The organism is Ardenticatena maritima, assembly GCF_001306175.1.
GTDB lineage: Bacteria > Chloroflexota > Anaerolineae > Ardenticatenales > Ardenticatenaceae > Ardenticatena > Ardenticatena maritima.
Map to the genome: position 1 here is coordinate 173,014 of NZ_LGKN01000006.1, position 115,343 is coordinate 288,356.

General features: G+C 59.7%; 88 protein-coding genes and 7 tRNA genes (2 of these 95 only partly in view). 34 read left to right on the top strand and 61 right to left on the bottom strand.

Features of this window, described 5'->3' with window-relative positions:
* The 4 genes from galK to modA all read right to left on the bottom strand — a co-directional run.
* Window positions 1-976 carry the 5' portion of a galactokinase gene (galK, locus tag SE16_RS11620; RefSeq protein WP_201782271.1) on the bottom strand. It extends 176 nt beyond the left edge of the window, so 976 of the gene's 1,152 nt are visible here — the first part of the coding sequence; its start codon is at window positions 974-976; its stop codon lies off the left edge, out of view.
* Window positions 973-2,010, bottom strand: coding sequence for a UDP-glucose--hexose-1-phosphate uridylyltransferase (locus tag SE16_RS11625; protein WP_054491723.1), 1,038 nt, complete (start codon window positions 2,008-2,010; stop codon window positions 973-975). The genes galK and SE16_RS11625 overlap by 4 nt, the downstream gene beginning before the upstream one ends.
* Window positions 2,011-2,091: 81 nt before the next feature.
* Window positions 2,092-3,036: a DUF7544 domain-containing protein gene (locus tag SE16_RS11630; RefSeq protein WP_054491722.1), complete on the bottom strand. Its 945-nt coding sequence runs from the start codon at window positions 3,034-3,036 to the stop codon at window positions 2,092-2,094.
* Between the two features lie 98 nt (window positions 3,037-3,134).
* Entirely contained in the window at window positions 3,135-3,926 is a 792-nt protein-coding gene (gene modA, locus SE16_RS11635) for a molybdate ABC transporter substrate-binding protein (RefSeq protein WP_200907155.1), read from the bottom strand.
* Between the two features lie 303 nt (window positions 3,927-4,229).
* Between modA and SE16_RS11640 the strand changes: the two genes are divergently transcribed.
* The 4 genes from SE16_RS11640 to SE16_RS11655 all read left to right on the top strand — a co-directional run bounded on the left by SE16_RS11640 (window position 4,230) and on the right by SE16_RS11655 (window position 10,254).
* Window positions 4,230-5,249: a 30S ribosomal protein S1 gene (locus SE16_RS11640; RefSeq protein WP_054491721.1), complete on the top strand. Its 1,020-nt coding sequence runs from the start codon at window positions 4,230-4,232 to the stop codon at window positions 5,247-5,249.
* Window positions 5,227-7,485, top strand: coding sequence for a DNA translocase FtsK (locus SE16_RS11645; protein WP_060687628.1), 2,259 nt, complete (start codon window positions 5,227-5,229; stop codon window positions 7,483-7,485). The genes SE16_RS11640 and SE16_RS11645 overlap by 23 nt, the downstream gene beginning before the upstream one ends.
* Window positions 7,486-7,527: 42 nt before the next feature.
* Window positions 7,528-7,911, top strand: a complete 384-nt coding sequence (locus SE16_RS11650) for a c-type cytochrome (RefSeq protein ID WP_054492368.1) — start codon at window positions 7,528-7,530, stop codon at window positions 7,909-7,911.
* 63 nt (window positions 7,912-7,974) lie between these two features.
* Window positions 7,975-10,254, top strand: coding sequence for a parallel beta-helix domain-containing protein (locus SE16_RS11655; RefSeq protein ID WP_054492369.1), 2,280 nt, complete (start codon window positions 7,975-7,977; stop codon window positions 10,252-10,254).
* A gap of 57 nt (window positions 10,255-10,311) precedes the next feature.
* Here the strand turns inward: SE16_RS11655 and SE16_RS11660 are convergent, their stop codons facing one another.
* Genes SE16_RS11660 through SE16_RS11680 form a run of 5 tightly spaced genes read right to left on the bottom strand, consistent with a single transcriptional unit; the run spans window position 10,312 to window position 13,855 of the window.
* Window positions 10,312-10,713 carry a SaoD/DsrE family protein gene (locus SE16_RS11660; protein WP_054492370.1) on the bottom strand — a complete coding sequence of 134 codons (402 nt, stop codon included), beginning with the start codon at window positions 10,711-10,713 and terminating at the stop codon, window positions 10,312-10,314.
* A 44-nt stretch (window positions 10,714-10,757) separates the two neighbouring features.
* A complete protein-coding gene (locus SE16_RS11665) occupies window positions 10,758-11,600 on the bottom strand; it encodes a metal ABC transporter permease (protein ID WP_054492371.1) in 843 nt (280 codons plus the stop codon).
* The gene (locus tag SE16_RS11670; protein WP_054492372.1) at window positions 11,597-12,424 is read right to left on the bottom strand and encodes a metal ABC transporter ATP-binding protein; all 828 of its coding nucleotides are present in this window, start codon (window positions 12,422-12,424) and stop codon (window positions 11,597-11,599) included. The genes SE16_RS11665 and SE16_RS11670 overlap by 4 nt, the downstream gene beginning before the upstream one ends.
* A 13-nt stretch (window positions 12,425-12,437) precedes the next feature.
* Entirely contained in the window at window positions 12,438-13,394 is a 957-nt protein-coding gene (locus tag SE16_RS11675) for a metal ABC transporter substrate-binding protein (RefSeq protein ID WP_054492373.1), read from the bottom strand.
* 14 nt (window positions 13,395-13,408) lie between these two features.
* Complete coding sequence (locus SE16_RS11680) at window positions 13,409-13,855, bottom strand: Fur family transcriptional regulator (protein ID WP_054492374.1); 447 nt, start codon at window positions 13,853-13,855, stop codon at window positions 13,409-13,411.
* A 197-nt stretch (window positions 13,856-14,052) separates the two neighbouring features.
* Here SE16_RS11680 and SE16_RS11685 point away from each other — a divergent pair, with 197 nt between their 5' ends.
* Window positions 14,053-14,745 (top strand): molybdenum cofactor biosynthesis protein, encoded by a 693-nt coding sequence (locus SE16_RS11685; RefSeq protein WP_054492375.1) that lies wholly within the window; start codon window positions 14,053-14,055, stop codon window positions 14,743-14,745.
* Window positions 14,746-14,750: 5 nt separating this feature from the next.
* Here SE16_RS11685 and SE16_RS11690 read toward each other — a convergent pair whose 3' ends face one another.
* The 3 genes from SE16_RS11690 to fni are packed head-to-tail and all read right to left on the bottom strand — an operon-like array spanning window position 14,751 to window position 22,870.
* The gene (locus SE16_RS11690) at window positions 14,751-18,857 is read right to left on the bottom strand and encodes a GAF domain-containing protein (protein ID WP_060687630.1); all 4,107 of its coding nucleotides are present in this window, start codon (window positions 18,855-18,857) and stop codon (window positions 14,751-14,753) included.
* Between the two features lie 21 nt (window positions 18,858-18,878).
* Complete coding sequence (locus tag SE16_RS11695; protein ID WP_054492376.1) at window positions 18,879-21,782, bottom strand: FAD-binding and (Fe-S)-binding domain-containing protein; 2,904 nt, start codon at window positions 21,780-21,782, stop codon at window positions 18,879-18,881.
* A gap of 38 nt (window positions 21,783-21,820) precedes the next feature.
* Complete coding sequence (gene fni, locus SE16_RS11700) at window positions 21,821-22,870, bottom strand: type 2 isopentenyl-diphosphate Delta-isomerase (RefSeq protein ID WP_060687632.1); 1,050 nt, start codon at window positions 22,868-22,870, stop codon at window positions 21,821-21,823.
* A gap of 209 nt (window positions 22,871-23,079) precedes the next feature.
* Here fni and gyrB point away from each other — a divergent pair, with 209 nt between their 5' ends.
* On the top strand, window positions 23,080-24,990 hold the full coding sequence (gene gyrB, locus SE16_RS11705) for a DNA topoisomerase (ATP-hydrolyzing) subunit B (protein WP_054491850.1): 1,911 nt from the start codon (window positions 23,080-23,082) through the stop codon (window positions 24,988-24,990).
* Between the two features lie 237 nt (window positions 24,991-25,227).
* Complete coding sequence (locus SE16_RS11710) at window positions 25,228-26,694, top strand: type III PLP-dependent enzyme domain-containing protein (RefSeq protein ID WP_054491849.1); 1,467 nt, start codon at window positions 25,228-25,230, stop codon at window positions 26,692-26,694.
* Window positions 26,695-26,738: 44 nt separating this feature from the next.
* Here SE16_RS11710 and SE16_RS11715 read toward each other — a convergent pair whose 3' ends face one another.
* The 3 genes from SE16_RS11715 to SE16_RS11725 are packed head-to-tail and all read right to left on the bottom strand — an operon-like array spanning window position 26,739 to window position 33,420.
* Window positions 26,739-28,547 carry an SH3 domain-containing protein gene (locus SE16_RS11715; protein WP_054491848.1) on the bottom strand — a complete coding sequence of 603 codons (1,809 nt, stop codon included), beginning with the start codon at window positions 28,545-28,547 and terminating at the stop codon, window positions 26,739-26,741.
* Window positions 28,548-28,568: 21 nt separating this feature from the next.
* Window positions 28,569-31,373, bottom strand: coding sequence for an nSTAND1 domain-containing NTPase (locus SE16_RS11720; RefSeq protein ID WP_060687633.1), 2,805 nt, complete (start codon window positions 31,371-31,373; stop codon window positions 28,569-28,571).
* A gap of 10 nt (window positions 31,374-31,383) precedes the next feature.
* Window positions 31,384-33,420: a CHAT domain-containing protein gene (locus tag SE16_RS11725; RefSeq protein WP_054494312.1), complete on the bottom strand. Its 2,037-nt coding sequence runs from the start codon at window positions 33,418-33,420 to the stop codon at window positions 31,384-31,386.
* A 193-nt stretch (window positions 33,421-33,613) separates the two neighbouring features.
* On the opposite strand from SE16_RS11725, the gene SE16_RS11730 reads away from it, so the two are divergent.
* The 8 genes from SE16_RS11730 to SE16_RS11765 all read left to right on the top strand — a co-directional run bounded on the left by SE16_RS11730 (window position 33,614) and on the right by SE16_RS11765 (window position 36,911).
* Complete coding sequence (locus SE16_RS11730; RefSeq protein WP_054494314.1) at window positions 33,614-34,411, top strand: gamma-glutamyl-gamma-aminobutyrate hydrolase family protein; 798 nt, start codon at window positions 33,614-33,616, stop codon at window positions 34,409-34,411.
* Between the two features lie 21 nt (window positions 34,412-34,432).
* Window positions 34,433-35,251: a glutamate racemase gene (murI, locus tag SE16_RS11735; RefSeq protein ID WP_054494316.1), complete on the top strand. Its 819-nt coding sequence runs from the start codon at window positions 34,433-34,435 to the stop codon at window positions 35,249-35,251.
* 127 nt (window positions 35,252-35,378) lie between these two features.
* Window positions 35,379-35,461: transfer RNA gene (locus SE16_RS11740), tRNA-Tyr, on the top strand.
* Window positions 35,462-35,475: 14 nt separating this feature from the next.
* Window positions 35,476-35,548 (top strand) — tRNA-Lys (locus SE16_RS11745).
* Window positions 35,549-35,567: 19 nt separating this feature from the next.
* A tRNA-Arg gene (locus SE16_RS11750) sits at window positions 35,568-35,640 on the top strand.
* Window positions 35,641-35,649: 9 nt separating this feature from the next.
* Window positions 35,650-35,732 (top strand) — tRNA-Leu (locus SE16_RS11755).
* Between the two features lie 12 nt (window positions 35,733-35,744).
* Window positions 35,745-35,821, top strand: a tRNA-Val gene (locus SE16_RS11760).
* Between the two features lie 196 nt (window positions 35,822-36,017).
* Window positions 36,018-36,911: a pentapeptide repeat-containing protein gene (locus SE16_RS11765; RefSeq protein WP_054494318.1), complete on the top strand. Its 894-nt coding sequence runs from the start codon at window positions 36,018-36,020 to the stop codon at window positions 36,909-36,911.
* 53 nt (window positions 36,912-36,964) lie between these two features.
* Here the strand turns inward: SE16_RS11765 and SE16_RS11770 are convergent, their stop codons facing one another.
* Both SE16_RS11770 and SE16_RS11775 read right to left on the bottom strand, forming a co-directional pair.
* A complete protein-coding gene (locus SE16_RS11770; protein ID WP_152918240.1) occupies window positions 36,965-40,180 on the bottom strand; it encodes a diguanylate cyclase in 3,216 nt (1,071 codons plus the stop codon).
* 129 nt (window positions 40,181-40,309) lie between these two features.
* Entirely contained in the window at window positions 40,310-42,367 is a 2,058-nt protein-coding gene (locus SE16_RS11775; RefSeq protein WP_060687635.1) for an alpha-ketoacid dehydrogenase subunit alpha/beta, read from the bottom strand.
* Between the two features lie 180 nt (window positions 42,368-42,547).
* Between SE16_RS11775 and SE16_RS11780 the strand changes: the two genes are divergently transcribed.
* Complete coding sequence (locus SE16_RS11780) at window positions 42,548-43,489, top strand: NAD-dependent epimerase/dehydratase family protein (protein ID WP_054494322.1); 942 nt, start codon at window positions 42,548-42,550, stop codon at window positions 43,487-43,489.
* A gap of 79 nt (window positions 43,490-43,568) precedes the next feature.
* Here the strand turns inward: SE16_RS11780 and ftsZ are convergent, their stop codons facing one another.
* The 17 genes from ftsZ to mraZ all read right to left on the bottom strand — a co-directional run bounded on the left by ftsZ (window position 43,569) and on the right by mraZ (window position 61,046).
* Complete coding sequence (gene ftsZ / locus SE16_RS11785) at window positions 43,569-44,708, bottom strand: cell division protein FtsZ (RefSeq protein ID WP_082374490.1); 1,140 nt, start codon at window positions 44,706-44,708, stop codon at window positions 43,569-43,571.
* A gap of 70 nt (window positions 44,709-44,778) precedes the next feature.
* Entirely contained in the window at window positions 44,779-46,014 is a 1,236-nt protein-coding gene (gene ftsA, locus SE16_RS11790) for a cell division protein FtsA (protein ID WP_054494323.1), read from the bottom strand.
* Between the two features lie 15 nt (window positions 46,015-46,029).
* Window positions 46,030-46,866 (bottom strand): cell division protein FtsQ/DivIB, encoded by an 837-nt coding sequence (locus SE16_RS11795; RefSeq protein WP_054494325.1) that lies wholly within the window; start codon window positions 46,864-46,866, stop codon window positions 46,030-46,032.
* A 2-nt stretch (window positions 46,867-46,868) separates the two neighbouring features.
* Window positions 46,869-47,969, bottom strand: coding sequence for a D-alanine--D-alanine ligase family protein (locus SE16_RS11800; RefSeq protein WP_054494327.1), 1,101 nt, complete (start codon window positions 47,967-47,969; stop codon window positions 46,869-46,871).
* Window position 47,970: 1 nt separating this feature from the next.
* Window positions 47,971-48,957, bottom strand: a complete 987-nt coding sequence (murB, locus tag SE16_RS11805) for a UDP-N-acetylmuramate dehydrogenase (RefSeq protein WP_054494329.1) — start codon at window positions 48,955-48,957, stop codon at window positions 47,971-47,973.
* Window positions 48,954-49,118, bottom strand: coding sequence for a hypothetical protein (locus SE16_RS16040; protein WP_160317067.1), 165 nt, complete (start codon window positions 49,116-49,118; stop codon window positions 48,954-48,956). Before SE16_RS16040 ends, murB begins: the two co-directional genes overlap by 4 nt.
* Window positions 49,115-50,521, bottom strand: a complete 1,407-nt coding sequence (gene murC, locus SE16_RS11810) for a UDP-N-acetylmuramate--L-alanine ligase (protein ID WP_200907516.1) — start codon at window positions 50,519-50,521, stop codon at window positions 49,115-49,117. Before murC ends, SE16_RS16040 begins: the two co-directional genes overlap by 4 nt.
* 12 nt (window positions 50,522-50,533) lie before the next feature.
* Window positions 50,534-51,172: a hypothetical protein gene (locus SE16_RS11815; protein WP_054494331.1), complete on the bottom strand. Its 639-nt coding sequence runs from the start codon at window positions 51,170-51,172 to the stop codon at window positions 50,534-50,536.
* A gap of 13 nt (window positions 51,173-51,185) precedes the next feature.
* Entirely contained in the window at window positions 51,186-52,352 is a 1,167-nt protein-coding gene (murG, locus tag SE16_RS11820; protein ID WP_054494332.1) for an undecaprenyldiphospho-muramoylpentapeptide beta-N-acetylglucosaminyltransferase, read from the bottom strand.
* On the bottom strand, window positions 52,349-53,509 hold the full coding sequence (gene ftsW / locus SE16_RS11825) for a putative lipid II flippase FtsW (protein ID WP_060687637.1): 1,161 nt from the start codon (window positions 53,507-53,509) through the stop codon (window positions 52,349-52,351). The genes murG and ftsW overlap by 4 nt, the downstream gene beginning before the upstream one ends.
* A gap of 18 nt (window positions 53,510-53,527) precedes the next feature.
* Window positions 53,528-54,976 (bottom strand): UDP-N-acetylmuramoyl-L-alanine--D-glutamate ligase, encoded by a 1,449-nt coding sequence (gene murD / locus SE16_RS11830; RefSeq protein ID WP_054494333.1) that lies wholly within the window; start codon window positions 54,974-54,976, stop codon window positions 53,528-53,530.
* A 60-nt stretch (window positions 54,977-55,036) separates the two neighbouring features.
* The gene (mraY, locus tag SE16_RS11835; protein WP_054494335.1) at window positions 55,037-56,008 is read right to left on the bottom strand and encodes a phospho-N-acetylmuramoyl-pentapeptide-transferase; all 972 of its coding nucleotides are present in this window, start codon (window positions 56,006-56,008) and stop codon (window positions 55,037-55,039) included.
* Window positions 56,008-57,456, bottom strand: a complete 1,449-nt coding sequence (locus tag SE16_RS11840; protein ID WP_054494337.1) for a UDP-N-acetylmuramoyl-tripeptide--D-alanyl-D-alanine ligase — start codon at window positions 57,454-57,456, stop codon at window positions 56,008-56,010. Before SE16_RS11840 ends, mraY begins: the two co-directional genes overlap by 1 nt.
* 27 nt (window positions 57,457-57,483) lie before the next feature.
* Window positions 57,484-59,265, bottom strand: a complete 1,782-nt coding sequence (locus tag SE16_RS11845; RefSeq protein ID WP_060687639.1) for a peptidoglycan D,D-transpeptidase FtsI family protein — start codon at window positions 59,263-59,265, stop codon at window positions 57,484-57,486.
* Window positions 59,266-59,297: 32 nt separating this feature from the next.
* Window positions 59,298-59,675, bottom strand: coding sequence for a septum formation initiator family protein (locus SE16_RS11850; RefSeq protein WP_054494338.1), 378 nt, complete (start codon window positions 59,673-59,675; stop codon window positions 59,298-59,300).
* A gap of 12 nt (window positions 59,676-59,687) precedes the next feature.
* A complete protein-coding gene (rsmH, locus tag SE16_RS11855) occupies window positions 59,688-60,602 on the bottom strand; it encodes a 16S rRNA (cytosine(1402)-N(4))-methyltransferase RsmH (protein ID WP_054494341.1) in 915 nt (304 codons plus the stop codon).
* A gap of 3 nt (window positions 60,603-60,605) precedes the next feature.
* The gene (gene mraZ, locus SE16_RS11860) at window positions 60,606-61,046 is read right to left on the bottom strand and encodes a division/cell wall cluster transcriptional repressor MraZ (RefSeq protein ID WP_054494342.1); all 441 of its coding nucleotides are present in this window, start codon (window positions 61,044-61,046) and stop codon (window positions 60,606-60,608) included.
* 305 nt (window positions 61,047-61,351) lie between these two features.
* On the opposite strand from mraZ, the gene SE16_RS11865 reads away from it, so the two are divergent.
* Window positions 61,352-63,130, top strand: a complete 1,779-nt coding sequence (locus tag SE16_RS11865; protein ID WP_054494344.1) for an SLC13 family permease — start codon at window positions 61,352-61,354, stop codon at window positions 63,128-63,130.
* Between the two features lie 50 nt (window positions 63,131-63,180).
* A complete protein-coding gene (locus tag SE16_RS11870; RefSeq protein ID WP_054494346.1) occupies window positions 63,181-63,762 on the top strand; it encodes a hypothetical protein in 582 nt (193 codons plus the stop codon).
* A 77-nt stretch (window positions 63,763-63,839) separates the two neighbouring features.
* On the opposite strand, the gene SE16_RS11875 is transcribed toward SE16_RS11870, so the two are convergent.
* Both SE16_RS11875 and SE16_RS11880 read right to left on the bottom strand, forming a co-directional pair.
* Window positions 63,840-64,979, bottom strand: a complete 1,140-nt coding sequence (locus SE16_RS11875; protein WP_060687685.1) for an acyl-CoA dehydrogenase family protein — start codon at window positions 64,977-64,979, stop codon at window positions 63,840-63,842.
* Window positions 64,980-65,028: 49 nt separating this feature from the next.
* Window positions 65,029-65,655, bottom strand: coding sequence for a TetR/AcrR family transcriptional regulator (locus tag SE16_RS11880; RefSeq protein ID WP_054494347.1), 627 nt, complete (start codon window positions 65,653-65,655; stop codon window positions 65,029-65,031).
* 301 nt (window positions 65,656-65,956) lie between these two features.
* Here SE16_RS11880 and trxA point away from each other — a divergent pair, with 301 nt between their 5' ends.
* Complete coding sequence (trxA, locus tag SE16_RS11885) at window positions 65,957-66,823, top strand: thioredoxin (RefSeq protein ID WP_054494349.1); 867 nt, start codon at window positions 65,957-65,959, stop codon at window positions 66,821-66,823.
* Window positions 66,824-66,880: 57 nt separating this feature from the next.
* Here trxA and SE16_RS15835 read toward each other — a convergent pair.
* The 10 genes from SE16_RS15835 to SE16_RS11930 form a co-directional block, all read right to left on the bottom strand.
* Window positions 66,881-66,976, bottom strand: a tRNA-Sec gene (locus tag SE16_RS15835).
* Between the two features lie 275 nt (window positions 66,977-67,251).
* Window positions 67,252-68,193 carry an NAD-dependent epimerase/dehydratase family protein gene (locus SE16_RS11890; protein ID WP_152918241.1) on the bottom strand — a complete coding sequence of 314 codons (942 nt, stop codon included), beginning with the start codon at window positions 68,191-68,193 and terminating at the stop codon, window positions 67,252-67,254.
* A gap of 161 nt (window positions 68,194-68,354) precedes the next feature.
* Window positions 68,355-68,825: a helix-turn-helix domain-containing protein gene (locus SE16_RS11895; protein ID WP_054494353.1), complete on the bottom strand. Its 471-nt coding sequence runs from the start codon at window positions 68,823-68,825 to the stop codon at window positions 68,355-68,357.
* A 183-nt stretch (window positions 68,826-69,008) separates the two neighbouring features.
* Window positions 69,009-69,719: a hypothetical protein gene (locus SE16_RS11900; RefSeq protein WP_054494354.1), complete on the bottom strand. Its 711-nt coding sequence runs from the start codon at window positions 69,717-69,719 to the stop codon at window positions 69,009-69,011.
* A 167-nt stretch (window positions 69,720-69,886) separates the two neighbouring features.
* Window positions 69,887-71,047 (bottom strand): cystathionine gamma-synthase, encoded by a 1,161-nt coding sequence (locus SE16_RS11905; protein ID WP_054494356.1) that lies wholly within the window; start codon window positions 71,045-71,047, stop codon window positions 69,887-69,889.
* A gap of 27 nt (window positions 71,048-71,074) precedes the next feature.
* Entirely contained in the window at window positions 71,075-72,511 is a 1,437-nt protein-coding gene (locus SE16_RS11910) for a cystathionine beta-synthase (RefSeq protein ID WP_054494358.1), read from the bottom strand.
* Between the two features lie 59 nt (window positions 72,512-72,570).
* A complete protein-coding gene (locus tag SE16_RS11915) occupies window positions 72,571-73,641 on the bottom strand; it encodes a bifunctional phosphoglucose/phosphomannose isomerase (protein ID WP_054494360.1) in 1,071 nt (356 codons plus the stop codon).
* Window positions 73,638-74,510 carry a 16S rRNA (cytidine(1402)-2'-O)-methyltransferase gene (gene rsmI / locus SE16_RS11920; RefSeq protein WP_054494362.1) on the bottom strand — a complete coding sequence of 291 codons (873 nt, stop codon included), beginning with the start codon at window positions 74,508-74,510 and terminating at the stop codon, window positions 73,638-73,640. Before rsmI ends, SE16_RS11915 begins: the two co-directional genes overlap by 4 nt.
* Window positions 74,511-74,513: 3 nt before the next feature.
* Window positions 74,514-75,962 carry an RtcB family protein gene (locus tag SE16_RS11925; protein WP_054494364.1) on the bottom strand — a complete coding sequence of 483 codons (1,449 nt, stop codon included), beginning with the start codon at window positions 75,960-75,962 and terminating at the stop codon, window positions 74,514-74,516.
* A gap of 27 nt (window positions 75,963-75,989) precedes the next feature.
* On the bottom strand, window positions 75,990-76,895 hold the full coding sequence (locus SE16_RS11930; protein ID WP_161804540.1) for a CRISPR-associated ring nuclease: 906 nt from the start codon (window positions 76,893-76,895) through the stop codon (window positions 75,990-75,992).
* A gap of 80 nt (window positions 76,896-76,975) precedes the next feature.
* Here SE16_RS11930 and SE16_RS11935 point away from each other — a divergent pair, with 80 nt between their 5' ends.
* The 3 genes from SE16_RS11935 (at window position 76,976) to SE16_RS11945 (ending at window position 80,193) form a co-directional block, all read left to right on the top strand.
* Window positions 76,976-78,133 (top strand): CRISPR-associated protein Csx3, encoded by a 1,158-nt coding sequence (locus SE16_RS11935; RefSeq protein ID WP_054494369.1) that lies wholly within the window; start codon window positions 76,976-76,978, stop codon window positions 78,131-78,133.
* Between the two features lie 110 nt (window positions 78,134-78,243).
* On the top strand, window positions 78,244-78,900 hold the full coding sequence (gene pdo, locus SE16_RS11940) for a protein disulfide oxidoreductase (protein WP_054494371.1): 657 nt from the start codon (window positions 78,244-78,246) through the stop codon (window positions 78,898-78,900).
* A 135-nt stretch (window positions 78,901-79,035) separates the two neighbouring features.
* The gene (locus SE16_RS11945; RefSeq protein WP_054494372.1) at window positions 79,036-80,193 is read left to right on the top strand and encodes a DUF3179 domain-containing (seleno)protein; all 1,158 of its coding nucleotides are present in this window, start codon (window positions 79,036-79,038) and stop codon (window positions 80,191-80,193) included.
* 41 nt (window positions 80,194-80,234) lie between these two features.
* Here the strand turns inward: SE16_RS11945 and SE16_RS11950 are convergent, their stop codons facing one another.
* The 8 genes from SE16_RS11950 to SE16_RS11985 all read right to left on the bottom strand — a co-directional run bounded on the left by SE16_RS11950 (window position 80,235) and on the right by SE16_RS11985 (window position 89,186).
* Window positions 80,235-80,657 (bottom strand): YccF domain-containing protein, encoded by a 423-nt coding sequence (locus SE16_RS11950; RefSeq protein WP_054494374.1) that lies wholly within the window; start codon window positions 80,655-80,657, stop codon window positions 80,235-80,237.
* A 149-nt stretch (window positions 80,658-80,806) separates the two neighbouring features.
* Window positions 80,807-82,108, bottom strand: coding sequence for a DUF3048 domain-containing protein (locus SE16_RS11955; RefSeq protein WP_060687642.1), 1,302 nt, complete (start codon window positions 82,106-82,108; stop codon window positions 80,807-80,809).
* Between the two features lie 63 nt (window positions 82,109-82,171).
* On the bottom strand, window positions 82,172-83,068 hold the full coding sequence (gene speB, locus SE16_RS11960) for an agmatinase (protein WP_054492516.1): 897 nt from the start codon (window positions 83,066-83,068) through the stop codon (window positions 82,172-82,174).
* A gap of 13 nt (window positions 83,069-83,081) precedes the next feature.
* Complete coding sequence (locus SE16_RS11965) at window positions 83,082-84,170, bottom strand: homospermidine biosynthesis protein (RefSeq protein ID WP_054492517.1); 1,089 nt, start codon at window positions 84,168-84,170, stop codon at window positions 83,082-83,084.
* 150 nt (window positions 84,171-84,320) lie between these two features.
* A complete protein-coding gene (locus tag SE16_RS11970) occupies window positions 84,321-85,121 on the bottom strand; it encodes a universal stress protein (RefSeq protein ID WP_054492518.1) in 801 nt (266 codons plus the stop codon).
* Window positions 85,122-85,132: 11 nt separating this feature from the next.
* Window positions 85,133-86,191, bottom strand: coding sequence for a Na/Pi cotransporter family protein (locus SE16_RS11975; RefSeq protein ID WP_054492519.1), 1,059 nt, complete (start codon window positions 86,189-86,191; stop codon window positions 85,133-85,135).
* Window positions 86,192-86,203: 12 nt separating this feature from the next.
* Window positions 86,204-86,980, bottom strand: a complete 777-nt coding sequence (gene hisN, locus SE16_RS11980) for a histidinol-phosphatase (RefSeq protein WP_054492520.1) — start codon at window positions 86,978-86,980, stop codon at window positions 86,204-86,206.
* Window positions 86,981-87,008: 28 nt separating this feature from the next.
* Window positions 87,009-89,186, bottom strand: a complete 2,178-nt coding sequence (locus tag SE16_RS11985) for a xanthine dehydrogenase family protein molybdopterin-binding subunit (protein WP_054492521.1) — start codon at window positions 89,184-89,186, stop codon at window positions 87,009-87,011.
* A gap of 268 nt (window positions 89,187-89,454) precedes the next feature.
* Here SE16_RS11985 and dtd point away from each other — a divergent pair, with 268 nt between their 5' ends.
* On the top strand, window positions 89,455-89,892 hold the full coding sequence (dtd, locus tag SE16_RS11990) for a D-aminoacyl-tRNA deacylase (RefSeq protein ID WP_054492522.1): 438 nt from the start codon (window positions 89,455-89,457) through the stop codon (window positions 89,890-89,892).
* 11 nt (window positions 89,893-89,903) lie between these two features.
* On the opposite strand, the gene SE16_RS11995 is transcribed toward dtd, so the two are convergent.
* Complete coding sequence (locus SE16_RS11995; protein ID WP_054492523.1) at window positions 89,904-90,719, bottom strand: DUF5656 family protein; 816 nt, start codon at window positions 90,717-90,719, stop codon at window positions 89,904-89,906.
* 155 nt (window positions 90,720-90,874) lie between these two features.
* Here SE16_RS11995 and SE16_RS12000 point away from each other — a divergent pair, with 155 nt between their 5' ends.
* From SE16_RS12000 to SE16_RS12010, 3 genes are read left to right on the top strand one after another with little or no spacing between them, the layout of a single operon-like run.
* Window positions 90,875-91,531, top strand: coding sequence for a prepilin peptidase (locus SE16_RS12000; protein WP_054492524.1), 657 nt, complete (start codon window positions 90,875-90,877; stop codon window positions 91,529-91,531).
* An 11-nt stretch (window positions 91,532-91,542) separates the two neighbouring features.
* Entirely contained in the window at window positions 91,543-92,397 is an 855-nt protein-coding gene (gene panB, locus SE16_RS12005) for a 3-methyl-2-oxobutanoate hydroxymethyltransferase (protein WP_054492525.1), read from the top strand.
* A 32-nt stretch (window positions 92,398-92,429) separates the two neighbouring features.
* Complete coding sequence (locus SE16_RS12010; RefSeq protein ID WP_054492526.1) at window positions 92,430-93,407, top strand: ketopantoate reductase family protein; 978 nt, start codon at window positions 92,430-92,432, stop codon at window positions 93,405-93,407.
* Here the strand turns inward: SE16_RS12010 and SE16_RS12015 are convergent.
* Both SE16_RS12015 and SE16_RS12020 read right to left on the bottom strand, forming a co-directional pair.
* Complete coding sequence (locus tag SE16_RS12015; RefSeq protein WP_060687644.1) at window positions 93,404-94,468, bottom strand: lipid II:glycine glycyltransferase FemX; 1,065 nt, start codon at window positions 94,466-94,468, stop codon at window positions 93,404-93,406. The two genes, SE16_RS12010 and SE16_RS12015, sit on opposite strands and share 4 nt — an antisense overlap.
* On the bottom strand, window positions 94,465-95,160 hold the full coding sequence (locus SE16_RS12020) for a YveK family protein (protein WP_054492528.1): 696 nt from the start codon (window positions 95,158-95,160) through the stop codon (window positions 94,465-94,467). Before SE16_RS12020 ends, SE16_RS12015 begins: the two co-directional genes overlap by 4 nt.
* Before the next feature lie 177 nt (window positions 95,161-95,337).
* Here SE16_RS12020 and SE16_RS12025 point away from each other — a divergent pair, with 177 nt between their 5' ends.
* On the top strand, window positions 95,338-96,165 hold the full coding sequence (locus tag SE16_RS12025; RefSeq protein ID WP_054492529.1) for an MBL fold metallo-hydrolase: 828 nt from the start codon (window positions 95,338-95,340) through the stop codon (window positions 96,163-96,165).
* A 47-nt stretch (window positions 96,166-96,212) separates the two neighbouring features.
* Here the strand turns inward: SE16_RS12025 and SE16_RS12030 are convergent, their stop codons facing one another.
* Window positions 96,213-98,513 (bottom strand): RelA/SpoT family protein, encoded by a 2,301-nt coding sequence (locus tag SE16_RS12030; RefSeq protein ID WP_082382005.1) that lies wholly within the window; start codon window positions 98,511-98,513, stop codon window positions 96,213-96,215.
* A gap of 153 nt (window positions 98,514-98,666) precedes the next feature.
* Between SE16_RS12030 and SE16_RS12035 the strand changes: the two genes are divergently transcribed.
* The 6 genes from SE16_RS12035 to SE16_RS12060 all read left to right on the top strand — a co-directional run bounded on the left by SE16_RS12035 (window position 98,667) and on the right by SE16_RS12060 (window position 104,293).
* Complete coding sequence (locus tag SE16_RS12035; protein ID WP_054492530.1) at window positions 98,667-99,371, top strand: DUF6391 domain-containing protein; 705 nt, start codon at window positions 98,667-98,669, stop codon at window positions 99,369-99,371.
* Window positions 99,372-99,389: 18 nt separating this feature from the next.
* Complete coding sequence (locus SE16_RS12040) at window positions 99,390-100,274, top strand: DUF4872 domain-containing protein (protein WP_054492531.1); 885 nt, start codon at window positions 99,390-99,392, stop codon at window positions 100,272-100,274.
* Window positions 100,275-100,279: 5 nt separating this feature from the next.
* Window positions 100,280-101,263: an LCP family protein gene (locus SE16_RS12045; RefSeq protein WP_054492532.1), complete on the top strand. Its 984-nt coding sequence runs from the start codon at window positions 100,280-100,282 to the stop codon at window positions 101,261-101,263.
* Window positions 101,264-101,293: 30 nt separating this feature from the next.
* Window positions 101,294-103,039, top strand: coding sequence for an asparagine synthase-related protein (locus tag SE16_RS12050; protein ID WP_054492533.1), 1,746 nt, complete (start codon window positions 101,294-101,296; stop codon window positions 103,037-103,039).
* 71 nt (window positions 103,040-103,110) lie between these two features.
* Window positions 103,111-104,184, top strand: coding sequence for a hypothetical protein (locus SE16_RS15840; RefSeq protein WP_152968831.1), 1,074 nt, complete (start codon window positions 103,111-103,113; stop codon window positions 104,182-104,184).
* Between the two features lie 37 nt (window positions 104,185-104,221).
* Window positions 104,222-104,293 (top strand) — tRNA-Gly (locus SE16_RS12060).
* A 92-nt stretch (window positions 104,294-104,385) separates the two neighbouring features.
* Here the strand turns inward: SE16_RS12060 and SE16_RS12065 are convergent.
* From SE16_RS12065 to SE16_RS12075, 3 genes are all read right to left on the bottom strand, one after another.
* Window positions 104,386-110,901, bottom strand: a complete 6,516-nt coding sequence (locus SE16_RS12065; RefSeq protein WP_054492534.1) for an Ig-like domain-containing protein — start codon at window positions 110,899-110,901, stop codon at window positions 104,386-104,388.
* A 68-nt stretch (window positions 110,902-110,969) separates the two neighbouring features.
* A complete protein-coding gene (locus SE16_RS12070; protein ID WP_060687649.1) occupies window positions 110,970-113,432 on the bottom strand; it encodes a transglycosylase domain-containing protein in 2,463 nt (820 codons plus the stop codon).
* Window positions 113,433-113,537: 105 nt separating this feature from the next.
* Window positions 113,538-113,774, bottom strand: coding sequence for a putative signal transducing protein (locus tag SE16_RS12075; RefSeq protein WP_054492496.1), 237 nt, complete (start codon window positions 113,772-113,774; stop codon window positions 113,538-113,540).
* Window positions 113,775-113,957: 183 nt separating this feature from the next.
* Here SE16_RS12075 and malQ point away from each other — a divergent pair, with 183 nt between their 5' ends.
* On the top strand, window positions 113,958-115,343 hold the 5' portion of the coding sequence (malQ, locus tag SE16_RS12080) for a 4-alpha-glucanotransferase (RefSeq protein WP_054492497.1). It continues 114 nt past the right edge of the window; the window shows 1,386 of its 1,500 coding nt (coding positions 1-1,386); it begins with the start codon at window positions 113,958-113,960; the stop codon falls past the right edge of the window.

The window sequence follows — 115,343 nt, forward strand, 5'->3', positions numbered from 1 at the left end:
ATCCCGGCGCATCCAGCGCGCACGCGACCATGGCATCCAGCGCGGGCGTCGAGACCTCGAAATCATCGCGCAGGCTGGCATGACTGGCGACCATGAGCGCCCCCATGCGTGTGTAATCGCCGGCACGCAACGCCTCAGCGGCGGCGAGCGTGCGCGCATTCTCGGTAATCACGTGGCGGGCGCGGCGGCGCGTCGTTTCGTCGAGTTCATGGGCGCGGGCGTTGAAGGTGGCTTCATCCACATCGCGCAGGGCGGGCACGCCAAAAAAGGCGGCGGCGGCTTCGCATTGGGCGCGGCGTTCATTGTAGGCGGAATCCACCAATCCGCGGCGGGTGCCTGTATCGAGCACTACCGCGGCAACGTCGCGCGGCAGCGGCACATAGGTGATATCGAGTGAGCGGCAGTCAAGCAGCAAGGCGTGGTCACGGCGGGCGCACGCCGACGCCATCTGGTCCATAATTCCGCACGCCATGCCCACCCATTCGTTTTCGGCGCGTTGCGCCACCCGCGCCATGCGCGGCGCATCCCACGGCGCCCCCGCCAGCGCCACAGCGGCGCGCGCCACCACCAGTTCAACCGCCGCGCTGGATGAGAGCCCCGCCCCGCGCGGCACATCCGACGCCAGCACACCATCCCACCCCACCAGCGGGATTCCCGCTTCGCGCAGCGCCCACAGCGTACCCTGAATGTACGCCACCCAACCGCGTTGCGTGCGGTCAAGCGCGTTGACGTCAAAGGCGGCTTCCTCATCCAGGTCGTGCGCGTAAATGCGCACACGCCCATCGGAGCGTGGTCGCACCGCAAGCCAGGCGGCGCGGTCAATGCCCATGGGCAATACAAAGCCATCGTTGTAGTCGGTATGCTCGCCAATCAGGTTGACACGCCCAGGCGCGCGCGCCAGGAGTGCTGGTTCCCCACCAAAACGGCGGGCAAAAGCAGCCATGACGTGTTCGCGGACAGGTGTCGGCTGGTTCACTGGTTCTCCCCCTCGCGTTCAAGGTAATGAATCTCAGAGAGCGCACGCAAGCGTGCAGCGGCTTGCTCCGCTGTGAGGTCGCGCTGTGGTTCCCCCAACATTTCAAAACCGACCAGGAACTTGCGCACCGTTGCCGAGCGCAGGAGCGGCGGGTAAAAGTGGGCGTGCAACACCCAGTGGGGGGCGTCCTCATCCAGTCCGGGCGCGTTATGCCAGCCCATGGAGTATGGAAAATCAATCTCAAACAGGTTATCGTAGCGCGTGAGCAAGCGTTTCAGAATATCGGCCAGCGCGTCGCGTTCGGCGTCGTTCAGGTCGGGCAGGCGGCGCACAGGGCGGCGCGGCAGCAACAGCGTCTCGAAAGGCCAGACCGCCCAAAAAGGCACCAGCGCGACCCAATGCTCATTTTCGACCACCAGACGCTCCGCCTGCTCGCATTCAGCCGCCAGGTATTCGGCAAGCAACGGCTTGCCGTGTGCGTCGAAGTAGGCCCGTTGGGCGCGGTCTTCACGCGCGGGCGTGGTGGGCAAGGTGTCCAGCGCCCAAATTTGCCCATGCGGGTGGGGGTTGGAAGCGCCCATCATCGCGCCGCGGTTCTCGAAGATTTGCACCCAGCGATAGCCCCGCGCCAGTTCGCTGTACTGCTCGCACCACGTATCCACCACGCGGCGGATATCGGGGCGCGCCATCCGCGCCAGCGTCAGGTCGTGGCGGGGCGAAAAGCAGATGACGCGACACGTGCCACGCACGGGAGCCGCCCGAAAAAGCGGCGAAGAAGCGGGGGAAAAAGGTTCGGCTTCGGGCAAGAGCGCGGCAAAATCGTTCGTAAAGACGAACGTGCTGGTGTACGGCGGGTTTTGCGCTCCGTTCGCACGCCGATTCCCCGGACAAAGATAGCAAGCGGGGTCGTATGGGGGGCGCTCGTCGGTGGGCGGCGTTTCCTGTTGGCCTTGCCACGGGCGCTTGAGACGGTGCGGCGAGACGAGCACCCATTCATCCATGAGCGGGTTATAGCGGCGGTGTGGTCCTTGCATCCAGGTTCCTCAATCTGTTTGGTTGACAAAAGCAGCACAGCGCAGCCTCAGCCGCGCTGTGTCTCTATTCCGAAACGTCGCTCAGGCCGCGGGGGTCGCCGTTGCCGGCTTTCGCAACTCCTGAAATGCAAGCGTCCAGTATGTTTCCAGAAAGCCCTCGAAGGGCGCTTGCAAAATGGCGCTCGCCAGCCAGAGCAGCAGCATACCCACCAGCGCCAACATGACCATCAACGCGATACTCTCAACAGCCATCCAGATGGCAATTCCCACAAAGAGCAATGGCAATCCTACAACAAACATGACCACGAGTTGCGCAACACCGCTGAGCAACCCAATGCCAAACGCTATCAAGAACAGCACCAACAAAGTCTTTACGTTGGTGAGCACCAGGTCCCATGCCACCTGCAAGCCCTCCAGTGCGCCCCACTTTTCAAGGACAATCGCCCGGCTGGCGAGATTGGAGAGCAGCGTAACGATCGCGCTCACGATAAAGAGAGCAAGAAGCCCGATGAGGATGAATATGACTATGAAGATGACGCCTACTACGTCAATCCCTGCACTAAGTGACGCATCGGCGAAAACGAGCAAGCCACACAGCGGTAAGATGAAAAACAGGAGCGCGACCCCTACAACGCCCAGTCCCAACAAGAAATCCGCCAGAAAGAGACGCCAGGCATCTTTTGACCATCCCAAGCGCAGGGCGGCCTTGAATGAGAGGTGTTCCCCCTGCTCGGCGTGCACAACAGTTTGAATAAACCCGACACGCGCCACATAGCGCACTACCGCCAACACAATCATGAGCAAAAAGGTTATACATACCGCCCCCACAATGAGCGCCAGAGACAGGTCGGGTATCTGAGAGGACTCCATCCATGGAGAGGCATTGTCAAATTGCCCCGACAAATCGGGAAGATTGAAATTCCCGAAACTTCGCCCTGACAACGCGAGCAAAAACGCCAGCCACCATAACGTGCGGTTGGTTTTGAAAATGTGCCACGAGCGGGAAAGCAACGCCTGGTATTGCATAAGACACTCCTTTCACAAGTGTCATTGTTTGTTTGAAACATCTGGGGGGAATATACGCAATGCACACAGGCGCCGTTGCATGTGCGCGCTCAACCCAATCAAGGCAATGTTTCATTGGGCAACAAGAAGCCATACCGCTTCATGATGGCGCGCCCCTCTTCGCTGTTGACGAAGGCGACAAAGTCAGCCGCTTCGCGCGGCATGCGGCTGGTGCGCACAATGCCCATCGCTTGATCAATGGGGGCGTGATAGGTTTCCGGAACGAGGACCCACTCTCCATCGGATGGAATCGCCAGCGAAAGCGCAATGATCGCCACATCAACGTTGCCCGTGGCGGCATACTGAAACGCCTGCCGCACGTTTTCGCCCAACACGAGTTTGGGTTGCACTGTTTCCCACACTCCGGCTCTCTGCAACGCCTCGCGCGCCGCCATACCATAGGGGGCGTGGTCGGGGTTGGCAATGGCGATGCGCCGAATGCGTGGGTCGGTCAAATCTTCCAGGCGCTCAATCGTCAATCCGTGCTCAGGCAGCGTCCAGAGCACCAACCTTCCCCGCGCGTAGAGCGTGATGCTGTCGGGGTCAATGATGCCCTTTTGGGCAAGGTCTTCCACATAGGCGATATTGGCGGCGGCGAACACATCCACAGGTGCGCCCTCTTCAATTTGCTGGGCAAGCAAACCGGTGGAGCCAAAATTGAAGACCACAGGCACACCCGTCTGGTCTGTAAAGGCGTTGCCAATTTCGTCAAATGCTAACACCAGGTCGGACGCAGCGGAAACCGTCAACGCAGACGGCGGTTCCGCTTGGGGAGCACGACACGCCAAGAGCCAAAGAAGACCGACCAACGGCACAAGCCATTGTCGAAGCATGCGTCCACTGTGTGCCATTGAAGATTCCCTCTCTCTATTTGCCGGGGGGACTATACAAAGAGGCGCAGATTTTGACAAGGAAATCCCAGACATCATGTTTCAACCTGTTGCTGTTGACACAATGCCGACTTTCTCCATAATGAACAGCACCTTTCGCGAAGTAGACGCAATGTGTGAATGAGTACGTCTATGCATGTCCAGGTCTCTGTTTTGTGAATAGCAAGCCAGTTCCCCCCAAGAATGCGTGTGGGAACTGGCTTGTTTTGTTCAAACAAACGTAGGGGCAGAGAAGTTGTATTGAGTGATAGAGGAGTTTGTCTCATGTATCCAAATGTTCCGTGGGCACAACCAGCAGATGAAGAATACTGGCAAGCCATCGTGACCCAAGGCAAATGGGCGCCCGCCATCCCCTCGCGCGCTGAGGATGAGGCGGAGCGCCGATACGAACCCGTCGAAATTCCCGAAGAACTTTGGGAGCGCCTGGAAGAGATTTTTACCAATGGCGAAACGCTCGACCTGCCCGTAGTGGGCTACAACAAAGGCGGGCTTCTGGTGGAATGGGAAGACGTTCAGGGCTTCGTTCCCGCCTCGCAATTGCGCGACACCAACATCATCAGCGCCCCCGAAGCGCGCCAGGCGTATCTCGAAAGCCGCGTTGGTGAAACATTGCGCCTCAAAATTATCGAACTCGACCGCGCGCAAAACCGCATCATTTTCAGCGAACGCGCAACCCAATGGGAAGGGCGTTGCCCTGATGACATCATCGAAACAGTGCAACCCGGCGACATCCGCCGTGGCATCGTCAGCAACGTGACGCATTTCGGTGTTTTCGTGGACCTGGGCGGCATTGACGGTCTCATTCACGTTTCGGAATTGTCGTGGCAACGTGTCAGCCACCCGCGCGACCTGCTGGCGCCCGGCGATGAAGTCGAAGTCTATGTGGTTGAAGTGGACCGCCCACGCCGCCGCATTGCCCTGAGCCTGAAACAGTTGCAACCCAACCCCTGGCTGAAAGTCGCGGAGCGCTACGAAGAAGGCGATATTGTCGAAGTCGAAATTACAAACGTGGTTGATTTTGGCGCGTTCGCGCGGCTGGATGAAGGCGTCGAAGGGTTGATTCATATCTCCGAACTGGGGAACGGCGACGTCAACCCGCGCATGGTCTTGCATGAAGGGCAACGCATCCGCGCCCGCATCATGAGCATTGACCCCGAACAACAACGCATTGGCTTGACCTTGCGCGAGACGGGCGAATACGAATACAATGAAGAAGCATCTGGAGACGGGGTCAATTACTCAGCGGATATGACTGAATACGATGAATCGCCGGGCACGTTCTAAATCGAAACAGCCAGAGGAGACGCGGCGCACCCTGGTTGCCGCCGACGTCGCCGGTGTTTTGCTGATTGCAGGCGGTTTATTCACGGCACTGGCACTCTGGCGCGATTCAGGGCTTGTCCTCGGTTGGTATGGTCAAGAGGTGCGCCTGCTCTTTGGAACAGGCGCGCCTCTTTTTGCATTGGCGCTCATCCTCGCCGGCTGGTTTCTCTTCGCCCAACCGAACGACCGTCCGATCGACATCCAGGTCTGGCAGCGTTTGCTGGGCGGCGAGATGCTGTTGGTGCTCCTGCTGGCACTTTGGCATGGCATCCGCGCCACCAACCCATTGCAAACCGACGACCTACCGGCGGGCGTCATCGGCTGGCTGGTTTTCTCGGCGCCTGCGACGCTCATCGGCGTACCCGCCACGCTGCTGCTCTACGCCCTGCTGGCGCTGCTGCTCCTGCTTCACCTCCTTCCACTCGAAACCGAAGACGTGCAAGCCCGCTTGCAAGCGTGGCGCACTGCTCTGCGCGAAACCGCACAACGCTGGCGCACCCCGCCACAGCCGATTACCGTTCCACCTGCGCCCATAGAGACTCCGGCCACACCACCCACACCCAACGACGCCGAAGCGCCGTCTCAACCTACCAAACCGACCCGCAAGAACAAAGCCCAACGCCCTGCACCACAGGAAGAAGCCGACGACGTGCCCCCGCTGCGAACCCGTCGCCCCCACCCGCGCGACCTGCCCCCCCTGGACCTGCTCCATGACGGCGAGGACATGGGCGTGGACATGGCGGCCGCACGGGCACGCGCCCGCCTGATCGAAGAAACCCTGGCGGCGTTCGGCGTGCCGGCGCAAGTGGTGCAAATCAACCCCGGTCCCACCGTGACCCAATTCGGCATCAAGCCCGGCTTCATCGAACGCCGTCTCGCCGATGGGACAGTCAAGCGCACCAAAGTGCGCGTCAGCAAAATCACATCGCTGGCGGACGACCTGGCGCTGGCGCTTTCTGCCAAAAGCATCCGTGTTGAAGCGCCTGTGCCGGGACGCCCCTATGTGGGCATCGAAGTGCCCAACAGCGAAGCCAACCTGGTCTCGCTGAAAGGCATTCTCACCAGCGAAGAATTCACCCAAAGCAACGCCGAAATCCCCTTTGCGTTGGGGCGCGACGTGAGCGGCAACCCCGTTGTCGCCGACCTCACCAAAATGCCCCACCTGCTCATCGCCGGCGCGACAGGGAGCGGGAAATCGGTCTGTATCAACGCCATCATCGCCTGCCTGCTCTTCAACTTCACCCCCGACGACCTGCGGCTCTTGCTCGTGGACCCCAAAATGGTGGAACTGATTCCCTACAACGGCATTCCACACCTCATCTCACCAGTGTTGACGGACGTGGAAAAAGTCGTGGGGGCGTTGCGTTGGGCGCTGGCGGAAATGGACCGGCGCTACAAACTCTTCTCCCAACGGGGCAAACGCAACCTGCAAGCCTACAACGCATGGGCGGAACGGGCGGGCGAAGAAACACTGCCGTATCTGGTCATCATCATTGACGAATTAGCCGACTTGATGATGGTCGCGCCGGATGAAGTCGAGCGCATGATTTGCCGCCTGGCGCAAATGGCGCGCGCCACCGGTATTCACCTCATCATCGCCACCCAGCGCCCCAGCGTGGACGTAGTGACGGGGCTTATCAAAGCCAACTTCCCGGCGCGTATCGCGTTCGCCGTCGCCAGCAGCATTGACAGCCGTGTCATCCTGGACGCTCCCGGCGCCGAAACCCTGCTCGGTCGGGGCGATATGCTCTTCATGGCGCCCGATTCCAGCAAACTGCAACGCTTGCAAGGCGCTTTTATCAGCGATGAAGAAATCAACGCGCTGGTCACCTGGTGGCGCACGCATGTGCCGCAAGAAACCATTGCACAACCCGAAGTCTCATGGGATGAGTTTCTTGCGGACAGCGAGATGGTTGAAGAAGATGAATTGCTCCCCACGGCGATTGACCTCGTGCAAGAGTACGAATGGGTTTCAACCTCTTTCCTGCAACGCAAACTGCGCATCGGCTACAACCGCGCCGCCCGCCTGATGGACCTGCTGGAAGAGCGCGGCATTGTTGGTCCACCGGACGACAAAAACCGGGGCAGTCGCCCCGTGCTGCGTGGGCGTTCGGTGGACGATGAGTTTGACGATGAGGACGATATCGTTTACGAAGACGACGAGGATTTTGCCCAACCCGATTGGGACGATTTTTAGTCTGCGCACGCTCAGCATCAAAAAAGACCTGGGAGATTGTACGTGAAGACCCTGCGCACCTTTGCCGCTTTTGTTGCGTTTGTGCTGATGCTGACCGCATGCGGCGGGGGAACAACCACCCCTCCAACCCCCACACTCGACCCGGTTGCCGCACGCGGCAAACGCATTTTCTCGCAACACTGCGCCGCTTGCCATTCCCTTTCCCCCGATACCATCATCGTGGGACCTTCGTTGGCGGGCATCGCCACCCGCGCGGCGGAGCGTGTACCAGGTATGGACGCCCGCACCTACATCGAGCAATCCATCCTCAAACCAGACGCCTACATCGTTGAAGGGTTCCCCAACGCCATGCCGAACGAATTTGGCAAGAAATTGAGCGGCGAAGAATTGGACGCGCTGGTGCATTTTCTGCTCACACTGCAATAGGGTATCGCGGCGGTCGGGAAGGTCGCCGACAGTCAAAAGGTTCAAGCGGCAAGGAGGCCTTTCATGCAACGCGTGCGCACCTGGTTGATACGGTTGGGCGTTGGCGTACTTGTTCTCATACTCGGCTACTGCGGCACCACGGCACTGATGCCTGTCCCGCACGACCCCGTGCCGGAGGTGACCGGTGCCGGCGCCAGCAGTGTCGAACCTTCGTTCAGCGGCTTGCAACGCGAATTCCCCCCACTCAACGAACCACCCGACAACCCCACCACGCCAGAAAAAGCCGCGTTAGGGCGACTGCTCTTTTTCGACCCCATCCTCTCCGCCAACAATGACATCTCTTGCGCCACGTGCCACCATCCCGATTACGGCTTTGCGGACGGTTTGCCGCGCGCCATCGGCGCCGGCGGAAGCGGCGTGGGACCGAACCGCACAGGCGGCGTTGAATTGGCACGCAACACCCCCACGCTCTGGAACGTCGGGTATGCGACCTCGTTATTCTGGGATGGGCGCAGCGCCTCGCTGGAAGAAGAACTCTTCGTGCCGCTCACCCACCCCGACGAAATGGGCGTTGACGATCCCCAAGCCCTGGTTGACGAACTGCGCGCCATCCCTGAGTATGTCGAATTGTTCGACCAAGCCTTTGGCGGCGGTGAAAGTGCGGTTTCGGTGGAAAACATCCAGCGCGCCATTGCCGCCTTCGAGCGCACACTCATCAGCAACATGAGCCCCTTCGACCGCTACGCCGCGGGCGACGTCAACGCCCTCACGCCACAGCAACGCCGCGGGCTCAACCTGTTCCGCTCGGCGGCGACACGTTGCTTTGAATGCCACATCGCCCCCACCTTCGCCAGCGACACCTTCCGCATCATCGGCGTGCCCGACGCCCCCGGTCTGCCCCACGACCCCGGACGCGCCGGCGTCACCCCCGATGGGCAAGATGGGGCGTTCAAAGTGCCCACCCTGCGCAACATCGCGCTCACAGCCCCCTACATGCACAACGGCGTCTTCCAAACGCTGGAAGAGGTGATTGATTTTTACGCGCAAGGCGGCGGGCGGGCGCATGGCGTTGAAAATGTGGACCCCTTCGTGCAAGGGTTCGACCTGACCGAGCAAGAAAAAGCCGACCTGGTCGCTTTTCTCTACGCGCTGACGGATGAATCGAACATGCCGCCGATTCCCCAGGAAGTGCCCAGCGGCTTGCCTGTGGTGCCGCGTCTGGACAATCCGGCGCGCGACCTTGTCGCCCAATTCAACGCCAAAGAGCCGCCGAATCGTGTGGAAAGTGGTGTGCCGCGCATTTTGCGCGTCGAGCCGGGTGAAACCATCCAGGCGGCGGTTGACCGCGCACGCCCCGGCGACACGATCGAAGTGCCGTATGGCGTATACCATGAGCGCGTTGTCATTGACATGAGCGACATCTCCCTCATCGGCGTTCCCAACGAGAGCGGCGAATGGCCTGTGCTGGATGGGCAAGGGAAACTGGCGGATGGCGTGATTGCCAGCGGCAACAACTTTGAGATGGCGTTCTTCCAGGTGAAGAACTACACGGACAATGGCGTGCTGGTGGAAGGTGTGCGTGGTGTTCACCTGCACGACCTCTACGTCGAAAAAACCGGCACCTACGGCGTCTATCCGGTACACAGCACCGACGTGCTGATTGAGCGGGTGGAAGCCACCGGCGTGGATGACGCGGGCATTTACGCGGGGCAATGCGAGAACGTGGTTGTGCGCGACAGTGTAGCGTACGGCAACGTGATTGGCATCGAAATCGAAAACACAGACGGCTTTGAAATGTACAACAATCACGTGTACGACAACTCTGTGGGGTTGTTTGTGGATTTGCTCCCACAACTCACGTCCAAAGTGGCGCGCAATGGCAAGGTGTACAACAACATCTCCGAGCGCAACAACACGCCCAATTTTGCCCCTGCGGGGTCAACGGCTTCGCTTGCGCCCGCCGGCACGGGGTTGCTCGTGCTCGCCGCCGACTATACCGAAATCTTCGACAACGTCATTCGCGACAATCAGAGTGTGGGGATTGCCATCGTCAACCTGGCGTTGGGCTTCGACGAAAACGAAATTGACGTTGGTCCCAACCCTGAGTTCAACTGGGTGCATGACAACGAGTTGGTGAACAACGGCTACGACCCCGTGCCGGAAGTGACCTCGGTGGGGCTTCCCGGAGCAGACATCATTTGGGACGGCTCGGGCGACGGCAACCGCTTCGACCAACCGGGGGCGAGCAGTTTCCCGCCGCTGCTTCCATCCAGCAGTTGGCCGGAGCCACTGTATCGTTCGTACTGGCACACACTCAACATCATCAAGAAGTTGCTCATGTGAACGTGAGCATGCCCACACAAGCACAACGGGGCGGTTGACACCGCCCCGTTTTTGCGTTCACAGCGTTATCACCTGGTCGGGTGGGTTTTGGGCAAGCGCCGCGTACAAATCGGGGAAACAGCCCACTTGTACGCCTTCAACCGTGTTGACGGGGCGCACTTCGCCGGGTTCGGTACGCCCTTGCCCAGACGCATCACACCAGCGCGGTTCACCTTCGGCGAGATGACGCTCCAAGGCGCACATATCGCACATCATCAGCAAAATGTTCTGCTCGCGCGCAACACGCGCCAGCCGCTCGCCAATGGGGTCTCCCTGACGCAAGACAAAAACGTTGTCATCAAAAAAGAACATGCCCACCACGTCAACGCCATGTGTGCCGGCTTCCAACTGCGGCAAAATCATTTGCCCCAACTTATAACTAGCGGAACGTGGCATTGCAAAAACATACGCAACTTTCATCGAACCAATCTCCTTGTGGTTGGTTGCCAAAAACAAAGGGCGTTTTACGCCCTGCTTGCCGATTGTATGGAAAAGAGAAACGCCAGCACGAAACAGGCCGTTGCGACCAGTACAATCGCCGCGCCGGACGCCATGTTGAAATAGAACGAGAGATACAAACCGGCGACAGCGGAGAACGCGCCAATGAGCGACGCCAGCAGCATCACGCGCGGCAAGCGGTGCGTCAACAATGTGGCCGTAGCGGGCGGTGTGATGAGCATGGCGAGCAGCAACGCCACCCCAACCGCTTCAATCGCCACGACAACAGTGACGGCGATCAGCAAAAGCAGCAGGTAGTGCAAGGGGCGGGTTGGCAATCGCAAGGTTTCCGCCAAGATGGGGTCAAACGAAATGAGCACGAACTCCTTGAACAAGGCGAACACCACCAGCAAGACACCACCGCCGAAGAGCGCCATCATGCCCACCTGGCGCAGTGAAACGCCCAGCACGTTGCCAAAGAGGATATGCGCCAGGTCAACCGCGTAATTCCCTGAGAGTGAGATGAGGGCAATCCCCAAGGCAAACATCCCGGCGAGGACAACGCCAATCGCCGTATCTTCACGAATGTCGCCACGCTCGGTAATGGCGCCAATACCCACCGCCGCCACCACAGCCGACGCCAACGCCCACCAAAAGAGATTCTCGGTCACACCGCCGTTGACGAGATACCCCACGGCGATACCGGGTAAAATGGTGTGTGCAAGAGCGTCTCCAAAAAACGCCATGCCGCGCAAAACCACAAACGTCCCAATGACAGCCGCCACAACACCCACAATGACGGCCGCCGCCATGCCGCGCACCATGAACGAATACGCCCACGGTGCGGTCAACCATTCGACGAGACTCATTGGTGGACGCCTCCTTCGCAACAGGTATCACTGAGCACCATGACGCTTTCATCCTCGGCGGGTACAAGGTGCAAATGAGGACCATACGCCGCCGACAGGGTAGCGGGCGTAAACACTGCACGCGGCGCGCCATACGCCAGCAATCGCCGATTGAGCACCATCACCCTGTCAAACATCGTGTTGGCCTGGTCCAGGTCGTGCGTCGCCACCAGCAGCGTGACGCCGCGGTCGCGCAGCATGTCCCAAATACGAAACACCATGCGCTGAGAGGGGATATCCAACCCGTTGAGCGGTTCATCCATCAGCACAATGCGGGCTTCCTGCACCAGCGCGCGCGCAATGAACATGCGCTGTTGTTGCCCGCCGGAGAGTTGCCCAATCTGGCGGTCGGCAAGGTCGAGCAGGTCTACCTCGGCCAGCGCCAGGCGCACCGCCTCATGGTCTTCTCGGCGTGGGCGGCGCAGCAAGCCAATGTGCGCCGCACGCCCCATCATCACCACATCGTACACGGTGAGCGGAAAACGCCAGTCCACGTCTTTGTGTTGCGGCACATAGGCTATCTCGCGTGTGGCGCGGGGAGAGCGCCCAAACACCCGCACTGTGCCTTCGGTAGGTTGAATCAATCCCGCCACCACTTTGAGCAAGGTGGATTTGCCGGCGCCATTGGGACCAACAATAGCCACGCGCGTCGCCGGCGCGACAGAGAACGTCACATCTTCGAGGGCGACACGCGCGCCATAGCGCACGCTCACATGCGCCGCTTCAACCGCCGGCATCGCCGGTTCAGACACCTCAACAGGGCTTCGCTGGTACGCCACACTCATAGCACACTCCTTTTCACTCAACGCCGCGCAGGGCGTCCACAATCACAGTGGTGTCATAGCGCATCAACTCTTCGTAGGTGGGCGCGGGACCATCAGGCGCTGAAAGCGAGCCGGTGTAGATGAGCACCATCTGCACACCGGTATCCTGCACCACACGTTCAACAACGCGGCGATTGATCATTTCGCTGACGAAAATTGCCGGCACGTTGTACGCGCGAATGGTTTCATACAGTTGACTGAGCGCTTGCGCCGACGGCTCCGCCAACGTGCTGACACCGGGAATGACCGTCGCTACCTGTTGAAAGCCATAAGCGTTGGCGTAGTAGCCCAACACGGCGTGATCGGTTATCAAAATGCGCCGTTCAGGCGGAACCAGCGCCACCTGTTCGCGAATCCAGGCGTCGAGGGCGTCAAGTTGGCGGCGGTATTCGGCGGCGTTGGCGCGGTAAGCGTCGGCGTGCGCCGGGTCAAGCGTCGCCAGCGTGTCGGCGATATGGTCCGCCCAGGCGGCAACGTTGCGCGGATCGAACCAGACATGCGGGTCATAGGGACCATGCGCATGTTCATCGGCATGGGCTTCGTCATGGTCTTCTTCCTCATGCCCGTCGGCTTCGACAGGCAAGAGCACCGGCACATCTTCACCAAGCGCCACCACCCGGTCGGCAAACTCCGGCGCGTCGAGCATTTTTTCCAGGGCGGCTTCCAACCCCAAGCCGTTGATGAAGATCACATCCGCCGTTTGGAGTTGCGCCATCAATTGCGGTGTTGGTTCAAACCCGTGTGGGTCTTGTCCGCGGGGGATGAGCACTTCGACGGCGACATGTTCACCGGCGACCTGCTGAACAACGTCGCCGATGATAGACGTGCTCGCCATGACCCGCACCGTCTCCGACGATTCAGGCGCGGTTGAAGTACACGCCGCCAAGGCGAGCCAGAGAACGGAAACAAGCCATACGATGCGAAAACGCATTGCGGAAACCTCCTCTACTCTGTTGTTGGTGTAGAGCGTGTCTGCGAGCAATCGGGGCATTTGCCGTACACTTCCACCAGGTGCCCTTCAACCACAAAACCAAACTTGCGCCCAATGGCTTCGGTGGCTTCATCCAAAATGCACTCATCAATCTCGATTGTGCGGTTGCACACCAGGCAAACAAGGTGGTGATGATGACCGGCTGCGGTGAGAATGTAAGTAGTGGTGGTGCTCCCCAGCGTGCAGGCTTGCACCACATTGAGCCGCACCAGCACATCCAGCGTCCGATACACCGACGCCTTGCCAATCTCCGGCACACGGCGTTGCACCGCTTCCAGCAGTTCAGCCGCTGTGACATGGCGGTCCATCTCCGCCAACGTCTCGATAATGACGCGCCGCGATGCCGTGATTTTCAAACCGGCGTCACGCAACGCCTGAAGCGTCTGTTCAACCATGCTCATACGACACCCCCACGCTGAAACACAGTTCAATTTGAAACAAAGTTTCATTTAGTCTATGCGAGAGTAGTCATGTGTCAAAAATCGGTTTCGCGTGAAAAGCGAGCGCGTAAACAAGTGTCATTTTTCACTTTGCCATGCCAGCGCCAGACTCGTATACTCGGAGCCAGAGCGTCAACAAGGATGAAAAGAGGTGTAGGATGAACGTGGTGGTACGCTTGTTCGCCGGTTATCGCGAACGTGTCGGCGCTCCGACAGTCACACTGGACTTACCCGAAGGGGCGACATTGCAAACAGCGTGGGAAACACTCGTCGCGCAGTATCCGGCGTTGGGCACGGTGCGCCACCGTGTGGTGGGGTCGGTCAATGCGGAGTATGTGCCCTTGGAGCATGTGTTGCATGAAGGGGATGAGGTGGTGTTTATCCCACCAGTTGCAGGCGGCGATCACCATATCCACCACTATTTTGCCATTGTTGAAACGCCCATTGACGAACGCGCATTGCGGCACGTGGTTGAGCACCCCTCCGCCGGGGCGATTCTGACGTTCCTGGGGACCACACGCAACCAAACCGGCGGGCGCAAAGTCGAATACCTTGAATACGAAGCCTACGAGCCGCTCGCCATCAAGCAGATGCAACGCATTGCGGCAGAAATTCGCACGCGCTGGCCTGACGTCATTGGGATAGCGATTGTTCATCGTGTGGGGCGTTTGGAGATTGGCGAGGCAAGCATTGGGATAGCGATTAGCAGCCCCCACCGCGCCACAGCGTTCGCGGCGTGCCGCTACGCGATTGACCGCGCCAAAGAGACGCTACCCGTATGGAAGAAAGAAGTCTGGGAAGGCGGCGAAGAGTGGATTGAAGAAGGTCCCGGCACACCGTTGGAAGGCTAAACCGCTCAAACCAGTGATTGAAGCACAACCTTGTGCAAGCGCACCTGCTCGCCCTCTATGGCTTCCGCCATAAACGTGCAATTGCGCCCCGCTTCTTTGGCGGCGTAGAGGGCTTTATCCGCCCAGGTAATCAATTGCATGAGCGAAACCGGTTCTCCATGCGCAGGCTTCATTGCCAAACCAATGCTGATAGTAATCGGCAAACTGCCGGCTGATGTTGTGAACGGTTCGCTCCCAATACGGTGTCGCAAGCGCTCTGCGACGCGCCTGGCGATTTCAGGTGAAACGCTCGTCAGCAAGATGACGAACTCCTCGCCGCCGTATCGCGCCACGACATCACGCTCGCGCAACAATGTTTGCGCCCGGTGTGCCAATTCGCGCAACACCTCGTCGCCGACATCGTGCCCAAACGTATCGTTGACTTGCTTGAAATGGTCAATATCGAACAAGAGCACTGCGGCGTCATCCGGCATACGATCAGTCCGCCCCAACAAATAATCCGCTGTGTAGAAAAACCCACGGCGATTGTAAAGGCCCGTCAGCGGGTCAATGCGGCTGGTATGCTCAATCTTCTGGTGCAGGCGCGCGTTATGTAAAACCAGGCCGGCGGTTGCCGCAAAGGTTTCCAGCAAACGCAAGTCCTCTTCAGTGAACGCATAGGGGCGCGTCGCGTCAAGGGAAAAGACGCCGAAGATTTCTTTACCACTCATCAGCGGAACCACAACCGCCGAGCGCACTTCGCCCACCTCGCGAATATTGCCCCGATAGCGAATGCGGTAATCCGCCCACACGTCTTCAATCACAAAACCGCGTTGTTCACGCAGGGCTTTCGCCGCGTATGAAGGCGTATTTAACGGCAACGCCAAGGTCTGCACGCGTTCATCACGATAACCACGCGACGCTAACATGCGCAAAACCGTTCGATCGTCATCCAGCACCATCAACGAGCCTTTTTCGGCTGTTGGAATCGCTTCCAGACAAATATCCAGAAATGTTTCAGCGACTTGTCGGACATCCAGTGAGTGGAGCAACAGGCGTGTGGCGCGATGCAGGGCTTCTAATTCGCGCGTTCGCTTCTGCTGTGTTTCATGCAAGTGAGCATTGCGCAAGGCAATGGCGGCATGTTGGGCAAAGAGGAACGCCAATCGCTCGTGTTCGGCGGTGAAAAAACCAATCTCTTTGTGATCAAGCGCAATCATGCCCATGAGGCGGTCTTCAAAAAGCAGCGGCACCCCTAACCAGGAGCGAATGGCATACGATTCAAACGAGGGCATGAAATACCCAGCTGAGAGCACATCATCAATACGCACGGGTTGCTTGCGCCGCCAAACGAGCGTATTGGGATTAGGACCCGGCACCAAAAAACGAATGCCTTTCACCAGTGTATCATCACCCCAACCGCGACCGCCAACAATCTCAAAATACTGTTGCTCCTGCTCTTGCTTGAGTAATTGCACTGTTGCCGAGTGATACGGAACGAAAGCGTGCATGCTCTCAAGCACACGTTGGACGGTTGTCTCAAAATCCAGGCTTGCCGTGAGCATCGCCGCCGCCTGGCGTAACAGGTCGGTTTCTTTGAAGCGCATCGCCAGTTCTTCTTGCAATCGGCGGTGTTTGACGGCGAGCGCAATTTGCGAAGCCACTTGCTGACCTAACAAGATGTACGATTCCGGCACGGTTCGCTTCCGATGATAACTAATCAGCAAAGCCCCAATTTTTTGTCCTTCGACAATCATCGGCAATGCCAGCATCGTTTGCGTGGGGAACTTTTGCGCAATACGCCGGCTGACCAATGGCGAATGAAAAGCGTCTTCAATAACCAAGGGCTTGCCGGCTTCCAAAACGGCTTCAGTGATTGTCGGTTCACCCGGCAGCGCACGTACTTGGCGATACGACTCCTTGTACGGACCATATGCCGCGCCTGGCAAAGGTACGTGTTCCACGTCATCCCACAGCGTCACAAATGCGCTATCGGCTTCAAATAACACCCCCACCGTTTCAGCCAAGCGATCGAGCATCTCTTCAAAAGTCGGCGCACGCAGTGTTTCAAGCGTAATCGTATTGAGGAGTTCGAGCGTGCGCATCTGCCGCTGACGCGCAATTTCATCTTCGCTGCGCTCAATAGCGGCGCCAATCAGCGCGGCGGTGGTATTCAGAGCATACTCTTCCTCAGGCAAAAGCCGCTCTGCCCGCTGCTCCAAAACGCCCAAGACGCCCCACACTTCCCCCCGCACAAAGAGCGGCACCATACACATCATGCGGGCGCCCGTACGGGACAACAGCATCATGGCTTCGAGGGGCGCAGTCGTCGTTTTCGTAAAGACGACACTTTCCCCTTTCTTCAATTGTTCCAATGCCGTCGCTGTGAGGCCGTATTGTGTCAGCGGTACTTGCCGTTCTTCAACAAAAGAAGAAACGTGTGAAACCTTGGCAACCAGACGCCCGCGCGGGAATGGGTCTTGTTCTTCTTCGATGGCAAGCAGGTACACACACGCAAACCCACCCTGATTTTGGGCATGCGTCAACAATGCCTGCACATTCTCTTGCCACTGCACAGTGTGTTGACGCAAAAACTCAACCCCAGCCTGCCCCGCAAGGGCGGCAATTTCGCGGCTACGCGCCAATGCTTGTTGCACCTTGCGATGCCGCCCCCAAACCTGCATGACATTGCCCATCTCTTGAGCAAAGCGAATATCGTCTGAAGCGAGGTCCTGTGTGCGGCTCAAGAGCGCCAGCACCACATTTTCCTCCTGCACCGGAACGAGCCATGCCACGCGAAAGCCCAATTCATGCACGGTATGTCCCCACGCTTCCTGGGAGAGTGAGACATCGGTGAGGGGGAACGGTGCGCCAAGGTGCAAGAGATGCTGCCAAAAAGAGATGTCATCAATTGCGTGAAAAATGCGCGGCCATACGTCCTGCATGCCCTCGTCGGTTGCCACCGCCCGAACAATCATCTGCGCCGATTGCTCGTCCACTTCCAACACCACACATGTTACAGGATGTAAAGCAATCGCCCGACGTACTTCCTGCGCCAGCGCTTCATAAAATGCATCGGTTGGACAGCGCTCCACCAACAACGTGAGCAGCCGTGCAACGGCTTCAACACGCCGCTGCGCCAGCACATGCGAAGTCACATCCTCCAACGTCAACACCCAGAGCGGCGACAACCAATGTTCCAGACGTATCACACGCACATCATAAACACGTCCGTCGTGGAAAAGTGTGTGCACCTCATGAGGCGAGGAGCGCCAAATCTGCGCCAGCTCCGGAGCAAGTGTGGCTAACGGTTTGCCAACCGCATCAGCAACGCCCAAAAAAGCACGCGCCGCCGCATTATGCTCCTGGATGATTCCAGCATCGTCGATCACAAAAATGGCATCGTTCAAATAGTGCGAAACATGTTCCAAAGAAATATACTGCGCCCGCAGCAAATGCGTGCGGCTGAGATAAAAGGCCAAACCAATCACACTGACAACGCCTGCAATGGCCGTTGGACGAATATACCCCGTTGGCAAAATGTTCGACTGCCAGAGCTCCAACACAAGCCACGGCAATGCAAGCAACACAAAGACAATCAACACATCACGTATCCGGCGTTGGCGATGCCAGATAAAGCGCACAAGCCAGACGACGCCCCCCAGAAAGAGCAAACTTTCCCACAACTCCAACAGTGCATTCCAGGGCGCAGCCAATTGGGGCATATACAGCCAATAAGCATCCTGGCGCACCAGCGAGAACGTCAGAATGGTCGGCGCGAAATTGATCAGCATGCCAAAGAAAACCACCACGCCAATACAAACAACAGCGATGATGCGCCACAAGAGCCTGCGCCAACGCCCATGCATAAAGCCGGTATAGTGCGCCACGAACGCCAGCCAAGCATAGACCTGCAACCGCTCTAAAATGTAGGTCAAATGGGCAAAGAAGAGTTTTGAAGGCGAAAGGGGAAGCAGAATACTCGTAGCGTCACTCAGTGTGCGAAGCCCGGCAAGCCCTAACAATACAACTATTCCATACCGCACAGGGGCTTTACTTCGCCAGACACGCCCGGCAATCCAGAGGAGAAAAAACCCCGCTGTAATCAAAATTACAACGTACAATGTTGCCATCAAACGACTTTCCTTGAAAACCTACTCATCTACCAAAAGGACACCTGCCAAAATCTCAGCAATATGCAAAGGACTTTTGCCACTTGTCTCTTCAATTTGTTGGCGGCACGAAACGCCTGTCACCGCCACCACATCTGCGGTGCGCGCCGCCTGCACCAAGCCAAGGTGGGCAATGTGCCGCGAAATCTCGGCATGGTGCGCTTCAAACCCAAAAGAACCAGCCAAACCGCAACATGTCACATCCGCCAGGAAGACTTCCGCCTTGGGGATATGCTGCAACGCCGAGACAGCCCACCGCGCATCACTTTCGGCTTTTTGGTGGCAATGCACATGCACGACAATCCGTTTGGGTAAAGGCCGCAACCTTTTATCAAGTATAGAGAAAACATCATTTTGATGCAAAAACTCGTCAAAAAGGCGTGATTTTTCAAACAAAACCCGTACACGCTGGTCGTTAGGGAAGAAATCGCAAACCTCATTGCGCAATGTCAACAAGCACGAAGGCTCTATCCCCACAATGGGCATCTCCTGTTGCAGCAGCGGCTCGAAGGCGTCCAGGAGTGCCGCGGCGCGGGCTTTCGCCGCAGGCAAAAACCCTTTGCTGATGAGCGGGCGTCCACAGCAGACATCCGGCGCAAGGTGCACACGCCACCCGGCAGCTTCCAACACTTTGACGACCGCCTGCCCCTGTTGTGGGTAGTTGAAATTCGTGAAGGTGTCCACGTACAGCGCGACATCCCCCTGTGTGCCGGCGGTTGGCAAGGGCGTATGTGCGGCAAACCAGGCACGGAAGGTCTGGCGATGCAGCGGCGGCAAGCGTCTGCTGGGGTCAATGCCCAGCCACCGCTGCCCTACCTGCGCCAGGGGCGAACGCATGAGCGCATTCACCAGGGGGGCAAAGGGGGCGCCCATCTCGTAGAAGGTGCGAATATACCCAAACAGATAATCGCGCAATGGGCGGCGGTGGTGTTGGTAGTAGTGATGCAAAAACTCGTACTTGAGTTTCGCCATATCCACACTTGACGGGCACTCGCTCTTGCAGGCTTTGCATTCCAGACACAAATCCAACACATCGAACACTTCGGGGCTGGCAAGCCCGCCGGGCAAGCGCCCACTTATAGCCGCCCGCAGGATATTCGCACGCGCACGGGTTGTTTCTTTTTCGTCGCGCGTGGCACGATACGAAGGGCACATGACGCCGCCATGCAAGTTGCGGCAGACGCCCATCCCGTTGCATTGTTCAATGGCACGGTCGAACCCCAAAAATTCATCGAACGAGAGCACCGTCGGCGGAACGTGGGCGTGGTACTCGGGACCATAGCGCAAATTCTGGTCCATGGGCGGCGCATCAACGACTTTGCCCGGATTGAAAAGCCGTTCGGGGTCCCATGCCGCTTTCAATTCCCGCATGGCTTGATAGAGCCGCGGTCCAAACACGCGCGGGTTGAACTCCGAACGCGCCAGCCCATCGCCATGCTCGCCGCTCATCGCGCCGCCAAATTCCAGCGCCAAATCCACGACTTGTTCGGCAATGCGGCGCATCATGCGCACGCCTTCCGCGCTTTTCAAGTTGATGAGTGGGCGGCAATGCAGACACCCCGCGCTGGCATGCGCGTAAAACGCGGCATCTGTGCCGTTGTCGCGCACAATTTGGCGAAAACGGCTGATGAACGCTGCCAGGTGTTCAGGCGGCACGGAGACATCTTCCACAAAGGGGATTGGCTTGTGGTCGCCCTTAATGCTCATGAGCAAGCCCAACCCCACCTTGCGCACATACCAGACCCGCGCTTGCGCCTCGGGGTCCAGCAGTTTGAGGATGGGCGCATGATAGCCCCATGCGCGCATGCGCGCTTCCATCTTGTCGAGTTTGGCGCGCAATTCGGCTTCGTCTTCGCCAAAAAATTCCACCAACAGCACCGATTCAGGGTCGCCATGTACCCAATCGAGCGCGCGCGAATAGCCCGCCTGCTCGCGCGTGAGCCGCACCACGTACTGGTCAATGAGTTCCACCGCCGAGGGCTGCGTTTCAAGCAAGGGGATGACGGCTTCCAGCGAGTGGATGAAATCGTCGAATTGGAGCACCGCAAGCGCACGCGCTTTGGGGCGCGGCACCAGTTTGAGCGTGGCTTCGGTCACAAACGCCAACGTGCCTTCGGAGCCCACCAGCACTTCGGCAAGGTTGAGCCGCCCGTTCTGCACGCCGCGCCAGAGCCGATCAAGGTTGTACCCGCTGGCGCGCCGCCAATGGCGGGGGAAATCACGTTCGATATCCGCGCCATACTCACGGGCAATCGCCAACATGGCGCGGTAGATGCGCCCTTCGAGGCTTTCATGCGCCGCCAGGGTGTCGGCTTCTTCCAGCGATACCGGGGCAAAAGTGGCGTCTGTCCCGTCGGCAAGCAAGGCACGCGCGGCGACAATGTTGTCGGCGGTCATGCCATAGAGGATTGAATGCGCCCCCGTGGAGTTGTTGCCAATCACGCCGCCCACTGTGGCGCGGTCGAGACTGGCGGGGTCGGGACCGAACATCAAGCCGTAGGGTTCGAGGGCGCGGTTGAGTTGGGCAATCACCAATCCGGGTTGTGCGCGGCAGATGGCTTCCTCGGCGTTGACTTCCAGCAAAGCGTGCATGTATTTCGACGTATCAACCACGATTGCCGCGCCAACCGTCTGCCCCCCCAGGCTGGTGCCCGCGCCCCGCGGCAACACCGGCACGCCATATTCACGCGCGACGGCGAGCGTTGCGGCGATATCATCCGCGTCGCGGGGGATGACGACCCCATGCGGCATGATTTGGTAGATGCTGGCGTCGGTGGCGTACAGAATGCGGCTTGTGCGGTCGAAACGCACTTCGCCGCCCACATGCCGCCGCAATTCGTGCACCAGGTCGGTCATGTGCTCGGTCTGTGCCGACGGTTCGCGCATGCCTTGCCTCCCTACTTGGTTGCCTGTGGCCGCCGTGTTCAGACGGCGACGTACTCCCACGTATCTGTGCGGCGCAACGGCGCGCGGCGCAAGTCGTCCAGAGACGTTGCGCCCACACAAAACGCTGCAATGCGCAATTCTTCAATGTAGGCCTGGAACGTGTCGAAAACGGCCTGGGTGTGGTCGGTGGCTGGCTGCAACAACGGTGCGGCGCTTCCCACCAGTGTCGCGCCGAGGCGAATGGCTTTGGCGGCATCCACGCCACTGCGAATACCGCCACTGGCAAAGACCAGCACCTCCGGTGGCACAGCGGCGCGCACTTCCATGAGCGCCAGAGCAGTGGGAATCCCCCAACCGGCAAACGTGTGGGCAATGTGGCGGCGCAAGGGGTCTTGCTGGCGGTAGGCTTCAACCTCGCTCCAACTGGTGCCGCCCGCCCCCGCCACATCAATCGCCGCCACACCACACTCCACCAGGCGCATGGCAACGCGCGCGCTAATGCCGTTCCCCACTTCTTTCACCACAATGGGCACATCCAACTGACGCGCCAGCGTTTCAATTTTGGCGTAAAGCCCACGCCAATCGCGGTCTCCCCCCGGCTGGACGGCTTCTTGCAAGGGGTTGAGGTGCAAAATCAGCGCATCGGCTTCAATCATCTCCACGGCGCGCCGCGCCTCATCCACGCCATACCCTTCGTTCAACTGCACGGCGCCAAAATTCGCCAGCAGCAAAATATCAGGGGCAACGTGCCGCACGCGGTAGGTCGCCGCCAGCGCATCATCTTCCAGCGCCGCCCGTTGCGACCCCACCCCCATGGCAATGCCCAGCGCCTGCGCGGCTTCCGCTAGGTGCAGGTTGATACGCGCCGCCTCGCTGGTGCCGCCCGTCATACTGCTGATGAGGAACGGGGCGCGCAACTCACGCCCCCACATGCGCACGCGCAAATCCACTTCATCCAGATGACATTCGGGCAAAGCGACATGCTCGAAAAAGAAGCGCTCAAAGCCGGTCGTGACACCTTTGGCGCGTACATCTTTTTGCAACACAATATCAATGTGGTCTTGCTTGCGTGATTCAATTGAGGTCATTGGCGTTCCTCTGTCCGCTCAAATTTGGGATGCTTCCACTATACCAACAGAAGGCTGAAAGGCAATAGCCGCTCATCGAAAATCGCGCTATCTCTTCGCCCCTTGTCGCGGCTTGTGCTATAATGTAGCAGATGCCACGACATGCGCTCATACCGTTGGGCGCTTTGTGTGTACACACCGATAAAGAGCAAACAAACGAGGTGTCAGACGTGACAAACAAAACACAAGGCTACGACGCATCAAAAATTGCCGTTCTCAAAGGGCTGGAAGCCGTCCGCCGACGCCCAGGCATGTATATCGGGAACACAGGCCAATTGGGGTTGCACCACTGCGTCTTTGAAGTGGTGGACAACTCGGTGGACGAAGCCCTGGCGGGTTTTTGCGATACCATCATCGTGCATATTGACAAAGAGAGCATCGTCACCGTGACCGACAACGGGCGCGGTATTCCTGTGGACATTCACCCCACCGAAGGACGCCCTGCGCTGGAAGTGGTGATGACGACGCTCCACGCGGGGGGGAAATTTGGCACAGGGGGCTACAAGGTCTCCGGTGGGTTGCACGGTATCGGTGTTTCGGCGGTCAACGCAGTCAGCGCCTGGCTGGAAGCCATCGTCAAACGCGACGGCAAAATCTACCGCCAACGCTACGAACGCGGCGTCCCGGTGACGCCGGTCGAAGTAATTGGGGAATGCGACCCCGACGACACCGGCACCACTGTGCGCTGGCTGCGCGACCCCGACATTTTCGACGCCAACGCCGATTACAAATTCTCGGTTCTGGCGCAACGCCTGCGCGAAATGGCGTTCCTGACGCCGGGCTTGAAAATCACCATCATTGACGAACGCGAAGACCAGGAAGCCACCTTCTACTTTGAAGGCGGCATTGTCTCATTCGTGCGCTACATGAACCGCGACCGTACCGTCCTGCATGAACCGATTTACGCCAACAAAGAAGTGGACGATATGGTCGTGGAAGTCGCCATGCAATACACCGACAGTTATACCGAATCGGTTTTCTCGTTCGCCAACAACATCAACACGGTGGAAGGCGGCACCCACCTGACGGGTTTCCGCTCGGCGCTGACGCGCACCATCAACGACTACGCCCGCAAGCAAGGCATTCTCAAAGAAAAAGATTCCAACTTCTCGGGCGAAGACGTGCGCGAAGGCTTGACGGCTATCATCAGCGTCAAACTGCGCGACCCACAGTTTGAAGCGCAAACCAAAATCAAGTTGAACAACCCCGAAGTCAAGGGCGCGGTCGAAAGCGTCACCAACGAAATGCTTTCGCAATGGTTGGAAGAACATCCGCGCGAAGCCAAAGCCATCTTGAACAAAATTCTCACCTCGGCGCGGGCGCGCGAAGCCGCCCGCAAAGCGCGCGAAATGGTGGTGCGCAAGAGCGCCCTTGAAAGCATGACGCTGCCCGGCAAACTCGCCGACTGCTCCGAGCGCGACCCCAGCCAGACGGAACTCTACATCGTCGAGGGGGATTCGGCGGGCGGCTCTGCCAAACAAGCGCGCGATCGCCGCTACCAGGCGATTTTGCCCCTGCGCGGCAAGATTCTCAACGTGGAAAAAGCTCGCCTCAACCGCGTGCTGGACAACAAAGAAGTGCAGGCGCTTATCTCGGCGCTGGGGTGCGGGATTGGCGAAGATTTTGACATCTCGAACCTGCGCTATGGGCGCATCATCCTCATGGCGGACGCCGACGTGGACGGCGCCCACATTCGCACGCTCTTGCTCACCTTCTTCTTCCGCTACATGCCGCAGCTCATCGAAGAAGGGCATTTGTTCATCGCGCAACCACCGCTCTACCTTATTCAGGCGGGGCGCGAAAAGTTCTACGCCTATTCGGAAGAAGAAAAAGAAGCCATCTTGAAGAAGCTGGACGGGCAAAAAGTCACCATTCAGCGCTACAAGGGGTTGGGTGAAATGAACCCAGAGCAATTGTGGGAAACCACCATGAACCCCGAAAACCGCATCCTGTTGCAGGTGACTATTGAAGACGCCGTCCAGGCTGACAAGACGTTCAGCATGTTGATGGGCAGCGCCGTGCCGCCGCGCCGCCGTTTCATCCAGACACATGCGCGTGAAGTCCGCAACCTGGACATCTAAGCCCGATTGACATGCCATGTCCCCTTACCAGAAACGACTGGTAAGGGGATTTTTGTATTCATGGGGGCGTTTGTGAGCAACCCAGCATCAATTTATACTTTTAAGGTTGCGACGCTCAGGGGTGAGCATGAAAATAGATACCCAAGCGGGCGGAAATAACGTACTGCGCATAGCTCAATACGTCTCAAACACTGTTTGCCAAACGTGTATCACCATCTCAAAGAGTGAGGGAGTTCGATGAATATCATACCGACAATTGGCTGGGAATCGCCCGACCCCGTACCTGACGGCTACCGTTTCAACGAGTACCTGCATGTACGCAACGGGCATCTTTTCTATGAAGACCTGGACCTGGCGGCGCTCTTCCTGAACGACGGCACCAGCCCGCTCAGTGTCCCCCTGGCAAGCCCGCTGGAACTGGTTTATTTGCCCAAAATCCGCGACAAAATTCGCTATCTGCAAGACGTGTTTGCGCGCGCCATCATCGAACAAGAATACACGGGGCGCTTCTACTATGCCTACGCCTCGAAAGCAAACGCAGCCGAAGAAGTCATCCGCACCACGTTAGGCGCAGGCATTCATCACGAAATGTCATCCACGGTAGACGTGGACATTGTGCGCCTCATGATTCAGCGCGGCTACATCACACCCGACCAGATGATTATTGCCAACGGTTTCAAGATGGCGGGCATGCCCTATTCGCGCAATCTCATTCAGCTGAAGCGCGAATATCCCGACTACCGCATCATCCCCGTGATTGAAAACCTGGCGGAACTGCCGCCGTTGATCGAATCGGGATTGCCCTTTGAAGTGGGGCTCCGCCAGAAATCGTACGGGAAGCACCCCAACGTCGCCGCCATGGACTTCGCCAATTCGCGCTTTGGCTTGACGATTGGCGAAATTTGGGACGCCGCCGAGATGATTGCCCAATCCCCCAACCTGACCTTGCGGCTCTATCATGGCATGGTGGGCAGCCAATTGACCGACCCACAAGATTTTGTCGAACGATTGACACCCCCGCTGGAAGTTTTCGCCCAACTTCGTGAAGAATTTCCTACACTCACCATTTTTGACTTTGGGGGCGGTGTTCCCGTCGGGCTCACCCTCGATTTTGACTTCGACTACTACGAGTTTGCCATTCGGCTGCTCCAAGCCATTCAGGTGCTCTGCGCACGCTACAACATCCCCGAACCCGACATCATGGGCGAAATGGGGCGCTACACCGTGGCCGAACATGGCGCCCACCTCTTCCGCGTACTGTTGGTGAAAGACAACAACTCGCCCCTGCCCTGGTACATCATTGACGGTTCCATCATGTCTTCATTCCCCGACACGTGGGCGCTGGGTGAACATTTTATCGTCTTGCCGCTCAACCACCTGGACAAACCGTTTCGCCGCGTGCAACTGGGGGGGCTCACCTGCGACAGCGACGACGTCTATCCGCCGAAAGGCAGCGAAGCCGAACTCTGGCTCCCCGTCGAAACCGAGAACCTGTACATTGGCTTTTTTGCCGTCGGGGCATACCAGGAAATGCTGGGCGGCGTCGGCGGGAGCAAGCATTGCGTCATCCCCGAAGCCAACGAACTGATTGTAGACCGCAACCCCGATGGCTCGTATTCGTTCGAGTTGTTTGTGGGGCAAGCCCCCGAAGACGTGCTGGACAACCCGGATATCGCTAAGCCCTGTCAGCCTGTGCAAGCCTGACAGGGCTTTCTCGCCAGACTGTTCCTGCCATCTCATGCCAGACGTTACCCTTGCCACGTCTGGCATATTTTGTTGTTTTCCTCATTCTCCTCAGCAATGTTGTCATAGGGGTCAATCACAAGGCAAATCGTGCAATCAGGGTCGTAGCATCCCCCTGTCGTTGACGGCAACACGAATTCCCAAAACAGACCATTCGGGCTGGGCGGCAATTCCTTGATATTGGTGCTCAGAAACGCATCGGGGTCAGCGCGCACCTGAACTTCAACTTCATAGAGACTTGTTTCACCTGTGTTGAAAAGCCAGGCATAGACCGTTACCTGGCATTCGTATCCATTACACGTTTCGGTGAAGTCGTCTAACAAGATAGCGAGGTCGGGTAATGGTGTGGGGGTGATAGAAGGTGTGATGGTGGGTGTAATCGTGGGAGGTGGTTGGCGCGTGGGCAAGGCCTGCAACTCATATCCTTCGCAGGCAATGTATTCCGGATCGCCCAATATCCATCCTTTCGCCTGCGCCTCGGCTACAACAAAGAGCCAGCGCTCGTTGGCGAGACGCCCCAATGGTTCAAACGATGTTGACGGTGGTAAAGTTGTGATGACATCAGCGTCGAGGCGAGGCGCCGCGCGCAAACGGAGGGCTACGCGGGTCTCGCAAAACGGTTCCAATTGCTCGGCGGAACGTGGTGGCGCAGGCTCGCCATCAGGCGTAGGCGGGGTGAGGCTAAATCCAAGAAAACAGCCATGTTTGAGCGATAGGGAGGCGTAGTGATATGGGGTTGGTGAACGACTACTCAACACTTCGACCTGACCAGCATCTGATTGAACAAAGACACGGGCAATCTCTTCATAAGCCGGATCAAACACCACCAACTCTCCCGTGTGCGGTTCTGCACGATTGAGAATCGTAACATCGAGCGATTCTACGCGCGCCAAAACGGAGCGAAAATCAAAGGTGACCATGCCGTTTTGAATCACCACATCGTTGTTGCCGTCCCGATTGCAATCCTCAAGTGTGTATGTACCGCCTTCATGCAGCGTCAGTCGGACACCTTCAACAATAAATGATTCACCTGGTGGGGGAAGTGTTTCCAAAGACGTAAGGTTGCTGGTGACATCGGCAAAAGACCAGAGCACTTCACCCACCTCACGCACCGGTTGACCAGTGCGCACTTTCCGCAACCATTCTTCTACAGCCCGCATATCTGCTTGAATGCCGGGGCTGGGTTCATCCACAGGCGCAACCCAACGTGCCGTCCCAGCCGGCACAGGCTTGGTAACGCCGTCCGCCGTAATGCTCAAATCATCCTCGGCTGCCTCCAACCCAATGACCCATTCCAACGGGGCTTCTTCCTCACGCACAACGAGAAAACGTGTGCCTGTGGCTTGCACCACCGCAATTTGCCCATTCTCGAACTCGCTTTCGACAATCAGGATACGCTCTTGCAAGGCTTCATCCGGGTTGAAATCAAACAATGCCGCCCCCGCCACCAACACGAAGTTGGCAATGGCTGATTGCTCGTCGGCGGAGAGTTGTTGAATGCGCAACTCGCCATCGCGTGTAATGTCGGCAGTAATCAAGTCACCGAACCGCAAGATGGCGCGCCCCTGCTCATCTACATCGACGCCATCTCCCACCTGCACAGGTGCTGTACGCGGCGCGGGAACAGGTGTACGCGCCGCGGCACGTACCACAAAAGCGTTGTCAAGCAGAGATTCAAGGTTGGCTTGTTCAGACGTATCGGACGTATCGGATGGCGGTTCTGGGGTACGTACCGCACTCTCTTCACCGCGACATGCGCTAAGCCCCATCAGCACGAACAGGCACAGTATGACTAATCGCCAAAGTTCGTTCATGGCTCACTCCTTTCTTTTCCCTCACCTGAGAACCAACCAGACAATCCAAAGCGCTATGAGACCGGCAACGCCATACAAGCCAAGCATGATCCACTGTGCCCGTTGCGCCCATGCGCCATCACCCAGTTCACGTATCAGCACCCCCACGAAACGGGGCACCGCCCCCGCCAATGCGCCTAACATCCCCCCTACTAACATGCCCACCAGCCCCGTCGCCAACAAGGTGCCGCCACGCACACTTTGTTCCGCCATAAGCATCACGGTAAGCATTCCTACCAATCCCCCGCCGACGAGCGCGCCCCACCGCGCCCCTTGTAGCGTTTGCGCCGCAATAAAATCGCGCCGCCGCGCCCACCGACGCCGCCAAACAACGCGCCGCACCTGCCCACGCCACTTCGCCGGCAAGAACTGTTCCACTTGCGGCTGAATGTCGCGCAGGTGATACAAGGCTTCAGGTGCGTGGGGATGGTCAGTTTGCCAGGCGGAAACAAGCCGGCTGGTGGCTTCACGCAACAATGGGAGCGGGAGCATGGCGATGGCGTCCACCGCCGCCTGCCGCACCGTTTCGTCTGGGTCGTCTATCGCCAGATGAGGCAATGTGTCAACATGGGGAGACAATGCCCACTCCCCAACCGCACGCGCGGCACGTGCCCGCACAAATGGTTCGGGGTATTCAAGCAAGCGTGTGAAAATCGGCGTGAATGCCGATGATGGTGCTTCATTCATCGGGGAAGTGCCATAAGCAATAGCGCTGGCAAAACAGAGTGCCTGTTCATCAGCACTCAACCGCAATCGTGAGCGGTGGCGTTCAATGAGCGCCAAATCATCTGGAGGGAGCAAACGGCCTCGCTCGCGCCATTCACGCACAGCAGAACGCAAAATTTCGCGGGCTTTCTGGGCCGCCCAAAACGCTTCCCCCAACCAGCGGGCAATGTTGGCGGCGAGGTAGTCATGCGTCAATTCGTAATAAATCCCGCTGGGTGTCTCGTATCGGCGGACGAGCCGTTGTGCCACAAGTTGTTCCAGCAGGTGCTGTGCCGTATCTCCATCGAGGTCAGCGGAGCGGGCGATCTCATCAAGCGCCACACGTGTTTTCAAACCGCTGCTTCCCACCAGCAACCCCAAGACCATGCGAATGCGCGGTTGTTCGGGTGGCGGAAACGTAGCAATGATATCATCAAGGTAGCGCCCCAAAAGCGCTATCGTCCCACCAAGCCACTCCAGGTCTTCACTCGTCAGTGTCGTGCGCCCCTCGCCTTCTACGACATGGCGATAGAGCGCATCGGCAACAATTTGGAGATGGGGTGGCACAACCCGCCCCGTTTCGTCGGTCAGGTCGTCCAGCAAGCGTTCAAGCAAGGGGGGCTCCCATGTAACGCCGAACAATGCAGCAGGATCTTCCAAGGCGGCTCGCGCTGTTTCACGGGCGAGAGGGGGTAGGTAAAAACGCACATCCAGCAAGCCAGGGAAAGTTTCCCGCAGGGCATCAAGTCGCCCAATAAATTCTTCACGCATTACCAAAACCAGGCGTATATCGAGACTGCGGTCAGCAAGCAACGCCATAACTTCTCCGAGTTGGGTGGGCTGCTCATCGAGGGGTGTTTGCACGAAGAATTGCTCGAACTGATCAATCACCAGCACAAGCGGCCCCCCAAGTGCATGCTGCAACTGCCGAATAAGGGTTGCCGGTTCTTCACCAGAAACAGGCAGGCTGAGCGCTTGACACTCTTCACGCAAGGCAGATTGAATGCGTTCGAGCAGCGAGGTTGAAGCAACAGGCGTTGTAGAAATCAACAATGCTCGCATGGCTGCGAGACGCGGCGCTACTCCTGCTTGCAGCAGGCTGGTTTTGCCACTTCCTGAGCCCCCATACAACACCACGTGCCGCCGCGCCAGAATGCGGTGCGTCAGGCGGCGGCTTTCTTCCTGCCGCCCGGCAAAAATAGCGGCATCACTCTGAGTGAAACTTTCCAGGGCTTTGTAGGGACGTTCAGGACGTGCAGAAGTGATACGGTTTTCGAGAGGGTTAGGAGGTGGTTCAACAGTTTGTTGTTGCAAGCGCTCCACAGCTACGGCCAGACGTTCAAAGAAATCTGGCAGGTCGGTTTCAATCAACGTCACGTTGCGTCGTTTCCAGTACGCCACTTCATTTTCAGGCGGCAAACGGGGCACCAATGCAAAGGCGGGGCGTCGGAATTGCCCCATGAGGTCTTCGATTTGGTCGAACATGTCACGCACGATGGGGTGTTCCAGGTTATAGCCAACAAAGACGAGGGTTTTGGTGGCAAAATAAGCACGCACCACATCGTGCAAAGCACTCATGGAGCGCAAGAAGCGTCGCACGTCATCTTCGGTTATATAGAGGTGCTCAGGGTCTTCGATATCACCTTGCAATTTAATCAGCGCAATACGTGATTCATCAAAAAAGGGCAAATCGGCGTCGCGGCGAATACGCACATAGGCTTTGCCGAACTGCTCCAGCGCGGTTTCCAATGCACGGTCGAAGCGCGTCGTGACGACTTTGGCGAAAGGGGGTAAGGCTTCTGCCAATAACTGGTGCACAACATCGGGACGGGGCATCAGGGTTTGCAAGCCGTCACGCAAAGCAGCCAGAAGTGTTGCGCGCCCGACTTGCACCTCGACATCGCGGGCAACAAGGCTCAATGCGCGATCAGGCGGGCCAATCGCAAAGGTTTGCGCCAGGTATTCCGCGAGCTGCTGGTCCAAGGCTTGGCGACCTTGCCCATGCAACCCTGTTCCAACGACAAATACCACGTTGTCTTGAAGCAACTGGGTCGCCAACTGGTCAATCAGGATTGTGGTCATTTGAGATTCCTCACAAGCCGTGCAACAGAGCAATCGGGTCGGTATCAAGCACCGTAAGACGACGGTTGCTTGCTAACGCCTGGACAGTCGCGGGCGCCAAGGATGACCAGACGGCAAATGCAGGGCGTTGGAACCGTCTGCCGGCACTTTCATCGAAAAGTGCCAGCCAGAACGGGTCTGTGGGATCAAGCCCCACAAGGAGCACATCATGGCGTTTGAGCAGCCGCTCAACTTCACTGAACAGGTCGGGTTTGGTACGTCGGCGGATGAATGCGTTGAGGTCTTGCTCGGTGACAAGCAGGGTTTCAGGGCGATCAATTGTTCCAAACAGGTGATAGAGAGTGGGATGGGCGGGATTGGCAAATGTCAGCGTGGTATCATCCACTACCACATTGTGCGCAATATGGCGTGCCTGCACCGCCCGCTGCAATGCCAGGTCGTAGGTCAACGCCAGCACATGGTGCACGTGCCCTCGCGCCACCAGGTCAGCGATAGCCGCATACAAGGGAGCGGGTGTAGCGGGGACAGATGAAAGCGCGTTGATGAGAAACTCTGTGAAGGCAAAACGGTTCTGATTCTGCATGACATGCTGAGCAACGGTGGCTAATGAGCCATCCGCCGGCACCCCATATTGCGCCGCCAACGCCCGCGCCAAGTCAGCACGCGAGGGCATTCCCGTCAAGGAAGCCGGTGCATCACCACCAACGATGAGCACGAGTTGCCCACGCTTGGCAGCCGTTCGCAAGCGCAAGAGATGACGCGGCGCCATATCGGCATGGCCGGGTGTGACGAAAGAAAGAGCTGGCTTCTTGCTCAGAGTGATAGTGTTCTGATCGCCGGTGTTGATGATACTGCCATTGATGGAACCATGCACCTCCACCGAACGGTCACCTGGCTTGCTGGGAGAATCAGAAACCGTCGAAGCCTTACTTGAAGGCGGCGCAAACAGGCGTCCATCGCTATCACGCATGAACAGCACCGGCGTCGCCCATTCGAGCGGGTTGTTGTCCACAGCGTAGATGGCTTTGCGGGCTTCGGCCAGGGCGGTATCCACTTGCCCCGTATCCACCAGCGCGGTATAGAACTCGCGGGCAAACGTCAGCGCTGCGCCATCAGTAATGGCAAATTGCATAGCAATCACCGCGGGAACACCACGCCGCACCAATTGTTGCGCCACACCGGCAAACATATCAGCCTCGGCGGTTTGTGCGCCACGGCAAGCATTGAGCACCACCAACCGCAAAGCATCCAGTTCATCGCCCACCAACACCGTCAGGCGCTCGGCATCAAGAGGACGCGCCGCGCCCTGCTCATCTTCAAAAAGCAACACGCCTTGCGCACCGTCGAAATCCCCATGACCGATGAAATGCATCACGTGATAGGCGCCACGTCGTAATGCCGCTTGAAGAGCCGCAGGCGTGGGGGGCGTCAAGCGTTCGAGCACCAGCCGTCCTTGCGCAACCAATGGCGCAAGGGCATCGTGAATGTCGCGCCACTCGCGTTCCACATCCAGCGCGGGTGTGCCGTGCGGGGCGGCAATGATGACGAGCATCCGTACTGCGCCATCCACATGCGTGGTGTGCGCTGCTTGCGGAATGTTCAAGTAGCGCACAATGGGCGTGCGTGCCGATACTGCGATGAAGGCGTGTTGATAGGGGTCATACAGCAATTCCCACGGCAAAGCATGCAAGGCAGGCGATTCCAGGCGCAAGCGCACCCGCACGCCTTGCCCGTTTTGGCGAGCGGCATCCAGGCTTCGGCGCCACAAGGTCGCCACTTCATCGGCAAACACCAGATGAAACAAGCGTTCCCCCACCGCGCGCACGGTCTGCTCAGGTGGTACATGCCGCCCATTCGAGGAAGTAAAGGTCAGTCCACGTCGGGGGCGCATGAGTGTTTGCAGTAACGCCTCCGGAGAAAAGGTTTCGTGGGGAAGGGGAGAAGAAGCGCGCGCTTCCCCCACAGGTGAAGTAATCACCCGCGTATGCAATATTTCCTCATCAACGGTCAGTAGCAAGTCAAAATTGACAAAAGCAGGCAATGGCATGGCAATACTCCAACACGTTTTGGGAAGTGGGCTTCATTATGATTAAACGTTGAGATTGAGTGGAAATAGCACTTATTCTCCAGCACAATGCACTCCTCCCAACGTCCTATTGACACACATGGTACGAATGTTATACTTCGACACCCCACCACAAGAGCCGTCAGAGAGGTTGGGGTTTTTTTTGGAGGAACGTATGCAAGCATCACAAGCCATTATTGGCATTCCAACACAAACACAAGAAGCGACAGCCACAACGCCGCGCGCCTGGGTGATGAGCCAGCAATATGTGCACACGCTTACACGATTTGGCGGCATTCCCTGGCTCATTCCCGCATTAGCGGATGACCTGACGACACTGCGCGCCATTTACGAACAAATGGACGGGCTTTTCCTCGCAGGCGGGCTAGACATTGACCCCTCCGCCTACGGTGAAGCCCGCCATCACCTCTGCGGCGAAAGCGACCCCGCCCGTGATGAAGTTGAACTCACCCTGGCACGTTGGGCGATTGAAGACCGCAAACCCATCCTGGCGATTTGCCGCGGCTTTCAAATCATCAATGTTGCCATGGGAGGCACACTCTACCAGGATTTGAGTTTCCAATATCCCCAAGCCATCAAGCACGACTATTTTCCAACCCGCTATGCCCGTGATTTGCTTTCACACAGCATCGAAACCGTGCCGGGAACCCGTTTACACCGCCTTTTCGGTGTGCCGCGGCTCAAAGTGAACAGCATGCACCACCAGGGCATCAAAACCCTTGGGCGCGGATTAGTCCCAAGCGCCTACGCCCCCGACGGTCTTATCGAAGCCATTGAATCAGCAGACGACCACTTTTTGATTGGCGTTCAATGGCACCCCGAAGAGTTGGTCGAAACCGACCCACGTATGCGCCGCCTGTTTACACGCTTCATGCAGGCCGCCGCCGAATACCGTGCCCACAAGCGCACTGAGACGCCCCCCGAACATCCAGACATCCGCCTATCCGCCTGAACCACTTGCAAGGAGTCAACGATGACCAATCCAGGCGGACCGATCGGCATGTTTGACAGCGGGATTGGCGGCGGGACTGTCCTGCGCCACGTGCACCGCCTCTTGCCCAATGAAGATATCCTCTACCTCGCCGACCAGGCGCATGTCCCGTATGGGCCACGCCCGCGCGAAGAAATCCGCCGGCTCTCGCAAGCCGCAACCGAATGGCTTTTGGCGCATGGTGCGAAGATCATCGTCGTCGCATGCAACACCGCCAGCGCCGCGGCATTGCGCTGGCTACGCCGCGAGTATCCTCACGTTCCCTTTGTCGGTATGGTGCCCGCCGTCAAGCCAGCGGCGCGCCACAGTAAAAGCGGTGTGGTGGGGCTCATGGCAACTCCCGCCACCATGCAGGGCGAATTGCTTCAAGAAGTTGTGCAAGAATGGGCGCAAGGTGTGCAGTTAGTGCAACAAATTTGCCACGGGCTTGTTGAACACATCGAACGCGGCGAACTCGACAGCCCAGCAACCATTGCGCTGCTTCAACAATACCTCACCCCCATGCTCGAAGCCAACGCCGACCACATCGTCCTTGGGTGCACCCACTACCCCTACCTGGAAGACGTTATCCAGCGCATCGTCGGTCCCAACATCACACTTGTAGATGCCGGCGAAGCCGTTGCCCGCCAAGTCGCACGTGTGCTCGACGAACAGATGCTCCATCACCCAGACCGCACTCGTCAGGGCACGCTCACCTACGCCACAACAGGCGACCCCCACCATCTCGCCGCGCTTCTCGAACGCTTGCACCTTCCCCGCGGCAACGTGCAAGCGGCAACATACATCGTCCCCTTGGCGTAAGCCCACGCATACCTTTTCGCCTCGCCTCTCTTCAAAAATGAGTATTTGACACAATCATGGGGCTATGCTATACTCCCGCGCTGTCAACGGCAGACACAATGCACATTCAAAAACCAAGACATCACATGGGGGCGCGCCGGAGTTGGAGAGCCGGGGCGGACTGTAAATCCGTTGGCACAGCCTGAGGGGGTTCGAATCCCTCCGCCCCCATTGAACACGGTCATGGCCGCGTAGCTCAATTGGGAGAGCAGCTGACTCTTAATCAGCGGGTTGGGGGTTCGAGTCCCTCCGCGGTCATTTGCCGGAGAGTTCGCGTGTCCGCGTAGCTCAGTGGATAGAGCGCAGCCCTGCGGAGGCTGAGGTCGGAGGTTCGAATCCTCCCGCGGACGCTCTGGTGTGCCGGGGTGGCGAAATTGGCAAACGCGCACGACTCAAAATCGTGTGGACTACGTCCTTGTGGGTTCGAGTCCCACCCCCGGCATATGCGATATACGGGCGCGTAGCTCAGCTGGTTAGAGCGTCCGGCTCACATCCGGGAGGTCAGAGGTTCAAGTCCTCTCGCGCCCACCACGAAACGCCATCGGGTATTCCGATGGCGTTTTTGTTTTCCCACCGCTCTTTGTATATCCCCTTGTGGCATTTTGTGTGAAAATATGAAAGAAGTACTATTGGCAAAAGGGTTTCAAGTAGTTAGTATGACCATTAGTCCTAATGCGTTCATCCCTTTATCCTTTTATCAACAAACCGCTTTATTGGGGTCGCAATTATGGTGCAACCAAACGCAGAAAAGCCAGCAGGCGAAAAAATCATCCTTACCCGCCAGGAAGTGCTCTCGGCGGCTTCCATGGCTTACGGCGAAGGGCGCGCCCCTGATTTCAGCAACCAGCACCTGGACGGGCTCAACCTGAGCAGCAGCACACTTGAGCAAGCCAACTTCCAAGGGGCGTCGTTGCTGGGCACAGTGCTGGTGGATAGCAATCTCACCGGCGCTCATTTTGAAGGCGCTATGCTTTTCAAAGCCGATTTGTACGCGGCGACGGCGAACGAATGCGACTTCACCGAAGCCAAACTGATTGGCGCCAACTTGCGCCGCGCCCGTCTTTTCCAAGCCATTCTGCGCGACGTGGACGCCCGCGGCGCCAATCTCAGCGCAGCCAATCTCCGCCAAGCCATTCTCGATAACGCCGATTTGAGTAGCGCCGTGTTGCAAATGGCGGTTCTTTTCAAAGCCTCGTTGCAAAACACCAATTTTCAAGGCGCCAATTTGCACAACGCCAACCTTAGCACGGCTGTTGCGACAGCGGCCAATTTCCAGGAGGCAAACATGAACGAAGCCGATTTGCGCGGCGCTATTCTCGACCATGCTCTGCTCAACAACGCCAAACTGGTGCGCGCCCACCTGGTTGGCGCCAGCCTCAGCAACGCTTCTGCACAAGGGGCTGATTTCAGCCACGCCAACCTCTCAGGCGCGATTCTGCACAAAGCGCGCCTCAACAGCGCCAATTTCACCAACGCTTCGCTCCGGTGGGCGGATTTGACCGACGCGGATTTGACCAACGCGATCTTGACAGGTGCAACACTGCGCGGCGCACGCTACAACGCCAACACCAAGTGGCCCGAAGGGTTTACCCCGCCTGCAAGCGCCGTCAAGGTTGGCTAAACGCAAAACAGCCCCGCAAAAGGGGCTGTTTTCATTTTGTTGCAACGCCTCGCCTACGCCTCCCACGCCACCCGATTGCGTCCCGCTTCCTTGGCTTTGTAAAGCGCCTGATCCGCGCGGCGCAGAATGTCTTGGAAAGCGGTATCCTCATCGCGCAGAGCAGCCACCCCAAGGCTTGCCGTCACTTGTATCGCGCCAACATCGGTTTCAAGACGCGTTTGTGCAATCGTTTCACGCAACCGCTCGGCAACCTGTACGGCTTGTTCGAGCGTTGCTTCGGGCATGAGCACCATAAACTCTTCACCACCATAGCGCCCCACAATATCCACATCCCGCACATGGTGGACAATCACATGCGCGAAGCGCGCCAGCACCTGGTCGCCAACAAAATGCCCGTAGGTGTCGTTGACCCGTTTGAAGTAGTCCAGGTCCACCATCAGCGCGCTGAGCGGGCGATTGTAGCGTTGTGCGCGGTGAAACTCACGCCTGGCAATATCGAAAAAGCCCCGCCGATTCCAAACCTGCGTCAGGTCATCGGTGAGCGCCATTTGCTGCACATCCGCATACAACAACGCATTGTGAATGGCGGCCGTTGCTGTAATCGCGAATGTGCGCAACATCTCCAAGTCATCACGTGTAAACGCGAATTTTTGAGTCGCGTCCAGTGAGATCACGCCATACACACGATCGCCATAGACCAGCGGCACCACAATCCCCGACTTGACGGCTTGCACTTCGGCTATATCGCCCTCGTAGAAAACATCTTCGAGCGCATCAACATCTTCAATGAGCAAGGAAAGCGCCTCGCGCGCTGATTTGGCGGCATACCCGGTCTCCGGCATGACCATGTTCCGCACATGCAGGTCGTGATACCCACGCACGGCATGCACACGCAATTGCCCTGTTTCATCCGCCAATGCCAATGTGCCTTTTTCAGCACTGGGAATCGCACGCATCGCAGCGCCAAGAATTTCGTCAAGCAATTCATCCATATCGAGCGTCCCCAGCAACGAGGCGGTGGCGCGATACAGCGCCTCCATCTGACGCGCGCGGCGTTGTTCCTGCTCGTAGTAGCGCACATTTGTCAACACCACGCCGGTGTAGTTCGCCAGACTACGCAAGAGGGAGACGGCGTCTTCATCCAAATGGTCAGGGGGGGCATTGAAGTGCAAGACGGCAATCCCCAACGGCTGTTCTTGCCCCCACACCGGCACCAGTAGCGCGTGCTCTACACCAAACCGTTGAAACGCACGCCGCTCACGCGGCAATAATTCGGGGCTTTCCTTGGAGACCGTGCGAATGGTGAATGTGGTGATGGTCTCGTGCAAAAGCGGCAACTCTTTCAGCGGGAATGTGCGCCCCAAAAGCGAAGCCCGCGGCTGAAAATCCTCACGTGTGACTTCGGCGATCAAATGCAGCGACGCGCCTTCGATGATACCAATATGACAGCTCACACATTGTGCTGTTGCGATAAGGTGGTGCGCCAGACGCTGCAAAATATCATGCGGCGAACGCTTCGAGACCAAATCTTCCGCGGCGCGGTACAAGCGTTCAAGCATTTGGGCGCGCTGGCGCAATGCGGAGTAGAGGCGGGCATTTTCCAAAACAGTCGCCGCCTGACGTGCAAATGCGGTGAGCATGCGCACGTGCGAACTGGAAAAGGTGAACGCATCGCGCCGATAGACCGCCAGCACCCCACGCGCATATCCTTGCAAAATGAGCGGAACGCCAAGCCATGTGTGCGCATCTTTCCAGGGCAAGCCTTCCTGCTGTCCAACGCCTTCGCGTGTTGTATGCGTCACAGGAATGCCATCTTGCAAGATGGTTTGCAAAGGCGGAAACGCATCAACCGGATACTGTTGCCCCGCAAGCGGCGCACCTGTCCCCAGCGCGGCATGCAAGCGCACAGTGCGCCCGTTTTGTGCTGTCTCATCTTCCAACAACAACATGCACACATGCGCCGGCACCATCTGCTGCACCTGCTCCAAAATCTGGCAGACGGCTTCGTCCATATCCAGCGTGGTTGCAATGGTACCGTGTGCTTGATGCACCGTCTCCAACTCGCTGACGCGGCGATGCACTTCCTGCTCCATCAGCGCACGATGCAAAAAGAAACTGAGTGCATGGCGCACAACGTCGGCTTCCTGGACGGTGGCGGGCGAAAATGTGCGTGGTTCATCCCACGCCAGCAAAATGGCGCCAATCCGTTGCCCTTCGTGAACAAGCGGCAATCCTAACAATGAACGCTGCGGAAACAGCAATGCCACTTCAATATCAATGAAAGGGGAATTGAAGACATCTTCAACAGCAATGACCCGATTGGCGCTGAGGACTGAAGCCGTCAGCGTGCGGCGATGCGGCTTTGCGGACAACATCGCATATCGCTGTGCCAAGGGCCCTACCGCCGCGACAGGCACAGGGATATCACGCTGCACGTCCCAGCGTAGCAGGTAGGCGGCATCCGCATCAAACGCATGGCAGATGCGCTGCGCGAGATAATTCCAGACGGTTTCGAGGGGAGCATGCCGCACCATGCCGACAATGGCTTGCAAATCCGTCAGCAATCTATCAAGCCGCAAGATGCTCGTGGTGCTTGCGGCGGCCTCGTAGGTCATATGCACCCACTCGGCGACTTCACGCCAAGCCGCCAGGACAGCCGGCGTTGCGCCAGAATGGGGAATGAGCACCGCCAGGCACAAATTGGTGTGCTGACGACGGGGGCAGACAACGCCAAGCGACGCTTCTACCGTAAACGAGTGAGGAACACATGGCGAATGGGCAACATGCTCGGTGAAAGCGGTTGCCAGCGAGGCGGGCACATCAAGCTGGGTATAGGCCCATGTGCGGTCTTCACTTCCCACCCAGAGCATCTGCACATCGTGCGCCGGCAGGTCTTGCGCCCACGCCGCGAGAGCCGCCCACCATGCCTCCAGCGTGAGCGGCGAAATGTCCGCCATGCGGCGTTGCAGGGGTCTCAACAACTGGATGAGTTGGTGTGGGTCGGCGGGGACATCCTCGTGGAACAGGAAGAGGAGACGCCCTGTTGACGGGTCGGTGGTACGAAAAAGACGCCACACCACGCCTTGATGCACCACCCGCGCCTCATGCACCTGTTCCCCCAGCGCAGGGAAGACCTGCGCCAGGGGCTTTCCACGGTGTTCAGGCCGCATACCCAACAAGCGGGCGGCGTGTGTATTCCACTCTTCAATGTACTCACCATCTGGATTGACGGCAATCCACGCTTCACGAATAGAGTCAAGCCACGTCACACGAACCTCACCTTCTCCCACATCACCGGTACGCACCAACACCACTCTCCCCCTATCCTAGGATGAAAAGCAGGAGAAAACCCCCTGCCTTTCATCCTAGGCGCTTGGCGCGCACTGCAACAAAAGTCCTTACACTGTCAAGGCTTCTTCCATCGCCGCTTGAATACGCGCGACCGTCGGCACTACGTCATCCATCAAACGCTTGTTGTAGGGAACAGGGCAATCCGCCCCCGCCACCCGATACACCGGGGCATCCAGCGAGAAGAAAACCGCCTCGGCAATTGTCGCCGCCACTTCCGCCCCAAAACCGGCTGTGTAGCAATCTTCGTGTACAATCAGGCATCGCCCTGTCTTTTCAACCGAAGCAAGCACCGCCTCGTGGTCCCACGGTTTGATAGTGCGCAAGTCAATGATTTCAACCGCGCCCGGAAACGCCTCGGCGGCTTCCAGGCAACGGTACACCATCGCGCCCCATGTCACCACCGTCAAGTCGTTGCCTTCCTGCACCACGGCGGCTTTGCCAAGCGGCAACATGAAGTCATCACCGGGATAGGGACGCCGTGCGACACTATTGTCGAGCAAGTTGCGGTGTTCCAAAAAGACCACCGGGTCGTTGCCACGCAACGCCGTCCGCAACAGCCCCACCGCATCTTCCGCGTTGCTCGGCATCACCACGTACCAACCGGGCTTGTGCGCCAGCACAGCCTCATCCGAGACCGAGTGCCAGGGGTCGCCCACCTTCTTCGAGAAGCCTACCGGCATCCGCACGACAACCGGCGCGGCGAAACGGTTGTTCGTGCGCCAGCGAATGGTGCCCAGATTGTTCATCTGCTCGGTCGCGGGGTCCATGTACTTGCGGAATTGGATTTCCGGCACGGGCAAGAGCCCCGCTATCGCCATGCCCATCGAGCGCCCAATAATGCCTTCTTCGCTGAGCGACGTATCGAACACGCGCGCTTCGCCAAATTCGGTTTGCAGGCCACGTGTAGCGCCATGCACGCCTCCCTTGACGCCCACATCTTCGCCAAACACCAACATGCGCGGGTTGACACGCAACTCGTGTTGTAATGTGCGCAAGACGGCATCCACCAGGTTGATGCGCACGGGCGTATCGGGGTGTGGAACATCCGTCCCTTTGGGAAGGACAACACCTTCAGGCAAGAGGCCGCCTTGCTGTTGGACTTCTCCCTCAAAGAAAACATGCCGCGTACCAGTACCCGGCGTCGGCTCAGGCCAGGCGCGTACCGTTTCAACAGCGGCACGCACACGCGCTTCGGCTTCGGCTTCCAGCGCCGCCCACTCCTCCGCGCTCATGTGGTTGGGCACAAGAAACTCTCGCACGCGGCGCAGAGGGTCGCGCTGTTGTTCGGCTTCGCGCTCTTCGGGGGATTTGTAGGCGGCGGTATCCACGGAAGAATGGCCAGGCAAGCGTACCACCGACGCACGCAGCAGGACAGGACCATGCCCTTCGCGCACCAGGCGCACCGCTTCGGCAATGACGCCGGGGGCTTCGCGTGGGTCGGTCCCGTCGCACTGCATCACGGTCAAGTTTTTGAAGGCAGCGAGGTTTTCGGCGATATTGCCGCCGGGGGTCTGCAACTCGTGGCGCACCGAGATGGCATAGTTGTTGTCTTCGATGAAAAAGAGCATAGGGAGACGCAAGGTCGTGGCAATCGTCAAGGCAGACCAAAACCCATTGGCGGCTACGGAGCCGTCGCCACCACAAACCACAGCAATCGCGCCTTCCCAATCCGAATGCCCCAGTTGTTCAACATGATACCGAATAGCCTGCGCCCACCCCGCCGCGGGCGTGTACTGCGAACCAACATCACCCGCCGCCGGAAGCACCGTCGGGCGCTCCCCACGTCCGGGGCGATTGAACACGACGCCCACATCACGCCCGCCGCTTGGGCTTCCTTCGCGCGCCATTGAGCCCGCCAACGCTTCTTCCAGCGTGAGCCCCAACGTGAGCATGAGGGGGCGACTGCGATAGTACGAGGAGACGCCATCATGCGGGTGCGTGAGTTGCAACCCCAAAAGCACTTGCGCCAATTCATGTCCACCTGCTGAGAATTGGTAAATAACCTCGCCAGAGGGGAGCAACTCCGTTTCTTCGATCGTGTCGAGCGTGCGGGAAAGAAGCATCAGACGTGCAATGTGTGTCCAATCAAGAGCAGGTGTTCCCATCGTGTTTTGGCCTCCTTGCCGTTTCAATTCTTCATGGAGCAGGCGCATTCTATCACGGCATGAACCAAAATCGAAACGCATTTGCGCAACCCGTCTTTGCGCCGCCTCCCATTTGCCAGCCCGTATCGGCGCTTTTATAGTGGCAACACGCTGTTCAATCAATTGCAAGGGAGTGGTTGTATGAAAATTCTCGTCACAGGGGGCGCAGGATTCATTGGTTCACACGTTGTGGACGCCTACATTGCCGCCGGGCACGACGTTGTGGTGGTGGACAACCTGAGTAGCGGTAAGCGCGAAAACGTCCACCCCAAAGCGCGGTTCTACCACCTCGATATCCGCGACCCCGCTTTGGAAGAGGTGTTTGCCACCGAACGCCCCGACGTGGTCAACCATCACGCCGCCCAAATTGACGTGCGCCGTTCCGTCGAAGACCCCATGCACGACGCTGAAATCAACATCCTTGGCTCGTTGCACCTCATTTTGCTGGCGCGGCGCTACGGTGTGCGCAAATTCATTTACGCGTCCACCGGCGGGGCGGTGTATGGTGAACCGGAGTACCTTCCATGCGATGAAAACCATCCCATCAACCCCATTTGCGAATACGGCGCGAGCAAACACACCGTCGAACACTATCTCTACCTCAACCGCCACAATTTCGGGCTGGAATACACCATTTTGCGCTACCCGAACGTGTACGGTCCTCGCCAGGACCCCCACGGCGAAGCAGGCGTGGTCGCCATTTTCAGCCAACGCATGCTGCGCCAAGAACCTGTGACCATTTTCGGCACAGGCGAACAAGAGCGCGATTTTCTTTCAGCGCTTGACTGCGCACGCGCGAATGTGATGGTGCTGGAACAGGGGAATGGGCACATCTACAACTTGGGGACAGGGCGCGGAACGTCCATCAACGAACTCTTTGCACTGCTGAAAACCATCACCAACTACCCGCTCGACCCGGTGTACGCGCCGGCGCGCGTGGGCGAAACGTTCAAAATTTACCTGGACGCTTCACGGGCTGAACGCGAACTCGGCTGGCGACCAACGCGCACGCTCGAAGAAGGATTGCGCGAAACCGTCGCCTATTTCGCGGCGCAAACGTCGTCCGAGCAGAATCCCTCCTGAGCGGCATGCACGTCGGGGCAAGGGAGCGTTTCAGCCCCCTTGCCCCCCTACCACAGGAGGAATGTCAGCAACGTTGGTGTTAGCGGCGGCGCAAGAACGCCGGCACATCCAGGTCGTCGCGGTCGAAGCGGCGCGCCGGAAATTCCTTCACCTTTTCGTGCAGGTTCGGACCACGGCGCGGCGCCTGACCATCACCCACCGCGCGCTTCATCGCTTCTTGCGGCGGGCGCTGACGGCGCGCATTGCTTTCAAAGCCCGTCGCAATCAACGTAATGCGGATTTCATCTTCCATCGTGGGGTCAATCACCGCCCCAAAGATAATGTTCGCGTTCGGATCGGTGGTCGCGCGAATCAACTCGGCGGCTTCATTGACTTCAAAGAGGCTCAAATCGGGCCCACCGGTAATATTGAAGAGCACGCCACGCGCCCCATCAATGGTAATGTCGAGCAGCGGGCTGCTCACCGCTTGTTCGGCAGCCACACGAGCGCGTTCTTCACCCGACGCCACACCGACCGCCATCAACGCCGCGCCACCTTCGGCCATAATGGTGCGCACGTCGGCAAAGTCCAGGTTGATGAGCCCGGGCACGGTAATCAGTTCCGAAATGCCCTGAATCCCCTGGCGCAACACATCATCCGCCGTCTTGAAAGCGTCTTGAATCGAAGCGCGCTTGTCCACAATTTGGAGCAGGCGGTCGTTGGGGATGACGATGAGCGTATCCACGGCTTCCTGCAACGCTTCGATCCCCGCTTCGGCGTTCTCCATGCGCCGCTTGCCTTCAAACGAGAAGGGGCGCGTCACAACGCCGATGGTGAGTGCGCCAGCCTCGCGAGCAATCTTCGCCACCACAGGCGCGGCGCCCGTGCCTGTGCCGCCCCCCATGCCGGCAGTGATGAAGACCATATCCGCGCCACGCAAGGCGTTGTAGAGGTCTTCCATGCTCTCTTCGGCGGCTTTGCGCCCCACTTCGGGATTGCCGCCTGCACCCAGCCCGCGCGTCAGTTTGTCGCCAATGCGAATGCGGTGCGGCGCCTGGCTGAGCAAAAGCGCCTGGGCGTCGGTATTGACGGCGATGAATTCCACACCGCGAATCCCCGCTTCGATCATGCGGTTGACCGCGTTGGACCCACCGCCCCCCACGCCAACGACTTTGATTTGGGCAAAGTTCTCGATTTCGTTGTATTCTTCAAAGGGCATTTCTTGTTGATTGTGGTACATGACATTCCTCCTGTTCAACTTGCGACTTTTTCACAACCGGCTTTCATCAAACCGGTTGGTATTCCCTCACTCAACTCGGCAGCAACATCTGCAACCATTCACGCAACCGCGCCCACGGTGATTGAACTTCGGCGCGTTGCGGCGTTGGTTCCTTCACCTGGTGATGATGCGCGCCCCATTCCAGCAACCCAACGCTTGTGGCGTACGTGGGCGACCCCAGCACATCCACCAAGCCTGAAAGGCGCTCGGTATGAGGCGGGGCGATACGCACCGGCAAGCCAAACACTTCGTGCGCGGCTTCGCGCAATCCGGGCAAATTGGCGGTTCCACCACAGAAGACCAGTCCGGCAGGGAGCAAGCCATCGTAGCCGGAGCGTTTGATTTCGCGCTGGATGAGGTCGAAGATATCGGCGACGCGATAGGCGAGGATTTCGGCAATTTCGCTCCGCCACACCTGCTGAACGCTTGTATCGCCGAAGGCGCTCACTTCGATAACTTCATCTTCGACGACGCTTTCAGGGTGCGCCGCGCCGTAGCGCAATTTCAGGCGCTCCGCCGTTGCGACGGGGCATTGTAATGCCACAGCCAGGTCATGTGTCAAGTGCGCGCCCCCAAGCGGCAGACTCGCCGTATGCCAAACGGAGCCTTCCAAAAAGATGCTGATATCGGTTGTGCCGCCGCCAATATCCACCAGCACAACCCCCAATTCCTTCTCGTCTTCTTCCAGCACCGCTTCACCCGACGCCAGCGGTTCCAGCACGAAGGCTTCCACCAACACGCCCGCATTGCGGCAACACTCTTCCAACGTCTGCAACGCCGTCACCGCCGCCGTCACAATGTGCGCCTCCACTTCAAGGCGATACCCATGCAGCCCAATGGGGTTGCGCACGCCATTCTCGCCGTCCAACCAATAGCCGCGCGGAATGATGTGCACCACCTCTTGCGAATGGGGAATGGCCACTGTTCGCGCTGATTCGAGCGCCCGCCGCACATCTTGCGCTTCGACGCGGTGGTTGCTGCGCGCAATCGAAACGGTGCCGCGGCTATTGATACCCGCAATGTGCGCCCCCGCTACACCCACAAACGCCGATTCCACTTGCACACCAGCGGCGCGTTCGGCTTTGTGTACCGCTTCTTCCACAGCGGCGCTGGCCGCCGCCACATCCACAATAACCCCTTTCTTGACACCTTGCGACGGCGCAACCCCCACACCAACCACGTGGATACGGTTGCCGCGCTCCACTTCACCAATGAGACACGCCACTTTTGAAGTTCCAATATCAAGCCCGACTACCACGTGCGACATAGACGACTCCTTGTCTCACTCCCCTGTGCGCACCTGATAAAATGGCCTCTCAGGCACCGTCAAATCCAGAAACGCTACATTGCCTTCCGCCGCAATCGTTTCGGCAAAGGTACGATAGACGGCAACCTTCCATGCCAAATCATGGCGGTCGCCAAAGCGCACTTCCCAGCCACCTTCGGCGAAGAAACTCACACCAGCCGCCGGTCGCCAGTCAAACGCGCGGCGTTCCGGCAACAAGGCGTGCAATTCCAGTACGGTACGCACTGCTTCGGGGTCCACTTGCATACCCGGTTGCGCCGGTATCCCGCGCATATCGCGAATCACCAACGCATCGGACGCATCGCCACGCAAGCGGAACAACACGCCCTCGGTATCCACAAAGTAACTCTCGGCGTTGCTCTGCCAGACCGCCACCGGCTCGCGCTCCACAATCCGGATGGTCACACGGTTCGGCAAGCGCACCGACACATCGGCTTGCTTGATGGTGGGCTCACTCAGCAAGCGCGCTTCTACGTCATCCGGACGAATCCAAAACACATGCCATCCATCAATATCCGCCAGCGTGTACACTTCTGCGGCGGTCAACAACTGTGCGCCTTCTATCCGTGCATCAAACACGTAGAAGGTATTGCTCATAAAGAGCCAATACGCCACCGCTCCCAAAATTGTCAGCAGAGCCAGCGAAACCCAGCGATGGCGCGGCATGGTCTGCACCGCCACGCTGTGGCGCAGCACATTCGTTTCCACCGTGCGCCCAAACATGCGTTCCGAGCGGCGGCGCACCACACGGCGCCCATTGCGGCGCGGGCGTGGCGTCCCAATGCGACTGTTTGAGCGTCGTCGGCGCGGCATACTCACTCCACCCGGTTCTGCATTTTTTCAGCGTGACGTTCCAACGCCAGTTCCAGCAGACGCTGGACAACATCGGTGTAGGTCATGCCCTCGGCTTCCCACAAACGGGCGTACATGCTCAGGTGGGTGAAGCCAGGCATAGTGTTCAACTCGTTGAGAAATACCTCTCCCGTCTGAGGGTCGAGCAAAAAATCAACCCGCGCGAGGCCACTGCCGTCAATGGCGCGGAAGGCTTGCACCGCCATCTCGCGCACACGATTCATCAAGGCTTCGTCAATCGGAGCGGGCACCAGCAACTCACTATGCCCGTCCGTGTACTTCGCCACGTAGTCGTAGAAAGTGTGCTCGCCCAGCGGGCGAATTTCGCCCGCCACGCTGGCGCGCGGTTCATCGTTCCCCAGCACAGACACTTCGATTTCACGGGCGTTGGGCACGCCGTACTCCACAATCACCTTGCGGTCGTACTGCGCCGCCAGGTCAATCGCCGCCGCGACATCATCGCCCACATCCACGCGCGAAACCCCCACACTCGAACCCAAATTCGCCGGTTTCACAAAGAGCGGGCGGTGGTCGCCAAAGTGCGCTTCCACCTCACGCAACACTGCGTCGCGCTGTTGCCGCCAGCGATGGCGCATCACCACCAGATACGGCACTTGCGGTAGCCCCGCGGCGGCAAGCACTACTTTTGCCATGGCTTTGTCCATCGCCAGCGCCGACGCCAACACGCCACAGCCCACGTAGGGCACGCCCGCCATTTCGAGCAACCCTTGCACCGTACCATCTTCGCCGTATGGTCCATGCAGGACCGGAAAGACAACATCCACCTCGTGCAGCAGAAGCGCCCCGGCGACATCCAGCGCATACCGTTCGGGACGCGGCGGCACACGTGTTTGGGCGCTATGGTCGCGCATGGCTTCAGGGTGGACGCCCGGCAACCACAAGCCATCGCGCGTAATCCCGATGGGATAGACGCGGTAGTTGAGCGTTGTCAGCGCTTGAATCACAGAGCGCGCCGAAAGAAGCGAGACGTCATGCTCGCCACTTCGTCCGCCAAAGAGCACGGCGACCGTATGAATGTCGGAACGAGTGCGCCCGTGGTTCATTTCAATCCCATTCCCCTACAAATTCGACTTCGGGTTCCAATTCAACACCAAATTTTTCTTTGACAACCTGCTGAATGTGCTCAATCAAGGCGCGAATATCAGCCGCTGTAACGCCTTCTTCGGTGACGATGAAGTTCGCATGTTGCTCACTCACACGTGCGCCACCAATCTTGTACCCCTTCAGACCGGCGGCTTCGATGAGCCGTCCGGCGTAATCGCCCGGCGGATTCTTGAACGTGCTGCCGCCGCTTGCCTGGCGCGGTTGTGATTCGGAACGCAAGCGCATAAACCGCTGCGCCCGCTGTTTGATTGCCTCCGGGTCATCACGCCGCAGAGCAAACAAGGCACGCAACACAACCGGCCGCTTGTACGGCTCAATGTCCAAAATCATGGAATGCCGGTAGCCAAAATCCATTTCTTCGGCTTTGAGTGTGCGAATAGTGCCGTCCGGGTCCATCACCTGCACGGCACGCACCACATCGGCGGTCTCGTACCCCCACGCCCCGGCGTTCTGCACAACAGCGCCGCCCACCGTGCCGGGAATGCCGATCGCCCATTCCAGGCCGGCAACCCCTTCGCGGATGAGTTGCCCGGCGAGCCAGGGCAACGAAACGCCCGAATCCACAATCATGGCAATGTAGTCGCCTTCGGGGCGCAGGCGATACTTGCGGGCGCGATTGAGAATCACCAGCCCGCGCACGCCCTTATCGCTGACCAAAATGTTGCTCCCGCCGCCAATCACGCGGTAGGGCACTTTGGCGCGGTGCGCCGTGTGGACGGCTTTGATGAGTTCATCGGTATCGTCCACCCGCAAGAACCATTCCGCCGGCCCGCCCACGCGCCACGACGTGTAAGGCGCAAGCGGCTCATCTTGCTTCAAGCGGTCTTCAAAAGCATTGTGAAAAATGACGCGCACCAAATCACGCTTGGACAACGTCTCGCGTGACGCCCAACGGCGCGGCCCGCTGCTCCGCTTCTTGGCATTCATCCGGCGAGCCTCCCTGGTGTCTGGCGAAGGGGCACACGCACAATACGCCGTTGCACCTTCAACACTTCAAAAATGGTTGGTGCGGGGCCCAGTTGTTGAAGCAACCGTTCAGCCACACGACGAGCATGGATTGGGTCAATTTGGCGTGTGTGCTGGGTCATCCCGCCCTCCTTTCATGTTGTTTGGTCTCGCGGTCTTCAAGCGCTTGCCGCAAGCGTGGTCCCAAAGTGGTAATATCACCTGCGCCAAGCGTCAAAATCACCACATCTTCGGGCACATCCTGCAACAAACGGCTAAGCAATTCATCCTGCGTCGGAACATAGACCACCTCGACGCCTTGCAGACGTTGCGCCAGGTCGGCGGCGCTTACCCCAAACGAGTTCGTTTCGCGCGCGGCATACACATCGCTCACGTACACGCGGTCGGCGTCGGTAAAGGCGGTTGTAAATTCATCAAACAGCGCCGCCAGGCGGCTGTACGTATGCGGCTGAAAAATCGCCCAAATTTGGCGCTCGCCAAAACGCTCACGCGCCGCCCGCAACGTCGCCCGAATCTCGCTGGGGTGGTGCGCGTAATCATCAAAAATTTGCACGCGCCCCACTGTGCCAACGGGTTGAAAACGGCGCTCCGCGCCCTCAAAGCGCGCGAGTGTGTACTGCAAATCGCTCGTCTCAATCCCCAAGGTGTGCGCCACAGCAATACACGCCAGCGCATTGAGCACATTATGCCGTCCGGGCACCCGCAACTGGAAAGCGCCCATTGGCACACCGTCATACACAGCCACAAAATTGAACCCACCCACATCATTGGGTTCCAATGCCGCCGCCTGCCAGCGGTTTTCGGGCTGAAACCCATACGTGAGCGTGCGCGTCGAAGCGGGCGCCGAATCCATCACAGCCCGCGCGCCGGCGTCATCACCACACACAATGAGCCATCCATCGGCGCGCACCTGTGCCACAAAGCGGCGAAACGTCTCCAATACGGCTTCTTCGGTCGGATAGATATCCGGGTGGTCGTGTTCAACGTTCGTTACCACCGCCACATAGGGTTGCAAACCCAGAAACGCATAGTCGTACTCGTCGGCTTCCAGCACGAACCATTGGCTGCCGCCAACGCGCGCGTTGCCCTGCAATTGGGGCACTTCGCCGCCAATCACCGCCGTCGGATCAAAACCGGCGTCCGCAAGGGCAAGCGTCAGCATGGCTGTGGTGGTGGTCTTGCCATGCGTGCCGGCGACAGCAATCAAGTCGTAGTCGCGCGTCAGTTCCGCCAACCACTGATTGCGCTTGAGCACCGGAATGCCGCGCGCCCGTGCGGCTTGCACTTCCGGGTTGTCGTCCGGCACAGCGCTCGACATGACCACCAAATCAGCATCACCCACAAACTCGGCGCTATGCCCCAAAAAGACTTCCGCACCTGCGCGGCGAAGGGCATCCAGGCGTGGGCTCGGCATGCGGTCGGAGCCGCTGACCCGCCACCCGCGCGCCAGCATGACGGACGCCAGCGCCGACAGCCCAGCGCCGCCAATGCCTATGAAGTGAATGTGCCGACGTTGCTCGTTCACAATGCCTCTCACCTATGCTGAACGCAATTTTTTATCCAAGCGCGCAATCGTGCTGAACAAGAAACCGTGCCAGAAAATAGCCACAATGGCGAGCAAAATCAGTACCTGCCCATTGCCAATGCGTTCGTAGACTTCGACGGCGTTGTTCAAAAAGTCAATGGTGATGACCGTCTGCGCACCGGTTGAATCGAAGTTGTAGCCCAGGTTGAGCGAAAGCGCCCAATTGTTCACATGGGCGGCAATCCAATCGCGCCCCAAATCAAGCAAAAGCACCATGAACAAAAAGCCGGCGACGCTTCCCAAGGAGAGGCTGATGAGTTTATCGCGCCGATCGCCCCGGGTGCGTTCGATGATGTTGTGGAATGTCACAACCACCATCACCATTGAAGCCACATAAAGCCCAATCTGGAACAAGCCGGTACGCGGTCCGGAAAAATCCACTTCTAACACAAAACGAATCAAGCGAATGAGAAAATCACTCGATTTGAGCGCAACCAGCCATCCAAACGAGATACCGGCCAGGGTGGCAATTGTGCGTTTCCATCCACCCACCACGCCGAGCAGGGCAAAAAAGAGAATGGAAACATAAGTCAAAATCATAAAGTCAACTGTCAGGTGAACTTCTGTGGGCAAGTGAATGTTGATGTTCATCATTGGCCTCCCTTCATTTGGACCGCCGGTCCCGCTTGGCTTGCCCCATCTCTTGCACGAGACGGTAGAGACGTTGCGCCGCTTCGGGCTGTGCCAGGCGTTGCATCGCCGCTTGCATGGCATGCAACCGGGCTTCATCTTCTAACAATGTTCGCACCACAGGCACAATACGCGCAGCAATTTCGGCATCCGGCACAACCAACGCGCCCCCCTGTGCCGCCAGATACTCGGCGTTTGCCCACTGGTGCGCTCCCGAGTACGGATACGGCACCAAGACAGCCGCGACGCCCGCCGCCGGCAATTCCCCCAACGTGGAAGCGCCGGCACGCGCGACGACAATATCTGCGGCGCGCAAAGCCGCCGCCATTTCTTCGTGCAGATAGTCAAACAGATGGTAGCGTTGACGCAGAGCGTCGGGCAATGCCGCGCGCAGTGAACGCAACCACTCGCCATCGGAGCGGCCATGAATGTGAATGACGTGCGCCATGTCGAGCAAAGCGTTCAGGTTGCGCCCTACCGCCTCGTTGAGGCTATGCGCCCCCTGACTGCCCCCCGTCACAAGCACCACACGCGCCTCAGCCGGAATGCCAAGCAGCGCGCGCGCCGCTTCACGCGAGGGGAGCGCCTGCAACGCCCGCCGCACCGGATACCCCGTCACCACGGTTTTTCCCGCGCGAAAATGCGCTTGCGCGGCTTCCCCCGTCACGGCAATGCGCGTGGCGAACGGCGCCAGCGCCCGCACCGCCAACCCAGGCTCAATATCGGGCAGGTAGATGAGCATGGGTATGCGTTGCAACCACGCCGCCACGCCCACCGGAAACGTGACGTATCCACCGGTCGCCAGCACCACATCGGGGCGAAACGTGCGCAACAGCCTCCACGCTTGCACAAAACCGCGTCCCAGGCGCATCAGGTTGCGCGCCATCTTCACAGGCGACATGCCACGCAAGCCGCCGGCATCAATCCCCTTGAAAGGAATGCCCGCGCGCTGAACGATTGGCGCTTCAAGCCCCCCCGTGCTCCCAATCCACAACACCGTGGGGGCGTCGTCCGCGGCATCCAGCACGGAAAGCGCCGGATAGACATGGCCACCCGTACCGCCGCCCGTGATGACCAGGCGCAGCGCCGTCTTTGTCTCTTCTGCGGTTGTCGGCATGGGCATGGCCACGTTCTCCATCATTCGCGCGCCTCTTCCTCATGCACGGCTTCACAACGGCTCACACTCAACAGCAGCCCCACGCCCGTCAGCGCCGTGACCAGCGCCGAGCCGCCGAAGGAAATAAAGGGCAAAGGAATACCGGTGAACGGGACGGTGTTTGTCACCACCGCCACATTGACAGCGGCTTGCAGCAAAATCCAGGTGGTGATGCCACACGCCAACAGCGCCCCAAACCCATCAGGCGCGGTTGCCGCAATGCGATACCCCCGATACCCGAAGAAAAGAAACAACCCCAACACAAACAAGCCAGCCACCAATCCCAGTTCCTGCCCCAGAATGGCGAAAATGACATCCGTATGACCGGCGGGCAACGTCCCCACATCGCCTCGGCTCGTGCCCAGCCCTTGCCCGAAAATACCGCCACTCGCCAGGGCAATCAGGGTTTGCGAAATCTGGTAGCCCACCGAGTCGGCATAGGCAAAGGGGTCTTTGAACGCTTGAATGCGGGCGCTGCGATATCCCGCGCGTGTCGCCACCATGTACAACGTTGCGGCGGCAATCGCGCCACCGCTGAGAAACTGTTTCAGGTCAGCGCCGGCAATGAAGAACATAATGCCCGCCGTCGCGCCGATGAGCAACGACGTGCTGAAATCCGGTTGGAGCAAAATCAAACCACACACAATGCCGACCAGCACGGCGAAAGGAATCAAGCCCACCCGCACGTCACGAATGCGCTCACCTTTGCTACTCGCCCAGTGCGCGATGTAGAGAATCACGGTCAGTTTGGCGAGTTCGGACGGCTGGACGGAACCATTCAGCAACCAGCGTGTTGCCCCAAAGCGGCTACGCCCCAGGATGAGCAAAACAACCAGCATGAGCAGTGTGCCCGCCATGAAAGGAATGGTGTAGCGTTGCCAGACACGATAATCAATGCGCCAGGCAAGCGTCATCGCCGTCAAGCCTACCAACGCCCACAAGGCTTGCCGTTTCAGGTAGAAGGTGCTGTCGCCAAAGTTGTAGTAGCCCAGCGAATAGGTGGCGCTGTAGACCATCAGCAACCCGACGCCCAACAGCATGAGCACGACCACCAGCAAGGCGTAGTCGGTGCGGCGTTGCTGCCAGGCCGCACGGCGGAAACGGCGGCGCTCGGTTGTGTTGACGGCGGTTGCATGTGTCATGCGGTACAACTCCTGCTTTTAGCGTGCGCCACTCGCCAGCCGAGCCAGGCGGTTCTGATACGCAACTTCGGCAGCGGTGGGCAAGCGCCGCACCAACTCCTTGAAGCGGCGACCGCGTTCTTCGTAGTCACGGAAGGCGTCGAAACTGGTGCCGCTTGGGCTGAGCAGAACCAGGTCATCGCTTTCGCTGACCTCGGCTGCGACGGCAACGGCTTCTTCCAGCGTCAGGCATCGGCGAATGGGGACACGCCGCCCCGTACCGTTTGCCTGCAACATGGCTTGTTTGACAGCCGCTTCGATTTTGGGCGCCATTTCACCAAACAGCACCAGATACTTCACCCGCGCCACAATCTCACGCGCCAACTCATCCAGCGGCAAGTGTTTGTCGCGCCCGCCCGCCAGCAAGATGATACGCCCCGCATCTTCGGGGAACGCACGCAGGGCGGCAATGGTGCGGTCGGGGCTGGTAGCGATCGAATCGTTGACCCAGCGCACACCGTCAATGACGCGTACCAGTTCCAGCCGGTGTTCCACGCCGCGGAAGGAGCGAATGACGCGCGCCATCGTACCCGGTTTCACGCCCACAGCATGCGCCACAGTGACAGCCGCCAGCACATTTTCGATATTGTGCTCGCCGGGCAAACCAATCTCGGCAAGCGAGCAGACTTTCACCAGGCGCTCGCCATCGCGTACCACAATCATCTCATCGCGCACGAACGCGCCTTGCGGCACCGCCTCACGCCGACTGAACCAGAGCACACGCCCAGGCGCCAGCTCGGCAAGGGCGCGCGTCTCGGGGTCATCCCAATTGAGCACAGCCACGTCATCGGCGCTTTGGTGGCGCAAAATGTTGGCTTTGGCGTCGCGGTAGGCTTCAAAGGTGCCATGCCGGTCCAGATGGTTGGGGCGCACATTCGTCACAACCGCGACATGGGGGCTGCGGCGCAAATGTTCAAGCTGGAAACTGGACAATTCAAGCACCACCCAATCGCCGGCGCGGATATCGTCCACCTCTTCAATCAGCGGGCGACCAATATTGCCGCCCACCCACGTTTTGCGGCGGCGGTCGGTTTTCAGCATTTCGCCGATGAGCGTAGTGGTGGTCGTTTTCCCAGCCGAACCAGTAATGCCAACAATGGGCGCACGGCACAATTCAAAGAACAATTCCGTCAAGCTACTGACCGGCACACCCCGCGCTTCCGCCGCCCGCACAATCGGCACACTCCGCGGAATGCCGGGGCTGACGAACAAAATGTCCGTCTCCAAAATGTCTTCGGGGTGATCACGCAGAACGCATGTGACGGGTAAACCCGCCAACTGTCCGATTTCGTCAGCCAGGTCGGCCAGCCCACGCCGATCGCTGACAATGACCTGCGCGCCCCGTTTGGCCATGAAGCGCGTCAACGCCATGCCTTCGCGCCCCAAGCCCAAAATCGTGACTCGTCGGTCGGCAAATGTTTTCATCATAACAGCCCCCTTTTCTGCGCCCCTTGTCCATGCTTCGGTCGGTTTCATCGCGCTGCGTTCTCACAACAACGCTAATGCCACGCCAATCATGCTGCTCAGCATGCTAATCAGCCAGAACCGTTGCACCACTTGCACTTCACTCCATCCCAGCAGTTCAAAATGGTGGTGCAAAGGCGCCATCTTGAACAGGCGTTTGCCGCCCGTCCATCGAAAATACGCCACCTGCAAAATGACACTGAGCGCCTCGCTGACGAATACAATGCCCACCACCGGCAACAACAGCCATTGCCCGGTCATCAGCGCCACGGTGCCCAACGTCGCCCCCAGCGCCAAACTCCCCGTATCCCCCATGAAGAGTTCCGCCGGGTGGGCGTTGTACCAGAGAAACGCCAGAATAGCGCCCGTCATCGAAAAACAGAACGTGACCAGGTGCGGTTGCCCCTGCTTGGCGGCAATGACGCCGTAGGCGGCGAAGTTGATGGCGGCGACGCCCCCCGCCAGCCCATCCAGGCCATCCGTCAGGTTGACGGCGTTGGCTGTGCCGCTGATGATGAAAATCGCCACAGGGATGTAAAAGAGCCCCATCGGTATTTTTTCCGGGATGGTTGGGATAGCGATGGATTCCAATTGAAAAACAAAATGCAACACCAGCGCCGCCAACGTCGAGATGACCAACAACCAGAACATTTTATGGCGCGGCAAAATCCCTTCTTTGGGTTGTCCGCGCAATTTTTGGCGCAACTTGGTGTAATCATCCACCAGCCCTAAAAACCCGGTTGCCAAAATGACAAAGAGCGGCAACGCCAGCGATTGGTATTGCGGCAAAATAAACAGCGTACTGAAAATCACCACCGGCACAATAATCATGATGCCGCCCATGGTGGGCGTGCCCACTTTGGTTTGATGATGCGCCGGGCCTTCAAGGCGAATGGCTTCGCCTATCTGGTGTTCGCGCAAAAAGTTGATCAGCGGTCGCCCCCACATGACGGCAAACAGAAACGAGAGCGTGCCGAGTGTCAACGAGAGCGACATTAGCGTTCACCCCGTTCATGCGGCGATACAGCCAACGCATTGACGACTTCATCGAGCCGTATGCCTCGTGATGCTTTCACCAGCACCATATCGCCGGGTTGCAAGACCTCGCGCAGGCGGGCAATCGCCTCCTGGCGGTCTTCCACTTCGATGATGCGGTCGGGCGGCATGCCGGCACTCCGCGCCGCGTCGGCAATCAGGTGGGCGCGCGGTCCGACCGTCACCAACAGGTCGGCCACTTCGGCGGCGCGGATGCCCACCAGTTCGTGCCCTTTGCGTTCGTACTCGCCGAGTTCCAGCATATCGCCCAGCACGGCCACCTTGCGGCCGTTCAAATCCGCCAGCAGGTTGAGCGCCGCCAGAACGCTGGGCGGGCTGGCGTTGTAGGTGTCATCAATCAAGGTTGAACCGTTCACACCGGGCACAACCACAATGCGCAGCCGTTCCATCTGCGCCAGTTTGCGCCATGCGCCGATGATTTCCGACCAGGGCTGCCCTTCCAGCAGTCCCACACTGGCGGCCGCCAAAGCGCCATGCACGCTGTGCCGCCCCAATAGCGGCAACCGTGCAAACACGGTTTCATCGCCATAGTGGAAACGAAACGAGATGCCTTCCAACCCATGGCTGACAATATCGCTCGCCCACAAATCGTTGTCGGGCGACAAGCCGTAGGTGAAGACGCGGCAAGGCGCTTTGTCGCGCATGGCGCGCACCCATTCGTTATCACCGTTCAAAATCGCCACACCGTCGGGCGGAAGGGCTTCCACCAGTTCGGCTTTGGCGGCGGCGATGGCTTCAATCGAACCCAGGCGCTCCAAGTGCACCGGTTCCACATTCGTCACAATGCCCACGTGTGGGCGGGCAATCTCCGCCAGGCGGGCAATCTCGCCCCGGCGCGTCATCGCCATTTCGAGCACGGCGCGCTCGGTGTCGAGCGGCATGGTGAGCAACGTCAGCGGCAAGCCAATATCGCTGTTGTAGTTGCCACGGCTTTTGAAGGTGCGGAACCGCTGCGCCAACACCGCGGCGGTGAGTTCTTTCACGGTTGTTTTCCCGACTGAGCCGGTCACCCCCACAACCCGCAAAGCGGGATTGGCGCGCGCCCGCCACCATGCCGCCAATTCCTGCACAGCATGCAGGCTTTCATCCACAAGGAACACAACCGGCGGCGTCAGGGCGTCCACGTCGGGGGCGGCAACGTCCACCACCGTGGCGGGCGTTTCCGTCGGGGCAAAACGCGCCCGTTCGGCAATGACCACCACCGCGCCACGCGCCAGGGCTTCGCCGATGTAGTTGTGCCCGTCGGTTTGTTCCCCCGGCACAGCCACAAATGCCGCACCTGCACGCACCAGGCGGCTATCGGCTACCCAGTCAGCCACGGGCTGTTCGCCCCCGTGCGGCGGCGGCTTTCCTGTCAAGCCCTGGTAGACCTCGGCGATCGTCGGCATGTCGGCATTCACTCCTGCAAATGTGCTTCAACGTTGTGAAAGACGTAAGCGGTCTGGTGGGATGTTCATGTAGGTCAACAAGCGCCGCGCTAAACGCTGGAACGTCGGGGCGGCACTTTGCGACCCCCACCGAAATTCACCTTTGGGTTTGTCCAGTTTCACCAGAATCACGAACTGCGGGTCGTCCACAGGCGCATAACCGATGAAACTGGCAATGGTATCCTCTTTGTGATAGCCACCGGGAATGGGCACTTGCGCCGTGCCGGTTTTGCCGCCGATGCGATACCCGTCAATGAGCGCCGTGCGCGTTTCCAATTCCACCGCATCGGCAAGCAAGGTTTGCATGTAGTGCGCCGTGAAGGGGCTAATCGGTTGCCCGTCCACTTGCGGCTCAAATTCCAAAATGCGCCCATGGTCCACCACGGCGCGAATGAGGCGGGGGCGCACGAGATTGCCCCCATTGACGATGGCGGCAAAGGCGCGCGTCATCTGAATGGGGGTGACGGCAATGCCTTGCCCAAACGCATTGGTGCCCAAGTCGCTGGGATGCCACAAGCCATCGCCGGGGCGTTTCACCGCGCCCGCGGCTTCTTCGGGCATCCCGATACCGGTGGGCTTGCCAAAACCAAACGCATCCACATACGCCAAAAATTGCTCAACGCCCAACTGCGTGTTGATCCACGCCGTGGCGGTGTTGAGCGAATAGCCCAAAATCTGGCGCAAGTTGACGAGACCACGCCCTTTGCCATCCCAGTTTTTGATGATACGCCCCCCCACTTCGAGCGTGCCGGTATCGTTGAAGACCATATCCGGCTGAATGGCTTCGGCGTCGAGCGCGCTGGCAACCGTAATCACCTTGAACGTTGACCCCGGCTCATACTGTTCTGAAATCGCGGGGTTGATGAAGCGTTCAGCGGGCACGTTGGCGTACTCGTCGGGGTTGTAGGATGGCCAATTTGCCATCGCCAGCACGTCGCCCGTCTTGGGGTCCATGACGATAATGGTGCCGCTTTCCGCGCCGTACATTTCAATGGCGGCTTGCAACTCCTGTTCCGCCATGAACTGGATGTTGCGGTCAATCGTGAGCACCAGGTCCACGCCTTCGCGCGTGGGGACAAACACGCGCGGCCCCAATTTGACTTCCTCAGCGACCGTCTCACTCACCACACGGCAAAGCGGGGGCGAACATGGGACCTCTCCGCCTTCCAGCCAATCCGCAAAGGTGCGCTCCAAGCCGTAGCCCTGGCGGTCGAGGTTGACGAAGCCGACCACGTGCGCCGCCAATGCCCCATTGGGGTGCGAACGCAAAATCACCGGCTCGATGACGAATGCCGGCGTTTCCATGTTCGCCAACGTGTGCCCCACGGTGTAGGGCACCATGCTGGCAATGCGCACATAGGGTTCGTCGCGTGTGAAGAGCGCTTGCAATTCTTCCTCCGAGCGTCCAATCAACGGCGCGACTTCCGCCGCCAGTGCTTCCGGGTCTGCGATTAGGTTGGGCGAGACGCCGATGTTGTAGCGCGTGGTGTCAATCGCCAGCAGGTAGCCGTTGCGGTCGCGAATGGTGCCACGCGGGGCTTGTTCCGCCTGTTCAACCCGCGCCAATGGGCGCAACGCCAGCACCGCTTCGCGTTCCAGCACCTGCCAGTAGAAAAGACGCCACGCCAGCAATGTGAACACCCCCGCCATCACCGCCAGCATCACGTACATGCGGCGCTGACGTGTCGCCACCAGCGCCGCGAGGCGCTCGGTGTCTGTTGCTTCATCTGGGTTGGATGATGGGCGGTGCCACCGTTCATATTGAAACATACCGACGCTCTACCCCGCCGATTGGATGACCGTCATGGCGTTTGCTCGCTCTGGTTGGCGGGTTCTGCTGGAAGCACGAGATACTCAGCCTCGTACACGGGCACATAGCCGTTTTCACGGGCAAATTGCAACACGTGTTCGGGGCTTTCCAATTCGGCAATCTGGCGTTCCAACTCACGGTTGGCTTCTTGCAGCTGGATGTATTCGCGCTCCATTTTTTCGATGTCGAATTGGGTTGTGGCCACCTGGCTCACTTGCGCCAGGTAGAGGAAGAGCAAAATGCCGATGAGCACGACCAACAACAACGCCCGCTGCGCGGTCTCACCCGAAAACGCGCTCAAACGGCGCACAGGGCGCGTTTGCTGCACACGCCAGACAGATTCACGCATCAAACGGCTTTCAGATGCCATACGCCCTCGCTCTCACAGTTTTTCCACAACTCGCAACTTGGCACTCCGCGCACGCGGATTGCGTTCAATCTCGGCGGCGGTGGGGACAATCGGCTTGCGCGTCACCAGCCGCACACGCGCTTTGTGCCCACATTCGCACACCAGCACATGGGGCGGGCACAAGCAATCGGTGGCTTCTTGCTTGAAAAAGTGCTTCACAATGCGGTCTTCAAGTGAGTGAAACGAGATGACCGCCAGCCGCCCACCCGACCGCAACAGCGCAATCGCCTGCGGCAAAACGGCTTCCAACGCGCCTAACTCATCATTGACGGCGATACGCAAGGCTTGAAAGGTGCGTGTCGCTGGATGAATGCGTTGCCCACGTCGCCGCCCGACCGTTTTCTCAATCAGGTCGCCGAGTTCACGGGCGGTGCGAATCGGGCGTGCCTGGACAATGGCGCGCGCGATACGCCGTGAGCGACGCTCTTCCCCATAGCGATAAATCAGGTCAGCCAATTCATCTTCGGGAAGCGTGTTCACCAGGTCGGCGGCGGTGAGCGGTGCGTCGGGGTCGAGCCGCATATCCAGCGGTGCATCGGCGCGAAAAGAAAGCCCCCGCGACGGGTCGTCTATTTGCAACGATGAGTACCCCAAATCGAGCAAGATTCCATCAACACCAACAAACCCGTGCGCTTCGGCAACGTCTCGCAAAAAACGAAAATTCCGCCGCACCAGCACCACACGTTCACCAAAGCGCGCCAACCGCTGCGCGGCGGTTTCCAGCGCCGTCGGATCCTGGTCGAGCCCCAACAGTCGCCCATCCGGCGCTGAACGTTCCAGAATGCCTTCGGCATGCCCGCCAGCCCCGACCGTGCCGTCAATGTACGCGCCGCCGCTTTTGGGTTGTAAAGCATCAAGCACTTCGGCATACAGCACTGGCTGGTGCATACGTCAGATACCAAAATCGGCCAGGGCTTCGGCCATCTGTTCCAATTGCGCGTGCTGGGCGGCTTTGAACGCTTCCCAACGCTCGGGCGACCAGATTTCGATGTGGTCACCCACCCCTACAATCACCACTTCGCCATCCAGGTCGGCGTAATCGCGCAGGTTGTCGGGCACCAGCACACGCCCCTGTTTGTCCATCGAACCATCAACCGCCTGGGAGAAAAAGAGCCGCATCAAGGCGCGGGCGTTCGCCATCCCCACAGGCAGGCTGGAAAGTTTTTCGGCAAAGCGTTCCCACCCCTCGCGGGTGAACCCCCACAAACACCCTTCCAGCCCAATCGTGAGAATAATGCCGGTGTCGAAGGCATGGCGAATCTTGGCCGGAATCACTAACCGGCCTTTACTGTCAATCGAGTATGCAAATTCGCCCAAAAACTGTGTTTTCATTTTCGGAACATCCGTTCTACAATATTCCCCACCGGCATAGGGGGTTGACCATCAAAACGCCCCCTTTTCTCCCACTTTCTCCCACTTTTCCCCACTTTCGTGCCCATTCTACACCACTTTGTACCCATTTGCAAGTGATTGACAATAAAAAGTCGGAAAATTTAAGAATAGAGCACACGCCCCGGTGGCTATGTCGCGAAGGGGCACTCTGACACACATCAGGGGGAATGTTCGACGCGAGCGCATTCATCAAGTAAGATGAGCGCACGAAAGAAGCGAGTGGCGAACAACCGGCAGGAGCCGTCATGAGCATCGAACATGTTTGGGTGCTGAGCATTCTCGCGCTCACCATTGCGCTCTTCCTCAGCGAACGGGTGCGCATTGACGCCGTCGCCCTGCTTGTTATGGCGCTCTTGGTGGGAAGTGGCGTCCTTACGCCGAGGGAAGCCATTGCAGGCTTTGCCAATCCAGCCACGGTGACAGTTGCCGCTATGTTCGTGCTCAGCGCCGGGCTTCAACGCACAGGGGCGGTGAACACGCTGGGGCAACGCCTCTTCTTCTTCAGCGGGCAAAGCGAACGCCGCATGCTCTTCACCATTTTGGCGGTCACGGCGCTGATTTCGGGCTTCATCAACAACACCGCCGCCGTGGCGGTCTTTTTGCCCATGGTGTTGAAAATGAGCCGCGACGCGGGCATTAGCCCCTCGCGCATCCTCATGCCGCTCTCGTTCGCCGCCATGATTGGCGGCACGACCACCCTCATCGGTACATCCACCAACATTCTGGTCAACAGCATTGCGGTTGCCCATGGTCAACCTGGGTTTGGGCTGTTCGAGTTCATGCCCTTGGGGCTTTGCGCGATTCTGCTGGGCATTCCGTATCTCATTTTTGTGGCACCCCGTTTGTTGCCCGAACGCCAACCCCCCACAGGTGTGCGCAGTCGCTACGCGCTTCGCGAATACATGACCGAAGTGCAACTGCTGGAAACGTCGCCGCTTGTAGGGCTTTCGGTCGAAGAAGCCCAAATCGCCACCGATTTCGACATCACAATCGTGGACATTTTGCGCGAAGTTGATGAAGTCCGCTTGCCGGGGGTTACCCGCCGCCTGCTGGCGGGCGACGTATTGTTGGTGCGCGCCAACATTGAAACGCTCGTCAGGCTCAGCCGCAGCGCCGGCTGGCACTTGCTTCCGAACGCCAAAGGCGCCGACAACCTGGGGCGCGATACGTCGCACATCATGGTCGAAGCGGTTTTGGCACCGCATTCGCATTTGATTGGCGAAAGCCTGCGCTCGATCAATTTCCGCCACCGGTACGGGGTGCTGGTGCTTGGCATCCAACGCCATGGGCAAGCCATTCAGGAACAGCTTGCCGATGTGGTGCTCCAACCCGGCGATGTTTTGTTGCTCTACGGCGAACGTCACGATGTGGAGCAACTCTACCAATACCCCGAATTCATCGTGTTAGGCGAAGTGCCGGCACAGTTTCAGCGCCCCGAAAAAGCCCCGCTGGCGGTGCTCATTGTGACGCTCGTCATTCTCGTTGCCGCCCTCAACTGGATTTCAATCACAGGGAGCGCGATCCTGGGCGCCGTGGCGATGATTTTCACCGGCGTCTTGAAGATGGAAGAAGCTTACGACAGCCTCGATGAGCAAGTGCTGGTCATGCTGGCGGGCTTGCTCTCGTTAGGAACGGCGATGGAGACAACCGGAACGGCGGCGTTCTTGGCGCAAGCCACGATTTCACTCGTCCAGCCGTGGGGACCCATGGCGATGGTGGGGGCGTTTTACCTGCTCACTTCTGTACTTACACAGTTTATGTCAAATAATGCCACCGCCGCGTTGATGACGCCTGTGGCGCTCGCCGCCGCCCAGCAAATCGGCGCCAACCCGAAAGCGTTGCTTGTGGCGGTCGCGTTTGCATCATCATCCGCCTTCATGACGCCGGTCGGCTACCAAACCAACACCATGGTGTATGGGCCCGGCGGCTATCGTTTCACCGACTACGTGCGCACAGGCGGCATTCTCAACGTGCTCTTTTTGATTTTGGCTATACTTGTGATTCCAGTCATTTGGCCATTCTGAACAGCAACGTTGGGGAACAACTTCGCCGGTACGCCAAGGAGGGAAAACCCATGCCGAACAAACCCTTACCTGCGGACAACGTCGTGACGGTCTATATCGCCGCCGCCGATGACGTGGCGAGCGAACGCGACGCCTTGGCGCGCATGATTGCTGAACTGCCAGTGACGCTGGCGTTTCGCGTCGAGCAATCACCAGCCGAGGGTCCCATAGACCAGGAGGCCCTGACCGAAGCCGATTTGTTCATCCTGGTGCTGGGGCACGATATTCGCGCCCCTGTGGGGCTGGAATGGCGGCTGGCGCGCCGCGCACGCCGCCCGATGGTGGTGGCGGTCAAAACCGGTGTGTCGCGCACACCCGCCGGGCGGGAGTTTTTGCACACGCTGGATGTGCCCTACGCCACCTATCAAACCACAAGCGACCTGGTGCGCCTGGTGCAGCAACGTTTGGCGCGCCGTCTGCTGGAAGAAGGCGCACGCTTGCACCTGCGCGAGAGCGAGCAAGTCGCCTTGCAGCAGATTGTGCAAGAAGAGGGGGATACGACGAGCGCAGGGGGGCGCGGAGAAGCCGCCGAGAGCGCCGTCATCCTTTCGCGGGAGCGTTTTCGCCCCACTGACGGGAAAATCGTCGAATAAGCCCACCGACAAAAGCACAACAGGGCGACGCAGTCGCGTCGCCCTGTTGCGAACAGGAAGGAGGTGCCCCTCTCGGTTTAGCGCCCCTTGACAAGCTCGCGGACGATGATGTTGCGTTGAATTTCGCTGGTACCTTCGTAAATCTGGAAGACCTTGGCGTCGCGCATCAGCTTTTCGACGGGGTATTCCTTCATGTAGCCGTACCCACCGAAAATCTGCACGGCGTCGGTCGTCACCTTCATCGCCGTATCAGCGGCGAACGCCTTGGCAAACGACGCAAACTTCGTGTTCGGCGTCCCCTGGTCAAGCAGCCAGGCCGCGCGCCACGCCAGCAAACGCGCCGCTTCGATGTTCATCGCCATATCGGCCAACTTGTGCCCCACCGCCTGGAACTTGTAGATGGGTTGGCCAAAGGCTTCGCGCTCCTTGGCGTAGTTGATGGCTTCTTCCATCGCACGGCGCGCCAAGCCCACCGCAGCCGCAGCCACACCTGGGCGGCTGGCGTCAAACACCTTCATCGCAATCAAGAAGCCGGCGCCTTCGGGACCAATGCGGTTTTCTTCGGGCACAACCACTTCCTCGAAGGTCACTTCGGCCGTATCGCTGGCGCGCTGCCCCATCTTGTCGAACTTCTTGCTGACGCTCACGCCTTCGCGGTCGCGTTCGACGACGAAGCAGCTCACGCCCATGTGCTTCTGCGACTTGTCGGTGTAGGCAAACACCACGTAGAAGTCGGCCACGCTGGCGTTGGAGATGAACGTCTTGGTACCGTTGATGACGTATTCATTGCCCACCTTGCGCGCGGTGGACTGCATGCCCGCCACGTCCGAACCGGCGCCCGGCTCAGTCACACAGTAGCTCGCCATTGCGCCATCCACCAACGAGCCGAGCCACTTCTTCTTCTGCTCTTCCGAACCCGCCACGATGATGGGAATGGAAGCCAGGTTGTTGATGTTCAGGGCGGTGCTGATACCCGTGCAGCCCCATGCCAGCTCTTCGCCAATGAGCGCTTCTTCAAAAGCGTGCAACCCACCCCCGCCATATTCAGCAGGAATGTTCGTGTTGATCAGGCCGACTTCACGCGCTTTCTTGACGATGTCCCAGGGGAATTCGCACGTCTCATCGTAGTGCGCCGCCACCGGGACGATTTCATTGGCGGCAAAATCATGCGCCATTTCGCGGAGCATTTTCTGCTCTTCGCTCAGGTGGAAATTGATACTCATGGCATCCTCCTTGGTTTTGACAGCCGTTGTTCTTGCACCACCATCACGCCTCGTGCTCGCGCGAAGCCAGCAGGCGTGTGCGTTCCTCCGGATTGGTCAGCAGCCCCCCCAGCAACATATCCACAAAAATGTCGCCAATTTGCTGAGGCGTCAGCCGCCCTTGCGGGTTGTACCAGCGATACGTCCACGAGACCATGCCAAGCAAGCCAAAGAGGGTGATTTGGGTATCCAGACGGCGAAAAACGCCCGTTTGCATGCCTTCTTCCAACACCTGGCGAATCAGCCCTTCGTATTGCAGGCGCAATTCGTCGATGGGACCACGCCGCTCCGGCGGCACCGACTTCATCTCATGCAGAAAAACCGCCATGAAGTCAGCGTGTTCAGCAATGGCAACGGTGGTGCGCCGAATAATCTCCGCCAGTTTTTGCTCCGGCGGCCAATCTTGTTCGGCAACGGGCAACACTTCTTCGAGCAAGCCGCGCACACCCCGTTCCATCAATTCGAGCAACAGCGCTTCTTTGCTTTCAATGTGGTGGTAGAGGCTCCCCCGCAAGATGTCGAGGGCTTCGGCAATATCCTGCATAGACGTGGCATGATAGCCCTTGCGCGCAAACAGGTGCGCAGCGGCTTGCAACAGTTCATCTCGGCGGGTGCGTGGTATCTCGCTCATGGTGCTTACCAATCAAACGATTGTTTGGTTGAAGTGTATCACAAAGCCCACAAGGTGGCAAATCCGCCACACACACGCACTATTCTCATGAAACTCTCAGCAACTCTTCATCGCTTTCTCATGAAAGCCTTTTACACTGTGGCGTGCACGCAACAAAAGGTTGCACCTCCTCCTTCTGTGTGTGCAGTGATGAGGCCGGTCGAGCGGGGCGACCGGTCTCATCGTTTTTCTCCGCGCTGTTTGGCGTTTTGTCTGCTTCTCCGTACAATAGCCGCAAAATATGAATACAGGGGGGGAGTGTATGGGAAACGCACCGTATGTGATTGATGTCAACGAGCAGGATTTTCAGAGCAAGGTACTGGCGAAGTCATACGAGGTGCCTGTTGTTGTGGATTTCTGGGCGCCCTGGTGCGGACCATGCCGCATGTTGGGACCTGTGCTGGAACAACTGGCGGAAGAGTTCGGCGGGCGCTTCATTCTGGCGAAGGTGAACACCGACCAAAACCAGGGGCTGGCGATGCGCTACGGGATTCAGGGCATCCCGGCTGTCAAAGCCTTCCGCAATGGGCAAATCGTAGCCGAGTTTGTGGGCGCGCAGCCCAAGCCTGTGGTGCGCCGCTTCATCGAACAGTTGATTCCTTCGCCCGAGGATGAGAAAATCGCCGAAGCGCAGCGCCTGGCGTCGCAAGGGTTTGATGAGCGCGCCGAAGCCTTGTTCCGCGAGGTGCTTGAGCACAATCCCGACCACTGGGATGGCGCGCTGGCGTTTGCCACATTCTTGGTCAATCGTGGGCGTTTTGACGAGGCGCGCGAGGTGCTGGCGCGCATTCCCGAAGAAACGCCACAGGGGCAACGCGCTGCGCAACTCCTGGCGGAGATTGCTATCAAGGAGCAGGTGGCGCAAGGTCCCGGCGAAGATGAATTGCGCGCCCGCCTGGCGGAAAACCCCGGCGATGTGGAAGCCCACTTTGCGCTTGCCAGCCTGCTGAGTGCGCAGGAACGCTATGACGAAGCGCTTGCTGAGTTTCTGGAAGTGGTGAAACGCGACCGTTCATACAAAGATGACGGCGCGCGCAAAGCCATGCTGGCGATTTTCGAGAAACTGGGCGATGACCACCCATTGACGCAAAAATATCGCTCGCAACTGGCGATGTTCCTCTATGCCTGACCGTCTCGCCAGAACAGAACGAAAAAAAGCGGCCCATGGGCCGCTTTTTTGTTGCCACGGGAGCGGATGGGAGTCGAACCCACCGGGCCCGGCTCAGCGCCGCGCCCCACCGATTTTGAAGACCGGGGGCTCCACCGGGAACCAGCCGCTCCCACGCTTCCAGACAAAAGCGCCTGCAAAGTCATGCAGGCGCTTGCCGCTCGGATTATTCAGCACGGCGGAACAAGAACCAGACGGAAAGCCACCCTTCCACCAGCATGAAAATCAAGAAGAGAATGACGGCAATCAAGGTTTCCATGAGACGCTCCTTGTCATGATACGTTCTCAACACACTGCGGGCACATTCTACAAAGAGCGCGGGGGCTGTCAATTCAACAAAAAGCGGCGGCACATGCGCCGCCGCTTGCCTTTGTTCACACGTCGGTGTTTCAGGAGCGCCACGGCATGACCACGGACTCATCGAACAGCCAGCGCTCGCCACGCAACGTGTCGAGGGCGAGCACGGGAGCGTCGTAGGTAAGCCCCAAGGCGTCTCCATGGTCGAGTGTGGTGGTGTGCAAAAGGGGAGGGTGGTCGTGCGGCGCCAGAAGCCCGCCCCCATTCCGACGTGCAGAGAGCATAAGCGGGATGAGCATATCGAACGCAAGCGTCTGCTCGGCATTGCTGATGACGTACCGCTGCCCTGGGCGACCGCGGATGAGCGCCTGCCAGATGGCTTCCACAGCCGTCTCCAAGGTGAGCAGATGTACGCGCCGCGTTCCCGCATCGTGGGGGATGGGCTGCGACGCCAGCCAAGCGCGCAACGCTGAATGCTGTGTCAATGTTGGCGGCACAATGGTTGCCAGGTTGAGCACGATGGACGGAACGCCCTGATGATAACCGCTGAAAACAATTTCCTCGGCAAGAAAACGGCTCATCACGTAGTGGCTTGGACGCAGGTCGGGGGTCGGTTCGTGCAGTGGGGTTTGCAAAGCGGCGGAAAGGGTCGCCAGCGTGCTGACCAGCAAAAACCGCCCCACACCGGCGGCCTGCGCCCCCCGCATCAACGTTTTTGTGCCGCGCACATTGGTTTCAAAAAGGCGTTGGGGGGCTTGTTCGTCCATCGTTGCCGCGAGATGGATCACCGCATCGCAGCACGTCAGCGCCAGCCGGCACCCATCCACCTCCAACCGCGCCAGATTGCCCACCACAGGGGATACCCCCATGGCGCGCATCTGGTTCGCCTGGTCGGGCGTGCGCACTAACGCATGCACTCGCACACCTTCGCGCAACAAACGCTGGACGAGCGCCGCACCGAGCATACTTGTTGCGCCCGTGATAAAGACTTCGCGTACATGCTGTCTAGTCGTCAACGTATGCCAGGTATGCATGACCACCTCGGAATCCTTGAATGGGGCTTCGACTGCTTCGACTGTACCAATGCTCTATGAACAGGGCATGAAGACCTGTCCCACGCCGCTTACAGCATCTTCACCATTCAGACAAAAAACCGCCCACACGGGGCGGCTTTTCGCACTATTGCCTTTTCCGCTTAGGGTCGAATCCACGCATAGTAGGCGGGAAAGGAGCGGTAGTTCACACCAGCGCTTTTGAGAATCTGGCGCACATATTCGTGGCTAATGCTCTCCACAATACCTTGTTGAACAGCCACCTCCGCCAACTTGTGCAACGTCCAGCGGGTGAACGGCAAGCCCAACTCGCGCGGTGGGGTCATGGCCAGTTGCACGATGGCTTGCTTCTGTTCCTCGGTAAAACGGGGGGGCGCACCACCTGAGCGGGGGCTAATCAGCCCTTCCACGCCCTGCTTGTTGAAGCGATGAATCCACTTGCGCAGGTTGGTTGGGTGAGCATGCAACACACGCCCAATTTCGGGGACGCGGTAACCTTCGTGCGAGAGCAAAATGATTTGCGCGCGATGACGCAAATCGGGGTCATCACCAGCCGCCCACTCGCGCAAGATGGTCTCTTCTTCGGGGGTCAATGCGCGAACATACAAAGCCATGCGGTCCTCCTTTCGCATCTTTCACTCCAAGGGCCTGTCCACAGGGTAGGAGTGCCGCATGTATGCCACGTGAAAGATTTCAAAAGGGGCGGTGATGATTTTTTCAAGAAAGAAGCAGGTGAGAGAGGAAGAAGCGCAGCGTGCGGCACACGTTCGCCGTGTACCGCACGCCGTCTTTCAGTGTCAGGACGTTTGGGGGGTGAACACGGTTTGGCGGTCGAGTGAGATGTTGCTGATGAGATACCCGCTAAAAATGAAGAGTACAGCCAGTAACTCGCTCAACCGGAACAGCCCCGGTCCACCCAAAACGCCGATACTGTGCGCACTCGCGGCAACAAGCCCGCCAATGGCAATCAGTCCAACCCCCACGGTGCGGCTCTGCCCAAAGGCGCTGTGGCGCAGTTTCCAAACGGAGTAGAGCGCACTCCCGACAAACGCAATCGTGCCCAAAATGTTGCTGATGACGATGAAAATACGCACGGGAATGAAGGGGAAGACTTTGGTTTCGACAAAGCCCAATGTATCGGTGTGCGTGAGCAGCGAGGCGTCAATGGGGTGGGTGAAAATAAGCGCGCCGCCAATCGCCGAAAGCAAAAAGACAACCGCCAGGAACGCCCACGCCGCACGACGCGGCGCAACCAGGAAGACCGACCCAGCCCCTAACCACGCGGCAACCATCAACGCCCCGGTGGCATAGTAGAGGCGGTAGGTGAACGGCGTCCAGACGCCGGCGATGGTGGCGATGACTTCCGCCGAGACAGCCACCGTCCAGATGAGCAGGGCAAACGCCCACAAAAGTTGATGTGGCTTGCGGCGTTCGAGCCACTGGCGCAAGACCAGCCCGGTGAACAGCATGCTCAGCAGCACGTCAACCATCGAAAGAAGTAATGCCATGCGTTGCCTCCTTCTTCACCCCAGCCAGCCATGGATGGATGAAGTTTGCAAAAGTTGAGCGCGCGCCAGTATAGCATTTTGCGTAGGTTTGCAAAACGCCCTTGGCGACAAAAAAGAAAAACGCCCGCCGGGTGTTCCCCAGCGGGCGCTCGCTTTTTCCCCCACGATTAGATGGTTGCGAGTGCTTGTTCGAGGTCGGCAATCAAATCATCCACATGCTCAATCCCAATGCTGAGCCGCACAAGCGAATCGCCAATCCCCAGCGCGGCGCGTCGTTCAGGCGGCAGGCTGGCATGCGTCATGATGGCGGGGTGCTCAATCAGGGATTCCACGCCCCCCAAACTTTCCGCCAATGTGAAGAGCCGTACCGCGCTGAGAAAGCGGCGCGTGCCCTCCAAATCGGTATCGAGCAGGGCGGTGACCATGCCGCCAAAGCCGCGTTGCTGGCGCACCGCCAGTTCGTGTTGGGGATGGCTGGGCAAGCCGGGGTAGTAGACACGCCGCACTTTGGGGTGCGCTTCCAGCCATTCGGCAATCCGCATGGCGTTCGCCTGGTGGCGGTCCATGCGCACATGCAAGGTTTTGATACCGCGCAGCGTCAGCCAGCAATCCATAGGACCAGGGACAGCGCCAACGGCGTTCTGCAAGAATTTGAGCCGCTGGAAAAGGTCCTCATGATTGGTGACAATCGCACCACCCACCACGTCGCTATGCCCGTTGAGGTACTTGGTGGTGCTATAAAGCACCATGTCCACGCCAAATTCCAGCGGGCGCTGGAAATAGGGGCTGAGGAAGGTGTTGTCGCATACCACCAGCGCCCCCGCCGCGTGCGCTTTTGCCGTCACCGCCGCCAGGTCCACGATTTTCAGCAAGGGGTTTGTGGGCGTCTCGACCCACACAATGCGCGTGTTGGGCTGCAACGCCGCATCCAGATTGTCGGGGTTTGTCATGTCCACATACGTAAAATCCAGCCCGAATTGGCGGAGCACTTGCTCGAACAAGCGCACCGTCCCGCCGTAGAGGTCGTCCATCGCCACCACATGGTCGCCTTCGCGCAACAGCATCATGATGGTAGTGATGGCGGCCATGCCCGACGCAAACGCCAGCCCGTAGCGTGCGCCATCGAGCGAGGCGAGGTTGGCTTCGAGTTTGTGGCGCGTCGGGTTGTCGGTACGCGAATACTCGTAGCCTTTGTGTTCGCCCGGCGCACGTTGCGCGTAGGTGGATGTTTGAAAGATGGGGGGCATCACCGCCCCCGTTGTCGGTTCGGGCGATTGCCCCCCGTGAATGGTCAACGTTTCAATGTGCAGGTTCGTTTCGTCACGCATAGGTGTCTCCTCATCGAGACTGCGGGATTAGCGCAGTTGTTTCGCCATGTAATCAATCAAGTCAATCTTGGTGAGAATGCCCGCCACTGTGTTGTCGCTGTTGACGACAACCACCACATTCGACTGCACAAAGGCTTCGGCGAGCGCGTCAACGCTCGTTTCGGGTCCCACCAGCGGCACGTTCGTGGAGATGATGTCCTCGATGGTTTCATCGCGGGCGTGTGTGTGCGTGGCGCTCAGCAAGTGTTCCAGCAAATCCATTTCGCTGACCACGCCAAGGTAGCGCCCTTCTTCATCCACCACCACCACTTGCGAGATGTCGTACTGCTTCAACTTGCGGATGACGTCCACTTTGCGCTCTTTGGGCGTGGCGGTAATCACTTCCTGGTCGCCTTTCAACGCCAACACATCCACCACACGCCCTTCACCCAGCAAACTGTAATCGAGGAAGCGGTTTTCGCGCATCCAATCATCATCAAAAATCTTGCTGAGGTAGCGCGACCCACTGTCGGGCAGAATGACTACAATCACATCGTCGGGTCCTGCTTCACGCGCCACCTGCAACGCCGCCCAGACCGCTGAACCGCTGGAACCGCCGCAGAACAAGCCTTCTTCGCGCACCAGACGGCGCGTCATGAGAAAACTGTCGCGGTCGGTCACCTGGATGACGCGGTCAATGTAGTCAAAATCGAGCGTGCCGGGCAGAATATCCTCGCCGATGCCTTCCACCTTGTACGTGTGGGCGGGCGGTATTTCACGGGTGTAGAAGTAATCATGCAAAATGGAACCAATGGGGTCCACACCAATGACCTGAATGTTGGGGTTCTGTTCTTTGAGATACTTGCCCGTGCCGGTAATGGTGCCCCCTGTGCCCATGCCGGCGACAAAGTGGGTGATGCGCCCCTCCGTGCCTTCCCAAATTTCGGGACCGGTTGTGTAGTAGTGGGCGATGGGGTTGGCGGGGTTGTAGTACTGGTTGGCGAGAATGGCGTTCGGCGTTTCTTCGACAATTTGCTTCGAGACGCTGTAATAACTGCGCGGGTCATCCGGCGCAACCGCCGTTGGCGTGATCACGACACGCGCCCCGAAAGCGCGCAGCAGGCGGATTTTTTCCTCGCTCATCTTGTCGGGCATGACGAACACAGCGCGGTAGCCCTTGACTGCGGCGGCAATCGCCAGCCCAACGCCCGTGTTCCCCGACGTTGCTTCGACGATGGTGCCACCGGGCTTCAACAAGCCGCGTCTTTCGGCGTCTTCCACAATGGCAATCCCAATGCGGTCTTTGACCGAGCCGCCGGGGTTCATGAATTCACATTTGGCGAGCACGGTCGGTTTGAGCCCACGCGTGACTTTTTTGAGTTTGACGAGCGGCGTGCGCCCAATCGTATCGAGAATACTTTCATACACCCCATGCGGCAGGGTGCCCGTCGGCGGCAGCCAGACGGGTTCCGTCACTTTCAACATGGCAAGCCTCCTTGCTTGAATTTCATATCATTCGCCGTCCTGAACGCTTGGCAACGTTTTCATGCCTTCGCCAATTCGCCTTTCAAGTACGCAATCGCTTCAACCGGCGTGGGATCCACCCCGTTGAGCATTGCCTGGTAATAACTCACGTAGTCCCCCAGCCAGATCAACGCGAGCATTTCCGCCAGCGGGGTTTCGGCGGACACATGCACATCACGTTGGGGAATGCCTTCGCGCTCCACCAGTTCGCGCGTAATCTCAAAGCGGCGCGTATTGCGTGGGTGGTAGAAGGGCGAGCGCAGGTTGGTGATGCGCAAGTGGGGGAGCAGCGTTTTGGGATAGGGCAAGCCCACGACGACGTTGTGGTTCAATTCGGGGATTTCGTTCCAGACCGCCCAGGCTTTGCTGTTTTCGTTGATTTGGGTAGTCCAGCGGCGGGCGACCGCGCCCAAATGCTCCGCCCCAAAGATGACGGGCAACCCCTCGGCGTACCAGACCGCCAGTTGCTTGGCGCTGTTTTCCTCGGTGGGAACGTCAGGTTGCCAGCCGCTTCCCACGTCTTCCAGGTGGCGGACCGCCGCCATGAGTGTCTCGGTGGGGTCGGCGATGAAGCCCAGGCGGCTCAACACGCCCAGCAACAGCGTGAAACTGTACCCCAAAGCGGCGCGCGGTTGCGCTGCGTAGGCGAAACTGACGAGCGGCACACGCGCCTCGTTGGCTTCGCGCGCCAGTTGCCCGCCCGTGGTGATTGCCAGGCGCTGTGCGCCCCGTTCCGCGGCGGCGCGCCACCCGCTCAGCGTTTCTTCGGTGTTGCCGCTATAACTCGAAGCAATCACCAGCGTGCGCTCGTTGACCCAGCCGGGGAGCCCGTAGCCACGGTGCACCAGCACGGGCACGCGGCCGGTCTCTTGCACCAGCCCCGCCACCAGGTCGCCCCCGATGGCGCTGCCCCCCATGCCAAGCACCAGAACGGCGTCCACCTGCTCGCCCAACGCTGAGGGAAGCGCCGTGTTCTGCACAACATTCCAGGCGGAAAGGATTTGCTGCGGGAATTCCGCAATGCGTGCGAGCATGTTCTCAGGGTCGAGTGTGGCGAATTGCTCCGGCGTATCCAGAATGGTTGTCTTCATGGTTCTGTTTCCTCCTCGGTTTCGTCTTCTTCGGGCGTCATGCGCAACCATGCGGCATAGACTTCGTCGCGCGGCCAGCCCGACAATCGCGCCACTTGCTTGACGGCGCGCGCCCCTGTGATGCCCTCGGCGGCGAGACGGCGCAACGCTGTTTCGACTTGTTCGCGCGTCCACTGTTGCGGCTCGGTCGCCTCTTGCGGTGCGGCGCCTTCCACCACCAGCGTGATTTCGCCACGCGGCGGCGTTTCGCGCACCATGTTCACCGCCTCGGCGAGTGTACCGCGCCAAAAGGCTTCATGCAATTTGGTCAATTCGCGTGCGATGACAATGCGCCGCTCTCCGCCCAGCACGGCGACCATGTCGGCAAGGGTGGCCGCCAGGCGGTGCGGGGCTTCGTAGAAGATGAGCGTATGCGGCCAGTCCGCCAGGTCGCGCAGGCGTGCGCGGCGTTCTTCCGCCTTGCGGGGCAAGAAGCCAAAGAAGGCAAACGCCTCTGTGGGCAAGCCGCTCGCCACCAGCGCGGCAATCAGCGCCGACGGTCCCGGCACCGGCGAGACGGTGTGGCCGGCTTGTACCGCCGCCTGCACCAATTCGGCGCCGGGGTCGCTGATGCCGGGCATGCCGGCGTCGGAGACGAGCGCCACGTCGCCGCGCGCCAGGGCGTCGAGAATGGCGGGGAGTTTGGTGAAGCGGTTGTGTTCGTGATAACTGGTGAGCGGCGTGTGAATGTCATAATGCGCCAAGAGTTTGCGCGTGTGGCGTGTATCTTCGGCGGCAATTAACTGCACCTCACGCAGAATGCGCAAGGCGCGCAAGGTGATATCTTCCAGATTGCCGATGGGTGTCCCGACAATGTAGAGCGTGCCCACACCTCACCCCTTGATGACGGCGAGCGGTTCCAGCCGCGCCACTTTGCGGGCAATCCCCGCCTTTTCGACCACGTCCACCACTTCGACCACATCTTTGTAAGCGAAGGGGGCTTCTTCCGACAAGCCGCGCAGACTGCCCGCCCGCACGACGATGCCGCGCTTTTCCAGTTGTTCGCGCAGGGTGTTGCCGCCAATGGCTTTGCGCGCCTGGCGGCGGCTCATGTGGCGACCAGCGCCGTGGCAACTACTGCCAAACGTGTGCAGCATGGCGTCATTCGTGCCGACCAGCACATAACTCGCCGTCCCCATAGAACCGGGCACGAGCACCGGTTGCCCGACATGGCGATAGTCGGCGGGCACTTCGGGGCGTCCTGGACCAAACGCGCGGGTTGCACCTTTGCGGTGCACGCAGACCGTGCGCTGCTCGCCGTCAATTTCGTACTGCTCAATTTTGCCGATATTGTGCGCCACGTCGTACACCTGGCGCACTTCCCACGGCAAGCCTTCACGCAAGAAGACATCCTCAAAGGCGCGGCGCACCTGGAACGCGAGCATTTGGCGGTTAGCAAAGGCAAAGTTCGCGCCGCACCGCATGGCGGCAAGGTAGTCGCGCCCTTCGGGCGTGTTGAGCGGCGCGCAGACCAGTTCACGGTCGGGGAGCACGATGCCGTATTTGTGGACGGCGCTCTGGAATGCGCGCACGTAGTCGGTGGCGATTTGGTGGCCATAACCGCGCGAACCGCAATGGATTTGCACCACCACTTGCCCTTCAAACAACCCAAACGCCGCGGCGGCGGCGCCGTCGTAAATGGTGCGCACCACATCAACTTCCAGGAAGTGGTTGCCGGCGCCGAGTGTGCCCAACTGCTCACGCCCGCGATCACGCGCTTCTTTGCTCACCGCGCCGGGGTCGGCGCCTTCAATGCACCCACCTTCTTCGGTATGCAGCAAATCGTCCTCATCGGCATAGCCGTTTTTCAAGCACCAGCGCGCCCCTTCAACGGCCACCCGTTCGATTTCTTTCTTGGAAAGCGGGAAGTGCCCGCCACGCCCTACACCGCTGGGGCAATACTGGTAGAGCAAGGTCGCCAAATCTTCAAGATAGGGGCGGGCTTCGTCTTCGTGCAGGTCGGATGCCAGCAAGCGCACGCCGCAGTTGATGTCGTATCCAATCCCGCCCGGTGAGATGACGCCGTCGGGCAACGCCGTTGCCGCCACGCCGCCAATGGGGAAGCCGTAGCCCTGGTGAATATCCGGCATGGCGATGGCGTATTTTTGAATGCCGGGCAATGTGGCGACGTTGATGAGTTGTTCCAAACTGCGGTCGTGGAGCACCTCATCCAGCAAGGCTTCGCTGGCGTAGAGGCGTGCAGGAACGCGCATATCGGCGCGGTAGTCGGCGGGAATTTCCCACAGGTATTCGCTCAGGCGCTGCAAATCACTTTTCCGCATACTTTCCCCCTTCTCAAAATCAGCCCTTCATTCCTGAATGCGCCACGTCACATACTCCTGACAAAAGACGCCAAAGTAATCCACCAGATGGTGGTAGCGCAAATCGTGGTCTTCCGGCAAGTTCCAGGCGTTGCGCACATGCTGGAAAATCTTGCGGCGGTGCGAGTTGACGGTGTTTTCCGAGAGATGCAACCGCGCCGCAATCTCCGCTGTGCTCAACCCTTGCGCATAGAGCACGAGGACATCGCGCTCGCGCTGTGTCAGCGCCTCCCACACCTGTTCACACCGTCGGCGCTCCACACTATCCAAAATGCTCCGCTGGCGGCGCAAAATCTCTGCGCTCGACTGGTCGTGCGCGGTTGTCGGCAATGGGAAGGTGCGCCCCAACGCCAGGAACGGCACTTCAACCAGATGCGCCCCATCTTCGGGACGCGGGTGCAACCGCCCTTCTTCCGCAACCGCCAGGCGCACCTCGCGCGGGGTGAAGACATGCCACACCTTGTCGGTCTGATGCAGGGTGAACATGGCGGCGCTCAACGCCAACGCCCCCAACAAGCGGGGACCACCCGCCACCAGCAGATGCACGCGGCGATGCTGCGCCTTGTACGCCCTGAACAGGTCAACGAACGTGCGCCAAACGGCGTCGGCGTCTTCCGCGTTGGCAACAGCGCGCAACACGCGCCGCCCATCCGCCAGGGGGTGCGTGTGCAAGCGCATGGGATACCCGTTGTACAAACCATGCCGAAAGGCGTCCGCCAGCACGTCGAGCGAGCGCGCAATCCGCGGGTCTTCTTCTGACAGATGCACCAGCACGACGTCGGCGGGATGAATGCCCGCCCGCAAAAACAAATCCAGCGCAAAGGTGATGACCTGTGGTTTGCCGCCGAGTGTGGCAATGAGGACGTCGCCGGGTTGTTGCATGGGTTCGCTCACCGCATTCGTGGTTGTCTTTTGGCGTGTATGTTGTAGCATACAGCGCGCAAAGTTGGCAATCAGACCCACAGGAGCGAACGATGCCGACGAACTACCCCGCTTTCCTCATCGGCGGTCCACCTCACAGCGGCAAATCCATCTTCTCGTACCGGTTGAGCCAGTTGTTGCGACGGCAACAGGTGCCGCATTACCTGCTGCGCGCCGCCCCCGACGGTGAGGGCGACTGGACACGTGAAAGTGAAGCGGCGCTGGCGCGCGCCCTGCGCGACAAACGCCCCTACGAAGCGCGTTTTGCCGAACGGGTGGCGCGCGTGCTGGCGAGCCGCCCGCAACCCTTTTTGGTGGACGTGGGCGGCAAAATCACACCGGAGCAGGAAACCATCGCCCGACACTGTACGCACGCCATTCTGGTGAGCAACAACGAGCAGGATTTGCAGGCGTGGCACGCATTTGCGCGACGCATGGGCTTGCAGGTGGTGGGACTGTTCCACTCGCGCCTGGACGCCAGCGACGCGCGGTGTGGAAGCGGGACGCCCTTCGAGGCGGTGATCAACCTGCGGGAGAAAGTGCCTGTGGCGGCTGAAACGGTGCTCGCCGAGTTTGCGCGCCAGGTGGCGGACATCATCGGGCTGTCGGCGGACGCCATGCGCGAGATTCACTTTGAGATCCTTCCCGACAAGGCGGCGCGCATTCTTGACGTGGAACGCATATCGCCCCGCTGGGACCCCGCCATGCTGCCCCGCCTGCTCGCGGAAGCGGTGCTCCCCGCCCGCGACCATCAGGCGCTCGCCCTCTACGGTCGCGCGCCCAACTGGGTGTACGCCGCCGTCGCCGCCGCCGCCCCAACGCTTGCCTGGCAATTTGACGCGACGCTGGGATGGCTGCCCGTGCAGGCGTTCGCCATGACAGAAGACGAGTCGCCGCATGCCCCCATCGAGTACTCGCTCACCATCGAATCAAGCGGCTGGCAATGGCTGCGTACACGCCCCAAACCGCCGTTCATCGCGCAACACGAAATCCCCCACATCACGTTGCCGACAGTGCCGCCCATGTTTTCTCTGGTGCTGGAAGGGAAAATGCCCCACTGGTTCTATGTCGGCGCAGCCCGCACCTACGCCGCCCATCTCTCCCGCGTGGCGGTCTTTCAGGCGCAAGGCAGTGGGCTGGTGGTGGAAATCTTCGGCAACGAGGTGGGGCGCGTGCACAACCTGCGCCACCCGTTCACCAGGCAGGCTTGAAAAGCGCCATTTTGCGGCAATTTCCACTTTTCGCAGGCGGAAAATGTAACCTTTTGGCCTCTCACTGCATCTAAAGGAGTGAACAGATTCATTCAGTGGGAGGAAAAACCATGCCGAAAATTTCAGCCAAAGACCGTGCGTATCTGCAAGAAGCGTTTGCGTCGTTGACCCAGCCGGTCACGCTCTTGCTCTTCACGAGCAAAGAAGCGTGCCCCTACTGCAACGATACGCGCGAAATTCTGGAAGAACTCGCCGAACTCTCTGACAACATTACCGTGGATGTGCGCGATATGGCGGAACACGCCGCCGACGCCGAAGCCTACGGTGTGGATAAAGCCCCCGCCACCATCGTGCTGGGGAACGGTACCGATTACGGTATCCGCTACTACGGCATTCCAGCGGGCTATGAATTCGCCTCGCTGGTCGAAGACGTGCTCATGGTGGGGCAGGGGCAGAGCAAGTTGAGCGAAGCGACCAAAGAAGCGTTGCGCAACTTGCAAAAACCCGTGCACATTCAGGTGTTCGTCACGCCGACATGCCCGTACTGCCCGCAAGCCGTCTCGCTGGCGCACCAAATGGCGTTTGAAAGCCCGCTGGTGCGCGCCGACATGGTCGAAGCGATGGAATTTCCCGAACTCGCCGACCGCTACAACGTGATGGGCGTGCCGCGCATCGTCATCAACGAAGATTGGCACATCGAAGGCGCTGTGCCCGAAGAATACATGCTGCAAGGCGTGCTCCAGGCGGTCGGCGAAGCCGTTGCCTAACAGAGCGGCTTCCGCGACTTGGTGCCCTCCTGTGCAAACGGTCCCGCGCTGATGCGGGGCCGTTTTGCATTTGGCGCAAGGTCGCCACAATTCAAACCCGGTTCAACCCAAACAAGCAACTGAGGATAGGCACCTATGCGCCAAACTCTGCTTTCGCTGGTTTTCATCCTGCTCACGCTTGCCGCCTGCGGGGAACGCCCTGCGGCGTCCCCGCCTGCACCACCCCCCATCCCCACGCTCGACACCAGCCGCGCCGCCGTCCCGCTGGACGAGATTGTTTTCGACCTTCTCCACCCCATCAACCAGCGCATACCGCTCAGCCAAGCGTCGCCTGAGTTGCGCGCCGCCGCCTTTGACGCGGTGCCGCCGCTCTACGAAGACGACCTGGCGTTTGAAAGCCACGACGCCGCCCACTGGTTGGCTGACGATGACATTGTGATTGGCTACGCCAATGCCGCGGGGGCGTGGGCGTTCCCCTTGCGCATTCTGAACTACCACGAACTCATCAACGCCACCCTGGGGGGCGAGGCGGTGCTGGTCTCGTATTGCCCACTCTGCTACAGCGGCGCGGTGTTCAGCCGCCGACTGCCCGATGGGCGCGTGCTGACGTTCGGCAACAGCGGCGCGCTCTACGCCAACGACGCCGTGATGGTAGACCACGAGACGGGTTCGTACTGGTATCACATCGCGGGGGAAGCCATTGTAGGACCGCTGACGGGCACGCAACTGGATTTGTTGCCCAGCAACACGCTCACCTGGCGCGAGTGGCGCGCACAGCACCCCCAGACATACGTGCTGGCACGCCCCGCTTTCGACCGCCCCTACGATTTCGACCCCTTCCTGGGGCTTGCCGACCTGGTGCGCCTGCACAACAACGCACTGCCGCTTGAACGCACGCCGCAAGGGGTGCGCATGCCCACCGCCCAACCTGTGCTGGTGCTCAACCTGGGCGACCAGTGGCGCGCCTACCCACTTCCACGAAGCGAAACGCCGCTGGTCTGGCAAGATTCGTTCGCCGAGCACACCGTCGCCGTCTTCATCACCCAGCAAGCCGGCGCTCCCGTCGCCCGCGCCTACGACACCCGCCTTGACGGGCGCACGCTCACCTTTGAGGTGGACGGCGACGCCTGGCGGGACCGTGAGACCGGCTCGCGCTGGACGTTCGAGGGGCGTGCGACAGAGGGCGACCTGGCGGGACGCACGTTGCGGCTGCTTTCGGAGCGCACCACGCATTGGTTTGTGGCGGTGGCGTCTGTGCCGACCATCCAGGTGTTCGTGCCTGAAAACGAATGAGGGGGCACGTTGCATGTGCCCCCTCATCGCCCCGTGCGCGATTAGCGCCGTTGAAGCGTGGCAATCGTCGGCGTCAGGTCGAACATCCAGAAGCCCAGCGGCAAGCCGATGATGGTCAGGCACAAGGCGTAAGCGACTTCAATCCAGAGCGCGCTCAACCACCAACCCACTAACACGAACCAGATCGCCCGCACGATGAAGGGGCGCTGTGGTGTGTCGAGCGCGACGTGCCGCCCTTGTTCGACCAACACGCGGCGCGGCGGCTGGCGCAACGCCATCACGGTGGGCACGCTGTTGAGCATTTTCGCCCCCAGCGGGATGCCTACGATGGTGAGCATGGCAATCCACGCCAACCCAACCCAGATTTGCCCAAGCCACCATCCAATGAACGCAAACCAGAGCACTTGCCACAAGCACCCTGGGCTGGTACGCACTTCGATGATGCCCTCTCGTGTTTCTGTCATGGCAACGTCTCCTTTCTGAATGCAGCACACCCGTTTTCTCTACTGCTCCATCCGCGTTCAGGTTGCGCCAAAGGGAATGGCGAAAACAACACGTGCGACGCATGGCGTTCTGCGTCGCACGTGTTCACCACATGGTTGCGTTCTGTGTTTCACTCCGAGAGGGAAACATCCATCCCTGTGGGCACAATCTGCACCCACAAGGGTCCCGGCTTGAACGGAAAGATGGAGCCATCGGGGGCGATGGGGCGAATGAGGACATTCTCGCCTTCACGCCGCCATGTCACGTCGTAGGCGCGCCCATCGCGCACCACAATGCCCTTTCCTTCGCCCCACACTTTGAAATGGAGCGATTTGTTGCCCAACGAGTCTTCCACAATCGGCGTGACGGTCATGTCGGCGAAGACGATAAAAATCGTCGCGGCGGAGAGTTGTGTGCCGGTTGTGCGGTCAATGTGGGGCGTGTCGCCTTGGTAGCGCAGGTAGCGCCCGCTCTCGGCGTCGTAGCGGTAGGTGACCACGCTCGACGTGCCCGGCGAGTAGGGAATGATAACCGTCCGCGCCGGTCTGCCGCCGTCGGGGGGTGTGGCGTCGAATTGCCAACCGCGCAAGGTGCGCGAGGGGCGTTGTTCGCCAATGCTTTCGGCAAATTGCCAGAGCCGCGCTGCGGATGTGTACGTGCGCAACCATGACACCGCCGCTTGGTCGGCGGGGATGCGGTAGAAGGCGTTATGCCCCAGCCATTCGTCAATGTTGGCGCGGTTCCACGGCGATGAAAGAATCATGTCCGTCACGGGTTGGCTCGCGCCAACGTGCACCAAAATGGCGTCGAGCATGGGCCAGAGTTGCAGGTCAATCAAGCGGGCGCTCCGCACGGGACCGATAACTTCGGGTGTTTGACACAGGAAAGTGGCGGTGAAGCGCGTGATGCCACCTTCGGCGAGGGTTTCCCACACCACATCGGCAAACGCCAGCCCCGATTGCGGGCGTCCCTGTGGCGAGTTGTCAATGCGCACGTTGAGCGGCCGCCGCTGCAAAACGGCGGGGTCGTCCACCGGCACGCCCGTCAATGGGCATACGCCATCGGGTGGCGCGGGCAGGCTCTGCACAAACTCGTCGGGCACAGGGGCGGGGGGATGCGGCACATCAAACTGCGTGTGAATGTACTCGTACATTCCGGGCGGATACGTGCGCCCCGTTTCAGGCACAGTTTGGGCGGGGGTTGTGGGGCGGGGCGGTGGATTGGCAATGTAATCGGGTGTGGGCGTTGGTTCCGGTGTCGGGGTTGGGCTGGGTTCAGGTGAAGGGGTGGCGGTGGCAGTCGCTTCCGGCGGCGGCGTGTTGGTGGGCGCGAGCGAGAGTTGATTGCCTTCCTCGGATGAATCACTGTTGCCGCACGCCATCAGCAAGAACGCGAACACCGACAACCATATCCAGCAACGCAAGCAACGCATGACACCTCCTTTTGGCAATGGGGGTGTGGGTGCGCTCCCCACACCCCCACGTTGGACACTCGGTTATGCTTTCATCAACACGTAGTTCATCGTCTTGTAGAGCAGTTTCGCCACGGCAAAATCCGCCATGTGCAGCCCGGCGCGCGGTGAAAGCTCGACGCAGTCCACGCTCACCACGTCGGCGGCTTCGGCAACCGTGCGCACAATGGCGAGCGTCTGATACCACGTCAAGCCGCCGGGTTCGGGCGTGCCTGTCGTGGGCACGATGCTGGGGTCCAGCCCGTCCACGTCAATAGTCAGGTGGACGCGCTTGCCGCGCACACGCTCAGCGAGCTCATCCAGCGTTTGCTGCAAGGGGCGCATATGCACATCTTCGGCGAACCAGACCCGCACGCGCTCCTCGCGGCGAATCACGTCCATCTCTTCGGTGCAGACCGAGCGGATACCGAGCTGCAACACCTCGCCATAGCCCGCGTCCAGCACACGGCGCGCCACACAGGCGTGGCTGTAGGGGCTTCCTTCAAACTCATTGCGCAAATCGGCGTGGGCGTCGAGCTGCACCATTGTCAGCGGTTCGCCATACACCTGCGCCACCCCTTGCATGACGCCCGCGGTAATGGTGTGTTCCCCCCCCAGCACAACCAGCAAGCGCCCCGGTTGGGCGTACATTGCCACGGCTTCGGCAATATCGGCGACCATGGCTTCGGGCGAGGCAAAATTGGGCAACAAGGCGGGCAAGGTATGCACGCCGTAGTGCAAGGCGGGCTCGTCGTCAAATTCGCGGTCGTACAACTCCACCTGTGCGGACGCTTCGAGAATCGCCGCGGGTCCACGGCGGGTGCCCGCCTCATAGCTCACGGTGGCTTCGTAGGGAATGGGCAAGACAATCGCGCGCGCTGTTTCCAGGCGCGTGTATTCCTCAGGAAGCCCCAAAAAATTCGGGTGTAGAAATTCAGGCATGGTGCGCCTCCCCTCAGGATGCCGATTCTGCCGCCAGGCGGTCGAGATAGTCACGGCGCAACTGTTCCAGCAAGGCTTCGCGGCGGTCGTAGAGCCGTTTCAGCGGGCGCGGCTGGCGTTTGGCGAGCGCATAGGCCGCCAAAATCGGCGCGGCAATGGTCGAATCCGTGTAGCAGACCACCGTGTCGGGCAATTGTTCGGGGTCCACCTTGCCCCATGTCACCGCCTCGTTAGGCGTTGCCCCCGACAAACCGCCCGTGTCGGGGCGGGCGTCAGTAATCTGGATGAAGTAGTCATGCCCGCGTTCATCCAGCCCCAGCACTTCCTGGATTTGCGGCTCGGTTTGCAGGGCGAAATTCTTGGGGCTTCCACCGCCCAGAATGAGCACGGCGCTCTTGCCGCCCGACTTCTTGGCGTCGTACACAATCGCCGCCGTCTCGTTCACATCCAGTTCGGGGTCGAAACCGACCTCGTAGCCCTGCAAGCGCAGCGCCGAAAGGTTCATGCCCACACCTGAATCGCCGGGGCTGGACGTGTAAACCGGCACGCCCGCTTCGTAGGCCGCCCCCAAGAGCGATCGGTATTTGACGCCCAAGACGCGCTCGCGTTCGCGCACGTAGCGCCCCAGGCGATAGTGCAGTTCCGCCGTGCCCATGCGCTTCTGGAATTCGGGCTGCTTCAACACTTCGCGGAAGAAAGCGTCCGTTTCAAAAAGAACATCGGCTTCAAAGAGAATATCGTAGATGCGAATGACGCCCTGCTCGCGGAGCGCCACGTCGTCCACGTAGGGCGTGGATTGGTAGAGCGAAAAGCCCAACGAACGGTGCACGTCGTGGTACAGGTTCGCGCCGGTGGAGATAATCCAGTCCACAAATCCCGCTTCGATGAGCGGCACAAAGACGGCGTAGCCCATGCCGGTGGGTGTGAGCGCGCCCGTCAGCGTGAGCACGACCGTGACATCCGGTTCGAGCATTTTTTGGGCGAAAATCTGGCACGCTTCGCGCAAACGCGCCGCGTTGTACGCAAAAAAGAAATCGTCCACCAGGGTGGTGACAGGGATATCGCCTTCCAGCGGGTAAGGGTCAAGTTTGCGTCCGTACATGGAACCTCCTTGTTTCTCAATCTCACACGGGCAAAGGCTGATTGTACGCCAATTGATACGGTGAACAAGCCACACGCGGCAAGAAAACGCGGAGTGAGAACATTGAAAAGGTCGCCACTGGCGCGCATTCCACGCGCCAGTGCGTGCTGTTTAGCGCACTACAAGCACGGGTGCGGGGGCTTTCACCAACACATCGTGCGTGATATCGTCGAGGAGAATGCGCCGCCACCCCGCGCCGGGGTGGGCGCCCAAGACCAGCATGTCGTAATCCCAAGCCGCTTCGGCGATGATTTCTTCAACCACCAGCCCATACCGCAAGCGTTCTTGCACATGGGCGTGGCGCTTGCTCAACAGTTGCCTATCGCCGGCGAGGATACGGCGCGCCAGTTGGACGGTTTCCGAATCTTCCACGCTAGGGTCGTACGGGGTGAGCGCCAGTTGCGAGATGACGTGCAAAATGGTGATTTCCAAAGGAAGCGTCACGAGTTCGGGAAGTTGTTCCATAAAACGGCGGGCGAGCGGCGCATCGGTACGCAATCCTTCACACAGCAAGAGACGGCGCACGGGGGCAATGCGCCCCTTGGCGACTACAACCGGGCACGGCGCATGTTCCACCACGCGTTGGGCTGTGGAGCCGAGCAAGAAGCGCGTGCGCAATGTGTGGTGCTGGCGTTCACCCACCACCGCCAGATCGTACCCACCTTCCTCACACTCGAACACAATTTCTTCGGCGGGATGCCCTTCACGGATGCGCGTCTGTACCCGCGCCAGATTGGGCGGCAAGGCACGCTGCGCCTCTTCCAACGCCACACGGGCGGCTTCTTCAGAATGCCCCGGCTTGCGCACCGTCAACAGGGTCAGGGCGGCGTTGGTATCACGGGCGAGCAACCCCGCAAAAGTGACCGCTTTTTGCGAATGTTCCGCCCCCCCGGTTGCCACGAGAATGTGCATACTGCCTCCTTTCACATGAACAAGCCCACCGCCGGCACGGCAAAAAGCACCACCAAAAAGAGCACCACGCGCGAGGGGTGCGCCGTCACCCATTCGACAAATGTTTCCATGGCGACTTCATACGGCCGAAAAGCGAACACCAGAATGAAAAGCGCCGCGACGCCCACGCTCACCATTTCCGCCAACACCACGTCGAACGCCCGCGGTGTTTCCATGAGCAATGACGCCAGCAAGGTGTCCACAAAGGTGGTGATGTTCGCCCCCATGATGTAGGGGATGACGTTCTCACGGCGCATAAGGCCGCGGTCGCTCAACGGGACAAGAATGCTCACAGAGAGGCTCACCGACATGGAAATCAACGTCACCACTGCGCCCAGCAAGAACATGACCGAGGGGCGGTAAACGAATTGCGCAATCTGGTCGAAGTGGGCGGCTTTGAGGGATTCCGTCGGGAGCGCACGGTCGAGCAGGGCGAAACTGAGCATGATGAAGAGGAAGCCAATCCCGAAAAACGACCACAGGGGCACGAAACCGCTCAGCGTGAGGCGCACCGGCTCAAACAACAGGTCCACCACCGAGGTAACCGCCACGCCGCGCGGGCGCGGGACGCGCGTCAGCCAATCGGTTTGCAAAAGCCAGATGCCCGGCACCAGCCCGATCACATGCAGCGAGATGGTGATGGCAAAGGAGAGCAAGCCCATGCTCAGGCTGTTCAGCAGGCTGCGCCCCCGCAAGGCATAGATGAACCCCACGCAGAGCACAATGAAACTCGCGCCGAACCGTGAGCCCATAATCATGGTGAAGGCGGAAGTCGCCGTCATCAAGCCGCTGTCGAGCAGGGCAAGCGCAACGGCGGCAATCGGCGAACCGCTCATGATGATCATCGAAGCCAGCCAACCGGCGGCAAGGCTGGGCAACGGGCGGCGCAGGTCAAGCCAACCTTCAATCAGGGGCGCGAGACTGCGCGCGCCGTCTTTCATGAGCACAATGCCCAGCGCAAAGAGCAAAATGCTCGCCGTAAAGACGAGCATTTTGTTCATTCGTCGTGTCCACACCGCAACGGTCTGCATGCGCTCTCCTCATCAGGTGGTCGGCGCGCGTGTCAACGCCATCACTTGCTCAAACAGGTGGCCGTTCGTCGCAATGCTTTCGGCGTTGGAGATGGTGCGATTGCCTTGCCAGTCGGTGAGAGTGCCGCCGGCTTCTTCCATGATGACCAGCAGCGGCGCAATATCCCAGATGGACATGATGGGGTCGCACATGATGTCGGCGCGCCCCGTTGCAACCAGTGCATAGCCGTATGCGTCGCCCCAGGTGCGTTGAAACGCCGTTGCCCGCACGAGGCGCTGCCAGGCGTCGGCTTTGCCGTATGGCTCGAATTTGTTGAGGTTGGAGACCAGGAGTTTCGCCTGGGAAATGTCCCGCACGTCTGACACACGCGCACGCCGTCCGTTCCAGAAACAGCCCATGCCGCGCGCTGCATAGACCATTTCACCCAGTGCGGGGAAGAAAAGCACGCCCAGCACCGGTTCCCCGTCTTGCAGGAGCGCAACCATGGTGCCGTAGAGCGGCACGCCGGTGATAAACGACTTGGTGCCATCAATGGGGTCGAGCACCCAGGTGTAGGCGGAGCGCGCCGGCTTTTCGCCATGCTCTTCGCCGATAATGCCGTGGTCAGGGTAGGCACGTTCGATGAGCCGCCGCAAGAGCGCTTCGGCTTCACGGTCGGCAACGGTCACGGGGCTGGCGTCGGCTTTGGTTTCGACATGCACATTGGTTTGAAAATAGCCGAGCGTCAGCCGTCCGGCTTCCCAGGCGGCGTCGAGGGCAAAAGCAAGCAAGGTGTCAAGTGCAGTCATAGGCGCTCACACAGGTTGGTTGTTCCACTCACAAGCGTGGGTGGAGTTTGGCAACAATTTTGTCAGGCGTCAACGGCAAGTCATCAAACCAAACGCCCGTCGCATCGTACACGGCGCTGGCAACCGCCGGCGCCAGCGGGATGAAGGGCATTTCAGCCATGCCGCGCGCGCCCCACGGTCCTTGTGGGTCGGGGTATTCGAGAATCAGGCTTTCGACACGGTCGGGGATGTCATAGACCGTGGGGATCAGGTAGGTACTGAGATGGCGCGTCAGCACTTCGCCATTGCGCACCTGGAAATGTTCCAGCACCGCATAGCCCACGGCTTGCACAACGCCCCCTTCAATTTGCCCTTCAATCAGGCGCGGGTTGATGGCTTTGCCGACGTCATCGGCGCAAATAACGCGCGTGATATGCACAAATCCCAACTCCGTGTCCACTTCCACCTCGGCGACTTCGGCGACGAAGCCATACGAAACGTTGGGGTCGGCTTCACCCGTTTCGGGGTCGAAGGGGGTGGTGGCACGCGGGCGGTAGCGGTACGTGCCGACGGCGGGGCGCACTTCATCGTGCCAGAGTTTGAGCGCGCGCATCGCCGCACCGCGGATGGCGTTGCCCGCGTAGAAGGTCATGCGGCTGGCGCTACTGCTCCCCGACGAGCCGGGGGTTTCATCGGTATGGTCGGCGACCAGGCGCACCCGTTCGACAGGCACGCCCACCGCTTCGGCTGCCATCTGGCAAAAGACGGTGTGTGCACCTTGCCCCACGTCTGCACCGGCACAGCGCACCACGACTTCTTCAATATCACCCCCGCCGTGCAGTTCGACCTGCGCCCAACATTCATCCACAAAACCAAACGAGAAGCCAACGTTCTTCATGGCGCAGGCAAAGCCAACACCCCGTTTGATATGCGGCGCGCCGGACGGGGAAAGCGTCGGCTTCTGAAACGAACCGTCGGGGCGCTTCCAGCCCGCCCGCTCAGCAGCGGCTTCGATAACGTGCGGCAGGCTCACACCGGGCGGCATGTGGGCGCGCGTGGTGAGTTGGCTCCCTTCGCGCAAGCAGTTCTTCAAGCGCAACGCCACAGGGTCAAGCCCGAGGCGGGCGGCGAGTTTGTTCATCTGCATTTCGGCGGCAAAGTGCCCCTGCGGCGCGCCAAAGCCGCGAAACGCGCCCGTGGGGATGTTGTTGGTGTAGACGGCATAACTATCCACCTTGGCGGTCGGCCACTCGTATGGACCCGTCACGCACAGGTGCGCATTGCCCAACACCTTGGTGCTGGTGTACGCATACGCGCCGGCGTCAGCAATCACCTCGGCTTCGACGCCCAGCAAACGCCCCGAATAGGTCGCCGCCCAGCGTGTGCGAATGGTCATGGGGTGGCGCTTGTGGTGCCCGATGATACTCTCTTCACGCGTCCAGACGATTTTCACAGGTCGCCCCGTCTTGACGGCGGCAAGCGCCAGCACAATCTGGACGCTCATATCCTCGCGCCCGCCAAACGCGCCCCCAATGGCGCTGTATTCCACGCGCACGCGCTCTTCGGGCCATCCCAGCGCATGCGCAATTTGCTGGCGGTCTTCATGCATCCACTGCCCCGCCACATTGACAACCACCTGGTCGCCTTCCAGCCAAGCGAGCCCGGCTTCGGGCTGCAAGTAGGCGTGCTCCTGAAACGGCGTGCGGTACTCGCCCTCGATAATCACATCGGCTTCGGCAAAAGCCGCTTCCACATCGCCATTGCGGATTTTGTAGTGGCAAAGCAGATTGCTGTCGCCGCGCTCGGGGTGGATGATGAAGGCGTCGGGCTGCATGGCGGCAACGGGGTCGGTCAGCACGGGCAAGTCTTCATACACCACCCGGATTTTTTCACGGGCTTCGAGTGCGGCTTCCTCGGTTTCAGCAATCACACACGCCACCTGGTCGGCAACGCAGCGCACCACATCGCCGCAGAGCACCGGCTGGTCGTAGATGATGAGCCCATACTCATTGACGGGGACATCTTCGGCGGTGAGAATGGCGACCACGCCGGGGACCTGTTTCGCCGCACTCAGGTCAAGGTCCACAATGCGAGCATGGGGACGCCCGGCAAAGAGGATTTTCATGTAGAGTTGACCGGGCTTGTTGAGGTCGCCAGGGTAGCGGGCACGTCCGGTGACTTTGTCAATAGCACCAACACGCGAGAGACTGCTTCCAATGGCGCGCATACGGTTTCCTTTCTGGATTGTGCGGGGGCTTCACCGTTTCTTTACGCCTGCATTGTGAAGGGTTGTGTGTGGGTGTCAAATTGCTGGCGTGCGTTCAGCCACGCAAAAGCGTCGGAACCGGTCGGTTCCGACGCTTTTCTGGGGGGAGGAGAGGAGCGCCTTGTGTGCGTTTGCCTGCTTGGCTCTCATCTGCACGTGTAAGGTAGCATGTTGCTGTAAACTGCATATGATGGTTGTGTAAACATTTGTTCACAGAGGAGGCGCAAGTATGCGGATTGTTCTGCAACGCGTTCGCCATGGTGCGGTGGACGTAGAAGGCCAACGCATCGCCGAAATTGGGCGCGGCGTGGTGCTACTTGTGGGGATTACCACAGACGACGGCATGGAAGCGGTCGAGTGGCTGGCGTCCAAAGTGGCGCATTTGCGCATTTTTGAAGATGACGAAGGGAAAATGAACCGTTCCTTGCTGGATGTGGGAGGAGAAGCGCTGGTCGTTTCACAGTTCACGCTTTACGGCGACGCTCGCAAAGGGCGACGTCCCAGTTTCACGCAAGCGGCGCCGCCAGAAAAAGCCGCGCCACTTATTGACGCCTTCGCCGAGGCGCTACGGCGCGAAGGGGTCCCCGTGCAAACAGGGCGATTTGGGGCGCACATGCTGGTACTCATCGAAAACGATGGACCTGTCACGCTGATTCTGGAGCGGTGAAACCGAGGCGGTTAGGTGAAGAGCCGCACGCTGAGCGCCACCAGGCTGATGAAAACCACGGTGGCATATTCAATCAACGTCTGGCGCGAGAGGCGTTGCAGGAAATATTGCTGGCTTATCCCCGTCAGCAAATAAAACCCTATCGTCAAGACACCGCCCCCCACCAGCGCCGAGACGCGCCAATAGGTCATCGGCCACACGAGTTCGCCCATGACGAAGGCAATCAAGGCGCTGTAGAGCCACACACGCGCATCACGCGCTGTGCCAATACGCAACAATGTGAGCGAAAAAATCATGGCGGCAATCATCACCAGCGGGGCGGCGAGAGCGGTACGCACACGCAAGCCGTAGATTTGGGCGAAGTAGGTAAACGCCAGGAAGTAGGTAAACACATTCAAGAAGAGGCGGGCGCGCACCCCTTCGGGGTCGTCCAGGTCAATGGTGCGCAGTTCGGCATAGATGACCAGCGCCAGCACCAAGCCCGTGCCCAACAAGACCCCCAGCCACAGCAACGTTTCATCACGCACACGCACCAGCAAGCCGCTACTGACGAGGGTCACAATCATGGGCAAAATCCAGAAGAGGGCGGCGCTGGAACGGGGCGCACGCCGATAAAGCGGGTGCTCGCGCAAGGCGTAGTCTGTGCCGGCGGCAACCAGCAACGCCACCACAGCACCGACCATCAGGTTCGCCGAAATCAGAATCTCGACCGGTGAACCCAGAATGGTCGCGGCAATCACCCACCCCGGCGCTTCGTAAATTGTGGCAATTGCCAGCCCCAACAAGGTCAGGCTGACAACCACGCTGAGACGTTCGTAGCGATTCATGGCGGCTATTGTAGGCGCTTGTCATGGGCTGTCAACGGCGCGTGCGTGCGTATCGCGCATGTGCGCCGGCTCGCTCCTTCCGCGCCAGTTGGCAGAATGTGGTAAACGCCATACACTCCCCCTTACAGCAAACAGACAACAGCACAGAGAGCGCCATGTATCTTTTTGAGACGCTAATGGTGTTTGTCTTGCCGGTTGGGTGGCTGGTGGTGCGGCTTGCCGACCGTGCGCCGCAATACGCCCGCACAGAACGCCCCCGCGACGGTTTTTTTGTGCGCTGGCGCTGGCGTTCACAGGCGGTGCCCTTCATCAACGCGGCGGCGTGGGGGCTCACCGCCTACGCCGGGCACCAACTGGACAGGATAACGCTGGCGCTTGTCCTGCTGCACACGTCCATTTTGCTACTCATTCTCGTGGTGGACGCCGAAACGCGCCTCATTCCCGATGTGGTGATTTGGCCGGCTATTCTCTTCGCGTGCCTCGCCATTCCGCTCGATAGCCGTGTCGCATTCCCGAACGCCTTGCTGGCGGGCGTGGGCGGCTTTCTGACCTTCTTTTTGCTGGCTGTGCTCACACGAGGCGGGTTTGCGCTGGGCGACGCCAACCTGGCGTTGTACATTGGGCTCATCACAGGGCATCCAGATGTCTGGCGGGCACTCATCTACGGCATTTTTATCGGTGGTGGTATCATTGTGGTCCTCTTGCTCATGCGGCGCGTGACGCTCAAAACGTATGTGCCGTATGGACCGTTTTTGTGCCTTGGCGCTTGGCTTGCGCTTTTGTTGCAAATTTCCGGTCGAGGAGTTGGATAAGGGGGAAGGAGATGAGCGACAAACCGGTCACCATTCTTGATTTGCACCGCAAATACCAGGCTGGTGAACCCATCGTCATGGTCACGGCTTACGATTACCCGTCGGCGTTGCTTGCCGACCGCGCCGGTGTGGATGTCATTCTGGTGGGAGACTCGCTCGGTATGGTCGTCCTGGGGTATGAGACCACCGAACCCGTGACCATGGAGGAAATGCTCATCCACATTCGCGCCGTGCGGCGGGGCGCGCAACGCGCCTTTATCGTGGGGGATATGCCCTTTGGCAGTTATGAAGCCTCAAATGAAGAAGCCGTCCGCAATGCGTTCCGCCTGATGAAAGAAGGGCGCGCCCACGCCGTCAAACTGGAAGGCGGCCGCCGTATGGCTGACCGGGTGCGTGCTATTGTGCAAAGCGGGATTCCCGTCATGGGGCACATTGGGCTGACGCCCCAAAGCGTGAGCGCGCTGGGCGGTTTTCGTGTGCAGGGGCGCACCGCCAAAGAAGCGTTGGCGCTCATTGACGACGCGCTCGCCCTGCAAGAAGCGGGCTGCTTCGCCATTGTGCTGGAAGCCGTCCCCGTTGAAGTGGCCGCCGCGATTACCGAGCGCCTCGACATTCCCACCATTGGCATTGGCGCGGGGAACGGCGTCTCCGGGCAGGTGCTGGTGTATCACGACCTGCTGGGCATGTTCGACCGGTTCACGCCCAAATTCGTGAAACAGTACGCCTCTATCGGAAGCGCGATTGAAGAGGCGCTCCGTGCCTACGCGCAGGACGTTCGCGCAGGCGCTTTTCCCGCCGAGGAACACACCTTCCACATGGCGGATGATGAACGCGAAGCCTTTCAACACGCGCTGGCATCGCGCTGATACCCATGCATGAACCACCGTGGAGGACAACCATGCGAATTGCAGTGATTGGCGCCGGAGCAATGGGCAGTCTCTTCGGGGGGCTGCTCGCCACACACCCTGACAACGACGTATGGCTGGTGGACCCGTGGATTGAGCATATCAGCACCATCAAAGAAGAAGGGTTGACGCTCATCACACACGAGGGCGAACCGCTGCTGTTGCGCGTCAACGCCACCACCGACCCCGACGAAGTCCGCGATCACGGCGGGCTGGTGGATATGGCGCTCATCTTCGTGAAAAGTTATGCCACAGCACGCGCGGCACGGCAGGCGGCGCGCATTCTTGCGCCCGATGGGCTGGTGCTGACCCTGCAAAATGGGCTGGGCAACCGTGAAGCCATCGCCGAAGTAGTGGGGGAAGCGCGTGTGGTGCAAGGCGTGACGAGCCACGGCGCCAGCGTGCTTGGTCCTGGGCGCGTGCGCCACGCCGGCACAGGGGAGACGTTTCTCAGCCCACCCACACCCGAAATGCGCCCGCGCGTGGAGGCTATCGCCGACATGTTCGCCCAGGTGGGCATTGACACGCGCGTGATTGATGATTTGCAGACGCTTTTGTGGAGCAAACTCATCGTCAACGTGGGCATCAACGCCCTCACGGCGATTTTGCGGGTACATAACGGCGTGCTCACGCGCTACGACATTTGCCGCGAAATGGTCGCCCGCGCAGTGGACGAGGCGGTAGCCGTTGCCAACGCGCTGGGCATCCAATTGCCCTACGATGAACCTGTGCGGCACGTGCTCGATGTCGCCTGGCGCACAGGCGCAAACCGCTCATCCATGCTCACCGATATTTTGCGCGGCACGCCCACCGAAATTGACGCCATCAACGGCGTCGTCGTCCGCGAAGGCGACCGTCTGGGGATTCCCACGCCCTTCAACGAGGCGCTGGTGTTGCTCATCAAGGGGCTTGAAGCCACCGCCGACGAACGGATTGAAGAAACGCTCCCCTACAAGCCCACCATGCTCTAACGTTCAGCCGTGTGGTGCATGCGCCGCCAAAACGCCCGCACGCGCGGCAAAGCCCGCCACATTGCCCAGTAGCCCAGGCGGGAAACGGGGTAATCCCACGCCCCCATCTGTTCGCGCAGGGTCGCGCCAAACCCACGCTTGAACCGCCAGACCCCCCACAGGGGGTCGTTTTCATCTTCACGCTCAGGCGCTCCCCACAAGTCATACGTGCGCGTCCCAACGGCTTTGCCCCAGCGGATGGCTTCCCATTGGAGCAAGTAGGTGGGCATCAGGTTGCGGTGGCGCTCTGTGCTCGCACCGTAGAAGTACCAAATGGTGTCACCGTAGCGGAAGAGAATCAGCCCGGCAACGCTCTCGCCTTCCACGTCGGCGAACAGCACCCGCGCCAAGCCGCGCCGCATAAAATCACGCCACACATCCAGGTAATACGCTTCCGGCCGCACCAGAAACCCATTGCGGCGTCCCGTTTCGCGATACATGGCGTAAAAAAGCGGCAAGTCGGCTTCACCGCCCACACGCACCTGCACCCCGCGGCGCATCGCCAGGCGAATGTTGTAGCGCGTTTTCTGGTGCATGTTCGCTAGAAGGGTCTCTTCGTCGGGCGTCAAATCAATGACGGCGGTGTTGCGAAACTGCACTTGCTCGGGGCTATACCGCCACCCACGCGCCCGCAACAGCGGCACAACCACCGCATGGTCGGCGGGCACGTCGGCGTCAATCTTCAACCAGATGACACGCAGTCGGCGCGCTTCCTGTTCGAGATCGGCGAGCACGCGCGCCGCCAGGTCTGCATCATCGGGGTCGAACAGCGGCCCCTTGGGGACGTAAGCGACGCCAAAGGGTGTACCGGGAAGCGCACGCCGCAGGATTTGCGCCGCCGCGCGGACGCGCCCCTCAGCATCCAGCCACTGATAGCGATAGGGTCGCCAGCCCCACCGCGATTTGAATTCCCCCCACGCCCACGATTGCAAAATGTGGTGCAGGGGCAACTGGGGCGCTATGCGTTCCCATGCGGCTTCATCCGAGACGGGAACCATGCGAAAAGGTGTGGTCGCGCTCATCGAGGAATAACCCCCAAAGTGGGCGCTTGCACAACACGCTCAGCCTCGCGCGGGGTGAACAGCCGTGTGCGACGCCGCCAGGCATGCCACACAGCCGCCGGCACCATCAGCCCAACGCCCACCAACGCCCCCAAGCCCATCCCGACGAATGGGCGCGGCGCAACCCGCTCGGCGCGCATCGCAGGCGTCAGGATAACAGCGTGCAAGCGGTCGGCTTCGTTGCGCCGTGGGTTGTCCGTTTCCAGGCGCTGAATGAAATACATCGTCACGCCGTGCGCGATACGTTGGGCGTCGGCGGGTGTCGCCCCGTCGGCGGAAATCCGCAGCACAAGCGCGCCTGCATCGGCTTCGGCGTGTACCAGGCGGCGCAATGTCGCGCCGTCTTCGTGCCATCCCTTGGCGCGCGCTACCTCATCGAGGACAGGTTCGCTGGCAATCACCTGGGCGTACCCACGCGTCACCTGCATCAAGGACGAAATGGTGTTCTGGTTGAACACTTCCGGTTCCAGGCTGAGCACCACCGTGGTGCGGTAGCGGGTGGGTTGCAGCATGGCGATGCCGGCGCCGACGAATGCGCCCAGCAAACACCCGCTGACCCACCAGCGGCGGTAGCGCCATACAAAGCGCCCCACCATTGCCAGCACATGTATCAATTGGAAGAACAACGCGCGCACGCGCGGACGCCATGTCATCGGCATAGGCTTTTTCACTCACCACAATGCGTATCGGGGGCACATTCTATTGCCTTTGGCGGAACCAGCAAGCCTTTTCAACCTCATGCCATTTGCATCTGAGAATTGAAAGAGTAAACTTTTGCCAACTCTGTGTGCAGCCCTTGTTCACCAAGCCAACATCCGGGAGAACCATCCATGTCGCAAGCCGTTTCAGTTGCGTCAGGCATTCTCTGTCTGACCATCCAAAGCCCGCAAGCCCTGTTTGAAGAACCGACAAACTGCTATCTTGTCGCATGGGATGAAGGCGTCCTTGTGATTGACCCGCCCAGCGACGATGAAACCCACATTGCCGCCATTCTCAGCGCCGCCCAGACGCTGGGGCGCTCCATCACCCACATCGTGATCACCCATGCCCACCCCGACCACATCGGCGGCATGTTGCCGCTGCACAGCGAAACCGGCGCCCCTATCGCCGGGCATCCGCGGCTAGCGCATCTCATCAACGCTATCCCGCCTACGGCGTTTGTTGCCCTGCATGAAGGCGACACGCTGGGCGCATGGCGTGTGCTGGAAGTGCCGGGACACGCCCGCGAGCATATCGCGCTCTGGCATGAACCAGAGCGCATTGGCATTGTGGGCGATGTGGTGCATGGGCAGGGGACGGTCGTCATCAATCCCCCCGGCGGCGATTTGCAGGCATACATGCGCACCTTGCAGCGTTTGCGGGAGATGAGCCCCCGCCTGCTGCTTGCCGGGCACGGTCCCCCCATCACCGCCCCCGTCGCGGCGCTGGACGCGCTGATTGCCCACCGTGAAGCGCGCGAGCAGGCGGTTCTGCAAGCGTTGACGCCGATTCCGCAACCGATCCATGCCCTCGTCCCCAAAGTGTACGCGGACGTCTCACCTGAACGCTGGCCCGTCGCGGCGCGATCGCTGCTGGCGCACCTGCTGAAACTGGAAGCCGAGGGGCGCGTTCTGCGTACCGATGAGGGCTGGCTGCGCCCCGGCGTTTCGTCTGAATAAGAAACGCCACCCTGCAAGCGGGTGGCGAAGGTGCTAGGCGAGCACACTCATGCGCTTTGCCGATACGCTTCGAGCACGTTCGGCAGGCTGTTGATGCGGTGCAAAATGCGCGACAATTGCGCCGCGTCCTTGATTTCAAGGGTTGCCGTAATGGTCGCGCTGCGGTCGCGCTTGTTGGTGACGGCGTTCGCGGCGGCGAGGTTCACATTTTCCTTGGCGACAATATCCACAATATCGCGCAACAAACCGCCACGGTCGAACGCCCGCACTACAATCGTCACCTGATAGAGTTGCTGGGGGTCTTCGCCCCATTCGACCTGCACGATGCGGTCGGGTTCACGCGCATTGATGATGTTGGGGCAATCGGCGCGGTGAATCGTCACGCCGCGCCCTTTTGTGATGTAGCCCACGATTGGGTCGCCGGGCAGCGGGTTGCAACACCGTGCCATGCGCGTGAGCAAGCCCCCCACGCCGCGCACACTGATTTGGCTTCCGCTGGGTTTTTGCGGCTTGACGGCGGGCAGTTCTTCGAGGATTTCTTCGTCGGTCTTCAAGCGCGCCTGTTCCTGGCGTTGCAGTTCCAACGCTTTGGACGCCACCGATTGCGGGCTGACGTCGCCATAGCCAATGGCGGCCAAGAAGTCATCCACGTTCTCATAGCCCGCCAGTTCCGCCAGTTTCTCAAATGGTTCATGCTGCAAGCCCAGGCGTTTCAACTCGCGTTCCAGCAACAAGCGCCCCTGCGTAATGTTTTCCTGGCGGTCTTGCTTGCGGAACCACTGGCGAATCTTGCTCCGCGCACGCGACGTTTTGACATAGCCCAAGTGGGGGTTGAGCCAATCGCGGCTGGGGCGGCTATGCTTGCCGGTGATAATTTCCACCTGGTCGCCATCTTTCAACTGGTAGTTGAGCGGCACAATGACGCCGTTCACCCGCGCCCCACGGCACCGATGCCCAACATCGGTGTGGATGTAGTAGGCAAAATCAATCGGTGTAGAGCCGGCGGGCAGTTCTTTGATGTCGCCCTTGGGGGTGAAAACCAGCACGCGGTCGGGCAGAACATCACTCCGCACCGACTCCATGAAGGCTTCGGCGTCCTGCTCTTCTTCGCCCTCTTGCCGCAAAAGCGAACGCAACCAGCGAATTTTCTCTTCCAGGAAGCGGTCTGATTGGCGCATTTCTTCTTTGTAGCGCCAGTGGGCAGCCACCCCGTATTCCGCCAGGTAGTGCATTTCGCGCGTGCGGATTTGCACTTCCAGCGGCTTGCCCTCCGGCCCGACCACGGCGGTATGCAGCGATTTGTAGCCGTTCTCTTTGGGGTTGGCGATGTAGTCATCAAATTCACCCGGAATGGGACGCCACATGCTGTGCACAATGCCGAGCGTTGTGTAGCAATCACGAATGGCGCTCTCTTCATCCTCAGCGTCAATGATGATGCGAATGGCGCGCACATCGTAAATCTGGTCGAGGTCGCGCTCTTTGCGCCGCATTTTTTTGTAGATGCTGTAGAGGTGCTTGGGGCGCCCGGTAATTTCGGCTTTGATGCCGGCGCGTTCCAATCGAGCGCGCAACTGCTGAATGACCTTTTGGATGTATTGCTCGCGCTCTTCGTGCCCTTCATTGAGACGGGCTTGCAGTTGTTCGTATTTGTCGGGTTCGAGATAGCGAAAGGAGAGGTCTTCCAATTGCCATTTGATTTGCCAAATCCCCAGGCGATTGGCGAGGGGCGCCATGATGTCCATCGTCTCGCGCGCCATGCGAATTTGCTTTTCGCGCGGCAACCCATGCAAGGTTTGCATGTTGTGCAGGCGGTCGGCGAGTTTGATGAGGATGACGCGCACATCCTCAGCCATCGCCAGAAACATTTTGCGCAAGTATTCGGTCTCGCCGCTCTTCTTCCACTTGACCCATTCCTCTTCCCCACGGCGGCGGTAGCCCGTCAGTTCGTTGATACGGCTCAATTTGGTGACGCCGTCCACCAGCCGCGCCACTTCGTCGCCAAATTCGCGCTTGATGTCATCCAGCGTCACATCCGTATCTTCGACGGTATCATGCAAAAGACCCGCCACAACGACCGGCGGGTCTATGCGCAAATCGGCCAGAATTTCGGCGGTCGCCACACAGTGCGCCACATACGGTTCGCCGGTTTTACGGCGCTGTTGCGCATGCGCTTCTTTCGCAAACTCATAGGCTTTTTGAATAATGGAGACATCATACGTGGGGAAACTGCGCGCAACGGCTTCTTTCAGCCGGTCAACGCGGAGTTGCAATTCCGCGTAAAACTGCGCGTCGGCTTCGGAAAGTTGTTGGTCTCTCTTTTTTTCTTGTTCAACGGGAATTTCGCTCATAACGCCCCTCGACACACAATCGGCGACAGTTTTATCGGATAGTATAGCGTAGAGCAGAAACACGCTCAAAATCTGGACTGTGCAAGCCCACTTTTTTATCTCTTGAAGGCGATTATACTCCCCAAATGCACATCGGATGAAAGGAGAAAGCGCATGTTCTGGTGGTTCTTGCTCGCGCTGTTCTTTTTGGTGATTTTGATACCGTTTTTTATTTTGGTGTTGTTGCCGCTCGGCTTGACGGCGCACTCGGTGGTTGTTCTGCTGACGGCGCTACCGCAACTGTTGGATGTGGCGCGCGACCGACGGCGACGACGCCACCATGCGCTTGAACACGCCACCATCAACGTGCTTGAAGAACACGCCGGTCATGCGCTTCCCATCAGCGGGCTTGCCGAAGCCGACGGTTTTCGGCTCACGACGCCGCTGCCCCTTTCCGCCGAGGCTATTCTCGACGCCGCCGAGGAAGCCCTGTTGCGCCTGCAACGCGGCGAAACGCACTTGGCGCTCCACCCACGTTGTGGCACGACCATTGTCGCCGGTCAACTGCTTTTTGCCGCCACGCTCTTGCTCGTCTTCCTCTTCTGGACAGAATGGTTTTGGGTGGGCTTCCTGGTGGCGCTTCTGCTTGCGCTGACAGGGGCGCGCCCGCTTTCGCTGGTGTTGCAGCGTTTTCTCACGACCGATGCCGATGTGCGCGGTCTCGCGCTTTCTCATATCGAGCCGGCATTGCCCTCTTCGATATGGTCGGCTTTTCTGATGATCAGCACCGGTCCCACCTGGAAGGTGGTGGTTGTGGAAACGCCCACGGTGCGCCGCGTCAAAATCGAAGGACAAGGTGGACGATATCGCGCATTCTGAACACAAGGAGCAACATCCATGCCTGAGACGATGCTCTACCCGCAACCTGTTCGCTTGATGGCGACATTGCTCAACCTCTCACCGGCGCAAGCCTTTCTGGCGGGACGTGCGGCGGCGTTCACCTACCGCCGTGGTCCGCACCTGACGCCCCCGCACCAAATTGACGGGCTGGTGCCCGAATACGAACGCCGCCTTTGCGAGCAACTGGGGCTGACATGCCGCAAACACGTTGTTTCCCAACGTGAAACAGGGCGCGCCACGCTCGAAGCCTTGCTGGCGGAACATGCACCGCTTCTTCTGGTGGTGGGGCATGAAACGCTGGCGCTTCACGCCCTGCACAACGACGTTGCCATTGTGCAAACGCCCACAACGCGCGAAGAACACCCCTGGCACGAGGTGGAAGCCCGCTGGTGGGATGGGCTTTACGCCGGCACGTTCTACGCCGTGGACTGGCAACCGGTGCAGGTGGAATGGTCGGCACTGCTCCGCAAGGCGCTGGTCGCGAATGCGCACGACATGCTGGTATGCAGTGGCTGGTGGTACGGCGTGGACGGGATCGAGTTTTGGAGTGAGGATGTGGTGCGCTGGCAGGAAGAACCCCAATGGGCGCTCAGCGCCGCGACGATGAGTCGCCAAATCGAAACAGAAGCCCTGCTCTGGCGGCGAACGCTGGCAGACGCCCTTGACGAGCACGCCGACGTGCTCGGAAACAGCGCACGGCTCATCTCTGCACTGGATGAGGTGTGCGAACGCTGGCAACACATTGCCGCCATGCTTGCCGACGCCGCCGCGACCGCCGACCCGCAGGCGCTGGTGCGCCTTAGCGCCCCACTTCTACGGCTGGCGCATGCCGAAAGCCGTTTTTGGAGCCGCATTGTTGACACCTACGGAATGGGGATTTGACGCCTATGTCGTACACGCACCGCCCTTCACGAACCAGCGAACCGACCCATCCCCCACTCGATGATGTGCTCTGGCCGCACGAGGTCTTGCAGCCACTCCCGCCGCCGCCGCGACGCCGACAACGCCGCAGTTGCCTGGGATGCCTGGGACGCTGGGGGTTGACGCTCCTTGCATTCATCCTGCTCACGGGCGCGCTGAGCGCGCTGGTCTATTGGCAAGTCCTCGTACACCGCGGTCCCGTGCATGTGCTCGTCCTGGGGATTGACCAGCGCCCTGGGGAAAACGGTCCCTTCCGCACCGATACGATGCTGCTGGTGCGCTTCAACCCGGCGACACGCCGCATTGCACTGCTCTCCATCCCGCGCGATCTCTGGGTGGACATCCCCACGGTGGGGGAAAACCGTATCAACACAGCGCACTTCTTCGGCGGTCCAGACCTGGCGCGCCAAACGGTTCAGCAAACCCTGGGGGTGGCGGTGCATTACTACGTGGTGGTCAATTTTGACGGGTTTACGCAGATTATTGACGCAATGGGGGGCATTGACGTGGATGTTCCCGAAACGCTACACGATGAGAACTACCCCACCGAAGACTACGGGGTGACGACCATCCACATTGAAGCCGGTCCCCATCACATGGACGGGCGCACAGCGCTCATCTACGCCCGTTCGCGCTACAGCACCAACGACTTCGACCGCGCCCAGCGCCAACAGCAGATTTTGGCGGCGATGAAAGCCCGTTTGCAGCAACCGGGCGCGTGGTGGCGGCTTCCCCGTGTGGCGCAAGCCGTCTTCAATGCGGTCGAAAGCGATATTCCCCAGCGTGAATGGGTTGCGCTGGGCGTGATTGCCTTGCGAGCCAAGACGATTGAGCGGCTGGCGATTGGTCCCGACCAGGTGACGCCATACATCACCGCCAACGGCGCGTATGTCCTTCTTCCCAACTGGGACGCCATCAACGAGGTGGTACATGCCTTTTTGCGTCAATAAACATCACGCTATCCGTGGAGCGATGAACGCATGACGTGGGCGCTTCGCTGGATGCCCGACGGCGCGCCGCCCCCTCAGCAACTCGACGCCATCGCGCCGGGCTTGGGGGTGCTGGGGCGTCCCATTCGCCATGCAAGCGGCTGGCTGTTGGTGGGCAACGCACGGCTTGACACACGCCACGACCTGGCGCGCCGCTTGGGGTGTCCCCCCCAAGCGCGCGATGAAGAGGTCTTGCTGGCGGCGTATCACGCATGGGGGGAAGCGGCGTTCCAGCGGATACGGGGCGAGTGGTCGGCAGCGCTGTGGATACCTGAGGAGCGGCGTCTGGTGCTTGCCCGCGACGCCTTTGGGGTGCGCCCGCTCTTTTTCGCCATGTTGCCCAAAGGCGGTCTGGTTGCCGCAGACCGTATCGAAGCCGTCATCGCCCTGCTTCACACATTCCCGCGCCCCAACTGGGCTTACTTGCACGACATCATCACCGGCGAAGCCTGGCGCACGCGTGTGGAAACAGCGTGGCACGGCGTCTATCGGTTGCCCGGCGGCTTCGTGCTGGAAGCCGCACCACGCGCCGAGCGCCCCCATCGCGTTTACTGGTTCGGTGAGCAGAGCACTACGCCCCCCACCCGACTGGAAGAAGCGGCGGGGCTTGCCCGCATGCTGTTTGAAGAAGCCGTGCGCACTCGCCTGGAACAGGGTGCGGCGCTTCCCCTGCATGGCGATTTGGCTTCAGCCGTGCTGGCGGGTACAGCGGCACGCTTGCACCAAGCGGGGAGCGCCCCTTCCACCACATGGCTACGCTGGCACACCGCCCCCACACACGCCGCCGAAACAGACCTGGCCACTCTTGAGCGCCGCTTCCCGCATGAGACCCTGCGCATTGCCCACGACCCGCTCGACTTCACGCCCGCGGTATGGTCGCTGTTAGGCAACGCCCCACTCTTCGAGCCGCTGTGGGACCCCCTGTTGGCGGCGTACACCGTGCTTGCCGCACGCGCCCGCGAGCATGGCATACGCGCGCTGGTCTGGAGCGACGGCGGGGCAGCAGTCCTCGGCGGCATGACCTACACGCACGGCACCTTCCTGCGCGACTGGGCGGTCTGGCAATGGCCGCTGGAACTCTGGAAAGCATACCGGGCAGGGCACGCGACACCTGGTCGCCATGTGCGGCAGGCGCTTTTTCCTGAACGGGTGGCGCGGCTCTTCGGCCGACGCCACACACTCATCCCACCATCTTCAGATACAACGCCCACCTGGGGCGGCAAGCAGATCTTGGCAGCGCTTCTCGCCCCCCACATGACGCATCGCCTGGAATTTTTGCACCTGTTGCGCCTGCGGCTCGGGCTTGACACGCAGGTCCCCTTTCTTGATGCGCGCTTTGTCGAGTACATGGCAAGCCTGCCGTCGCCCCTGCTGGCACGGCGTGGGACACCGGGCTGGTTAGCGCGTCTGGCGTTTGCCGACCGTGTGCCGCTTTCCCTGCGCGAAGCCCCAACCGCGCTCACGCCCCCCGCCTTGCGTGGCGTTGTGCTCCACCCAGAGGCGTTCGCCCACGTGCGCGATATGCTGCAACATGAGCAATTGCACAGAGTGATGCCCGGCGCATTGCGTGCGCGCGTCCAGTCCTTTGTCGAAACTTCACAGCCGCAACACCTCTGGCTCGACCCAACTCTGTTTGCGCTGGTGGCAGTCGCCGCCTGGCTGCACACCTATGAAGAGAGCACGCGCCACCCCGCCGCCTTCAAAGCCCTGGCGTTGAAGCACAACATGCCCACATAGGCTTGTGAGATTGCCGCCATCGCCATATACTGGCACCACCGCAGAACACCCAACACAAGGATGAACCCAGCATGTGGAAGAGACCACGGCGAGGTGCACGCCAATTGAAGCCAACAGGGCACGGGCAACGTGGCTCACGCTCGCCTTTGCTCTTGTGGAGTCTCGCGCTGGCGCTGAGCATGGTGGGCTTGTTTGTGCTGATGCTGGTTGCCACAGGCACACATGCCGCCCCCCCAGCCGAGGTGGATTTGATTCTCTTTCAAGGCGCTTGGGAAGACGACGGCGTCCACCTGGTCTGGATTACCGGCTCGGAAGAAAACCACATGGCGTTTTATCTCTACCGCTACACCGACACCCTTCCTCTGGAAGATGTCTATTTTGAAGCCGACCTGGTGGAGTATTTTCCCGCCTTCTCAGCGTGCCAACCGGTCAGCGGCAACACCTACACCTACGTGGATACCGATGTAGACCCTGCGGAAGGTGTGTACCACTACTGGTTAGAGAGCATTGATTGCAATGGCGAAGGTTCGATTGGCGGTGACGCCTACATTGTGGTGCAGTGGCGCGGCGGCGGCGATACGACACCGACGGCGTCTCCAACACCAGGCGCGAGCGCAACCGCGACAGCCACAAGCACATCCACACCAACCCCCTCGCCGTCAGTCTCACCGACGCCAACGCCCTCACCCAGCCCAATCATCACCAACACCATGACACCGACACCCACGGAGACGCCAGCCCTCACACCGACGCCCACCAGCACACAGGCGTCTACCGTCACGCCAACCTCACCCGCTTCACCCGAATCGGCGACACCCACTCCCACCAGCACGCCCACCGTGCTCCCATCATCGCCCACGCCCACGCTGATTGTACCGCCCACGCGCACGCCCCCCGCATCGGCGCCAACCGCGTCGGCAACGCTTCCGCCACTGGCGGTCGTGCCCACGCGCCCATCCCTGCTGGAAGCCCCGCTGACAGCGACCTTGCTGGTCGAACCGCCTTCGCTGCTTGTCGCCGAATCGCCGCGCACGGATTGGGTGGCGTTGGTGGGCAACCTGCTTCTGGCGGCGTTTGTCGCCGCATGGGGTGGTTTGCTGGTGTTGTGGATACGTGTTTGGCGCGGGGAAGGGAAAGATGTTTGACACACTTCGCGACCAGCGTATAATAAGAGCGGCTCATGCGGGCGTAGTTCAGTGGTAGAACGTCAGCTTCCCAAGCTGAATGTCGCCGGTTCGAATCCGGTCGCCCGCTCTGAAACGCCAGGCAACGCGCCTGGCGTTTTGCTTTGGAAAAACAAACCGCCCCCCGCATTGGGGGGCGGTTTTGCGTGCCTGGCGCGCCGCTTATTCGCCAATGGCGACCTGCATACTGGCGCTGCGCCCAAAGACTTCGGGGTGATACATTTCATACGCCACCGCCGGCAACGCTGTGAACGTACCGGCTTGCGTGACGCGCGCCAGATAGGTGTATTCATAGGTTCCACGCCGCAGAACCGTCTTGAACAGCGCCACCTTCTCATCGCGAATCTCCGAGCGCGTCCAATCGCCATACCAGAAGCGACTGCGCGAATCCAGGCGCTGCCCACGCGGCCCTTCGGCGACTTGTGAACTGGTCAACAGCGATGGGTCAATCGCTTCAAAACCAGCCGGCAACGGGTCTTCCAGGATGAAGTAGGAGAGCGTTGTCGGCGCGACCACCGTCAAGCGCACCATCACCACATCGCCCACACGCAACGCCTCGGGGTTGACTTCGACGCCGGTGCTTTCAAACGTGAACGGGTCTGCCAATTCGTAGCGGCGCGAGACGGCGATACCACGTTCCAGCGGCGGCACGGTTTCGATGTTCGAGAAGTATTCAACCCATGCCGCATAGTAGAGCCGCCCCGGACCATCGTCAGTGCGGGCGATCACCAACTCGTTGGCTTCATCCAACAGCAAATCCTTGATAGCGCGTTCCAAACGGCGCGGTTCCAGCAGATTGTCGCGCGAGACGTGTTCTTCCAGCAACACCTCGTCATTGAGCGTGACGCGGTAGGCAAAATCGGCTTGCAACTCGCCGCTGGCGACCATGTAGTCGGTCAACGCCATCACCGCCCACGCCGTTGTTTGGGTGGTCTCCCACGCTTTGGCGCGCCGCACGTTCATCAACCAGCGCACGGTTTCGGGAATGAGCATGTGGTTCGGGCGCGTCTTCACCAGCGCATCCAACACCAGCGCCGTTGTGCGCTGGCTGCTATCCATCGCCAGCGCGTCGGGGTCGCTTTCTTCCCAGTGCGCCCCGGTTGCGCTCATCAACGCCCGCCCGGTGAGCATCGTCACCAGCGATTGCACACGCTCGGCTTGCTCATCGCCCGCATGCGCCAGCGCCATCGTCAGGAAGGCGAGCCCGTCGTTGCCCAACAGGTCCCGCTTGTCGTAGAGCGCCACCAGCCGCCCGGTATCCACGTCGCCCCGCTCGGCGAGCACGTAGAGGATGAAGGCGCGTGTATCGAGCACAAAGGGGCGTTCGTCGTTGCTGGTGCGTTCCACCACATTCGTCAAGTAGGATTGGGCGCGCTCCAACACACGGTCGGGCACGTTGAACCCGGCTTCCTTGGCGTAATGCAAGCCCAACAGCGCGTAAGCCGTCAGCCAGGGGCGGCTTCCTTCGGGATACCACCAGCCCCATCCGCCATCGCGGTTTTGAGTGTGGATGAGCCGCTGGACCGCCAGGTTGATGTTGGCGCGCAACGATGGTTCAAGGTCGGTGCGCACCAAGCCCGCATCGTGCAGGGCGCGATACGTCATGATGTTGGGCAAGAAGGAACTGACAACCTGCTCCGAGCACGCATACGGATACGTGCGCAGGTACTCCAACGATGATTGCGTCAACCCGGCGAGCGAGGGCGCAATTTCAACGGTCAACCCGCCTTGGGTCGGGTCGGTGTCCGGCGGCAGGATGAAGCGTTCCACAACCTGCCCCTGGCGCACCTGCCCGGCGGTTGCCACCACGCTGGGGGTGGTGCGGTGATAGACCGGCACGGTCAACGCGACCGCATCTTCATAGCCGGGAGCGACCGCGTGGAAGAGCATCCGCGCGGTTTCCCCATACGGCACGTCCACCTCGAACAGCGCCGTTTGCGCACTGTTCGGCTGAATGACCACCTGGCGCGTCGTCTCGCCTGCGACGGTCAGCCCCTCAGCCGAGAACGCCACGGTTGTCGTCAAGGGTTCGCTCGTGTTGTTGTGGACGATGGCTTTGAGCAGCGCATGGTCGCCCACGACGAAGAAACGCGGCGCGACGGGACGCACGAAGAAGATTCGCGTGGTCAGGGTTTCGTAGGTCGTCTGCGCCACACGCCCATCTTGCGTAACGCCACGCACCGCCAGCACCCACGTCGTCAAGTTGTCGGGCAACGTCACGCTGAAACGGACTTCGCCGCGCTCGTCGGTACGCAAATCGGCTTGCCAGAAGGCGGTTTCCTGGAAGTTTTCGCGCACGTTCAAAGGCAGCGCCATACCGCCGCCACCGCCACCGCCCCCTTTCGCCTCGGGAGCCAGGTCGCGCGAGACGATGTCCACGTTGATGAACAGGGAGCCGCCTGTCTGAATGCTCAACGGGCGCTTGTCGTAGAACGTCTTCATCAAATCAGGGTTGGGGTCTTCGGCGAGCGAGAGCAACGCCTTGTCAACCATGGCGGCGGAAAATTCAACATTGGGCACAGGTGCGCCGTCGTGTGTGGTCGCCCGCAAGGTAAACGTGACCGTCTGGCGCGGTTCAAAGGGTGGTTCAGGGTCCGGGATCACTTCCACCTGCAACGTCTGCTCTGTCAGGGCAACGGGCAGGTTGATGTAGCCCAGGCGAATATCGGGCAAATGCCCATCAGCGGCGGATTTTAGCGCCGTCACGCTCACATAGACGTTGGGCGCATCCATCGCATCGAGCGGGACTTCGATCATGGTGCTGTTGGTGGGCAGGTCAACAATCCAGGCGCGGCGTATGGTGGCGCGTTCCACCGTCACCAATGCTTTCATGCCGGTGTAGGGCGTGGGAACGAGAATGTGCGCTGTGTCGCCGGGCGCATATTCGCGCTGGTCGGCGACGAGGTCCATGCGGCGGTTGTTTTCGGTACGCCACCCAACGTAATTGCCGCTTGAAACCCAAACGAAGGCGCGGCTACGAATTTCGCGCCCTTGCGCATCGCGCCCGGTTGCCAGCACAGTGTACACCCCGCCAAACGTGGGCGTAAACGAAACCGTGGCTTGCCCTTCGGCATCGGTGCGCACCCGCTCGACGCTTTCAACCGTATCGGTGAAGCGCGTCGTCCAGTATGTCGCGCCGTTTTCATCTTCCACCTGCACGGAATACCACTCACGGCGCGCCAACGTCAACTCGATATCGGCGTTGCCGAACGGCTCACGTTGGGGCGTCAGCGTCCGCACGTCAAAGGTGATGGGCTCGCCCACTTCACCCACAAAGGTGCGTGCCCGCAAGCCGATGTAGAAATCGCCGGGGTGAACCACAACGCTTCCACGCCCACTGACGACGGCGTTGCTCGCATCGCTCACGTCGGCTTCGATGGTCAGGCGCACGGCTTGCGTCGTCTCAGGGAAGATGGTCGGCACGTCGAGGTGGTACGTCCCTTGCTCATCCAATTCCGCCGAACCAGAAGCCAGCACCTCTTGTTCTTCACGGAAGAAGAAGAAATACCAATCGCGTTCATCATCAGAATCGCGCCACGACCAGTAGCCGGGCAACCCACCATCGAAATAATAAGGGGCTTGCAAAATGCGCCAGTTGACGCGCCCATTGGCAACCGCACCGCCAAAAAAGTAGTTGGCTTGAATGGTCGCGCTCAACGGTTCGCCCTGTTTGACTTCGGGCGCCGCGGGCGTCACCTGCACTTCAAATTCGGGCAGGCGATATTCGATGACGCCAAACGTGCCCCATATCCGATCGTAGCCATCACCCAACGCCAACTCTATGCTATAACTGCCCAACGGTGCATCGGCGTTCAACTCAAATTCGCCGGAGAATGTGCCAAAAGGCGAGAGGGTGATTTGGCGGCGTTCCAGCGTTTCGCGTTGCGGGTCCAAAATTGTCAGCAACGCGGTTTCGCCCGCCAGCGGGGTGTAGATGGCGTCCTGGTCGCTCCACACAACACCGCGGAAATAGACGCGCTGCCCAGGGCGGTAAATCGGGCGGTCGGTGTAAATAGTGCCGCGCAGAGGGGGAAGCGACAAATCCCGGTCAATGTTGAAGAGCCACGGCTCGGCGCCTTCATACCAATCAGACGAGGTCAGCCCCACCGGACGACCGTCTGCATCCAGCACAACCGCCCACACCGTCTCCCATCCGATGCGTGTCTCATCAAACGTGAGATGCAGCAAGCCGTCTTCGTCGGTCTCGCCTTCGCCGATGCGTGCCATTTTTTCACGTTGAGCGTAGAGTTTGACATGCAAGCCGCTTGCCGAAGCGCCATCCGCCAGGTTCGTCACCCAGACCAGCGCATCTTGCGGCCCCACTTTGAGCAACACGTTGTAAGGCGAAACCACCGCGAAACGGTTGTCGTGCTCCACCTCTTTGAGGGTGCCATCATCTAGCGTGCGGTAGGCTGTGGCGCTGAACACGTACAGCCCCGGTTCCAAAGCGCCCTCTGGGGGCACACGCGTTTTATAAAGGTTGGCTTCGTTCCGTGGAGATTGCGACGTGTCCAGCGTCCAGGTCGCTACCGGTTCCTGGTCGGTGGCAAATGGATTATTGAGATTCCAGAACGAGTTGACCAGGTTGAAAAATTGGTTCTCCGAAAGCGCGTACACGTTCATTTCCACGCGCTCGACATTGCGCACGCGCACAATCTGCACGGTATCGGTGACGGTGCTGAACATGGCAAAGCGGTAATCCGCGCCAATCAATTCGACGAGCGGGGGCAAATCTTCGACGCGGAAGGTAAACCGCACGGGTTCTTCCAGCCGGTCGCCATAGATGGAAGCGGCTGTCGTGCCGATGGTCATCGTGTACACCTGCCCCGCTTCCCATCCGCTATGCGGTCGCAGTGTATAGCGCCAGCGCCGCGTTTCATGGGGGGCAAACATGGTATCCAGCCAGTATTTGCCGGGGTCGGGTGTGATGGTAATGGCGCTACGCAACGCTTCCAGGTCCATCGGCGCGTTGAATGCCAGTTGGATGGGTTCGTAGGGCTTGATGCTTTTGCCCTCGGGGAAGCCAATCACGCGGGGCACAGGCGCGACATGCCGCTCCTCCGTGAAGGTCTTGCGCATGACGCCACCCACACGCCCCAGCGCACCATCCAACACCATGATGCTGATTTTTTCTCCATACGGATAGGGCGCTTGGGGACGCACAACCAACGTATCCTCCGCCGGCCATTCCAGGCTGACCGGTAAAGGTTCACCATTCACCACGCGCTGGACGCGCAGATGCTCAGCCACCGATGCAGCGTCCATGGGATGCGAGAAGACAATCGTGATGGGCGATGTTGCCCCAATCATGGGGGTTTCGGGCAGAAGTTGCACCACATGCGGCCCTTCGGTGATGAAGTGCCATGTAAACGGTTCTGCCAGCACCGTGCCCACCGTGTCGGTCAAGCCGGCGGGGACGGTGACGGTGTAGGTCTGCCCAATGCGCAAGGGTTCATCGGGTGAAAAGACGAAGTAGGACGTCGAGACCCACTCGCCCGTGCCTTCCAAAGGCGGGTCAATGGTGAGCGGGACAGGCAACCCCGCTTGTTGGGCAATGCCCACCAGCGGCACCACCGGATGGTTGAATTTGACCGCGATGAAGGTTTCATCGGGGTCGGTGGGCACGTCCACCGTGCCGGGCTCGGGGATCACGCTTTCAACATGCAGGCTCGAAAGTGTGGTGAACGTGGCGCGGTATTCGGCAAGCGAGCGTGCCGCCACACCGGTTGGCTCGATGACAATTTCATACGTGGTATCGGGTGCAAGCGCCGTTGTGGGCGTGAACACCAGGCGCGTTTCGGTTTCCCACGCCAGCACGCCTTCCACTTCCTGCCCGCTTTCGGCATCGCGCACGCTGAACGCTTCGGCAAATGCGTCAGGGTCGTCAGGCGGGGCGCTCAATATGACGGTGATGGACGTTCCCACATCAACCTCAGCCGCGCCGTCAAAGGGGATGCTTGCCAAAACGCCCACGCCCGCCGTGGTGAACGACCATTCAAGCGGTTCATCCAGCGCGATGCCGGGCGCAATGGATGGGTCGAGGCGTACCGTGTAGGTTGTGCCGGGTTTCAGTTCCTCTTCGGGGTAGAAGCCGAGCACATTCGGCGCAACCCAACGCACAAAACCGCGCACCTCGGGAGTGATGCGGAACGGGTTCGCCACGTTGGTTTGTTCCTCAAAACTGGCAAACTGCACCACATCGCGGTTAAACTGCACGACAATGGGGGTTTGCAACGTCACCTCTTCGCTCCCCGCCGGGGGCGAGACGTTCACCACCGTAATCGCCGCAGGTGTACGCAGTTGTGCGGTAAAGGCTTCGCGCAGGGGCTTGCCGCGGGCGCTTTTAGCGTCTGCGCTCAACGTAATGGTGAGCGTGGTCTCCGCAGGCAGCGGCTCGGTAGGGGTGAAAATCAAGCGCTCGCCTTTGCCCGCCGGTTCCCAGCGAAACACCCCTTCCACAGGGGGCGTGATGCGGAACGCGGCTTCGACACTCGCGTGGTCCATGGGTTGGTCAAATACCAGCACAATCGAATCATGGCGTTCGATGGTCTCTTGCGGCTGAATCTCCACGATGGTGGGCGGGGTGGCAGCCACATATTGTTGCCAGACAAACCAAAGACCACCGACGAGTACCACAACACCCATCAGGATGAGGAAGAGTGTTCGTTTGTTGCGCATCCTTCTTACTCCAACAGGTTGGTTGAGGGGATGAAAGAAGCGACGATGTGTTGAATGTTTATCTTTTTTCACTTCGGCGGCTGAACAATAAAACGCACGGTCTCGGTTGTTTTGTCATCCACAACGGCATACACGCTGTGTTCGCCTTCTTGCAGTGTCCAAAACAGAGTGAAAGGCAGTTCGCGGAAGTGCGCAATTGGCTCGCCGTCAAGCAGGAGAACGCCTGATTGGACGGCGCGCGGAAACGCGCCGGCGACGGTGATGGGAATGCGTTGCACATCACGCGGGCGGGTTGCTGAAAGGCGGTAGTGGGCGTCGGGATAGGGTGAGGTGATGCTGATGGTGTCATCGTCGGCGAGATGCACAGCCACAGCGCGGCACGATTGGGTGGGCGGGAGCAGCCAGCCATTTTCTTGCGCCCAGGTTTGCGCTTCGGGCGGCGGCAGGCGGTAGAGCCGCTTGACGAAAGGTCCCTGACACCCTTCATCAGCGAGCAACCCTGTGGCGGCGTCAATGGTGAGTTCCACAAACGAGTGGTCGTATTCGGTGGGGGCGTACCCTTCTAGAAACCACTCCAATCGCCGATACGGGCAGAGCGGCGTCGGCAATAAGCCGCTGGCGGTGCAGATTTCGACGCGCACCAGTCCATCGGGCGGGGTGTACCATGTGGGGCGCTGGTCGCGCAGAACAGTTTGCATGACATCGCGCCAGATGGGTCCCGCGCCATCCACGCCGCTGACGTTTCGCATGGATGAGTTGTCGGTGTTCCCCACCCAGACGCCAACCACCAGTTCGGGGGTATAGCCAACCGTCCAGTTATCGCGGAAATCGGTGGTGGTGCCTGTTTTCGCGGCGGCGGGGAACGAAAGCGTGAGGGGGTTGTAGCGCCCAAAGGCGGGGGCGCGGGCGTCGGGGTCGGCGAGAATGTCGCTGATGAGGAACGCCACGCGCGGGTCAAGCCGTTGTTCGCCGGGCGGGGGCGGCGCTTCCCACAGCACGCGCCCGCCGCCATCTTCCAGCCGCAAGAGCGCCCGTGTTGGATGCCAGACGCCCAGGGTGGCAAACGTTGCGTAAGCGTTCGTCAGTTCCAGCAAGGTCACTTCACCGCCGCCCAGCGTCACGGTCAAATCGTAGCGAGCGGGGTCGCTCAGGCTGGTGATGCCGAGCGAACGGGCAACGGCGACCATTTTTTCGACGCCAACATACTGCAACACCTTCACCGCCAGCACGTTGTTGCTGGTGGCAAGCGCCTCACGCAGCGAGATAGGTCCTACGTGGCGACGGTCGAAGTTGACGGGCATGTAGGCTTTGCCGTCGTTGGTGGTAAAAGTGGTCGGCACATCGCTGAGCACCGTAGCGGGGGAAAGCGGTTGCCCGTTGGGGGCGTGTTGCGGGTCGAACGCGGTGGCGTAGGTAATAGGTTTGAGCGCCGAGCCGGGCTGGCGCGGCATGAGCGCCACGTTCACCGCGCCATCGGTCGCCACATCGAAATAATCGCGATTGCCCACCATAGCGAAAATATCGCCCGTTTGGGGGTCGAGCACCACAACGGCGGCGTTGTGGACGTTGCGGTCGAACGAGGCGGTGGCTTGCAATTCTTCCAGGCGATTGATCACGGCGCGCTGGGCGACATCCTGAATGCCCAGGTCGAGCGTGGTGTACACATGCAGGCTCTGGGTTGCCGCGCGGGTGTATTCGGCAAACTCGGTTTCCAGTATGTGGAGCACGTACATCACAAAGTGCGGGGCTTCAATCTTGAAGGGGCTGGCGGCAAAATGCAACGTCTCATGGGCGGCGAGGTCGGCTTCATCGCTGGACAAAAACCCGTTGCGCACCATGAGCCGCAACACAGTGCGCTGGCGTTCACGCGCGGCTTCCAGATTCACCAGCGGGTTGTAGAGCGCAGGGGCTTGCGGCAATCCCGCCAGCAACGCGCATTCCGCCGTATCCAGTTCCCACACATGTTTGCCAAAGTAGGCTTGCGCCGCCGCTTCGATGCCATACGCAAAATTGCCATAGTAAATATCGTTGAGGTAAAAACTCAGTATATCGTCTTTGCCATAGCGGCGTTCAAGTTGCAGCGCCAAGACCGCTTCGCGCACCTTGCGCCGCCATGTGCGTTCGTAGCGCTCATCACCCAACAAACGCATACGCACCACCTGCTGGGTGATGGTCGAACCACCGGCCGCCAAACGCCCTTCCCGAAGGTTGAGCCACACAGCACGCCCAATCCCACGCCAATCAATGCCGGGGTGGTGATAAAAACCGGCGTCCTCTGTCGCCAGGGTGGCGTGTATGCACGCCTCAGGAACACGGTCGAGGGAGATGGGGGCGTGTTTGCCTTCTTCGCCCGTGTATTCGTATAAAAGCCAGCCGTGGCGGTCGTAGATGAAGATGGAAGGGCGCAACACCTGCTCGTTGAGTTGGTCAATTGAGGGGAGGTCGCGGAGCGCCCACCACCAGACTGTGACGGCAACCGCCGCCACGGTCACCATGAAAAAAACAGCTATGCGCACGTACACCTTTTTCATGGCACGCCTCATACACCTTCTGACGAGGAACGGGTTGGGGCTCTCCTCGTGCGGTGAATGGATTGAAGAAGAGAATGAAGAGCACGAAAAGGGAACAGGAGTAGGCTATCGAGCGGTATCGTCCGCGTCAGGATGCTCTTCATTGAGTAGTCGGCGGGCTTCGTCGGCCAGGTCTGCGGGCACCATCACCTTGACTTGCCCCAGCCCGTCAACCGTGAGACCATAGATGGGACCAACGCTCTCATATTGCAGGATGGCGGGAATGCCAAACGCTTCGAGTTTGCTCTTGGCAACTTCGGCTTGTAAAAGTCCCTGTCCGACAAAGACGCATTCCAGTTCCATATCGCCTTCTCCAAAGATAGAAAGCCAGCTCGTATTATGGCGCATGAGGATAAAAACGCAAACACCTGCACCAATGAAAGGCGCAAAAGCCGATTTGAAATTCCAGGCATTTGCTGGTACACTGCCGACACACGCATTTGAGAACGTTCCCAAAAAATCTCATCAAAATATGTGAGGGACACCATGAACTTACAACGTGCCATGGGCTTGCTTTTGCATCCCACTTCTTTGCCGGGGCGCTACGGCATTGGCGAAATCAACGAAATGGCGTATCGCTGGGTGGATACGCTGGTGCGCGCACGCCAGCGTATCTGGCAAATTCTGCCCCTGGGACCAACAGGGTTTGGAGATTCCCCCTATCAAACCCACTCCGCTTTTGCCGGCAATCCCTTACTGATAGACCTGGAATCGTTAGCCAACCGCGGCTATATCGCGCCTGAGGCGCTTGCCAATGCGCCCGACTTTCCGGCGCACGAAGTGGATTACGGCGGTGTGATTGCCTGGAAGAAACCCCTCTTGCGCGAAGCCTTTGACCGCTTTGACCGCATGGCGGACGAACAGGAACGCGCCAATTTTGAAGCGTTTTGCGCCGAACATGACGGCGAATGGCTGCACGATTACGCGCTCTTCATGGCGCTCAAAAGCCATTTTGGCGGCGGTCCGTGGAACGAGTGGCCTGTGGAAGTCCGCCGCCGTGAGCCTGAAGCGTTGCTGCATTACAGCATGCGGCTGGCGGGCGATATCATGGCGCACAAATTCCAGCAATATCTCTTCTTCCGCCAATGGTCGGCACTGAAAGCCTACGCCAACGAGCGCGGCGTGCTCATCATGGGCGATATTCCGATTTATGTCGCCTACGATAGCGCCGACGTCTGGGCAAACCAACACCTTTTCTGTCTCGATGAAGACGGGTTGCCCATCGAAGTCGCCGGCGTGCCGCCCGACTATTTCAGCGAAACAGGGCAGTTGTGGGGCAACCCGCTCTACCGGTGGGATGTCATGGCGTCCCAAAACTTCGCCTGGTGGGTTGCGCGTGTGCGCCACACCCTGCGCACCGTAGACGTCATTCGCCTGGACCATTTCCGCGGGTTTGAAGCCTACTGGGCAGTGCCCTACGGCGAACCCACCGCCGTCAATGGGCGCTGGGTGAAGGGTCCCGGTGCGACGCTCTTCAACACGTTGAAACTGGCGCTGGGCGATGTGCCCTTCATCGCCGAAGACCTGGGCATGATTACGCCCGAAGTTGTTGCCCTGCGCGACCGCTTTGGGTTCCCGGGAATGCGCATTTTGCAGTTTGCCTTCGACGACGGCCCCGCAAACGAACACTTGCCGCACAACTACACCAAGCCCATGGTGGTGTACACCGGCACGCACGACAACGACACAACCCGCGGCTGGTACGAACAAGCCACGCCGCACGAACGCGAGATGCTACGCCGCTACCTCGGCTATCAACCCGACGATGTGGCGTGGGCGCTCATGCGCCTGGGGGCGCAATCGCCGGCGGTCTGGGCGATTTTCCCCGTGCAAGATGTGCTCTCGCTTGGCTCGGAAGCCCGCATGAACTAT

Coding starts and splice junctions, on each gene's coding strand:
- SE16_RS11625 (WP_054491723.1), bottom strand. CDS start 2,010: ATGCAAGGACCACACCGCCGCTATAACCCGCTCATGGATGAATGGGTG.
- SE16_RS11630 (WP_054491722.1), bottom strand. CDS start 3,036: ATGCAATACCAGGCGTTGCTTTCCCGCTCGTGGCACATTTTCAAAACC.
- modA (WP_200907155.1), bottom strand. CDS start 3,926: ATGGCACACAGTGGACGCATGCTTCGACAATGGCTTGTGCCGTTGGTC.
- SE16_RS11640 (WP_054491721.1), top strand. CDS start 4,230: ATGTATCCAAATGTTCCGTGGGCACAACCAGCAGATGAAGAATACTGG.
- SE16_RS11645 (WP_060687628.1), top strand. CDS start 5,227: ATGAATCGCCGGGCACGTTCTAAATCGAAACAGCCAGAGGAGACGCGG.
- SE16_RS11655 (WP_054492369.1), top strand. CDS start 7,975: ATGCAACGCGTGCGCACCTGGTTGATACGGTTGGGCGTTGGCGTACTT.
- SE16_RS11660 (WP_054492370.1), bottom strand. CDS start 10,713: ATGAAAGTTGCGTATGTTTTTGCAATGCCACGTTCCGCTAGTTATAAG.
- SE16_RS11665 (WP_054492371.1), bottom strand. CDS start 11,600: ATGAGTCTCGTCGAATGGTTGACCGCACCGTGGGCGTATTCGTTCATG.
- SE16_RS11670 (WP_054492372.1), bottom strand. CDS start 12,424: ATGAGTGTGGCGTACCAGCGAAGCCCTGTTGAGGTGTCTGAACCGGCG.
- SE16_RS11675 (WP_054492373.1), bottom strand. CDS start 13,394: ATGCGTTTTCGCATCGTATGGCTTGTTTCCGTTCTCTGGCTCGCCTTG.
- SE16_RS11680 (WP_054492374.1), bottom strand. CDS start 13,855: ATGAGCATGGTTGAACAGACGCTTCAGGCGTTGCGTGACGCCGGTTTG.
- SE16_RS11685 (WP_054492375.1), top strand. CDS start 14,053: ATGAACGTGGTGGTACGCTTGTTCGCCGGTTATCGCGAACGTGTCGGC.
- SE16_RS11690 (WP_060687630.1), bottom strand. CDS start 18,857: ATGGCAACATTGTACGTTGTAATTTTGATTACAGCGGGGTTTTTTCTC.
- SE16_RS11695 (WP_054492376.1), bottom strand. CDS start 21,782: ATGCGCGAACCGTCGGCACAGACCGAGCACATGACCGACCTGGTGCAC.
- fni (WP_060687632.1), bottom strand. CDS start 22,870: ATGACCTCAATTGAATCACGCAAGCAAGACCACATTGATATTGTGTTG.
- SE16_RS11710 (WP_054491849.1), top strand. CDS start 25,228: ATGAATATCATACCGACAATTGGCTGGGAATCGCCCGACCCCGTACCT.
- SE16_RS11715 (WP_054491848.1), bottom strand. CDS start 28,547: ATGAACGAACTTTGGCGATTAGTCATACTGTGCCTGTTCGTGCTGATG.
- SE16_RS11720 (WP_060687633.1), bottom strand. CDS start 31,373: ATGACCACAATCCTGATTGACCAGTTGGCGACCCAGTTGCTTCAAGAC.
- SE16_RS11725 (WP_054494312.1), bottom strand. CDS start 33,420: ATGCCATTGCCTGCTTTTGTCAATTTTGACTTGCTACTGACCGTTGAT.
- SE16_RS11730 (WP_054494314.1), top strand. CDS start 33,614: ATGCAAGCATCACAAGCCATTATTGGCATTCCAACACAAACACAAGAA.
- murI (WP_054494316.1), top strand. CDS start 34,433: ATGACCAATCCAGGCGGACCGATCGGCATGTTTGACAGCGGGATTGGC.
- SE16_RS11765 (WP_054494318.1), top strand. CDS start 36,018: ATGGTGCAACCAAACGCAGAAAAGCCAGCAGGCGAAAAAATCATCCTT.
- SE16_RS11775 (WP_060687635.1), bottom strand. CDS start 42,367: ATGGGAACACCTGCTCTTGATTGGACACACATTGCACGTCTGATGCTT.
- SE16_RS11780 (WP_054494322.1), top strand. CDS start 42,548: ATGAAAATTCTCGTCACAGGGGGCGCAGGATTCATTGGTTCACACGTT.
- ftsZ (WP_082374490.1), bottom strand. CDS start 44,708: ATGTACCACAATCAACAAGAAATGCCCTTTGAAGAATACAACGAAATC.
- ftsA (WP_054494323.1), bottom strand. CDS start 46,014: ATGTCGCACGTGGTAGTCGGGCTTGATATTGGAACTTCAAAAGTGGCG.
- SE16_RS11795 (WP_054494325.1), bottom strand. CDS start 46,866: ATGCCGCGCCGACGACGCTCAAACAGTCGCATTGGGACGCCACGCCCG.
- SE16_RS11800 (WP_054494327.1), bottom strand. CDS start 47,969: ATGAACCACGGGCGCACTCGTTCCGACATTCATACGGTCGCCGTGCTC.
- murB (WP_054494329.1), bottom strand. CDS start 48,957: ATGAATGCCAAGAAGCGGAGCAGCGGGCCGCGCCGTTGGGCGTCACGC.
- SE16_RS16040 (WP_160317067.1), bottom strand. CDS start 49,118: ATGACCCAGCACACACGCCAAATTGACCCAATCCATGCTCGTCGTGTG.
- SE16_RS11815 (WP_054494331.1), bottom strand. CDS start 51,172: ATGAACATCAACATTCACTTGCCCACAGAAGTTCACCTGACAGTTGAC.
- murG (WP_054494332.1), bottom strand. CDS start 52,352: ATGATGGAGAACGTGGCCATGCCCATGCCGACAACCGCAGAAGAGACA.
- ftsW (WP_060687637.1), bottom strand. CDS start 53,509: ATGACACATGCAACCGCCGTCAACACAACCGAGCGCCGCCGTTTCCGC.
- murD (WP_054494333.1), bottom strand. CDS start 54,976: ATGATGAAAACATTTGCCGACCGACGAGTCACGATTTTGGGCTTGGGG.
- mraY (WP_054494335.1), bottom strand. CDS start 56,008: ATGTCGCTCTCGTTGACACTCGGCACGCTCTCGTTTCTGTTTGCCGTC.
- SE16_RS11840 (WP_054494337.1), bottom strand. CDS start 57,456: ATGCCGACGATCGCCGAGGTCTACCAGGGCTTGACAGGAAAGCCGCCG.
- SE16_RS11845 (WP_060687639.1), bottom strand. CDS start 59,265: ATGTTTCAATATGAACGGTGGCACCGCCCATCATCCAACCCAGATGAA.
- SE16_RS11850 (WP_054494338.1), bottom strand. CDS start 59,675: ATGGCATCTGAAAGCCGTTTGATGCGTGAATCTGTCTGGCGTGTGCAG.
- rsmH (WP_054494341.1), bottom strand. CDS start 60,602: ATGCACCAGCCAGTGCTGTATGCCGAAGTGCTTGATGCTTTACAACCC.
- mraZ (WP_054494342.1), bottom strand. CDS start 61,046: ATGAAAACACAGTTTTTGGGCGAATTTGCATACTCGATTGACAGTAAA.
- SE16_RS11865 (WP_054494344.1), top strand. CDS start 61,352: ATGAGCATCGAACATGTTTGGGTGCTGAGCATTCTCGCGCTCACCATT.
- SE16_RS11870 (WP_054494346.1), top strand. CDS start 63,181: ATGCCGAACAAACCCTTACCTGCGGACAACGTCGTGACGGTCTATATC.
- SE16_RS11880 (WP_054494347.1), bottom strand. CDS start 65,655: ATGAGCGAGATACCACGCACCCGCCGAGATGAACTGTTGCAAGCCGCT.
- trxA (WP_054494349.1), top strand. CDS start 65,957: ATGGGAAACGCACCGTATGTGATTGATGTCAACGAGCAGGATTTTCAG.
- SE16_RS11890 (WP_152918241.1), bottom strand. CDS start 68,193: ATGCATACCTGGCATACGTTGACGACTAGACAGCATGTACGCGAAGTC.
- SE16_RS11895 (WP_054494353.1), bottom strand. CDS start 68,825: ATGGCTTTGTATGTTCGCGCATTGACCCCCGAAGAAGAGACCATCTTG.
- SE16_RS11900 (WP_054494354.1), bottom strand. CDS start 69,719: ATGGCATTACTTCTTTCGATGGTTGACGTGCTGCTGAGCATGCTGTTC.
- SE16_RS11905 (WP_054494356.1), bottom strand. CDS start 71,047: ATGCGTGACGAAACGAACCTGCACATTGAAACGTTGACCATTCACGGG.
- SE16_RS11910 (WP_054494358.1), bottom strand. CDS start 72,511: ATGTTGAAAGTGACGGAACCCGTCTGGCTGCCGCCGACGGGCACCCTG.
- SE16_RS11915 (WP_054494360.1), bottom strand. CDS start 73,641: ATGAAGACAACCATTCTGGATACGCCGGAGCAATTCGCCACACTCGAC.
- SE16_RS11925 (WP_054494364.1), bottom strand. CDS start 75,962: ATGCGGAAAAGTGATTTGCAGCGCCTGAGCGAATACCTGTGGGAAATT.
- SE16_RS11935 (WP_054494369.1), top strand. CDS start 76,976: ATGCCGACGAACTACCCCGCTTTCCTCATCGGCGGTCCACCTCACAGC.
- pdo (WP_054494371.1), top strand. CDS start 78,244: ATGCCGAAAATTTCAGCCAAAGACCGTGCGTATCTGCAAGAAGCGTTT.
- SE16_RS11945 (WP_054494372.1), top strand. CDS start 79,036: ATGCGCCAAACTCTGCTTTCGCTGGTTTTCATCCTGCTCACGCTTGCC.
- SE16_RS11950 (WP_054494374.1), bottom strand. CDS start 80,657: ATGACAGAAACACGAGAGGGCATCATCGAAGTGCGTACCAGCCCAGGG.
- SE16_RS11955 (WP_060687642.1), bottom strand. CDS start 82,108: ATGCGTTGCTTGCGTTGCTGGATATGGTTGTCGGTGTTCGCGTTCTTG.
- speB (WP_054492516.1), bottom strand. CDS start 83,068: ATGCCTGAATTTCTACACCCGAATTTTTTGGGGCTTCCTGAGGAATAC.
- SE16_RS11965 (WP_054492517.1), bottom strand. CDS start 84,170: ATGTACGGACGCAAACTTGACCCTTACCCGCTGGAAGGCGATATCCCT.
- SE16_RS11970 (WP_054492518.1), bottom strand. CDS start 85,121: ATGCACATTCTCGTGGCAACCGGGGGGGCGGAACATTCGCAAAAAGCG.
- SE16_RS11975 (WP_054492519.1), bottom strand. CDS start 86,191: ATGCAGACCGTTGCGGTGTGGACACGACGAATGAACAAAATGCTCGTC.
- hisN (WP_054492520.1), bottom strand. CDS start 86,980: ATGACTGCACTTGACACCTTGCTTGCTTTTGCCCTCGACGCCGCCTGG.
- SE16_RS11985 (WP_054492521.1), bottom strand. CDS start 89,186: ATGCGCGCCATTGGAAGCAGTCTCTCGCGTGTTGGTGCTATTGACAAA.
- dtd (WP_054492522.1), top strand. CDS start 89,455: ATGCGGATTGTTCTGCAACGCGTTCGCCATGGTGCGGTGGACGTAGAA.
- SE16_RS11995 (WP_054492523.1), bottom strand. CDS start 90,719: ATGAATCGCTACGAACGTCTCAGCGTGGTTGTCAGCCTGACCTTGTTG.
- SE16_RS12000 (WP_054492524.1), top strand. CDS start 90,875: ATGTATCTTTTTGAGACGCTAATGGTGTTTGTCTTGCCGGTTGGGTGG.
- panB (WP_054492525.1), top strand. CDS start 91,543: ATGAGCGACAAACCGGTCACCATTCTTGATTTGCACCGCAAATACCAG.
- SE16_RS12010 (WP_054492526.1), top strand. CDS start 92,430: ATGCGAATTGCAGTGATTGGCGCCGGAGCAATGGGCAGTCTCTTCGGG.
- SE16_RS12015 (WP_060687644.1), bottom strand. CDS start 94,468: ATGAGCGCGACCACACCTTTTCGCATGGTTCCCGTCTCGGATGAAGCC.
- SE16_RS12020 (WP_054492528.1), bottom strand. CDS start 95,160: ATGACATGGCGTCCGCGCGTGCGCGCGTTGTTCTTCCAATTGATACAT.
- SE16_RS12025 (WP_054492529.1), top strand. CDS start 95,338: ATGTCGCAAGCCGTTTCAGTTGCGTCAGGCATTCTCTGTCTGACCATC.
- SE16_RS12030 (WP_082382005.1), bottom strand. CDS start 98,513: ATGAGCGAAATTCCCGTTGAACAAGAAAAAAAGAGAGACCAACAACTT.
- SE16_RS12035 (WP_054492530.1), top strand. CDS start 98,667: ATGTTCTGGTGGTTCTTGCTCGCGCTGTTCTTTTTGGTGATTTTGATA.
- SE16_RS12040 (WP_054492531.1), top strand. CDS start 99,390: ATGCCTGAGACGATGCTCTACCCGCAACCTGTTCGCTTGATGGCGACA.
- SE16_RS12045 (WP_054492532.1), top strand. CDS start 100,280: ATGTCGTACACGCACCGCCCTTCACGAACCAGCGAACCGACCCATCCC.
- SE16_RS12050 (WP_054492533.1), top strand. CDS start 101,294: ATGACGTGGGCGCTTCGCTGGATGCCCGACGGCGCGCCGCCCCCTCAG.
- SE16_RS15840 (WP_152968831.1), top strand. CDS start 103,111: ATGTGGAAGAGACCACGGCGAGGTGCACGCCAATTGAAGCCAACAGGG.
- SE16_RS12065 (WP_054492534.1), bottom strand. CDS start 110,901: ATGCGCAACAAACGAACACTCTTCCTCATCCTGATGGGTGTTGTGGTA.
- SE16_RS12070 (WP_060687649.1), bottom strand. CDS start 113,432: ATGAAAAAGGTGTACGTGCGCATAGCTGTTTTTTTCATGGTGACCGTG.
- SE16_RS12075 (WP_054492496.1), bottom strand. CDS start 113,774: ATGGAACTGGAATGCGTCTTTGTCGGACAGGGACTTTTACAAGCCGAA.